This window comes from Paenibacillus sp. JT22N12 (assembly GCF_056269365.1).
In genome coordinates, this window is sequence record NZ_JBWDNU010000001.1 from 346,029 (window position 1) to 461,371 (window position 115,343).

General features: G+C 51.3%; 100 protein-coding genes and 1 pseudogene (2 of these 101 cut by a window edge). 15 read left to right on the plus strand and 86 right to left on the minus strand.

Annotation, left to right across the window (positions count from 1 at the left end; genetic code table 11):
• The 14 genes from AC0YOA_RS01400 to AC0YOA_RS01465 form a co-directional block, all read right to left on the minus strand.
• A protein-coding gene (locus AC0YOA_RS01400) for a cobaltochelatase subunit CobN (RefSeq protein WP_475785081.1) crosses the window boundary here: on the minus strand, nucleotides 1–1,472 show its beginning. It extends 2,239 nt beyond the left edge of the window; only the first 1,472 of its 3,711 coding nucleotides appear in the window; the start codon lies at nucleotides 1,470–1,472; the stop codon falls past the left edge of the window.
• Nucleotides 1,473–1,502: 30 nt separating this feature from the next.
• Complete coding sequence (locus AC0YOA_RS01405) at nucleotides 1,503–3,386, minus strand: ATP-binding protein (RefSeq protein WP_475785082.1); 1,884 nt, start codon at nucleotides 3,384–3,386, stop codon at nucleotides 1,503–1,505.
• A gap of 5 nt (nucleotides 3,387–3,391) precedes the next feature.
• On the minus strand, nucleotides 3,392–4,318 hold the full coding sequence (locus AC0YOA_RS01410; RefSeq protein WP_475785083.1) for a magnesium chelatase ATPase subunit I: 927 nt from the start codon (nucleotides 4,316–4,318) through the stop codon (nucleotides 3,392–3,394).
• Nucleotides 4,308–5,120: an ABC transporter ATP-binding protein gene (locus AC0YOA_RS01415; protein ID WP_475785084.1), complete on the minus strand. Its 813-nt coding sequence runs from the start codon at nucleotides 5,118–5,120 to the stop codon at nucleotides 4,308–4,310. The genes AC0YOA_RS01410 and AC0YOA_RS01415 overlap by 11 nt, the downstream gene beginning before the upstream one ends.
• Entirely contained in the window at nucleotides 5,117–6,127 is a 1,011-nt protein-coding gene (locus tag AC0YOA_RS01420; RefSeq protein ID WP_475785085.1) for a FecCD family ABC transporter permease, read from the minus strand. Before AC0YOA_RS01420 ends, AC0YOA_RS01415 begins: the two co-directional genes overlap by 4 nt.
• Nucleotides 6,124–7,176: an ABC transporter substrate-binding protein gene (locus AC0YOA_RS01425; RefSeq protein WP_475785086.1), complete on the minus strand. Its 1,053-nt coding sequence runs from the start codon at nucleotides 7,174–7,176 to the stop codon at nucleotides 6,124–6,126. Before AC0YOA_RS01425 ends, AC0YOA_RS01420 begins: the two co-directional genes overlap by 4 nt.
• A 375-nt stretch (nucleotides 7,177–7,551) precedes the next feature.
• A complete protein-coding gene (locus AC0YOA_RS01430; protein ID WP_475785087.1) occupies nucleotides 7,552–8,547 on the minus strand; it encodes an oxidoreductase in 996 nt (331 codons plus the stop codon).
• Between the two features lie 423 nt (nucleotides 8,548–8,970).
• Nucleotides 8,971–10,422: an MFS transporter gene (locus tag AC0YOA_RS01435; protein WP_475785088.1), complete on the minus strand. Its 1,452-nt coding sequence runs from the start codon at nucleotides 10,420–10,422 to the stop codon at nucleotides 8,971–8,973.
• A gap of 130 nt (nucleotides 10,423–10,552) precedes the next feature.
• Nucleotides 10,553–11,191: a cysteine hydrolase family protein gene (locus tag AC0YOA_RS01440; protein WP_210045351.1), complete on the minus strand. Its 639-nt coding sequence runs from the start codon at nucleotides 11,189–11,191 to the stop codon at nucleotides 10,553–10,555.
• A 26-nt stretch (nucleotides 11,192–11,217) separates the two neighbouring features.
• Nucleotides 11,218–12,285 carry an ABC transporter substrate-binding protein gene (locus AC0YOA_RS01445; RefSeq protein WP_475785089.1) on the minus strand — a complete coding sequence of 356 codons (1,068 nt, stop codon included), beginning with the start codon at nucleotides 12,283–12,285 and terminating at the stop codon, nucleotides 11,218–11,220.
• A 67-nt stretch (nucleotides 12,286–12,352) separates the two neighbouring features.
• Nucleotides 12,353–13,231, minus strand: coding sequence for an ABC transporter permease (locus tag AC0YOA_RS01450; protein WP_210045353.1), 879 nt, complete (start codon nucleotides 13,229–13,231; stop codon nucleotides 12,353–12,355).
• A 29-nt stretch (nucleotides 13,232–13,260) separates the two neighbouring features.
• On the minus strand, nucleotides 13,261–14,064 hold the full coding sequence (locus AC0YOA_RS01455) for an ABC transporter ATP-binding protein (protein ID WP_475766570.1): 804 nt from the start codon (nucleotides 14,062–14,064) through the stop codon (nucleotides 13,261–13,263).
• A gap of 108 nt (nucleotides 14,065–14,172) precedes the next feature.
• Nucleotides 14,173–14,520 carry a Na-translocating system protein MpsC family protein gene (locus AC0YOA_RS01460; RefSeq protein ID WP_210045354.1) on the minus strand — a complete coding sequence of 116 codons (348 nt, stop codon included), beginning with the start codon at nucleotides 14,518–14,520 and terminating at the stop codon, nucleotides 14,173–14,175.
• Between the two features lie 383 nt (nucleotides 14,521–14,903).
• Nucleotides 14,904–15,803, minus strand: coding sequence for an SDR family oxidoreductase (locus AC0YOA_RS01465; RefSeq protein ID WP_475785090.1), 900 nt, complete (start codon nucleotides 15,801–15,803; stop codon nucleotides 14,904–14,906).
• A 165-nt stretch (nucleotides 15,804–15,968) separates the two neighbouring features.
• Between AC0YOA_RS01465 and AC0YOA_RS01470 the strand changes: the two genes are divergently transcribed.
• Nucleotides 15,969–16,298 (plus strand): winged helix-turn-helix transcriptional regulator, encoded by a 330-nt coding sequence (locus AC0YOA_RS01470; RefSeq protein WP_475785091.1) that lies wholly within the window; start codon nucleotides 15,969–15,971, stop codon nucleotides 16,296–16,298.
• A gap of 47 nt (nucleotides 16,299–16,345) precedes the next feature.
• Here AC0YOA_RS01470 and AC0YOA_RS01475 read toward each other — a convergent pair whose 3' ends face one another.
• The 15 genes from AC0YOA_RS01475 to AC0YOA_RS01545 all read right to left on the minus strand — a co-directional run bounded on the left by AC0YOA_RS01475 (nucleotide 16,346) and on the right by AC0YOA_RS01545 (nucleotide 31,548).
• Nucleotides 16,346–16,711, minus strand: a complete 366-nt coding sequence (locus tag AC0YOA_RS01475) for a hypothetical protein (RefSeq protein ID WP_475785092.1) — start codon at nucleotides 16,709–16,711, stop codon at nucleotides 16,346–16,348.
• Nucleotides 16,712–16,797: 86 nt separating this feature from the next.
• Nucleotides 16,798–17,706, minus strand: coding sequence for a pyridoxamine 5'-phosphate oxidase family protein (locus AC0YOA_RS01480; protein ID WP_475785093.1), 909 nt, complete (start codon nucleotides 17,704–17,706; stop codon nucleotides 16,798–16,800).
• A 255-nt stretch (nucleotides 17,707–17,961) separates the two neighbouring features.
• Nucleotides 17,962–18,582 carry a CGNR zinc finger domain-containing protein gene (locus AC0YOA_RS01485; RefSeq protein WP_475785094.1) on the minus strand — a complete coding sequence of 207 codons (621 nt, stop codon included), beginning with the start codon at nucleotides 18,580–18,582 and terminating at the stop codon, nucleotides 17,962–17,964.
• A gap of 341 nt (nucleotides 18,583–18,923) precedes the next feature.
• Entirely contained in the window at nucleotides 18,924–19,904 is a 981-nt protein-coding gene (locus AC0YOA_RS01490; protein ID WP_475785095.1) for an aldo/keto reductase, read from the minus strand.
• 84 nt (nucleotides 19,905–19,988) lie between these two features.
• The gene (locus AC0YOA_RS01495) at nucleotides 19,989–20,489 is read right to left on the minus strand and encodes an isochorismatase family protein (protein WP_475785096.1); all 501 of its coding nucleotides are present in this window, start codon (nucleotides 20,487–20,489) and stop codon (nucleotides 19,989–19,991) included.
• A gap of 160 nt (nucleotides 20,490–20,649) precedes the next feature.
• Entirely contained in the window at nucleotides 20,650–21,627 is a 978-nt protein-coding gene (locus tag AC0YOA_RS01500; RefSeq protein WP_475785097.1) for an N-acetylglucosamine kinase, read from the minus strand.
• Between the two features lie 18 nt (nucleotides 21,628–21,645).
• The gene (locus tag AC0YOA_RS01505; protein ID WP_475785098.1) at nucleotides 21,646–22,809 is read right to left on the minus strand and encodes an MFS transporter; all 1,164 of its coding nucleotides are present in this window, start codon (nucleotides 22,807–22,809) and stop codon (nucleotides 21,646–21,648) included.
• A gap of 48 nt (nucleotides 22,810–22,857) precedes the next feature.
• Nucleotides 22,858–24,468, minus strand: coding sequence for a gamma-glutamyltransferase family protein (locus tag AC0YOA_RS01510; RefSeq protein ID WP_475785099.1), 1,611 nt, complete (start codon nucleotides 24,466–24,468; stop codon nucleotides 22,858–22,860).
• Nucleotides 24,469–25,599, minus strand: a complete 1,131-nt coding sequence (locus tag AC0YOA_RS01515; RefSeq protein ID WP_475785100.1) for a Gfo/Idh/MocA family oxidoreductase — start codon at nucleotides 25,597–25,599, stop codon at nucleotides 24,469–24,471. It abuts the gene before it with no gap.
• A 12-nt stretch (nucleotides 25,600–25,611) separates the two neighbouring features.
• A complete protein-coding gene (locus tag AC0YOA_RS01520) occupies nucleotides 25,612–26,415 on the minus strand; it encodes a sugar phosphate isomerase/epimerase family protein (protein ID WP_475785101.1) in 804 nt (267 codons plus the stop codon).
• Between the two features lie 143 nt (nucleotides 26,416–26,558).
• Complete coding sequence (locus AC0YOA_RS01525) at nucleotides 26,559–27,971, minus strand: ABC transporter substrate-binding protein (protein ID WP_210045366.1); 1,413 nt, start codon at nucleotides 27,969–27,971, stop codon at nucleotides 26,559–26,561.
• A gap of 87 nt (nucleotides 27,972–28,058) precedes the next feature.
• Nucleotides 28,059–28,934, minus strand: a complete 876-nt coding sequence (locus tag AC0YOA_RS01530) for a carbohydrate ABC transporter permease (protein ID WP_475785779.1) — start codon at nucleotides 28,932–28,934, stop codon at nucleotides 28,059–28,061.
• 7 nt (nucleotides 28,935–28,941) lie between these two features.
• Nucleotides 28,942–29,847: a carbohydrate ABC transporter permease gene (locus tag AC0YOA_RS01535; protein ID WP_210045367.1), complete on the minus strand. Its 906-nt coding sequence runs from the start codon at nucleotides 29,845–29,847 to the stop codon at nucleotides 28,942–28,944.
• Nucleotides 29,848–29,905: 58 nt separating this feature from the next.
• A complete protein-coding gene (locus AC0YOA_RS01540; protein WP_475785102.1) occupies nucleotides 29,906–30,112 on the minus strand; it encodes a hypothetical protein in 207 nt (68 codons plus the stop codon).
• A 149-nt stretch (nucleotides 30,113–30,261) separates the two neighbouring features.
• The gene (locus tag AC0YOA_RS01545) at nucleotides 30,262–31,548 is read right to left on the minus strand and encodes a 6-phospho-beta-glucosidase (protein WP_475785780.1); all 1,287 of its coding nucleotides are present in this window, start codon (nucleotides 31,546–31,548) and stop codon (nucleotides 30,262–30,264) included.
• 411 nt (nucleotides 31,549–31,959) lie between these two features.
• On the opposite strand from AC0YOA_RS01545, the gene AC0YOA_RS01550 reads away from it, so the two are divergent.
• Nucleotides 31,960–32,697 (plus strand): GntR family transcriptional regulator, encoded by a 738-nt coding sequence (locus AC0YOA_RS01550; protein ID WP_475785103.1) that lies wholly within the window; start codon nucleotides 31,960–31,962, stop codon nucleotides 32,695–32,697.
• A 67-nt stretch (nucleotides 32,698–32,764) separates the two neighbouring features.
• Here AC0YOA_RS01550 and AC0YOA_RS01555 read toward each other — a convergent pair whose 3' ends face one another.
• Nucleotides 32,765–33,925, minus strand: coding sequence for a polysaccharide deacetylase family protein (locus AC0YOA_RS01555; RefSeq protein WP_475785104.1), 1,161 nt, complete (start codon nucleotides 33,923–33,925; stop codon nucleotides 32,765–32,767).
• Nucleotides 33,926–34,187: 262 nt separating this feature from the next.
• Here AC0YOA_RS01555 and AC0YOA_RS01560 point away from each other — a divergent pair, with 262 nt between their 5' ends.
• Genes AC0YOA_RS01560 through AC0YOA_RS01575 form a run of 4 tightly spaced genes read left to right on the plus strand, consistent with a single transcriptional unit; the run spans nucleotide 34,188 to nucleotide 39,069 of the window.
• On the plus strand, nucleotides 34,188–35,684 hold the full coding sequence (locus AC0YOA_RS01560) for a spore germination protein (RefSeq protein ID WP_475785105.1): 1,497 nt from the start codon (nucleotides 34,188–34,190) through the stop codon (nucleotides 35,682–35,684).
• On the plus strand, nucleotides 35,681–36,835 hold the full coding sequence (locus AC0YOA_RS01565) for a Ger(x)C family spore germination protein (protein ID WP_475785106.1): 1,155 nt from the start codon (nucleotides 35,681–35,683) through the stop codon (nucleotides 36,833–36,835). Before AC0YOA_RS01560 ends, AC0YOA_RS01565 begins: the two co-directional genes overlap by 4 nt.
• A 39-nt stretch (nucleotides 36,836–36,874) precedes the next feature.
• Nucleotides 36,875–37,975 carry a GerAB/ArcD/ProY family transporter gene (locus AC0YOA_RS01570; protein ID WP_475785107.1) on the plus strand — a complete coding sequence of 367 codons (1,101 nt, stop codon included), beginning with the start codon at nucleotides 36,875–36,877 and terminating at the stop codon, nucleotides 37,973–37,975.
• Complete coding sequence (locus AC0YOA_RS01575) at nucleotides 37,918–39,069, plus strand: GerAB/ArcD/ProY family transporter (RefSeq protein WP_475785108.1); 1,152 nt, start codon at nucleotides 37,918–37,920, stop codon at nucleotides 39,067–39,069. Before AC0YOA_RS01570 ends, AC0YOA_RS01575 begins: the two co-directional genes overlap by 58 nt.
• Nucleotides 39,070–39,120: 51 nt before the next feature.
• Here AC0YOA_RS01575 and AC0YOA_RS01580 read toward each other — a convergent pair whose 3' ends face one another.
• The 15 genes from AC0YOA_RS01580 to AC0YOA_RS01650 all read right to left on the minus strand — a co-directional run bounded on the left by AC0YOA_RS01580 (nucleotide 39,121) and on the right by AC0YOA_RS01650 (nucleotide 57,268).
• Complete coding sequence (locus AC0YOA_RS01580; protein WP_475785109.1) at nucleotides 39,121–41,736, minus strand: HAD-IA family hydrolase; 2,616 nt, start codon at nucleotides 41,734–41,736, stop codon at nucleotides 39,121–39,123.
• Nucleotides 41,737–41,759: 23 nt separating this feature from the next.
• Complete coding sequence (murA, locus tag AC0YOA_RS01585) at nucleotides 41,760–43,055, minus strand: UDP-N-acetylglucosamine 1-carboxyvinyltransferase (protein WP_475785110.1); 1,296 nt, start codon at nucleotides 43,053–43,055, stop codon at nucleotides 41,760–41,762.
• A gap of 208 nt (nucleotides 43,056–43,263) precedes the next feature.
• On the minus strand, nucleotides 43,264–45,000 hold the full coding sequence (locus tag AC0YOA_RS01590) for an ABC transporter ATP-binding protein (RefSeq protein ID WP_475785111.1): 1,737 nt from the start codon (nucleotides 44,998–45,000) through the stop codon (nucleotides 43,264–43,266).
• A 614-nt stretch (nucleotides 45,001–45,614) separates the two neighbouring features.
• Nucleotides 45,615–46,463 carry a phosphoenolpyruvate hydrolase family protein gene (locus AC0YOA_RS01595; protein WP_475785112.1) on the minus strand — a complete coding sequence of 283 codons (849 nt, stop codon included), beginning with the start codon at nucleotides 46,461–46,463 and terminating at the stop codon, nucleotides 45,615–45,617.
• Between the two features lie 8 nt (nucleotides 46,464–46,471).
• Complete coding sequence (locus tag AC0YOA_RS01600; protein ID WP_475785113.1) at nucleotides 46,472–47,692, minus strand: Tm-1-like ATP-binding domain-containing protein; 1,221 nt, start codon at nucleotides 47,690–47,692, stop codon at nucleotides 46,472–46,474.
• Between the two features lie 82 nt (nucleotides 47,693–47,774).
• On the minus strand, nucleotides 47,775–48,533 hold the full coding sequence (locus AC0YOA_RS01605; protein WP_475785114.1) for a sugar phosphate isomerase/epimerase family protein: 759 nt from the start codon (nucleotides 48,531–48,533) through the stop codon (nucleotides 47,775–47,777).
• 22 nt (nucleotides 48,534–48,555) lie between these two features.
• Nucleotides 48,556–49,323: a sulfite exporter TauE/SafE family protein gene (locus tag AC0YOA_RS01610; protein WP_475785115.1), complete on the minus strand. Its 768-nt coding sequence runs from the start codon at nucleotides 49,321–49,323 to the stop codon at nucleotides 48,556–48,558.
• A gap of 48 nt (nucleotides 49,324–49,371) precedes the next feature.
• A complete protein-coding gene (locus AC0YOA_RS01615; protein ID WP_475785116.1) occupies nucleotides 49,372–49,734 on the minus strand; it encodes a cupin domain-containing protein in 363 nt (120 codons plus the stop codon).
• A gap of 24 nt (nucleotides 49,735–49,758) precedes the next feature.
• Nucleotides 49,759–51,276 carry an extracellular solute-binding protein gene (locus AC0YOA_RS01620; protein ID WP_475785117.1) on the minus strand — a complete coding sequence of 506 codons (1,518 nt, stop codon included), beginning with the start codon at nucleotides 51,274–51,276 and terminating at the stop codon, nucleotides 49,759–49,761.
• Nucleotides 51,277–51,308: 32 nt separating this feature from the next.
• Nucleotides 51,309–52,190: a carbohydrate ABC transporter permease gene (locus AC0YOA_RS01625; RefSeq protein ID WP_210045380.1), complete on the minus strand. Its 882-nt coding sequence runs from the start codon at nucleotides 52,188–52,190 to the stop codon at nucleotides 51,309–51,311.
• A gap of 25 nt (nucleotides 52,191–52,215) precedes the next feature.
• On the minus strand, nucleotides 52,216–53,178 hold the full coding sequence (locus tag AC0YOA_RS01630; RefSeq protein WP_475766515.1) for an ABC transporter permease: 963 nt from the start codon (nucleotides 53,176–53,178) through the stop codon (nucleotides 52,216–52,218).
• Between the two features lie 56 nt (nucleotides 53,179–53,234).
• Complete coding sequence (locus AC0YOA_RS01635; protein WP_475785118.1) at nucleotides 53,235–54,230, minus strand: Gfo/Idh/MocA family protein; 996 nt, start codon at nucleotides 54,228–54,230, stop codon at nucleotides 53,235–53,237.
• Between the two features lie 492 nt (nucleotides 54,231–54,722).
• Nucleotides 54,723–55,280, minus strand: a complete 558-nt coding sequence (locus AC0YOA_RS01640) for a helix-turn-helix domain-containing protein (protein ID WP_379113432.1) — start codon at nucleotides 55,278–55,280, stop codon at nucleotides 54,723–54,725.
• Between the two features lie 203 nt (nucleotides 55,281–55,483).
• Nucleotides 55,484–55,876 (minus strand): VOC family protein, encoded by a 393-nt coding sequence (locus AC0YOA_RS01645; RefSeq protein WP_475785119.1) that lies wholly within the window; start codon nucleotides 55,874–55,876, stop codon nucleotides 55,484–55,486.
• A gap of 207 nt (nucleotides 55,877–56,083) precedes the next feature.
• Nucleotides 56,084–57,268: an LLM class flavin-dependent oxidoreductase gene (locus AC0YOA_RS01650; RefSeq protein ID WP_475785120.1), complete on the minus strand. Its 1,185-nt coding sequence runs from the start codon at nucleotides 57,266–57,268 to the stop codon at nucleotides 56,084–56,086.
• A gap of 213 nt (nucleotides 57,269–57,481) precedes the next feature.
• On the opposite strand from AC0YOA_RS01650, the gene AC0YOA_RS01655 reads away from it, so the two are divergent.
• The 5 genes from AC0YOA_RS01655 to AC0YOA_RS01675 are packed head-to-tail and all read left to right on the plus strand — an operon-like array spanning nucleotide 57,482 to nucleotide 62,493.
• A complete protein-coding gene (locus tag AC0YOA_RS01655) occupies nucleotides 57,482–58,192 on the plus strand; it encodes a cytochrome c biogenesis CcdA family protein (protein ID WP_475785121.1) in 711 nt (236 codons plus the stop codon).
• Between the two features lie 34 nt (nucleotides 58,193–58,226).
• Nucleotides 58,227–58,790, plus strand: a complete 564-nt coding sequence (locus AC0YOA_RS01660) for a TlpA family protein disulfide reductase (RefSeq protein WP_475785122.1) — start codon at nucleotides 58,227–58,229, stop codon at nucleotides 58,788–58,790.
• A gap of 44 nt (nucleotides 58,791–58,834) precedes the next feature.
• Nucleotides 58,835–59,986 (plus strand): peptide-methionine (R)-S-oxide reductase MsrB, encoded by a 1,152-nt coding sequence (gene msrB, locus AC0YOA_RS01665; protein ID WP_475785123.1) that lies wholly within the window; start codon nucleotides 58,835–58,837, stop codon nucleotides 59,984–59,986.
• Between the two features lie 21 nt (nucleotides 59,987–60,007).
• On the plus strand, nucleotides 60,008–60,778 hold the full coding sequence (locus AC0YOA_RS01670) for a response regulator transcription factor (protein WP_475785124.1): 771 nt from the start codon (nucleotides 60,008–60,010) through the stop codon (nucleotides 60,776–60,778).
• Nucleotides 60,775–62,493: a sensor histidine kinase gene (locus AC0YOA_RS01675; protein ID WP_475785125.1), complete on the plus strand. Its 1,719-nt coding sequence runs from the start codon at nucleotides 60,775–60,777 to the stop codon at nucleotides 62,491–62,493. Before AC0YOA_RS01670 ends, AC0YOA_RS01675 begins: the two co-directional genes overlap by 4 nt.
• A gap of 207 nt (nucleotides 62,494–62,700) precedes the next feature.
• On the opposite strand, the gene AC0YOA_RS01680 is transcribed toward AC0YOA_RS01675, so the two are convergent.
• The 3 genes and pseudogenes from AC0YOA_RS01680 to AC0YOA_RS01690 form a co-directional block, all read right to left on the minus strand.
• Complete coding sequence (locus tag AC0YOA_RS01680; RefSeq protein ID WP_475785126.1) at nucleotides 62,701–63,675, minus strand: S-layer homology domain-containing protein; 975 nt, start codon at nucleotides 63,673–63,675, stop codon at nucleotides 62,701–62,703.
• Nucleotides 63,676–63,802: 127 nt separating this feature from the next.
• A complete protein-coding gene (locus AC0YOA_RS01685) occupies nucleotides 63,803–64,648 on the minus strand; it encodes a cohesin domain-containing protein (RefSeq protein ID WP_475785781.1) in 846 nt (281 codons plus the stop codon).
• Nucleotides 64,628–66,988: pseudogene (locus tag AC0YOA_RS01690) on the minus strand (rhamnogalacturonan lyase); the annotation flags it as partial. The pseudogene AC0YOA_RS01690 and the gene AC0YOA_RS01685, both read right to left, overlap by 21 nt.
• Before the next feature lie 371 nt (nucleotides 66,989–67,359).
• On the opposite strand from AC0YOA_RS01690, the gene AC0YOA_RS01695 reads away from it, so the two are divergent.
• Nucleotides 67,360–68,691: an MFS transporter gene (locus AC0YOA_RS01695; protein ID WP_475785127.1), complete on the plus strand. Its 1,332-nt coding sequence runs from the start codon at nucleotides 67,360–67,362 to the stop codon at nucleotides 68,689–68,691.
• 164 nt (nucleotides 68,692–68,855) lie between these two features.
• Here the strand turns inward: AC0YOA_RS01695 and AC0YOA_RS01700 are convergent, their stop codons facing one another.
• From AC0YOA_RS01700 to AC0YOA_RS01715, 4 genes are all read right to left on the minus strand, one after another.
• On the minus strand, nucleotides 68,856–69,299 hold the full coding sequence (locus tag AC0YOA_RS01700; protein ID WP_475785128.1) for a hypothetical protein: 444 nt from the start codon (nucleotides 69,297–69,299) through the stop codon (nucleotides 68,856–68,858).
• Nucleotides 69,300–69,346: 47 nt separating this feature from the next.
• Nucleotides 69,347–70,351, minus strand: a complete 1,005-nt coding sequence (locus AC0YOA_RS01705) for a stalk domain-containing protein (RefSeq protein WP_475785129.1) — start codon at nucleotides 70,349–70,351, stop codon at nucleotides 69,347–69,349.
• A 141-nt stretch (nucleotides 70,352–70,492) separates the two neighbouring features.
• The gene (locus tag AC0YOA_RS01710; protein ID WP_475785130.1) at nucleotides 70,493–71,266 is read right to left on the minus strand and encodes a ChbG/HpnK family deacetylase; all 774 of its coding nucleotides are present in this window, start codon (nucleotides 71,264–71,266) and stop codon (nucleotides 70,493–70,495) included.
• Between the two features lie 136 nt (nucleotides 71,267–71,402).
• Nucleotides 71,403–71,993 (minus strand): acyltransferase, encoded by a 591-nt coding sequence (locus AC0YOA_RS01715; protein ID WP_475785131.1) that lies wholly within the window; start codon nucleotides 71,991–71,993, stop codon nucleotides 71,403–71,405.
• 192 nt (nucleotides 71,994–72,185) lie between these two features.
• Between AC0YOA_RS01715 and AC0YOA_RS01720 the strand changes: the two genes are divergently transcribed.
• Nucleotides 72,186–73,295, plus strand: coding sequence for a GerAB/ArcD/ProY family transporter (locus AC0YOA_RS01720; protein ID WP_475785132.1), 1,110 nt, complete (start codon nucleotides 72,186–72,188; stop codon nucleotides 73,293–73,295).
• A 114-nt stretch (nucleotides 73,296–73,409) separates the two neighbouring features.
• Here AC0YOA_RS01720 and AC0YOA_RS01725 read toward each other — a convergent pair whose 3' ends face one another.
• From AC0YOA_RS01725 to AC0YOA_RS01735, 3 genes are read right to left on the minus strand one after another with little or no spacing between them, the layout of a single operon-like run.
• Nucleotides 73,410–75,017, minus strand: coding sequence for an extracellular solute-binding protein (locus AC0YOA_RS01725; RefSeq protein WP_475785133.1), 1,608 nt, complete (start codon nucleotides 75,015–75,017; stop codon nucleotides 73,410–73,412).
• Nucleotides 75,018–75,069: 52 nt separating this feature from the next.
• Nucleotides 75,070–75,951, minus strand: coding sequence for a carbohydrate ABC transporter permease (locus tag AC0YOA_RS01730; protein ID WP_475785134.1), 882 nt, complete (start codon nucleotides 75,949–75,951; stop codon nucleotides 75,070–75,072).
• A 16-nt stretch (nucleotides 75,952–75,967) separates the two neighbouring features.
• A complete protein-coding gene (locus tag AC0YOA_RS01735; RefSeq protein WP_210045398.1) occupies nucleotides 75,968–76,882 on the minus strand; it encodes an ABC transporter permease subunit in 915 nt (304 codons plus the stop codon).
• A gap of 330 nt (nucleotides 76,883–77,212) precedes the next feature.
• On the opposite strand from AC0YOA_RS01735, the gene AC0YOA_RS01740 reads away from it, so the two are divergent.
• Nucleotides 77,213–78,223, plus strand: a complete 1,011-nt coding sequence (locus AC0YOA_RS01740) for a LacI family DNA-binding transcriptional regulator (protein ID WP_210045399.1) — start codon at nucleotides 77,213–77,215, stop codon at nucleotides 78,221–78,223.
• Nucleotides 78,224–78,291: 68 nt separating this feature from the next.
• Here AC0YOA_RS01740 and AC0YOA_RS01745 read toward each other — a convergent pair whose 3' ends face one another.
• The 28 genes from AC0YOA_RS01745 to AC0YOA_RS01880 form a co-directional block, all read right to left on the minus strand.
• Nucleotides 78,292–78,522 carry a DUF5316 family protein gene (locus AC0YOA_RS01745; protein ID WP_475785135.1) on the minus strand — a complete coding sequence of 77 codons (231 nt, stop codon included), beginning with the start codon at nucleotides 78,520–78,522 and terminating at the stop codon, nucleotides 78,292–78,294.
• Nucleotides 78,523–78,551: 29 nt separating this feature from the next.
• Nucleotides 78,552–78,812, minus strand: coding sequence for a DUF2651 family protein (locus AC0YOA_RS01750; RefSeq protein ID WP_475785136.1), 261 nt, complete (start codon nucleotides 78,810–78,812; stop codon nucleotides 78,552–78,554).
• 30 nt (nucleotides 78,813–78,842) lie between these two features.
• The gene (locus tag AC0YOA_RS01755; RefSeq protein WP_475785137.1) at nucleotides 78,843–79,040 is read right to left on the minus strand and encodes a hypothetical protein; all 198 of its coding nucleotides are present in this window, start codon (nucleotides 79,038–79,040) and stop codon (nucleotides 78,843–78,845) included.
• Nucleotides 79,041–79,510: 470 nt separating this feature from the next.
• Entirely contained in the window at nucleotides 79,511–80,551 is a 1,041-nt protein-coding gene (locus tag AC0YOA_RS01760) for an NAD(P)-dependent oxidoreductase (protein WP_475785138.1), read from the minus strand.
• A 2-nt stretch (nucleotides 80,552–80,553) separates the two neighbouring features.
• Nucleotides 80,554–81,408, minus strand: coding sequence for a DUF6807 domain-containing protein (locus tag AC0YOA_RS01765; RefSeq protein WP_475785139.1), 855 nt, complete (start codon nucleotides 81,406–81,408; stop codon nucleotides 80,554–80,556).
• Between the two features lie 29 nt (nucleotides 81,409–81,437).
• Nucleotides 81,438–82,541 (minus strand): Gfo/Idh/MocA family protein, encoded by a 1,104-nt coding sequence (locus tag AC0YOA_RS01770; protein WP_475785140.1) that lies wholly within the window; start codon nucleotides 82,539–82,541, stop codon nucleotides 81,438–81,440.
• 149 nt (nucleotides 82,542–82,690) lie between these two features.
• A complete protein-coding gene (locus AC0YOA_RS01775) occupies nucleotides 82,691–84,841 on the minus strand; it encodes an ADP-ribosylglycohydrolase family protein (protein WP_475785141.1) in 2,151 nt (716 codons plus the stop codon).
• A gap of 39 nt (nucleotides 84,842–84,880) precedes the next feature.
• The gene (locus tag AC0YOA_RS01780) at nucleotides 84,881–85,726 is read right to left on the minus strand and encodes a carbohydrate ABC transporter permease (protein WP_210045407.1); all 846 of its coding nucleotides are present in this window, start codon (nucleotides 85,724–85,726) and stop codon (nucleotides 84,881–84,883) included.
• On the minus strand, nucleotides 85,723–86,652 hold the full coding sequence (locus AC0YOA_RS01785) for a carbohydrate ABC transporter permease (RefSeq protein WP_210045408.1): 930 nt from the start codon (nucleotides 86,650–86,652) through the stop codon (nucleotides 85,723–85,725). The genes AC0YOA_RS01780 and AC0YOA_RS01785 overlap by 4 nt, the downstream gene beginning before the upstream one ends.
• Before the next feature lie 21 nt (nucleotides 86,653–86,673).
• Entirely contained in the window at nucleotides 86,674–87,984 is a 1,311-nt protein-coding gene (locus AC0YOA_RS01790; RefSeq protein WP_475785142.1) for an ABC transporter substrate-binding protein, read from the minus strand.
• Nucleotides 87,985–88,231: 247 nt separating this feature from the next.
• Complete coding sequence (locus tag AC0YOA_RS01795; protein ID WP_379113422.1) at nucleotides 88,232–89,125, minus strand: AraC family transcriptional regulator; 894 nt, start codon at nucleotides 89,123–89,125, stop codon at nucleotides 88,232–88,234.
• Between the two features lie 312 nt (nucleotides 89,126–89,437).
• Nucleotides 89,438–89,839: an RrF2 family transcriptional regulator gene (locus AC0YOA_RS01800; RefSeq protein WP_475785143.1), complete on the minus strand. Its 402-nt coding sequence runs from the start codon at nucleotides 89,837–89,839 to the stop codon at nucleotides 89,438–89,440.
• Nucleotides 89,840–89,932: 93 nt separating this feature from the next.
• Nucleotides 89,933–90,508, minus strand: coding sequence for a TetR/AcrR family transcriptional regulator (locus tag AC0YOA_RS01805; RefSeq protein WP_475785144.1), 576 nt, complete (start codon nucleotides 90,506–90,508; stop codon nucleotides 89,933–89,935).
• 186 nt (nucleotides 90,509–90,694) lie between these two features.
• Nucleotides 90,695–91,648 (minus strand): D-2-hydroxyacid dehydrogenase family protein, encoded by a 954-nt coding sequence (locus AC0YOA_RS01810; RefSeq protein ID WP_475785145.1) that lies wholly within the window; start codon nucleotides 91,646–91,648, stop codon nucleotides 90,695–90,697.
• Between the two features lie 168 nt (nucleotides 91,649–91,816).
• Nucleotides 91,817–92,920, minus strand: a complete 1,104-nt coding sequence (locus AC0YOA_RS01815; protein WP_475766463.1) for a mandelate racemase/muconate lactonizing enzyme family protein — start codon at nucleotides 92,918–92,920, stop codon at nucleotides 91,817–91,819.
• A 38-nt stretch (nucleotides 92,921–92,958) separates the two neighbouring features.
• A complete protein-coding gene (locus tag AC0YOA_RS01820) occupies nucleotides 92,959–95,241 on the minus strand; it encodes an AraC family transcriptional regulator (RefSeq protein WP_475785146.1) in 2,283 nt (760 codons plus the stop codon).
• Nucleotides 95,242–95,562: 321 nt separating this feature from the next.
• The gene (locus AC0YOA_RS01825) at nucleotides 95,563–95,982 is read right to left on the minus strand and encodes a Rieske (2Fe-2S) protein (RefSeq protein WP_475785147.1); all 420 of its coding nucleotides are present in this window, start codon (nucleotides 95,980–95,982) and stop codon (nucleotides 95,563–95,565) included.
• 26 nt (nucleotides 95,983–96,008) lie between these two features.
• On the minus strand, nucleotides 96,009–97,097 hold the full coding sequence (locus AC0YOA_RS01830) for an amidohydrolase family protein (protein WP_475785148.1): 1,089 nt from the start codon (nucleotides 97,095–97,097) through the stop codon (nucleotides 96,009–96,011).
• Nucleotides 97,098–97,167: 70 nt separating this feature from the next.
• The gene (locus AC0YOA_RS01835; protein WP_475785149.1) at nucleotides 97,168–98,214 is read right to left on the minus strand and encodes an amidohydrolase family protein; all 1,047 of its coding nucleotides are present in this window, start codon (nucleotides 98,212–98,214) and stop codon (nucleotides 97,168–97,170) included.
• A 25-nt stretch (nucleotides 98,215–98,239) separates the two neighbouring features.
• Nucleotides 98,240–99,334 carry an amidohydrolase family protein gene (locus AC0YOA_RS01840; protein ID WP_475785150.1) on the minus strand — a complete coding sequence of 365 codons (1,095 nt, stop codon included), beginning with the start codon at nucleotides 99,332–99,334 and terminating at the stop codon, nucleotides 98,240–98,242.
• Between the two features lie 35 nt (nucleotides 99,335–99,369).
• Nucleotides 99,370–100,875: an extracellular solute-binding protein gene (locus AC0YOA_RS01845; protein WP_475785151.1), complete on the minus strand. Its 1,506-nt coding sequence runs from the start codon at nucleotides 100,873–100,875 to the stop codon at nucleotides 99,370–99,372.
• 54 nt (nucleotides 100,876–100,929) lie between these two features.
• Entirely contained in the window at nucleotides 100,930–101,808 is an 879-nt protein-coding gene (locus tag AC0YOA_RS01850) for a carbohydrate ABC transporter permease (RefSeq protein WP_210045420.1), read from the minus strand.
• 36 nt (nucleotides 101,809–101,844) lie between these two features.
• On the minus strand, nucleotides 101,845–102,702 hold the full coding sequence (locus AC0YOA_RS01855; RefSeq protein WP_210045458.1) for an ABC transporter permease: 858 nt from the start codon (nucleotides 102,700–102,702) through the stop codon (nucleotides 101,845–101,847).
• 476 nt (nucleotides 102,703–103,178) lie between these two features.
• The gene (locus AC0YOA_RS01860; protein ID WP_475785152.1) at nucleotides 103,179–104,186 is read right to left on the minus strand and encodes a Gfo/Idh/MocA family protein; all 1,008 of its coding nucleotides are present in this window, start codon (nucleotides 104,184–104,186) and stop codon (nucleotides 103,179–103,181) included.
• The gene (locus AC0YOA_RS01865; protein ID WP_475785153.1) at nucleotides 104,183–105,214 is read right to left on the minus strand and encodes a Gfo/Idh/MocA family protein; all 1,032 of its coding nucleotides are present in this window, start codon (nucleotides 105,212–105,214) and stop codon (nucleotides 104,183–104,185) included. The genes AC0YOA_RS01860 and AC0YOA_RS01865 overlap by 4 nt, the downstream gene beginning before the upstream one ends.
• A gap of 56 nt (nucleotides 105,215–105,270) precedes the next feature.
• A complete protein-coding gene (locus AC0YOA_RS01870; RefSeq protein ID WP_475785154.1) occupies nucleotides 105,271–106,128 on the minus strand; it encodes a carbohydrate ABC transporter permease in 858 nt (285 codons plus the stop codon).
• 14 nt (nucleotides 106,129–106,142) lie between these two features.
• A complete protein-coding gene (locus AC0YOA_RS01875; protein ID WP_475785782.1) occupies nucleotides 106,143–107,087 on the minus strand; it encodes a carbohydrate ABC transporter permease in 945 nt (314 codons plus the stop codon).
• A gap of 75 nt (nucleotides 107,088–107,162) precedes the next feature.
• Nucleotides 107,163–108,437 carry an ABC transporter substrate-binding protein gene (locus AC0YOA_RS01880; protein WP_475766439.1) on the minus strand — a complete coding sequence of 425 codons (1,275 nt, stop codon included), beginning with the start codon at nucleotides 108,435–108,437 and terminating at the stop codon, nucleotides 107,163–107,165.
• A 793-nt stretch (nucleotides 108,438–109,230) separates the two neighbouring features.
• Here AC0YOA_RS01880 and AC0YOA_RS01885 point away from each other — a divergent pair.
• Nucleotides 109,231–110,445 (plus strand): ROK family transcriptional regulator, encoded by a 1,215-nt coding sequence (locus tag AC0YOA_RS01885; RefSeq protein ID WP_475785155.1) that lies wholly within the window; start codon nucleotides 109,231–109,233, stop codon nucleotides 110,443–110,445.
• Between the two features lie 188 nt (nucleotides 110,446–110,633).
• Here AC0YOA_RS01885 and AC0YOA_RS01890 read toward each other — a convergent pair whose 3' ends face one another.
• The 3 genes from AC0YOA_RS01890 to AC0YOA_RS01900 form a co-directional block, all read right to left on the minus strand.
• The gene (locus AC0YOA_RS01890) at nucleotides 110,634–111,698 is read right to left on the minus strand and encodes a Gfo/Idh/MocA family protein (RefSeq protein ID WP_475785156.1); all 1,065 of its coding nucleotides are present in this window, start codon (nucleotides 111,696–111,698) and stop codon (nucleotides 110,634–110,636) included.
• 65 nt (nucleotides 111,699–111,763) lie between these two features.
• Nucleotides 111,764–113,971, minus strand: a complete 2,208-nt coding sequence (locus tag AC0YOA_RS01895; protein ID WP_475785157.1) for a helix-turn-helix domain-containing protein — start codon at nucleotides 113,969–113,971, stop codon at nucleotides 111,764–111,766.
• 76 nt (nucleotides 113,972–114,047) lie between these two features.
• Nucleotides 114,048–115,343, minus strand: the 3' portion of a protein-coding gene (locus AC0YOA_RS01900; protein ID WP_475785158.1) for a type 2 periplasmic-binding domain-containing protein. It continues 324 nt past the right edge of the window; only the last 1,296 of its 1,620 coding nucleotides appear in the window; the start codon falls outside the window, past its right edge; it ends in the stop codon at nucleotides 114,048–114,050.

Consider the following 115,343-nt stretch of genomic DNA (forward strand, 5'->3'; position numbering starts at 1 on the left):
TGCGACATGGCTTGAAGGCGCTGATCATAATTCATCTTGTCGTAACGGATCAAACGATCTGCCCCTTGTTCATCCGCCCATCTCGGCGAGTTTACCAGCTGTCCCTGGAGGAACCGCCCGCGCAGCTCCTCTGCCGATAACGGCTCAACCTGATAACGCTCCGCTTGCAGCCGGGTCAGCAGACGGGATACGGATTCAAAGGTATCCAGGAAGGATCCGCCGAAGAGATTGCCTTCACCTGGCGGATAATTATAGCAAATCAGCGCAACCCTTTTCTCCGCGTTCACCTTCGCTTGAAGCGCCAACAGCTTCTTCACCCGCGCGACCAAACGTTCTACGCGCTCCTCAATAATAGCGAGCTGTCTATGGCGGATCTGATGCGTTTCGTCATAACCGGCATCCTTCATCGCCGCCACTGGATAAATGTCGATATTGCCATCCAACTCCGGCAGCACCACATGAACAAGAAACTCGGAGGGACTGAGGCCCCGTTTTGACTGCTCCCATTCCTCCTGCGTTAATCTGGATAGAAAGAAGGGATGCAGGATCGGAACCGTAAGCTCCTCCAGCATCTCAACTACGCCGGATATACCTTCGCTGCGCGGGCCGCTTCCCAGGCGGAAGCCAAGAAAGTTCACGAGCAAGGCCGCTTCACTGCCAGGCTGCGCCAGCAGCTGCTTTAAGCGCTGCACATTCACTTTCATCGAGCTGACCAAACCGATCGGCAGCACATTGGCCACCGTTCTCATGCGCTCAGCGATTTCTGCCACTACACCCGAGGTATACAAACGCGAGTTATTCGCCAAATAAATAAAGGCGACAACCGGTTTTTCATTATCGAAAGGCCTATCCGCCGCATAAGCCGCCGCATTCTCATAGAACAATTTAGTATCAGGATCTATAATGCCAAGGTCCGGGTAGGCTGCCGGTTCGCCCGGTTCAGGGAAATCAAACTTTCCGTATGTACGTCCCGCATAATAAAAGAATTGCAGCCAATTCGCAGCTCCCGCTGCCCGCCAATAGGCCTGGATTTTAATCAACTGCCGCAAAGCCTGTTGCTTGCTTCCTGCTTCATCCCCATGCAGATTGGTCTCCACGGCATCATCGGCAAGTATAGGCAGCTGTGTGACAGGATCAATCTCAATATCGCTGCCCCGCAATTCCCCCAATCTCAAAAACCGCAGCGAGCCGGCCTCCTGCAGCATCATCGATATTTGATTGATCCCGTGAGCTTCACCGGCTTTGTTCATCTCCATCATGGTTTCGGCGTCGGCTCCGTGGGGATCATAGAGAAAGAGATCTGCACGCTGCACATCTTCCGCAAAATACGCCCGGCGGTCATCTCCTTGCTTATCCTCAATATTAAATAAAGCGATGGTAAGCCGGGCTTGCTGCGCCCCGGACAGCTGCTGATAGGCAGCGGCGATATCCGCCAATGTCGAATAGGACGTTGTTGCTATTATAATGTGCATAGGTTTCCAGCTCCCGCTTATAGATATGATCTATATCCTTAGACTGTCTCTTACCGCTGCCGTGATATGCGATCCCTCCAGTTGCTCCAGCTGAACATATTGTGCCTGCATCGCCGACGCCAGCTCCCGGGCCTGATGCAATTTCACAAAGCCCTGCTCCGTGTCGAGCACAAGCGAATGGATACCCGCTGCCGGCACCCCGCTGCCAATCTGCCTGCTTTCTGCAAGAATGTCCTGGATCGATAATCCCTGCTGCAGGCCGACATTGGCTTTGCCATCCGTAATCACAACCATCACCGGCACAATTTCCGGATCCCGCTTGAGGGCTTGACGAAGCAGCTCAATCCCTTTCATCAGGCCAAGCGCGAGCGGTGTCCTGCCTCCCGCAGGCAGCAAACGAAGCTGCTTCTCCGCCAACTCGACACTGCGGGTGATGGATAACACTTCCTCCGCCGACTCCTGACGGAATGCGACCATACCCACACGGTCCCGCTTCTGATAGGCATCCTGCAGCAGGGAGAGAATGGCCCCCTTCACCGCCTGCATCCGTTTCTCCGCCGCCATGGAGCGGCTTGCGTCGACAACGAACAGCATCGTTACGCCAACGCGTTTCTCCCGCACCTTGACCCTTATATCCTCGCGGCTAATGTTCCAGGCCGTTTCTTCTTTTTGCGGACGCATCCTCTGAAAGGGCGCCGCCGCCCGCAGGGTAGCATCGAACGCAATGTCCAGCGTCTTGCCCTTCGGGTAAACGGCTTTCACATAACGTCCTTGTTTGGTTCCTGTTTTCGTTTTGCTTCTTTTGCCGGTACCTGAGCGGATCTTGTCATCCTGGGCGGAGAAGACCAGCTTCTTCGGCTCTATAATGGCTCCAATAGATTCCACTTTATCCTGATCCGATCCGGACTTGGTCTTAGTTTGCCGCTCCGATTCATGATCCATTGAAGCTGCATCCGGTTGAGCGCCTTGGCCCGCATTCGGTGAATCCGATGAATTGGGCTGTGGGCGCTGCGGCTGCAGGGGAATCTCACCGTTATCCGCTTCCTGCTCTTGCGCTGCTGAGCTGTTTTGCTCTCTGCCCATCCGATGAAGCAGCACATACTCCGCCGCCAAGCGGATGTCGCCTGCTTCCACTTCGTCCCGGCCGGCCAATGCCGCGATGGTTTTGGCCGCTTCGACCAAATAATAATCGGCGCGGTGTCCGCGGCATTGCGCGTTCAGTGTGGTCCATGCAGCCAACTCCAGCAGCTGCCCGCTTATATTCATCCTTGATAAACAACCTTTGGCTGTAATGATCAATTCCTGGAGCTGAAGGGTCTCCTGCTCCTTCGACCGGCTGAACCCCTCCGGGTCCCGCTCATACGCCAGTGCTGAGCGGATAATATCCCGGCGGTGTTCAACTGAATGCTCACATGTCATGGAGACAAATAAACCAAACCGGTCCAACACGCCCGCAGAAAGCCCGCCTTCGTCCGGATTCATCGCCGCAACAAGAATGCTGTCGCTTGGATACGAGATGGACAAACCTTCACGCTCCGCTTCAATTTGCTTGCTCGCGACGGCATTAACGATCGCATGAACATTAGAGTCAGCCATGAGATTCAAGTCATCCGCAAGAACAATATTCTGATGTGCGGCTGCCAATAATCCGGCTTGAGCCTTTTTCTCTCCATGCTTCAAGGCATATTCCAGATCGACACCGCCCAGCAGACGATCCTCTGTTATATGAAGCGGGATGTCCACCCGCCGCTTCCGGGGCAGTAAATCGGTAAAGCCCCGGGCTAATAAGGATTTTCCCGCCCCTTTCTCCCCGGATAACAGAATGCTGTCCAAATCCTCGTTAACAGCCAGCATAATCAATGCTTTCTTTGCCTTCTCCTGTCCTGTAATTGCGCAATAAGGAAAGCTGGTCATCCGCTTTACTTCACCACACTTATTTCATCGATCAATAGATCGATCCGGTCATAGGATACTTCCCTTGCCGCAAACGGAGTCTGACGCAGACGGTGGGGCAGGACAAGCTGTGCCGCCTGCTTCATATCTTTCAGACATGCTTCCGTTCTTCCATCGACGGCGGCAATCGTCATTGCGGTTTTGATCATCATAATATCGGCGCGATGGCTGTCCATATCCAAACCAATCGATAAGCGGGCAGCAAGCGACAGCATGTCGTCACTTATTTGCACATGCTTCAAGGTTTCCCGGGCCTGACGGATCTGCGATTCCAGCAGAAGCTGATCTGTCCCGTAAGATTGGCAAAAAGCTTCCGGATCCTTCTCGTAGCTGAGCCTTTGTTTAATGACCTCGACCCGCTGCCGGGCATCCCTCTCCCCGCTGACCTCGACGGATAAGGCGAACCGGTCCAGCAGCTGCGGGCGCAAATCCCCTTCCTCGGGATTCATCGTTCCGATCAGAATAAACCGTGAAGAATGCGAATAAGAAATCCCTTCCCGCTCGATCGTATTGATCCCCATGGCTGCCGCATCCAGCAGCACATCAACGATGTGGTCCTCCAGCAGATTGATTTCATCCACATAGAGAATATGACCGTCCGCTTTTGCCAGCAAGCCGGGTTCGAATTTCTTCTCGCCGTGTTTGATGGCATGCTCGATATCCAGCGTCCCGACAACCCGGTCCTCCGTCGCTCCTACAGGCAGATTTACCACTTTTAGCTCCGTCAACAAATCCGCCAGCGCGCGAACGGCCGTCGACTTCGCCGTCCCCTTCTCCCCGCGGATCAAGACCCCGCCGAGCTTTGGATTGACGACATTCAGGAGCAGCGCCTGCTTCATCTTCTCTTGCCCGACAATCGCCGTTATCGGATATCGGTAGGTTTTAGTGGACATATTCTTTACCTGCCCTTTCTTTGTCAGCAAGACCTTTGAGTAAGTATGCCGGTTTCCCGTCCTCCGGATCGGTATAGATCCGCGCTTCAACCTGAAAAACCTCCCGTAGCATGGCGGGTGTCATCACCTCGTCCGGAGCGCCTTTGGAATAAAGCCTCCCATGATTCATGACGATAATTTCATCCGAATAGGCAGCCGCATGATTCATATCATGGAGCACCATAATAATCGTCGTCCCGTGATTGCGGTTAAGCCCCGCCACCACCTCCATCACCTCCAGCTGATGGGAAACGTCGAGGAAGGTCGTCGGTTCGTCAAGAAGCAGCACCATGGACTGCTGGGCAATAGCCAGCGCAATCCATACGCGCTGGCGTTCTCCGCCGGATAATGTTGCCACATTGCGGTCTGCCAAATGCTGCAGATTCGTTTGCTCAATCGCCCAACGGATGATTTCATCGTCGTCTTTGTTCATTTTTTGGAGCATCGATTTATGCGGAGAGCGCCCATATGCGATGAGCTGCTGAACGGTCAAATCGACCGGTTCGGCGCTTTGGGCCAGCAGAGCCAGCTTAAGCGCTGCCCGTTTGGGCGGCATTTTGTACAAATTTTCTCCTTCAAGGAATACCTCGCCCTGCTTCGGCTTCAGCTGCCGCGCCAGTATCCTGAGAAGAGTGCTCTTCCCGCAGCCATTCGGCCCGATAATGCTGTAAATCCTGCCTTGATCGATGGAGAGATCCAGCTGGTTAACAGCTGTTTTGTCATTAAATTGCTGAGTGATTCCCACTGCCCGGATGAAGCTCATACGGTTTTCCTCCTTAGCAGATACAGGAAGAACGGCGCGCCCAATGCTCCCATGATGACGCCGACCGGCAGCTCGATAGGGGCAAAAGCAAGCCGCGCTACAGTATCGCAAGCGGTAATAACAGCAACGCCCAGCAGCGCGGAAGCAGGAAGCAGCACGCGATAATCATTGCCCACCAGCATTCTTGCGGTATGAGGAATGATCAGGCCGACAAAGCCGAGCAAACCGACAATACTGACCGCGCTCGCAGCCAGAAAAGTAGCCACCATCGTCACGATAATCCGCGTCAGCTCCACGCGCGTTCCCAGGCTCTTCGCCGTCGAGTCGCCCAGCATGAGAATGTTCATCTTTCTTGCGCATAAGAACGCGACCGCCAGGCCAACGACCGAATAGGGCAAAATCGTATCGAATTGCGGCCAGCTTTTGGCGGACAGCCCTCCGACCATGAACGAAATCGCACCCTGAACCCGGTCGCTGTAGAACGTTAACAATGCGGATATTCCCGCCCCCATAAAGGCAGATACGGCTACGCCGGCCAATATGATTCGTGTAGGCACAATCCCGTTCTTCCACGCCAATAAATAGATCAACAGAGCAGCGCCCGTCCCGCCGATAAAAGCGAAAGGCGTTAACAGATAGGACATATTCGGCAGCGCAATGAGGACGATCATCCCCAGGAGACCGGCACCGCTCGATACCCCGATGATGTGGGGGTCAGCCAGCGGATTGCGCATGACGCCTTGAAGCAATGCGCCGGAAACCGCCAAATTCGCACCTACCAGTGCCGCTACCAGCGTCCGCGGATAACGGATATTCCAGATAATATCCCTCATCACGCCCTCTTGGGACGGGTGGAACAAATATCTCCACGTATCTCCGAGCGGAATCGCGATGGCCCCTCTGTTCATGCTGAACGTAAAGGCCATCACCGCTGCCACAAGAAAAAGGATGAGCATCCCCGCCCTCCAGCCGCCCCGGTGCCTTAATGCTTTATTGTTGGCTGTCACCCGAAAATCTCCGGATATACGATCTGCGCCATCAGCTTCATGGATTCCGCATAATTAAAGCCGGGATTCGTCAGAAATTTATCTGCAGGAATGACCATCGCGCGTTTTTCCTTCACCGCAGTGAGGGAAGCCCATGCCGGATTTTTCTCCAGGTCCTGCTGGATTTTGGCCATCCCTTTGTCCTGGGCTCCGTGTATGGTCATGAAGATGAAATCCGGTTGTGCGGCCACTAAAGCTTCCATGCTGTATGGCGCAGAGGTTGCGCTGTTTGGAGACGCGCTCATGCCTTCGGCGATATTGGTCATGCCCAGAAGATGTCCGATCTCCAGTGCCGTCGTGTTCGAACGCTGCAGCGAAATACTTGATGGAGTAACATTTAATACGGTAAAGGTCGGATGCTGGTCTGCCGGTATTTTGCTGCTGATCCCGGCCATGTCGGCTTCAATTTTGGCAATCAGCTCGCCTGCTTTCGTTTCATTGCCGGTTATAATACCGAACAGCTTCGCTTTTTCTTTAACACTTTCAAAGGAAGACATTTTCAGCAATGCCAAAGGAATGTGATTGCTTGCCATCAAATCGGTTAATTTTGCATCAAAGGTTGTGGAGCCAATGACCAGATCCGGTTTCAAGGCAACCAGCTGCTCCACATTGACCTGCCCCACCGTACCCAGCTGTTGAATATCTTCGGCTGCCTCCGGCACAGGCGAGGCGTTGACAGTGATACGTCCGACGGCTTTCCCGCCAAGCTCGTATAACACGGGCAGGAACTCCGGAGCCAGCACAACAATCCGCTCAGGCTTGGCCGTCAAAGTGACGGTTTTGTCCGCATCATCCTGGAACGTATAAAAAACCGTGGATTGGCCGTCTGCGGCGGTCTCCTCCTTGGTCGGGGATAATTCCTGCACGGGAGCTGCCGCCGCGGTTGTGTTGGTTGTGTTCGCCAAATTAGATGCAGGGTCAGCTTCGTCCTCCTGCCCGCAGGCTGCTGCAGTCAGGGCCAGTATCAAAACCGCAATGATCGTGAAAGAAAGCTTAATTGATTTCCTCATGGTAATCCTCCCAAATATGTATAGGTCTCATAATCCAACTCCATTTTCCCATTGCCGCCCGCGCCTTTCCGACCCTCCTTATGTTCTGAATCCATCTTCATGCTAATCATCGCGTGCTGATTAATATGAAATGAATAATCGAATTCCGATTCGATTAGCCTTTTTAAACGTAATAATTACGTTTAATATAGTGACCATTATAGAGTGAGGATGATTCAAGTGTCAAGAAGACAATTATCTGAAGGCGATTTGCAGAAAATGTGAAAAGGCCGCTCAATTCCTGGAAACAGGAATCTGAGCGGCCCTCAAAGTGTATGCATAGGAGCATTAATGCTTGAAAAAGATCAACCGCCCGGATCAGCGCGTCTCATCCGTTCAAATCGTGAACTTCACGCCGGTCAGTTCCTCGCTAAGCAGCCACAGCCGTTCCGCAAATTCGGGATCGATCGCCCATTGCACGACACCCGGACCAATCGGAGCGTCATCGGGAACAACCACGGAGATGTCGGCATCCTCGCAGTAAACGCCGCCCATTCCGTCCAGCTGTGTGCTTGCTGCGCACCAAACGCTTGTTGCCGCACCCTGCTCAGGGGACTTGTACCGAGAAGGATCGGAAGCGACGCGGCGGCCCTGTTCGTCGAGCGCGCCCATGGCGCGCATCTCGTCATCCGACAGATGACGTGATAGATCGGTTATAATCACGCCGGGATGGAGCGAGAAGGCGCGCACGCCGGACGAATATCCACGCTTGTCCAGCTCGACGGCAAACAGCGCGTTGGCTGATTTGGACTGGCCGTATGCTATCCATTTGTCGTACTCTTTGCGCTCAAAGTTCGGATCCCCGAAATCTATGCCCGAATAGCGTATCGCCCCCGAGCTGACCGAGACAACCCGTGCGTTTCCCGACTTTTTCAAGGCGGGCCAGAGCCGGGCAGTCAGCTGGAAGTGGCCCAGATGATTGGTGGCAAATTGGGATTCGTATCCACGCGCATCACGCGTAAGAGGAACAGCCATGATCCCGGCGCTGTTGACGAGAATATCCAGCGGCCTGCCGGAATCGAGAAACCGCCGGGCGAAGGCATCGATCGAAGCCGGGTTTATAAGATCAAGCGATTCCAGCTCCACCCTCGGAATCCCGGCGACTGAAGCGCGGGCTTTTTCCGGCGTCCTTGCAGGTACAATAACTGTCGCTCCCGCTTCTGCCAGAGCACGGGTTGTTTCAAGGCCAATGCCTGAATAGCCGCCGGTTACGATTGCAGTCTTGCCGCTCAGGTCGCGTCCGCCAAGCGCCTCAAGCGCCGTTGTTTGATGCCCGAAGCCCGATGGAATCGGCGCTTGCGGGGTGATTTTATATAAGTTATCCGTATGCATAACCAGTCTCCTCTCATGTCTTGAGATATGATGTTCCGAACATTATCCGGCTATTCAGCCCCAGTCTCTGCCGGACTAAGATAAAGTCCATCGTCTGCCGAATAGCTGTGCTTGCTCTTTTTCCATGCAATCGAAAATCCATACTCCAGCCTCCTGCTCTCCTTCCAGTATGTTGGACGCTTTGGTTAGGATTGATTCGCTGCAAGGGATATCTTATCGTTTGGAGTGCACTCCAAGTCAAGCGGCATTTCGTTATTATTTCTTCCAAATCCGTCCTTGATACGCTTGCATGATTATTTCGTTCAATGGGATACGCAAAATAAAAAAGCCGCAGCTTTGCGCGGCTATGTGCTTTAAACTATGGCCGACCCGAATAGAATCAAGCGTTAATCCCAATGCTCCCCATATATCTCGGGGGCAGCTCTAGACCATCGATTTCTGTTCCACACCGGCGTGCGATCCGGTGCGATCCCATCTTGCGCCGACGCGCACGATCCATACAAAAACCAGCAGGGCTGCGAGCACAATCGCCGCCATCGACAGATACCCGTCCCGGAAGCTGCGCACAAGCTGACCGGCACTGCCTCCTGCTGCAGCGCTCTGACTGCCAGGCGCGGCAATCATAATCATGCCGCCGATGGCCGCGCCGGTCATCATGCCAAGATTGCGGTTCAGTGCGATCATGCTGCTCATCATGCCCAGATTCTGCTTCGGCGTGCGGCCCATCACGATGCTGTTGTTTGGCGACGTGATCATACCCATCGCGCAGCCGAGCAGCACAACGAACGTGATGACATAAACCAGGCTGGTGTCCACTGAAAGGAAGCTCAGCGCAGTCATGGCGGCGACCATACAGCCCAGTCCTATGAGCATGATCGGCGTAGAACCGTATTTGTCGGAGCTGCCGCCGCTCAGCGGCGCGGATATGATCAGCGAAGCCGGATATGCCATAACCACCAGACCTGCAGCGGCCGGCTCCAGCCCCATCACGCTGCGCAGAAATACAGGAAGTACGATTTGGGTGGCAAATGCTGCGGCATACGTGACGATTGTCAGCAGGATCCCGAAGACGATTGCGGGATGATTGAACATGGCGAGCCGGATGAAGGGCGCACGGCCAATTCGCGCCCATCTGGCGGATAAGCTCCACTTGGCGAACAGATAGGCGAATATGGAGAAGGACGCAAGCAGCAGCCAGACGACCCCCGAATTCCATCCCAGGGTCGTTCCGAGGTTCAGACCTGTAACAAGTCCAGTGAGGGAAACGGCGAATAATCCGGCCCCGGGCAAATCGGGCATAGCTTTGCCGACTGTCTTGTCCTTAGGTATTAGCCGCTGCGCGAGCAGCCACGCGCCGAGTGCAACGGCAGCGAGCAGCCAGAAGTTGAACCTCCAGGAGGACAACTGAATGATGACACCGCCCAGGCTTGGACCGATAAGAGCGCCGGCGGCCACGAAGGTACTGACTGTTCCAAGCGCTCTTCCCCTTTTCTCGGGAGGGAACAGCGAGACGACGAGTGCCATATTATTCGCCTGGTACATGGACGCCCCGATGCCCTGAAGGATGCGAAAGCCGATCAGCGCAGGCAAATTAGGCGACAATGCGCAGAATAAGCCTCCGATCATAAATATAAAATATCCCAGATTGTGAATATCCCGCTTGCCCCGCAGATCTCCAATCGCGCCCATCAGCGGCAGACAAACGGATATGGTCAACAGATAGATCGTCACCACCCATTGGGTCGATGGAATGGAGCGGTGAAAGTCTCCTGCGATATCGACCAGCGCAATATTGAACATCCCCGCCGACAGATTGGACAGGAACGCTCCAAGACATATGACATACTGGATGGCAGCGGTTGATTTGGTTTTCACAGCAGCATTCTCCCATTTCTGTAACGTAATAAACAGCGCAGCGTGCGGGTGCCGGGAAAAAGAAAGGAGGCCGCCCACAGGCGGCATAATTGCCGCTGGAGACGCCTCCTTCCGGTTATGATTGTGATCTTCAGCCTGCCGTCGTAACGGTCTTGGCAGCCATTGACTCCCATGTTTCGATCAATTGGCCGGAATTCACGACAGTACCAAAGAATCTGTCGATGTTCGAAAGCGTCGTGTCATGCTCCGCCTGCGAGAAAGCGGCGCAGCCATCGGCTACGAACGCAATATTGTAATCCAGCATGTAGCCATGGCGTGCAGTGGATTCCACGCATACATTCGTGCTGACGCCGGTCATGACCAGCGTCTCGATTTTCAGAGTTCGGAGCACGGAGTCCAGCCGGGTATTGATAAAGGCGCTGTACCGGTGCTTGTTGACGATAATCTCGCCCGGCAGCGGAGCCACTTCGTAGAACTCCGCGCCCCAGGTGCCGGTCCGGCACACTTCGCCCGAGCGGCCGTCCGAGCGGCCAGTCCAGGCAGCGGAGTCGGTCGCCTTCTCATGGAACGTCTGGATGAATATAATCGGCACACCGTATGTTCTTGCTCCGCTAAGCAGACCGTGCAGATGCGGCATCATTTCCTTCACCCCGCTGACATCGCTGCCGCGACGGGCACAGGCGCCGTCGGGATGACAGAAATCGTTTTGTACATCGACTACGATAATAGCCGTTTTTGAAGGCTCCAGGTTTTCTTTTACGAGTCTCATTGTCGTCACCTCATGGATTAATGTAGTTATTTCGCGTTATTCACGAATTGCATATCAATCAGGCCGTCATACGTATAGGGATCTGTAAATATCTTGGTTTTGGCCATGACATCCATGTCGTTTTTGAGCGCGTCTTCGGAAATCTGCCCGTCCGGACTCCACAGCTCGTCCGCATATGCGCGTTCCATCGATGCTTTAAGCGCCTCATCCGTCATAGTCGGAAATTCCAGCTTCGCCTGAGCAGCTGCATATTCCTTATCGTCTTTGACCTTCTGCAACACCTCCAGAATCGAATTCACGAATTTTTGGACCGTCTCCGGGTCCTTCTCGATAGTCGATTTCTTGACGCTTAGTACGGAATAGGCATAGTCGCCAAGCGAATGGAACTTGTAGAACGGCTCGCCCCATACGCCCTTGGACATTCCATCGCTCACCTGCGGCTCGGCGCCGTTCGCGATCTCCCCAGCTCCGGACTGCATCATGGCGACAACCGCGGAGCTGTCCGCCGGCTCCAGAAGCTGAGCGTCCTTATCGGGATCAAGGCCGAGCTCAATGAGCAGGTACCGGCTCAGCAGATTGGGCGTGCCGCCATGACGGCCGACAATCAGCTTCTTGTCCTGGAGAAAAGCCTTCAAGTCCTCAGGCGAATCGCTCTTCGGCCCGGTTCCTTTCTTCGCCATCAGATATACATTGGCCCGGTTGACGACATTGACGACGGAGATGATCGGATCGTCGTTCTTCCTGTTGGCCATGGCGTTGGATTCCGGTCCGCCGATAACGCCCCAGGCGTCGCCGCTGACGACTGCCGTTACATGCGTGCCTCCGGCTGCCGTGATCACCTTTACGTCCAGACCGTTCTTCTTGAAATACCCGTCCCGCTGCGCAATATAGAGCGGCAGGTAGCCGATAGAATGGAGCGGCTCCGCGATGACGAGTTTCTTGAGCGGGCCTGCCGCGACGGTTTCCGTTCCGGATGCGGGCGCAGCAGCGCCGGTATCCACGGTGTTGTTCGAGGTCTTGCTGCCGCAGGCGGCGGCCAGGCTGAACAGGCAGACGCAGATCAAAGCAGCCAACAATTTACGGGTACGCAGCATGATTTCATCTCTCCCTTTTTTGGCTCATTGGCCATCTCTATTGAGCAAACAACCGTTTCGGCTGGAGCTACTGCTTGATGAAGCCCTTGGACAGCCACTTCTCCAGGGCAACGACGCCCCAGTACATGACCATGGACAGGATGGAGAGCACAACGACGCCGACCCAGACGAGATCAATATCGAGAATGGTCCCGGCATACATGATCATCCGCCCAACCCCTTGACTGGAAGCAATGAACTCGCCGACGATAGCGCCGGCCAGAGCAAGCGCGATATTGATGCGCAGGCTGCTGATAATCCATGGCATCGACCACGGGACGACAACCTTTGTGAACACCTGCCTCCGCTTGGCACCCAGCGAATACATCAGCTTCTCCATATCGGGATCGACGCTCTTGACGCCGCTGTGGGCGGAAAGCGCCGAGACGATGACAGTCAGGGCGAAGGCCAGCGCTACCTTGGAGAAGAAGCCGATGCCGAGCAGAATAACGATGATGGGAGCGAGCGCCAGCTTCGGCATGGCGTTCAGAATAATCAGGAACGGCTCGCTGATCAGCGCATATTGTTTCGACCACCAGAACGATAAACCGATCGCAGCGCCGATGGCTGTACCGGCGACGAAGCCGATAATGGTGGAGCCCGAAGTATACAGCATGTCCGACAGCAAATGATTTTGCGTTGCCTGGATCCAGGCAGTCTGGGCGATTGTTACAGGACTGCTCCAATAGTAGGAATCCAGCCAGCCAATCCGCGTAAACCCTTCCCAAACCACCAGCACCAGCAGGGTGATTAATAACCGGCCCATCATGACAAAACGCTGGCTTCTTCTTTCCTGCAGCTCCTCATCCTGAATGACCGGCGCCTCAGCCCGATGCGCCTCTTTCTTATGAAGCAGGTTTTCAATCACAGCCGACTTCAGAAACGTTGCCTCGCTCTCGATTTTCATAAGTGCAGTCCCTTCCCTCTATCGTTTATTTAAGAGATCATTTCTGCCGCCTGCGCTGTCTGCTGCTCTTCTGCGAGCAAACCCATCAGATGATTTTTCAGCTCCATGAACGCGGGCGAGGTAAGATCCTCCTGCTTGCGCGGCCGCTCCATGTTGACCGTCACCTTTGTCTTGATCCTGCCCGGCCTTGCGGTGAACACGTAGATTTCATCCGAAAGATAGATCGCCTCGTCGATATCGTGAGTGACGAACAGCACCGTTTTGCCGAAATCGCCCCACAGCTGCAGCAGCCAGTTCTGCATCGTTATCCGGGTCTGAGCGTCCAGCGCCCCGAAAGGCTCGTCCAGCAAAATAATATCCCGGTCGTACAGCAGCGTCCGCAGCAGTGCGGCTCTCTGCTTCATGCCTCCGGAAAGCTCCTTCGGATAATGCCTGTCGAAGCCCTTCAGCCCATACCGCTCCATCAGGGGAAGCGCCCGCTCCACCGCCTGTTTCCGGGGGACGCCGCGAATTTCCATGCCGAGAATAATATTGTCCAGTATCGTGCGCCAAGGCAGCAGCATATCCTTCTGGAGCATATAACCGACATGCCCGGTTTTCCCGATAATATTGGTGCCGCCAGCCAGTACTTGACCTGTCGACGGGGGAACCAGCCCGGCAATAATGTTGAACAGCGTCGATTTCCCGCAGCCGCTGGGTCCGATGATGCTGACAAAGCGCCCTTCTTCAATCGACAGGCTCGTTTCCTGCATGGCCATGATGTCTTTCCCGTTTTTCCGGAAAATTTTACTCACACCGTTGATCTCGATCATTTGTCCCGCCGCATTCTCCATACCAAATTCCCTCCCGCGATAGAATAAAAAAACCGCCAGCTCCGGGAAGACACAGATGTGCCTATGCTTTCCCAGGAACTGACGATTTTGTCGGCTCTCCTTGCGGAGCTACAACGCATCATTCAGATAACTTTCCACGTCTCGATCCAGGATGACGATCGTACCGGAGTATTCGGTCTCGATATCGTAATCCTTCAGAATCGCAACGATATTAAATTGAAATGCCTGTTCAAATTCCCTCTTGATTTCAGCCTTGAAATGCTCGGATAACAGCATGTCCAACCTTCTGGTGGACGCGATGTCCTTCCCGTCCAGGAGCTTTAATACCGGTACGCGATGATTGATAGACAGAATCAATATCTTGTTGCCGACAAAATCAACCTTCTGACGGCTGACGCCGGCGTTGAACATCCCCATGTTAATCTCATTGTACAGCTTGAGAATGCTTTGTTTCATACTGCCTGCTGTCCAACCCAATTCATCACACCCTAGGATTGTTATATTTTCTAACATATTATTGGGTGTTTTGCTTTGTTGAGTTTTATTATATCGGAAAATATCTGACTGTCAACGATTTTATGTAATATTAAATAACATATAATAATAGATATATAGATTACGGTCTTAAATACGACGTATATCTGACAATAATATAGGAAGAACCGGCTATCGCCTTCCTCTTGCGGCACAGCGAGTATCCTCACCTCTGAAATATAAGCTATGTAAGGGAGATTCTATATTTTCAAAAAAAAAGCATGGACGTTCCTGTCTCTCGACAAGGGACGTCCAACCTTTTTCAATCGACTAAATGACATATTCGTAAGGCTTGCAGGCTTTGCTTAAGTTTCCGTAATTACGCCGCCATTGACGTGAAGCACCTGTCCCGTAACAAAGGAAGAATCGTCGGATGCCAGATAAATGTAGGCGGGCGCAAGCTCGAATGGCTGCCCTGCGCGTTTCATCGGCGTTTCAAGTCCGAAGGTTTTAACATATTCAGCCGAATAGCTCGATACGATTAGCGGTGTCCAGATCGGTCCCGGAGCTACGGCATTGACCCGGATTCCCCTGCTGACCAATTGGAGCGACAGCGAACGGGTAAAGGATACGATCGCGCCCTTGGTAGAAGAATAATCGACAAGCAAAGGGGCGCCTGCATACGCGGTAACGGATGCCGTAGATACAATCGCGCTTCCAGGCTTCAGATAAGGCAGCGCAGCCTTCGTCATGTAGAAATGCGGAAAAATATTGGTCCGGTATGTGTCCTCAAGCTGTTCATTGGAAATATTAGCTATGCTCTCCTGCGGGAACTGGACGCCCTGGTTCAAGATAAGAATGTCAAGCTTGCCGTAGCATTCAATCGTCCGTTTCACCACATCCCCGGAAAAACCGGGCTGGCGCAAATCTCCTTCAATCAGCAGGCATCGGCCGCCATAATACTCTACCATCCGCTTGGTCGCTTCGGCGTCCTCGCGCTCGTACAGATAGACGATCGCCATGTCCGCTCCTTCTTTGGCGAAGCCGATGGCAACTGCGCGGCCGATTCCGCTGTCGCCCCCGGTGATGATGGCTACTTTCCCCTCCAGCTTGCAGCTTCCCTTGTAATGGGGATTGTCGGATATAGGAATCGGGTTCATTAAATACTCTAAACCAGGCTGCACGTCCTGATGCTGGGGCGGAAATGTGATCGGCACCTGCTGGCATTTTGTCTGATAACCGTAATAGGGGTACATGGGAATCACAGCGAAACCTCCAATTGCTTTTCTAGTCAAAACCAGAGTATTCGCCCAGTTCCTGATTGGTACCTGTCACGGTGCAATTATGGGGTGGATTAACCTATCACTGCATGTTATGATTTACTTAATAATTTAATATTACTATATTATTGAAAGTGAGATGACAGAACTGTGAGCACGACTGAGGAGGACAACCAATGCATTGCTTCCATATCCGAGGTTTTACAGCTTCTAGCAGGCAAGTGGCCTTTTTTAGTTATCACCGAGCTTCTGAGAGAGCCTCAACGGTTTAATCAACTACGCAGAAATTTGGGGAAAATCAGCACGAAGGGATTGACTGACACCTTACGCAATCTTGAGCAACACCGAATGCTCACCCGCAGTGTTTTTCTGACTGTACCGCTGACTGTGGAGTACTCATTGACGGATAAAGGGAAGGCCTTTACCGGTGTTTTTATGGAAATCAACCGCTGGAAAAATGAATGGGATCCTGTCATATAGAGGAGAAGCCGGCTTTGCCTGGGCAAAACCGGCCAGATGGCTGAATTTTAGAGAATAACCGGGATAAAACCTTCTTTAATATATTGGGCAAAAGGAAGATGGCCTCCGCTTGCCTCACTGCCTGCCAGTGGTACACCCGCCTGCTGCATTTCTTCTGCAACTTCAAAAAATCCTGAGCAGGCAGTGCAGCCGCCTTTAATAATACCGGTTTTGAGAGCCTGTTTGTACAGAGGGTTCAACTCGTGATCCGGTTTGGCAAATTCAGTTGGCCAATACGTTCCAGCTCCGTCAAAATAGAGCTCCGCTTCAATGCCCGCTTCATGCAGTTCGATGCCGTACAACAAGCCATGCAGCGCTCTGGCCATATCCTGCTTACCTGCTTGAACAATGATTATATATTTATTTGTACTCATGTAAAATTCCTCCTAAATAGTAGTTGATACAAAATAAAACCTGCTTAAATCCGCGATTGCTTATACACACCACCACCTTAAATCTTTTATAAAGTTGGATTATACGGAGAAGCTTCGCCGTTAATCCACCCCAGTCTTGAGCCATTATTCAGTTGAAGCACCTCATCGATACGAAAACGCACCAATCTGCTTGCTCCCGGGAATTCTGCTATTTCTTCCTCATCCCATATCACTTCAGCTTGTCCGGCCAGATGCAGGGAATGGCCGTTGTCATAATCGATAAATAATAACCCTGTAGCTGAATTCGTAACAATATTGCCGAGTGTATTGAACATAGAGTTCCCGAAATAGTCAGGTATCACCAATTCCGACTCGCTCGCCACCTGAACGAATCCCGGATTTCCGCCCCTATGTGAAGCATCAGCCTCGTAAGCCGAGTTTAAGCTCCCAATGTAGAAGGTGTCAGCGGATTCAATCCACCCTTGGTGTTCTTTGCTCAATATGCGGCTGCGATGCTCCGATACCAGGCTGCGATGCTTATCTCCGTCTTCACGTAAATTTCTTTTGCGAATATATTTCGGGCAGTTCCCGTAGACCTGTTTGGTGTTTAATTTCAATCCATTTTCATCAAAGGAATCGACTTCTCCGTTAATCCGAAGACGTATTCGTCTGTTTGCGTCCATGATCAACAATCCCAATGGCCGATTCAGGCTGATGGATTGAAAATTGACATCTTTCAAATAGGACGGTGCATGGATTTGGACGGTTTTCTCGTCAGACGCTTCAATAAATCCCTCGTCTCCCGTCAAAAACGAAATCCATACTTTTCCGTTTGTATCTCCATAAGCAACCACAACAAACATTTGCTTATTTAAAAATGCAGCCGCACCTTTTGAAAGATGCGAACTGATCATTTTACTGTTTTGAGCAGCTATCACCGATTCCTCTGCCATTTCTTGAACCATTAACTCTCCCGCATGAAAATTTTCCGACATTCTGATCACCCCTTACGACGAATTACTGTATAAGTCGGTTAGTTTCTCTTAACATACCCAATAAAGCTGATCATCTTATCTTAATTTGATATGGCGGGGCCTGGTTGCTTTCGATTGGTTATTTAACCGTCATAACTCAATTAAGAGCATTATATAATAATTTATTTAACCTGTAAACATTATTTTTGATGGTTAATTATTTACTGTTTGCCCATGAAAAAAAAGAGCCTTAGAAGATATCTTCTAAGACCCTTTTCACAAGCTTCCTTTATTCCGTTGCCGTTCAAGATAAGCTGTCACCTTCATCCTGTTCCCACAGGTTTTCTGACTGCACCATCTGCGTGTACTGTTCTTGCTGTTGTCATAGAAGTAAAGGACACATTCCGGATTCTCACACTTTTTGACCAATGATAAATTGTAATGACTTAAAAAATCTACAGCCGTTTCGGCGATAGGAGCAATAATATCGAGCGGCCTTTGCATAGTTGTATGCTGTAAAGTGCCAAAACCTTTATCTGTCTTTATTATTTTCTTTGTAATTACCCGGTCTATAAGAAAGCTGTTCACATTTTCAATGCACTCACCGCAAGCCTCTTCTTGATTCAACCCGTTCTGGACAAGGGTGAGCAGACTGCTTCGCAACCTTCGGGCTTCATGCACAACATGAAGTCTTTCATCCATATTACTCCATCCCGGTACGTTATGATCAGCCTCTTCTTGGCCCAGCATATTTGCTTGATTTAACCAATCGAGTAGATCCGCAAACGATTCAAGCAGATCATATGGTTTTCCATTGTGGACTATCTTCGTATTTATAAAATCCAGAATCGGATGATTTCCAATAAAATTAAAGGATGGTGCGATTATTTTTGGCATCTTATGCATCGCTCCTTGAATACGTTCTGCACGAAAGGATTATGGTTTCTAGATTGTCTTCCGTTATCCATATGGTACTCGTTATGTTATACCCAGGTCAATCAAACGATACCCCTTGCAGAAAAAGCAAACTATTAAAGCCCTTCGCATAAGAAGAAACGGCTGAAGTTCTTTTGGCGGCAGAGTCAGTTGCTTCCTCAATAAATATCATATAAGTAGAGACCAGTTTTATCCTTTCTGATATTTGAACAAACAACACCCGCCCGGCCCATGCCGAACGGGTGCCATTTCAAAAATTTAATCGTGCTGCCTCTGACAACGGAGCTCGGCTTGGCATAACCTTACCAGGCGTAAGCTTTGGGGGCTTCGCCGCCGGGACCAGGGAAAATTTCGTCCAGCCGCTTCAATGTTTCTTCGCTCAGAACGATATCGACGACGCGAAGCGCTCCTTCAAGCTGCTCCATCGTGCGCGGTCCGATGATCGGCGCCGTCATGGCAGGATGAGCCAGCGTCCAGGCAAGTGAGATGTTGGCTTCGGACTCGCCAAGCTCTTTGGCAAGTCCAGCGAAGGCTTCAAGCTGCGCCCGGTGCTTGTTCACCCGGGTCTGATCGCTGGCGCGTCTTGAGCCTGCCACGGGATTTAAAGCATTGCCGCTCAGGATGCCGCCATCCAGCGGACTCCAGGCAATGACGCCGATGCCGTATTCCAATGCCGCAGGCAGCAGCTCCAATTCGGGCTGACGCGTAAGCAGGCTGTATTTATGCTGTTCGGACACGAGTCCGAGCAGGCCTTTCGATTTGGCTTCGTACTGAGCCTTGACCAGATCGCGTCCTGCGAAATTGCTGGAGCCGACATAACCGATCTTGCCTTGGTACTGGGCGATGCGGAAGCCTTCCCACAGCTCGTCCCAGGAAACATCGCGATCGACGTGGTGCATCTGATAGAGTTCGATATGATCCGTTTGCAGCCGGAGAAGCGAGCCTTCCAGATGACGGCGCAGCTTATAAGCCGACAGGCCGGGTCCGCTGTTCGGACCGTCATTCTTGTCGCTCATGTCCCCGTAGAATTTGGTCGCAAGCACGACCTTCTCCCGCCTGCCCCCGCCTTGCGCGAACCAGCGGCCGATAATCTCTTCCGTACGGCCGGCATTTTCTCCCCAACCGTAAATATTAGCTGTATCGAAGAAGTTAATCCCCGCATCAAGCGCTGCATCCATAATGCGGAACGCGTCCTTCTCTTCGGTGTCGACGCCGAAATTCATCGTACCCAGACAAAGCTTGCTGACGTTTAGTCCGGATTTTCCCAGCTTGGTGTATTTCATTGACTTCTCCTCCTCTATGATTGCATTCTTGATTATTGTAAACGAGTTAATGATAGATTTGCCAGCTTGATTGCCTATCCGTTTTTAAACCAGTTCACTCAACATGAATTTAATCGCCGGATAGGAGACGACATGACGGTCCCGGTAAGTCGAGCTGACAGCCTCGTTGTTTGCGCTTATAATTCCCCGCTGCAATATGCCGGCCTGAAACCCGCGTTCCAATGCGCCATTCGTCGTGAAGGTCACACAATATTCCGCAGAAAAACCGGCAACAACAATAAATCCAACTCCTTGATCACGAAGCACCTGCTCCAGATCCGTCTTCCAGAACCCGTTGGAGTACAGCTTTTCTACCCGTATATCCTTTGGACCCACGACGATCTCCGGCACAATTTCTCTTGCCTCCGGATCCGTGTCCTCATCCGCACCATCCATATCCTGAATATGGATGACCGTCTGCTCTTTATCCCGCATCATGTTGGACACATAATTGATATACTCGCTCGCTCCTCTTATCTTTGCTTTCTCCACATAGCCGTTCAGATAAACATTTTGCATATCCACGATCAATAATCCGATCTTCATTCCTGCAGCTCCCTTCAGATTCTCCGGCAACTCCTATTGTATTCGAGACAGGCATTTGTTTATCCTTTTTGGCGCATCCATAAAGATTGGATATCTTTAACACACAGCAGGACTGCCGGGTGACCCGGCAGTCCTGAGCTTTCGTTCCGATTGCTTAGGGCTATTGATAGCTGCCATATTCTTCGAAACGTTTTATAATCGAATCCGTTACCGGTACTCCCAACTGATCCATGGCCAACAATACGGAGCCGAATACGGGCGCCATTTTCGGAATGATGAATTCAAAATGCTCGTTCTGCTGTGCGATCCTGTCTCTTAAAGCGGCCAGCAGATGCGGATTTCTTCCTTCCTGCACGACACTGCCAACCATGACGACCGGTATCGTTTCCCCGGGGAAGCCTCCCAACCGGCTGATCACGGAATTCGCGCCCCGGCCCAGCTCATCTCCCGCCCGGCGCAGCAGCCGGATGGCCAGCTCGTCTCCCTCATCCCCCGCTTCATGCAAAATCAGCGTCATGTCATGGGGAACTTCCGCAATGTCGTGATCAAGGAAGTGGTCGAATACCTGCCCCATGTCGGCAAAACCAAAATACTTCGCTACTTTATCGGGCAGAATCGACGGTTCCTCCCGCATTTCCCAGGAACGGACGGCGTGACTGAAGGTCTCTCTGGCCAGGTCCCCGCCTCCCGTCCGGTCGCCGAACAGATAACCGAAGCCGCCAGTCTGTACCATACGGCCCTCGCGATTCCTCCCTGCCGCATTGGTGCCGCTTCCACAAACCAGAACGATGCCGATGTTGTCCTTGGTACCCGCGCGCAGCCCCTCGTATGTATCGCAAACCACATCCCATTTCAAGAAAGGCAGGCTGGCGAGTCCGGGTCGCAGAATATCAAAATCCTTTTGCCGGTCGGCGCCTGCCAGCCCATACTGCACAAAAGCAATGTCCTCATAACGCAATCCGGCCTGTTCAAGCGCCATGTCGGCAGACTTTATGATATTGGCGAGCGCCGTGTCGATCCCCGGTACCTGATGATTCCCGCAGCCGGCCAGTCCGCGGGCGATCAGGCGGCCCTCAGCATCCGTTATAACCGTAAAAGTCTTGCTGTTTCCTCCGTCCACACCCATCATATATGCCATTGTTCGTCTCCCTTTCATCTAGGTATTGGAGCGGTCAGACAGCTGAAGTTCAGCAGCCCCGGGTTGCCGCATGCCGATGAATAAAACGGATGCCGCAGCACTTAGTATGAACAAAACCAGATACAGCGCCGGCGCTCCCCAAATCTCCACGATAACGCCGCCAGCGGCAATCCCGATGACGCCCCCCATCCCCGAGCTGACAGCCGCAAAGATCGTCTGAAACGTTGCTTTCGTATTTTTGCTGGCGTAGCTTTCCACGACCTCAACAAAGGTGCCCGCAGCGAACGCGAAGGAAATCCCGTCAAGCAGCTGGACGCCAAGCGTAAGGTAAACATGGTGGAATAAGAACAGAATCAGGCACCGGAGCGCAAAGATAAACGCAGCAAGCGCGAGCAGCCGGAATCTCCCGATCCTCCGGCTCAGCTTGGCGGCAGCCCAGAACATGGGGACTTCAATCAAGGCCGCTGCTGCAAACGCGCTGCCAAGAAGCGCTTTATCAAACCCCATTTCCTGAAAATACAGGGGCAGAAATGTGGAGCTGCTGGCCATGGACATGACCAGAATCAGACAGATGCCCAGATAGGCGATAAACGGCTTGTTCCCGATCACCTCTTTCGCCTGCTGGAGCAGCGTAATTTCAAGCGTAGAAGAGGTCCTGGACTTCGGGAATCCGAACAGCAGGGCGAAGACCAGGAGGCTGAACCCAAGATAATAGGCAAAAATGCTGCCGTAACCGTACTTGTCATACAGGAATCCCGTGCTGATTGTTCCAACCGAGTAGCTGAGCGCCCCCCACAGACGGATGCTGCCAAAGCTGAATCCGGCACGGCTGCCGATTTCTACTGCAATGGAATCGCTGAGCGGTCCTGTTGAGGAATGGAACCATGTGAAAAGCACGGATAAAGCGATAACGGCGCCGAATTCATTCACGTAATGAAAACCAAGACCGATAACCGGCGCCGCGATGACCGAAATCATGATTATTTTTCTTGGACTTCCGATGCGGTCATTAATCAGTCCCATGACAGGCTGTGCAATGACGCTCACCAACGCCCATAAGGACAGAATAAATCCGACCTCCGAGGTGCTGAACCCTTTTTCACTGAAATAAAGACTCGTATACGGCATGAATACGGACATGGAAAGGTACAGAAAAAAATAATAAGCCGCTAAAATACCCACAGTTGAAATCTCCCAGGTTGTATATAGGCCTTGCCCTGCATAAAACGGTTACCAGGCCGCGACTTCGCCATCCGCCCGCGGTTCCGTTCCGCCTGCCAGCACGCCGCTATCCGGATCTCTCCAGATAATCTGACCGCGGCCGAACATGCCGGAATCCAGCGCCCGCTGCACAATATGCCCTTTGCGGGCCAGCGCCTGGGCCAGATAATCCGGAAATTGCGGCTCCACCTCGATAATCTTGTCCCGTAGCCATCTCCATCTCGGGGCGTCCAGGGCAGCCTGGGGATTCAGACCGAAATCGATCGTATTGAGCAGAATTTGCACATGCGCCTGCGGCTGAATGGAGCCGCACATGACGCCGAAAGGTCCGACAGGAACACCGCCTTTGGTAAGAAAACCGGGAATAATCGTGTGAAAGGTTTTCTTGCCCGGCTCCAGAACATTCAGATGCCCGGGGTCCAAGGAGAAGCCTGTGCCCCGGTTTTGCATGCAAATCCCGGTTCCGGGGATAACAACGCCCGCTCCGAAATCGCCTGCGTGGCTCTGAATGAATGAGACCATATTTCCCTCCCCGTCAGCGGCAGCAAGGTACACCGTGCCGCCCTTCGGAGGCTCGCCCGGCTGAGGGGTGACAGCCTGATCCCCGATCAGTGCTCTTCTGCTATCGGCGTAGGAATCCGAAAGCAGCTCCTCGACGGAGACGTTCATTTTCCTGGGGTCGGTTATATATTTGAGTCCGTCGACAAATGCCAGTTTGACCGCTTCGATCTGCTTGTGATAGGTATCGGCCAGGTCCTTGGCGGCAAAGTCGAAGCCCTTCAGAATATTGAGCGCGAGCAGCGCCACCAGCCCCTGACCGTTGGGGGGGATTTCCCATACTTCATAGCCTTTGTAAGCGACATGAATGGGGTCTACCCACTCGGAATAAAATGCCGCCAAGTCCCCTTTTCGCAGGAAACCCCCATGCTCGCGGAAGTGCAGGTCGATCTTGTCTGCCAGCTCTCCCCTGTAGAACGATTCCGCCTTTGTTTCCGCGATGGACTGGAGCGTCCTGGCATGATCCGGGGAACGCCATATTTCCCCGGCGGCAGGGGCTCTGCCCTCCGGCGCGAAAGTATCCAGCCATGGATGATACAGCTCACTGTTCAGGCCGCTGATGTTCCGGAAACCGTCCGCCCAATATTTCGCGATGGTCGGCGATACGGGGAAGCCATGCTCCGCATAGTCGATGGCCGGCTGCAGCACCTCCGTCAGGGGAAGGCGGCCAAAGCGCTCGGACAATGCGGCCCAGGCTCCGGGAGTGCCGGGCACCGTCACCGGGACCATCCCGTACGCGGGAATCCGCTCCAGCCCTTCCGCCTTCACCTTCTCCACACTTATCGAGGCAGGCGACGGCCCGCTTGAATTCAGTCCGTGCAGCTTTCCTTCCGTCCATACAATGGCAAATGTATCGCCTCCGATGCTGTTGGAATTCGGTTCCACTACCGTCAAGCAGGCAGCCGCTGCGATTGCCGCATCGATGGCATTCCCGCCCTTCTTGAGGATGTCGAGCCCTGCTTGGGCAGCGAGGGGCTGGGAAGTCGCAACCATGCCTTTGCTGCCATAGGTTGTCATGCGTTGGGATGGATAAGGATTAAACAAGGATTCGAATTTCATCATCTAGATCTCCTTCTCTGCAGTCAAATACGAGAGCTCTGCCACTTCATCTGCGGCGACTTCCCGGTCCAGACGGCTGGACAAATATATGCCCTCGCTGATGAGCATGGTCTTCAGCGCAATTTCGGCGGTTGGCAACAGTCCTACTCTACCCTGCAGCGCCGCGACCCAATGCTTGGAGGAAGAATCGTATGCGTCCTCATCCGGATTCAGCCGGTGCCTGCGCTCGCTCATAGCATTGAGGTCCAGTGTACTGTCGAAATCCATATCACAGACCGTCGTGTGATAGCTGAAGGCTGACTTGGGGTGAATATCCGAATAAGCCGGCAGCCGGATGCCGCCCTGCGAACCGGATATGCTGCTGCCTTCGAACCCGTCCAGATGAAGAGACCAGGCTTCGATAATATCCATGGAGACCCCGCCAGCAAAACGGACGAATCCCATGCCTGACTCTTCTACGTCAAAGCCGCTTTCTGCCCTGCGCTTGGGGTCCATGTCCATCTCCTGATACAGCTTTCCGGAAATCCGTGCGACCTCCGGCATGCCAAGCAGGTACAACAACTGCGCGATATGGTATACGCCCATATCCAGGAGAGCGCCGCCGTTTGCAAACTCCTTGCGCGTAAACATCCTGGAGCCATAACCGTCAACAAAAGGACGCCCGCGCCGCCGGAAACCGGTAGACCGGGCATGGTAGAGCTTGCCGAGCTTGCCGGCGTCAATCAGCGTTTTGGCCGCCTTCGTCTCGTTCCGGTATAGCGTACCCAGCTGGATATGCAGCATTTTTCCGCATTCCTGCGCCATTTCCACCATCGTCAGGCCATCCCGGTAAGTTCCGGCGATGGGCTTCTCGCAGTACACATGCTTCCCTGCCTGCAGGGCGGCGATTGTCGCTTCCGCGTGGAGGTTATTGTGCAAACACACATCCACAGCGGTCAGATCGTCGCGCGCCAGCATCTGCCTGTAATCAGAATATACGCTGGAAATCTGGTATTGTTCTGCGGTTTTGCGGGCTTCCTGCTCATTAATATCGCACACGGCGGCAATTTCAACGCCTTCAATGGCGGAATATTGCTGAATATGATGCTTTCCTATCAAACCGACGCCGATAATTCCAATTCTGACTGGTTCCATAGCCGCTTCCTCTCAGGCCTCAGCCATTTGATAAAATTTCCGTCTTATCGATGACAGCAGCCACTCGATTTCCGCATACTGGTTTTCCTTGGCATTGTATTCAACGGCCCAGTGCCCATCGTAGCCCGCCTGCTCCAAGGCCCGAATCGAGACTTCGATATCACCCGAAGCTACGGTTTTCGCATCGATATGCGTATGCACCACCCATGGTGCCACTATGGCATCGCCGTCGGCAAATTCGGGCTTCCAGCGTTTCAAATGCAGCAGGATGCCAAAGTTCGGGCGGTCCACTGCCTCGGCAATCCGTTTGAGCAGATGCGGGTTCAAGGCCGCGCCCATATGATTCTCCGGGCCGACCGTATATCCATGCTCTGCCGCACGGTCGCAATATTCACGATAACGAGTCACGATATAGTCGAATTCCCGCTCGGTTATTTCCTCTGTCCGATTATTGCAAATATCGATCCGGACGGTTTTGGCTCCCAGAATTTCGGAAGCGCGCAGGTGAAGCAGCGCGTTTTGATACAGCCGCTCGCGCAGGTCCGTGTCCTGATCGATGAGATGCACACCGTCAAGGGCGATATTCGCAACGATTAACCCTTTCTCGTCGATCGCCTCGCGGATCTTGCGGATTTCCTCTTCTTCGGGCAGAATAAGCAGACCGCTATCGTCCTGCGCCGCGAAAAATCCATTCCACAAATCGACGGCATCCAGACGGTACCGGTATTTAACCGATTCGAGGTAGCCGAAAATATCCATTTTCCCCGCCCGCATCGTATTAAAAAAAGAATAAGCCCCAATTGAAAGCTTCAACAAAATGCCCACTCTCCTTATCCAAGCTGATTTTATGACCAGGAGGACGACAGTCGAGCCCTCCCGGCTTTTGTATCACAATAGCCTTAATTTAAAAATCCGGTGATTAACCTGCGCAGCCAGCCTTTCTTATTTTACCGTGCTTTTTACTTGCCGGCCTTCTGTTTGATTTCATCCAGCAGCTTTTGGAACTTAGGATTCATCTTCTCCAGCACACCAGCCGGATCCTCTTCCTTATTGAAAATCGGCTGCTGCTCGTTCAGCATGAAGGAGGTAATATCTCCGTATCCGGCAATGAGATGGTTCGGCGATTCTTTGCCCTTCTCGATTGCTGCCGTATTGACTTCCTCCAGGTATTGGATATCGGTCAAATCGCTGTACTGCTTGAACCATTCTTCATAAGCCACGCTGTCAGCCGGCGGATAGCCGGTTTCCTTGGTCATTTCCAGCTGCATTTCGGGACTGGTCATGAATTGAACCAGCTTCCATGCCGCATCCGGATTCTTCGATTTGGAGGAAATCATAAGCGGATCCGCATAGATGAATGGCGTCGATGTTCCGGCAGGTCCGGTTGGAAGCGGAAGCACGCCGAACTTCGTGTTTGTCTCTTTGAAGCCGCCCATCGCCCAGCTGCCGACCAGTGACATAGCTACCTTGCCAGTGAGGATCGGATCGCCGATTTTGCTGATGGAGTCCAGAACGGCTCCTGTCGGCATGATTTTGTCTTTAAAAATAAGATCCTGGAAAAATTTCGTGGAGTCTACGATTTTGGGATCGGTCAAGTCGGCTTTGTCTACAAATCCGGTCGCATAGCCGCTGTCAAAAACATCAAGTCCCCAGTCCCAGCTGTAGGTCAGTAAATGCTCGCCCATGCCGTACGTGAAGCCGTATATGGCGCTTGGCTTGCCGTAATCCTTGCTCACCGACTTCGCCAATTCGGTTAATTTCTCCCAGGTCCATGCAGCATCTCCCGGCTTGTAGTTCTCTACCGTAACGCCGGCTTTCTCGAATATAGCCTTATTGTAGAAGATCATGCTGGAGTAAACATTAAGCGGAATTCCCATTTGTTTGTCGCCGACTTTGTAGATATCGAGCGTGGCTTGCGAAATGTTGGGATTATTGAACTGCGACATATAAGGAGTAAGATCGAGCACCATGTCGCGGACATTATAATCGACGAAACCGCTTTGCCCCCAATGGCTCCACACATCCGGCGGAGTTCCGCCCGCAACCATGGTGTTCATTTTGGAATCGAACTGCTCATAAGGTACGCTGATAATTTCCAGTGTGATGTTTGGATTCGCTTCTTCGAACTTCTTCTTAATGACGTCCGGCAGAAACTTGTCGCGGATCCCGTTGTCCTGGGCATTAAGCAGGGTGATGGTGACCTTCTCGCCGCTGCCTGCATTATTGCCGCCGCTATTGCCAGCCGGTTCATTCGTTCCGGCGGTTTCGGGGCTGTTGCCCGCATTATTGTCCGTGCTCGAGCTGCAGCCGCTAAGAGCCAATACGACCAAAATACACGAAACGATTGTAACGCCTAACCACTTTCTCACCATGTGTAACCCTCCCATAATATTGTAGATGTGAACAGCTGTCATGAACCGCTAACCTCGGCCGGAATCAACTCCCTTCAGGACGGTCCCCTATTTCAACCCGGAGACAACAATCCCTTTCACGAAGTATTTCTGCGCCAGGAAGAAGATGATAATCGGAGGCAGAACAGCCATCAGGGCAGCGGCCATCAGCAAATGCCAGGGTACGATGTTGTACATGCTGGTAAAGGAAGATAATGCGATGGAAACGGTGTATTTGGAATCTGTATTGAGATAGATCAACGGGCCCAGATAATCATTCCAGCGCCACATGAAACCGAAGATTGCGGCGCTTGCCAATGCTGGACTGCATAGCGGCAGTGCGATATTCCAGAAGGTCCGCAGCTCGCTGCAGCCATCGAGTCTTGCCGCTTCGAACAAATCTACGGGAACCGAATTGAAGAATTGCCGCAGCAGGAAGATGATATAGGCTGAACCGAGAAAAGCAGGAACATTCAGGGGCAGATAGCTGTCGATCCAACCCAGGTTTTTAAACAGGACGAATTGCGGAATCATCGTTACGGGGTATGGGATCATCATGGTGGCCAATAAAATCAGGAACATGGCATTGCGGCCGTATCCGCGGTATCGCGAGAATCCGTAAGCCACAATAGCGGAAGAAAAGACTTCTCCGAATGTTCCGACAATAGCGTACATACCGGTATTGTAAAAATATTGGCCGAACGGTCTGGCATTGAACGCATCAATGAAGTTATGCCATACCATCGGACTTGGAATCCACTTGGGCGGGAACAAGAAGACATCCTGCTGCGTTTTGAGCGCGGTGCTGAGCATGATATAAAGCGGCATGATCATCAAAGCTGATAGAATAATCAGAATACTGAAGGCAAAAATTTTAACGGCCCGCTCTCCTGAGGCAATGGAGCTGCTTCGGGAGGCTGTTTGCTGTTTAACCTGGGTAGGCACGGACAATTTATTCCCCTCCTTCGTAATGAACCCAACGTTTGGATACCTTCATCATCAGCCAGGTCAGAATCCCCACGACGATGAACAGCACCCATGCCATCGCCGAAGCGTAGCCGAGGTTGAACGATCTGAAGGTTTGTTGGTATAAATAGTACACATAAAAGTACGAGGCATAGTTCGGTCCGCCCTTGGTCATGACATCCGCCTGGACAAACACCTGGAAGGATCCGATAATTCCTGTAATCAGAAGGAACAGCGTGACTGGGGAAATCATCGGAATTGTAATATGCAGCATTTGTTTGAAGCGGGATGCCCCGTCGATCTGGGACGCTTCGTACAGATTGGCAGGAACGCTCTTGAGGCCGGCAAGATAGATCACCACATTATTGCCCAGTGTCCATAGCGACATCATGATCAGGGAAGGAATGACCCAATTCTCGTCCGCCAGCCATTGGGGACCGACCGAGCCGGTTATTTTGTAGTACAGCACGTTAACGACTCCAAAATCAGGGTCCAGCAGCCAGACCCATAACAAGGAAAGCACTACGCCGGAGACAACCGACGGGAGATAAATAATGGTGCTGAATATGCGCTGACCCGGGATACGGACGTTCAAGAGCATGGCCAGCAGCAGAGAAACCGCAAGACCTACCGGAACGCCTACCAGGGTGTAATACAAGGTGACCCCTGAGGATTTCCAGAACAGTTCATTGTGAAACAGATTGGTGTAGTTTTGCAAGCCGATGAAGACGGGATCGTGGGCGATATCGTAGCGTGTAAAACTATAGTAGCCGGATAACAGAATCGGTCCGCCTGTGAAGAGTATGAGTCCGATGATCCAAGGAGAAATGAAGAGGTAGAAGTATTTCGTTTCACGAAAGTCCGCTTTTTGCCGTAGACGCTTGCCCGTCATATGGGGTCTCCTTCCCTTAAATCGTTAGTAACCTTGCGAAAGGTATAACTCTGCCAGCTCAGAAGAAACGGCTTCGCCGTTTTTTGGCGGCAAAGTTGGTTTCTTCCTCAAAAATATCAGAAAAGGTGGAGCCAAATGGTATACGTTCTGATATTTGTACGAAAGGGAATTGCCTCAAAACAATCGATGCAGCTGTAAAATTGACAGCGTTTACAATCCACTTTTGCAATTTCCGCATGCCCGGCTCAGCATTGCTTGCGGGCAACCCCCCACCTCCTGTTTGATCCGGTTAGCAAGCATATACGAAAATGGCTGAAAACCTTTTTTTCATTATATATGTTACTACCTTTTATGTAAATACAAAAATCATAGTGATGATTCTATATGATTGAAAACTTGTTACTTCAAGAGTTTTTATTTGAATTGGGGAAGGTACTCTCTGTTCGACTCGATGATCTCATCCAGCAATTGCTTGGCCAGCTTCGCGCTTCCAACCAGCGGATGCAGCGTCAACGCCTGCAGACCAGCCAAATAGTCCCCCTCCGCTGCCGCTTTCACGGTAAGCTCCTCATAAGCTTTCACCATTTGCAGCAGGCCCCTGATCTGCGGCGGGATCGGCGTGTCGATTTGAACCGGATGCGCTCCCTGGGAATCGATGACACAGTTGATCTCAACGGATACATCCTCCGGCAGAAAAGGCAGAATGCCGTTGTTGCGTACATTCACCGTCTGGATATCCTTCGTATCGTTGTAGATCGACTTGATCAGATTGACGGCAGCTTCTGAGTAGTAGGCGCCTCCACGCTGCTGCAGCTGAGGGGGCTTGATTGTGAGCGCAGGATCTTTATACAATTCGAACAGCTCGGCTTCAACCCGTTTCACATCGTCAGCGCGGGTTGTCCCTTTGTCCAGAAACGCCTTGTTCATATCTTCAAATACGAGGTCTTTCATATAATAATAACGATGATAGCTGCATGGCAGTGCTCCGACGGATTGCAGGAACTCCGCATCCCACCCGAAATCGGGGATATTCTTCATCGTAAGCCCGCTCGCTCCGGCCGCTTTATTCAATACATCGGCGGTGATGTCGACACCATCCACCACGATGCGCGTCGTCCAGTTCAAATGATTGATGCCGACCATTTCAATGCTGACTTTGGACACATCCACATCGCATAGCCTGGCAATTTGCATCTTGGTGCCGATCGGAAGATTGCATAGACCCATCGTGCGGATCCTGGAATATTTCAGTACAGCCTCCGTGACAATACCGGCCGGATTCGTAAAATTGATCATATAGGCGTCCGGAGCCAGCTCCTCCATGTCCTTGGCGATATCCAGAATGACCGGAATCGTACGGAGCGCTTTGGCAAAGCCGCCTGCTCCCGTTGTTTCCTGGCCGATCAATCCGTACTTTAATGGAATCTTCTCATCCCTGGAGCGTGCGTCCAGCATGCCGATGCGCATCTGGGAGGTGACGAAGTCAGCGCCTTCAATCGCTTCCCGGCGGTCAAATGTAGTATGAAGATTAATCGGCACCCCCGCTTTCTCAATCATTCTTCTGGCCAGATTGCCGACCGTCTCCAGCTTGTTCCGCCCTGCCTCAATATCGACCAGATATAAATCCCGGACCGGGAGAACGTCCTGATTATTGATGAAGCCTTCGATCAGCTCCGGTGTATAAGACGATCCGCCACCCATAACCGCCACTTTTAACCGATCTTTTTCTTTTCTCACAATTGTGCAACCTCCATGTAGGGAATTGGTATAATGCCGACGGACATTTAAATAGAGTCAATCATGACTCACACTCCTTTACAGCAGCATGTCATTGTTTTATTTGTTACTACATTTATAAACGAATTATAAATTCATAATAACAAATAGTCAATACAAAATATTCTGAATATTGAAAAGCCAAGATGTTTGAATCGCAGGGAAAGCAGGCGAAAATACAGACATAGGGATCATATTTGTCCGGAATATTGTCTGCGAAGAAGCGAAGGCACAAATTGTTACCTTTCGAAGTTCGGGGAAATATGTTATTATGATTACGTTTTCAGCCTGATTTGTTTAAATTCATTGCCTAAAGGTCATATGAGGAGCATCGATATGTCAACAAACAAGAACGTTTCGTTATATGTAGTCGTGAAACAAAAACTGCGGGAAGCCATTAAAGAAGGACAGTATCAACCGGGGGAACAGCTGCCGACAGAGGATGAATTGTGCAAAATGTACAATGTCAGCCGGACGACGATTCGCCAGGCGCTTCAGCAGCTGGAATTGGAAGGCCGCATCAATAAAATACAAGGCAAGGGGACTTTTATTTCCACTGCCAAATCGGGGATCGTTCATCATATGATCGCTCCGATCGTCAGCTTCTCCGATCACATGCAGGAGCTTGGCCGCCGTTCGGAAACAAGGGTTCTGGAAGCATCGGTTGTCCCGGCCGGACCACCGTTCCAGCAGCATCTCGAAATTCCGGAGCTGTCCCCCGTCACAAAGCTGGTGCGGCTGCGCTTGGCGGATGATCAGCCGGTCGCTTACGAAACCTCTTATCTGCCCTGGTCCCTGGCTCCAGGGCTCTCGAACGAGAAGCAGATCGGTTCGTTATTCAAGCTTCTGCAGGAAAAATACGGGCACCGGATAGACCGTTCCCTCGACACGCTGAAGCCGGTCATCGCGGACGATGATGTGGCGCGGCTGCTCGATATTGATCCCGGGTCCCCCTCCATTCACATTCAAACCGTTTCCTATCTGCAGGATAATACGCCTATCGAATACAGCGAAAGCATTTTCCGCACCAATGTGTCCCACTTTATCATCGAACGAAGGTACGACCAAATGTGAGAAGGACCAAGCTAAGACTGTCCTCTGTCAGAAAAGAAGGAGCCTCAAGGGCTCCCGATTGTCAAGATTATACAGGCCGTACAGGGCAATGCCCTGTCCCGGCGAGATATCGAATGCCAAGAAGCGGCGCAGCTTGATTATCCTGGACCAGCTCCGCTTCCCACCCCAGCTGTCTGCACATTTCACTCATCCTGCGGATATCTCTTCCCGCTTCGATTCGCGTACAGCCCAGCCGCATCGAGGCTTGCGCTGCCCAGCGAAGCAGATACACCAGCGTATCAGCCTGTGTTTCCTTGGCTGCGTAATCCATCAGGACAAGCGTATCCCCGTCAACCCCTGCCCGAACGTAACCCCAGCAGCTATCCGAGAAATGCCTTACGGACAGCAGCTCGCGGTTCTCAATGACAGCCCCGCTGCTCAGAGGCGTACTTAGATGCTCATACCAGTCCCGCTCGCTGGTATACGAGGATGTAAATTGAGGCACTCGCCAGTCCGCTGATTCATAGGCCAACCGTCGGAGATCTTCCTCCCTGGAAGCCGGCTCCCAATGATCTGCGGGAACGTCTATTTCAGCCGGAACGTCAATGACTATTTTCCACGCCCGGAACGATTCCTTTATTCCCAGCGAACTCAGCAGCTCCGGGATGCCGACGGGAGTGAGCCTCTTTTCGTACGCTTTGCGAATTAATGCTTTAAGTGCGGCCGGAGTGCCGAGAGCGATGTCGTTGCTGTGCTGAACGACGATTGCCCCGTTTTGCAAACGCGGCTCGATCCGCTCCATGATTTGCTCGGCGGAGATGCCCGCCCAATCCCCCGAATCTTCCCCTTCCACATCCGTATAACCCCACTCTGCGAGCCAGGCAAGATTCTCCGGCGTGAACGAACAATAGGGAAAACGCATGAATGCCGGACACGGCTGCCCGGTAACATCCTGATAGGCAAGCTCTGTCAGCTTCAGCTCCTCGAAGAACACGTCCCTCGGGAGCTGGGCCATGCGCCGATGATGGTAGGAATGAGGCGCAAGAACGTGGCCCCGGGCAATAATTGCCCGGGCTTCCCCGGGATGGCGGTCAATCCATTCTCCAGTGAAGAAAAATGTTCCAATCGCCCCTCCCTGCTCCAGAATGTCCAACCACAGTTCAACGGGATAGCGGTGCGGCCCATCGTCGAATGTAAATGCGCATAAGCTCTGGTCCAAATCCCCGTGCCAAATCACTTCGTTATTCATTTTCGACTCTCCTTGTCATGATGAATTTCATATCATACGTACAATTACTGAAAAATAACAGCAATGTTATAAAGTATTTCTACAGTGTGAAGCTGTTCACCTGTATGCTTCAATTATTTTTATCCGGGCTGAAAAGGAAGCTTTTGGTGGAATGGAGAATCCGAGGTAAATAAAGTATGCTTTTCATGAATTGGGGGATAGTATCTAGAAACACGCATCACGAAAGCGGGTAAAAACATGAGATGGTCGGGAGAGTCAGCTTATGAATAACAAACACAAAACCCATAACAACCGATCCTACGAGGATTCAGGTATAAATTTAAGCAACAATCTACTGGAAAATGAGCAGATTTTTAGAAATATATTTCTGAATTGTTCGGATGTTTGTTTCCGTGAAATTACGATTCACGGCCAAACCAGAGTTTTAATGATCTACGTAAACGGTATGATCGATGAAAATATGATTAGCTCAAACTTTCTCAGACCGTTAATGTACAGCGGGCTGCCTCAGGGTCTAGGGACAATCGATAGCATCGCCCAAATGTGTGAGCAAGAGCTCTCTTCCTTTATCAATACCGCGAAGCTTTCCAGCTTTGGAAAAATATCGGAACACATTTTAAAGGGATGCGTTGCTATATTGGCCGATGGAGAGAATACCGCCCTTGTGGCCGATGTCTCACAGTTTGATACCCGGGGCATAGATGCGCCTTCTGACGAGGAAACCCTTCGAGGATCCAGAGAAAGTTTTACGGAGCTCCTGCGGACGAATCTTACGCTCGTGCGCAGAATATTAGCAACACCAAAGCTGAAAATGGAATCCTTAAAAATCGGAGAACTTACGCAGACCGATGTAGTTGTTGCTTATATTGAAGGAACGGTTTCGGTGTCCGTACTGAATGAAGTTCGTAACCGAATACATAAAATCGAAATCGATGGAATACTTGAATCGGGGTATATCGAAGAAGCGATTGAAGATACTTCTTTTTCCCCTTTCCCCCAAATACTGACCAGTGAACGCCCTGACGTTGTTGCTGCCGGATTGCTGGAAGGAAAAGTGGTCATATTAACCAACGGAACCCCATTCGCACTAATAGTTCCAATGACGTTCTGGGATGGACTTACGGCGCCTGACGATTATTATGAACGTTTTTTGTTTGTATCATTGAATCGTTGGATTCGCTATATATTTGCTCTTAATTCCGTCTTTTTGCCTTCAATCTTTATTGCATTAACCAACTTTCACCCCGAGATGGTCCCTCCAAAGCTGATGATGAGCATATCGGCGCTGCGAGAACGGGCTCCGTTCCCGACAGTGATTGAAGTCTTTATAATGGAGTTTATGTTTGAAGGCTTAAGGGAAGCGGGAATACGCCTGCCCAAACAGATAGGTCCGCTGGTAAGCATTGTTGGGGCATTGGTCATTGGAGAAGCGGCTGTCCGTGCCGGCATCATTTCCGCGCCTATTGTCATTGTCGTATCGGCTGCAGGAATTTCATCGTTTGTAATTCCACGGTATCGATTTGGTTTTCCCCTGCGGATGCTGCGATTCCCGTTATTAATCCTCTCCGGATTATTTGGATTGTTCGGTACAGCGATCGGGATCATTGCGATTTTAATTCACCTGATTCAACTAAGTCCTTTCGGACTTCCTTATCTGACTCCGACAGCTCCGCTGATCATCAACCGTCTTAAGGACGTGTTTATGCGATGGCCCCGAAGGAGTAGTTCACAACCTAAAAGTGAGGCGGATCAGCCATGATGCGGATAGGTAAACTTTGTTTCGTATTGCTTCTTACTTTGTTAAGCGCAACCGGTTGCTGGAACCTCAAGGAACCGGATCAGATTTCATTCATAGTGGGTGCCGGGGTGGATTTCACAAAAAACGGTCAATTTGAATTAAGTTCCCAAATCGCGATACCAGCTGGTATTGGCGGCGGGCAAGATAGCGGCGGCGGCAATACGAAAAAAAGCTTCCGTGTAGTCAGCGCTACTGGAAAGAACATTATGGATGCGGGACAGAACATGCAGGCACAGCTCTCGAGAAGCCTATTTTACGGTCATCGCCAGACCATCCTCGTCGGACAACGAATGGCTGAGCATGGAGTAAGCAACTTCATCGACATGTTCGTTCGTAATCCTGAGTCGGAAATGCGCTCCATGATCGTTGTTGTGAAAAACGGTCAAGCGAAAGACGTTCTTTCTATTGAGCCGATTTTTGATCCGTTTAATGGTACAACGTTCGAGCGCAAACAAATCTCAATACGTTTGAGACCCTATTATTACCGGCATTTTCTGGCGGATGTTCTGAGTCAAGGAACGCAACCCCTGTTGCCGGCTGTTAGCGTAACTAACTCAAATCAGTATATTTATAGTGGATCCGCCATCTTGAACAAAGATAATGGTTTGAAATTGGCGGGGTTTCTGAATGCTAAAGAAGCTGGATTGGCCAATTGGATCACGAACAGACAAACCGGTTTTATTCTCACTTCTTCCTTCGACCAGGGAGATGGAAACATCAGCTTAAGCATGCAATCATTAAAGCGGCGTATCCGTGTGAAAATAATCGGTAAACGAATACAAATTGACGTCCGCCTCACTGGAAATGGAACGATTGTCGAAAACAATTCAACATTGGATCCATCCAAAAAAAAGGATCTCCGTCTCATAGAAAATGAATTCACTCAATCGACGCAGAAATCGGTACAACTGCTGGTTGAGCAGGTCCAGAAGAAGTATAAGACCGATATTTTCGGGTTTGGTGAAAGTATGCACCGACAACACCCTCGTCAGTGGAAAACCATGAAGCAATCCTGGAAAGATACCTTTCCCCAACTTGATGTTTCAGTTCAGGTAAAGCTTAAAATCAAGGATCCGGGACAAACCAGTTCATCTATGAAGGGACTGCTCTAATCCTGGTTGGATATGTTTTAGTCAAGGGGGGTGAAGCTTATGAAGCTGTCAGGATCGCAAATTATCTGGATTATTGCAACGACTGAAATCGTCGCGATGATCGGTTTAAGAATTTCGCCTGCGATCGAAATATCGAAACAAGATGCTTGGCTGTCGATGCTGGTCGGGGGAGTCATAAGCGTAGCCTTAACCTTTCTTGTTGTTCATCTGAGCCTTCTCCACCCCAATCAAACATTGTTCCAATTTAGCCAAGCTCTGTTGGGCAAATGGTTGGGGAAATTGATTGTCCTTCCGTATCTCATTGCCTGGTGGGTGGTGTCCGCTTTTTTACTGCGATCATTTGCAGACTTTATACATCTTCTTTTTCTTGACGTAACACCTTTGTGGATAATCATGCTGCTCTTAATCGTTTTAATGACGTATTTAACCTATTCCTCAGGCATTAAGGGAATCGGCCGATTTTGTGAAATCATGGGACCCATTACGATTTTCACGCTGATTGTCAGTTTCCTTTTGAATGCAACCAACGTGGAATGGAATCATTTACTTCCTTTCTACTCTGATTCTGGGTGGGTGAACATATTAAAGGGATCGCTTGCCCCTGCTTATTGGTTCCCGGGTCCGTTCATCTTATTGGTTATCGTCTCTTTTATGAAGAACTCTCAAAAAGCGCTTTCAAGAACCTTGATAGGCGTTGGTATAACCGTTTTCATGGTTTTTACTGCCACGCTGATGGTTTTGTTGGTTTTTGGACCGAATTTGTCGGCCAAAATGAGATTTTCTTACTTTTTGTTTGTAAGAGCCATTGATATCCTGGATTTCATACAAAGCCTCGATGTATTCGTCATTTTTATTTTCATTTTCGGAGTATCTGCCCAATTATCATTATATTTTTTTGTAGTCAATTATGAAATGTCACATTGGTTTAATGGGGCAAATTGGCGGAAAATCATTTGGTTCTCCGCGCCAGCGTTTTTTATTCTGGCCATTTTGATTCCGGACGAGGCGGCAATTACATCATTCGACATCTATTGGTCATCTGTTGTCTTCCCCGCTTGCGGTATCGGAATCCCTATCTTATTATGGATTATTTCGGTCATCAAACAGAAATCGGTGAAGGGGTGTGGTGGAGACGTATGAAGCTTATGAAGCTGTCAGGATCGCAAATTTTTTGGATCGTAGCAACGGTTGAAGTCGTTATTGCGGTCATGCTGCGAATTTCGCCTTCGATCGAAGTATCGAATCAAGATGCATGGCTTTCGATATTGGTCGCTGGCGTTTTAGGCGTAGGCTTAACCTTTCTTTTCGTACATCTGAGCCTTCTCCATCCCAATCAAACCCTGACCGAATTCAGTCAAGCTCTGCTGGGCAAATGGTTCGGGCGACTCATTGTTCTTCCGTATTTCATTACCTGGTACTTGCTGTCTGCTGATGTACTGCGTTTATTCACAGATTTTATTCATCTCACGCTTCTCGATAATACACCCGTGTGGCTGATTATGACATTCATGATCATTTTAATGACATATTTGACTTATTCCGGGGGCATTACGGGAATCGGCCGATTTTGTGAAATAGCTGGCCCCATCACGTTTTTAACGTTAATTCTCAGCTTTTTTTTAAACGCGGGCAATGTGGAATGGAATCATGTATTCCCTGTCTATTCCGATTCCGGATGGAAAAACATAATAAAAGGATCGTTTGCTCCTGCTTCTTTTTTCGCAGAATCGCTCATGTTAATGGTTATCCTTGCTTTTACGCATAACCCCAAAAAAGCGTTTTCTCATTCCATTCTGGGCGTAGCCATCACCGCACTTATGGTTTTTATCTCTACAATCATGGTACTGTTGGTTTTTGGACCGAATGTAGCAGCCAAACTAAGGTTTCCATATTTCATGCTTGTAAGATCCATCAATATTTTAGACTTCATCCAAAATGTCGATTTATTCGTCATTTTTATCTGGATTTTCGGAGTATTTGTGAAGTTATCCTTATATTTGTTTATTACCAGCTATGAAATTGCCCACTGGTTCAATGTGAAGGATTGGCGTAAATTCATCTGGTTCGGCGCGCCGGCGATTTTTATTATAGCTGTTGTTTTATTCCCGAATGAAACGAAAGTGACCTTCTTCCAGAAATATTGGGAATTCGGGGTAATCCCAGTTTGCGGTATCGGAATTCCCCTCTTGTTATGGATCATAACGGTCATCAAAAGAAAATCGGTGAAAATATAACTCCCGCTGCGCCGGCTGTGTTTCTTTCGTTTCATCGCATAGAGTACCCGATTATCGGGTACCCTCCCCCTCGGCAGAGGCAAAGGCAAATGGAAACAGCTCCAGTTCGAACCATCCGTTCCCGACCTCCCGAACTGGCAGGTCCTGAAGCTGCGGGAACCGTTCAGCGCCCCTGTACGCCAACTGCATGCCGCGTTCATCAAGCACCCTGAATCGGGCTGGTTGTAATATCGGCGCCTGTACCCGGATGCGCTTTGTCTCGTCTGTATAGTTGGCGAACAGCATCGTGATCCCGCCGTCGCCGCGGCGAATGGCCAGCGCATCACAGCTTAACCGGTCCTCCACGCGGCAGACAAGCAATTCCGAACCTTGAAGCGTGGCTAAAGACGCCAGGACAAGATAAAGCGGATAGGGCGGTGCTCCCCCGCCTTCAGGCATAACTCCCAGCGGGCCCATCGTTTCAAAGTAGCATGCTCGCTCGGCTCTGGCCTCGGCCAGACTGCGCAAGCTGCCCAGCGTCCAGCACGCTCCGAACAAGGACTGCTGCCGCGGGTCCGAATGGTTCGCGCGGTCCTGCGAGCGGCGCACCGCTTCCTCGCTTGCCGCATCCGGATTCAAGCGCGGCTTGAACGTGATTGGTCCGATGCTGAGCGGCAAACCGCCGATGATAGCACGGGCGCTTCGCACAGTATCAGCCTGTGCGGACACCGTCTCCGCCATCGATGATAAGTCGAAAGCATGGACCTGCGGATTGATTGTGTACATCGCCGCTTCCATCCGGTCGACCGGCAGCTCCGCCCGGTTGAACTCGGCGAAATATCCCCGTGTGCCGCCCCCTATGCGGAAGGTCAGCTCAGCCTCGTCCCTGAGCGTAATCAACGTGGATATGATGTCCCGATTGCTTACATATTCAGAAGAGGAAAAGGCGAATATGGCCTCAAGGGGAATCTGATTTTCGGCAATCGACCGAATTAGCGCTTTCAATTGTCCCTCTTCCTCGCATCCAACCGTTTCCAGCTCCAGTCCGATGCCCAGTGTTCTGGCGGCTTCCGCGGCAAAGCCAAGCTCCCGCTCCCAGCCCGGGACGTTTAGCCGAATCGTCGCCCGCAGGAAGGATAGCCGCAGTGCCCGCAGCGCTTCCGCCTCATCCGGCTTGATCATATGCCCTGGCGTTACCGCCAAGCCAATCTGCGGGATGCGGCCGGCAGAGCGGTCTTCAAGCTCCACTTGAAGCGGTCTGTTCACTTCTGAAGAAACGGACTCCGGATGCCCGGTGGGTGTCCCCTCACCAATCAGCCTAAGCGTTACGGTCTGCCGGACCTGCTGTCCCTGCCGCATATTGACCGGATAAGGCAGCCGGAGCGGCGTACAGTATGTTTTGTAGGAAGCATCTGTCCAATTGCGCTGGTCTTCCATTTCGAACAGCTCGCCTTCAAATCGCAGCTCCGCCTTCAAAGCGGGTTGAATCTCGTGACGGATGCCCGTCATTTCCATGAATGGCTGATGAGGCGAAATACGGTCAGGGAAGCTCCCTGCCATTGTACCGGCTGCCGTCTCGACTTCCGCCTGGGCGCCTGCCAGCTCCGCAGGATGCAGAATGCAGAACCCGATGCGGTTTTTCTGAAAGGACGAGCGGGCCGCACCGTCGAATGAGAATGAGATCGTACCGTCCCTTGACCCTTTAATCGAACCATCCCACACGAAATCGATGTCATCCTGCCGGTGTTCGGCGACAAATCGGACCTCGAACGAGTCTGATCCTTCCGACACCTCGAATCCTCGGAGGACCGGCTTGATCGTACCCCAGTTCCGGTCCCGTACGGCGGCATAAATGCCTCTAACGACTTCCTGACTGCCATAGCGGATGTATCTTAATCCTCCGTCCTCAAGAACAGCGGTCAGCGGTCCAGCCCGGAGCAGGCGCCGCTGCGGCAGCGGCTGGGTTGAACCGTAACGGATGGTCCGGACAAGCCGTTCATTATCCGTTATACTGACCCCACTTTGGTTAAAATCCCGGATAAGGTCCGGTACTTCCGATAAGTCGCTGATTATCCCGTCAACATCCTGCGGCGTCTCCCATTGGGAGTCTTTCTTCCATATTCCCATCATCCCGGCATTTCGTGCGGCTTGGACATCATTAACCGGATGGTCGCCGATGTAGATGCTTTCCCCTGCTTCCACGCCAAGCTTCTTTAGAGCCCTCAAAAAAATCTCCGGATTCGGCTTTCTAATCCCTTCCCACCCTGAAATAAGAATAACTTCAAAGTAGTGGTCAATTCCGATCGCTTGAATATTTCTGGACTGAAAATCTCCCACTGCATTGGTGATTAAGCCTAATTTATAATTTTCCCTTTTTAGACGGTCCAGCATTTCAAGCAGATTAGGATAAGGAATACAGCTTTTATGGAACTCCGATATGTAATCTTCCAACAACTCTTCCCACGTCATACCTGCGATGCCGAATTCATCCATTAAACGTTGATAAACTTTGTCTTTCCAGACATATCCTCTTTCATCCAGTTCAATAAATCGGGATACATAAGTGTCCATGGGGATATGGAATAAACAATGAAGCCGCAAGTGCTGCGCTGCTGCGAATTTCCTGACCGACGCGTCTCTGTCTAACAAAGTGAGATCCAAATCGAAAAGCACAGCTTTGATCAACATCCATCACCCTTTTATCGGATATTTCATTTCTCTGCAACATGCAGCATCTCCATACCGTCATCACTGGAATCCATTTCTTCAATTCTGGCTCCCAATGAGCGGAATTCCTGAACTATATTTTCATATCCCCGTTCAAAATGGTGGATACCGGTGATGCTGGTTTTTCCTTCTGCGGCTAAACCGGCCAACAGAAGACAAATACCGGCTCTGATGTCGGTAGCATGCACCAAATTGCCCCGCAAAGGAGCGCCGCCTTTAATAAAGGCAGTTCCCGAACGCAGCTCGATATCCGCTCCCATTCTCCTTAATTGATAAACATGGTTGAACCGGTTCGGATATACCTTATCGCTGACGATGCTTCTTCCCGGCGCCTGGGTAAGCAGCGCGGTCAGCGGCTGCTGAAGGTCTGTGGCGAAACCGGGGTACATGGAGGTCCGGACCCGTGTTGCTTTTAAACCTCCCGCGGATGAAGCCGTGATCGCATTGCCATGGATTTCGATATCCACTCCGATTTCCTTTAATTTCGCCAAGCATGAGCCCAGATGCTCCGGTATCACATCTTCAACTGTAATTATCCCGCCTGTCACACCTGCAGAGATCAGAAAGGCTCCCGCAATTAACCGGTCGGGAATAGCCGTATAGGTACAGCCCCGAAGAGACCGGACCCCTTCAATACGAATCGTATCGGTCCCGGCACCGCTGATTTTAGCGCCCATATGGCTCAATAAATTTGCGGTATCGACAACCTCCGGATCCTTGGCTGCATTTCGCAGCACCGTTTGGCCCTTTGCGCGTACGGCTGCCAGCATAGCATTGATGGTTGCCCCCGAAGTAATCACATCAAAATAAATATTCGAGCCTGTTAATTCCCTGGCTTCCACTTCATAATATTCCTTGTGAAACGTAAATTTGGCGCCTAATGCTTTTAAGGCTTTAATATGCTGATCGATGGGGCGTTTTACAAAATCATCCCCGCCCGGGTACCCCACGATGACCTTTCCACATTTGGCAAGCAGGGCCCCAACAAAATAATAGGACGTTCGAAACCGGGATGCTTTGTCCGGATCAATTGAAGCAGACCGGACCCCGCTTGGATCGATATACACCTCGCCTGAAAACTCGCGTACGATTCGGATTCCGATATCTTCTGCAATTTCGCAAATCACTTTAAAATCTGCAATTTCCGGTATGCCTGCCAACCTCACAGGCTCGTCCGACATGCAGGAAGCAGCCAATAAGGCTAATGAGCTGTTTTTTGAGCCGGGAATTTTCACAGTTCCATTCAAGCCTGAAGTCCGTTCCACCTGAATCCATTTCATGATTGCAACCTTCTTTCTTTTGTCTGACTGATGGCGATAGCCCATTCGTATGCCAGTGCTGCAGTTAATTTGTATTCTTCAAATAATTAAACAAAAAGATAGCTGTCGAGACTTTCTCGACAGCCTGAAAGACAACTCTACCACATGAATATTTTATTATTTAGAAATAACTGGTAAACACCAATGAAGTTTATTAAGACTTCACGTCTTATATTTTTAATTGCAGATTGTATAAATTCGCATAGGTGCCTTTCAATTTAATCAACTCTTCATGCGTTCCCTGCTCGTCAATCCCGCTATCCGTTAATACAATAATCCGCTGTGCATTTCGGACCGTGGATAAACGATGGGCAATGACAAGCGTGGTCCGGTTGTCCGTTAACTTTTCCAATGATTCCTGAACGGCCTTTTCACTTTCATTATCCAGAGCGCTTGTCGCTTCGTCAAAAATGATAACAGGCGGATTCTTCAAGAAAACGCGTGCAATGCTCAGGCGCTGCTTCTGACCACCGGATAACTTTACGCCGCGCTGACCAATATCGGAATCATACCCGTCCGGCAGCTCCATGATAAAATCATGGGCGTTCGCCTTTTTGGCCGCTTCCTTAATTTCTTCCTCGCTTGCATCCATTTTGCCATAGCGGATGTTGTCGGAGATGGTGCCGGCAAACAAATACACATCCTGCTGGACAATGCCTATGTTCCTTCTTAACGAGCGTAAGCTGATATCACTGATATTCTTGCCGTCGAGAAGGATCTTCCCTCCGGTTATTTCGTAGAAACGGGGAATCAACGAGCATAAGGTTGTTTTGCCGACGCCAGAAGCCCCTACGAATGCAACATATTCACCGGCTTTTATATCCAGTGATATGTCCTTCAGGACATAGCCATAGTTCTCGTTATACTTAAAGCTGACCTGTTTAAATTCCACATTTCCCTGAGCATGCGCAAGCTCAATGGCGTCCGCCGAGTCCTGGATATCCGGCTCGATCTCCAGCATTTCCATAAACCGGTCAAATGCCGTAATTCCCTCCTGATAGAGCCTGGCGAAATTAACCAATCTCTGAATGGGCTCGATGAGGATGCCGATACATAATATAAATGTCAGCAAATCGGCCAAATCGAGAAAAGAATGAAGCATCCCGGCTCCGCCAAAGACGATGACGGCAATGGTAATCAGCTGCGTGAACGCAATCAAACCTGCAGAAAAGTACGCCTCACTTTTATAGCCTTCTTTTCTGCTTTGCACAAAACGATTGTTCTCGTAGGCGAATTTCCGCTCTTCTACCGGCTCGTTCGTAAATGATTTGACGACTCTAATGCCTGAAAGAGTATCCTCTACCTGCGCGTTGATGTCGCCGATCCTATCCTTGCTTTTTCTTAACGCAATGTTCATTCTCTTATTGAAATAAAAGGAATAAACGGCCATGACCGGCAAGAAGAGAAAGACAATTAAGGTCAGCTTGACGTCAATATTGATCAGGATGATGAAGGCACCGACAAATTTCAACATGGAAATGACGATATCTTCAGGACCATGATGATACAATTCAGAAAGCGAAAAGGAATCATTGGTGATCCGTGTCATCAGCTGACCTGTTTTTTGTTCATCATAAAAGCGGTTCGATAGTTTCTGATAATGTTCGAATAATTCCCTGCGCATATCGCGTTCCATCATAGCGCCCATCGTATGTCCCTGATAATCCACAAACATATTGCAGATGGTATGAATGGCAACCAATACGAGCATAACTGCTCCCATTACATAAAGCTGCTGGTGCGCATTGGCCATATTTCCGTCCAATATATTTTTAGTGACATATCTTATGCATAATGGGAGTACCAGAGTAACGGCCGATATCATAAACGCACATGCCATATCTGCATAAAATAATCTTAAATAGGGTTTGTAATAAGATAAAAATTTCTTGATTCTGGAATTCAAATATGTTCTCCTCCATTATTTTGGAGGGTTAAACATGAGTCACCCTCCGGATTATATTCATGTTTATAGTTGCGTTGAATGTATTTTTCATTTTGAACACCCTTCCTGTCATCTTTTATTATATCGCAGTAAAACTGCGGCATAAGCGCAAGCCTATACTCCATATCCTACCACAGATTCTGAATATTAGCGTATGATTTGAATCATTCTTTTATGATGTCACCTGACGTTTAAGAATATATGTATTTGGGCTTTCTTTAACCGCAAGCTCCCATCCCTGATCTCCAAGAATATTTAAAACTCGTATAAAGGATATATCGTTGAATTTAGGAAGGTGATCCCTCTCGTCCAGAAAGTATTTGACACCATAAATATCAACCTTCTTTTTTAAAACCGTATATTCAAACTGCATCTTGATCACCTTTTTATTCCGTATACTTGATGGATAAATGCTTTTGTTCACACTTATCATAGTGCAGCATGCATCCTACGTTCAATAGAAAAAGAATCATAGCAGCATGATAATTATCAAAGCGCCTCAGCAGCAGCCTGCAAAACCAAAAACCCCGTACCTGAACCTCTCCGGAGGCAGATACGGGATGCATATTTTCTTTTTATAACTCCTGCGCAGCCTCCCGTACACCCTGCTTCTTGAACTTCCTCACCTGCTCCGTAATGGCAACTTCCGTTGGCAGCCGCTCCACGCTGGAAGCTCCGAAGAAGCCTGCGATGCCATGCGTGCGCGCCAGCACATAGTCGACATCCTCCGGCTCCGAGATCGGCCCACCGTGACAAATGACGAGAAGCCCGGGATTCACGCTTTTGCCCGCATCATGAATGCGTTGGATAAGCTCCGCCGATTCATCGAGCGTGAGCGCGGTCTTGGCTCCGATGCTCCCCTTGGTTGTCAGCCCGACATGCGCAACCAGGACATCCGCACCCGCTTGTGCCATGGCCACGGCATCCTCTTCGTTGAACACATAAGGAGTCGTCAATAAATCCAGCTCATGCGCTTGGCGGATCATCTCGACCTCCAAAGCATACCCCATCCCGGTTTCCTCCAGATTTTGTCTGAACACACCATCAATCAGTCCCACGGTGGGGAAATTCTGCACCCCGGAGAAGCCCTGCTCCTTCAGCTGCTTCAGATAGACATCCATCAGCCGGAACGGGTCCGTACCGCACACTCCCGCCAGCACCGGCGTATCCTTGACAATGGGAAGCACCTCCCCGCCCATCTCAACCACAATCTGATTGGCGTCTCCGTACGGCATTAATCCGGCCAGAGAACCCCGGCCTGCCATCCTGTACCGGCCCGAATTATAAATGATGATCATATCGGCGCCGCCTGCTTCCGCACACTTGGCAGACAGGCCCGTTCCGGCTCCCGCTCCTACGATGAAACGGCCCTGCTCCAGTTGGGATCGCAGCCGTCCTACTATTTCCTGTCTCGCTATAGCCATTATTGAATCTATCCTTTCCTGGTCAGTTCCAGAAGACTGAGCAGCTGGCCGGCGATGATGTCAGCGACCGCTGTGTGATTGATATCCTCTTCCATTTCAATTATGGCAATATCTGCCTGAAGATGCTGTTTCATTCCCTCATATAAAGCCTGCCGCTCCTGCGTGCCCTCGAACGCACCATCCTTCATATCCAGTAAGGATACTCCGCCTCGGGGAAACACAACAACGGTTGGGGCAGCGCTGTGATTCAGCTTTTCCGCCAAAATCCGCCCCAGCTCGCGGTTCTCCGCGGCTGTTGTGCGCATAAGTGTAGTTGTAGGATTATGCTGGTAGAACAGCCGCTCCTTGAACTTGCCCGGTACCGTCTCCGGCGGACCGAAATTGACCATATCCAGTGCCCCCACTGAGACTACCTGCGGGATGCCGGCTGCGCCTGCCGCTTCCAGCCTGCCTGCTCCCGCGCTGAAGATTCCCCCGACGAGCTCGTCTGCAAGCTCCGTTGTCGTGATATCGGCGACGCCCTTGATATAGCCCGCCCGGATCAGCTCTTCCATCGCCTGGCCGCCTGCTCCGGTAGCATGGAATACGAGCAGATCATATCCCCGATCCTCCAATAATTCGCGGACCCGGGTCGCGCAGGGTGTCGTAACCCCGAACATGGTAATGCCGAGTGTCACTTTGTCGTCAACGTCCGCTCCTTGCTGCTCCTCAAGCTGCTGACGGTTAATCATTCCCGCGAGTGCGTAGGCCGCATTGCTCAGAATTCGTCGGGACAGACGGTTGATCCCGGCAATATCGACCACGGAATACATCATCATAATATCCTTCACGCCTACATAAGGCCTCGTATTTCCCGATGCGACGGTAGATACCAGCAGCTTCGGAATCCCGATCGGCAGCGCCTGCAATGCGAAAGCGGCAACAGTCGTACCCGCCGTACCGCCCATCCCCAGCACGCCTCCGATCACCCCCTGCCGCTCGAGCTCCGCTGCAATATTGGCCGCTCCCCGCGTCATCACGGCAACGGCCCTGCCGCGGTCGTTCCCGCTCCGCAGCTCCTCCATGCTCGAACCGCCTGCCCTCGCCACTTCATCGGCAGACACATCCGGCGGGAACGCTGGCTCCCCGAGCACTCCCGTATCGATGACATAGGTCTCCAATCCGCAAGCTTCGAGGGTATCCCGTACAAACCGGTACTCCTGCCCCTTCGTATCCAGGGCACCGATCAATACTGCTTTTTTCCCATAAGTACCAGCTCCTTTCAAGAGGTTGAGAATCGTACTTTTTGAACTTGCATTTGACGAATCAAACCTATGATTTCAGCCCGTTGCGCAGATACGAATAGCAGGTCTTCATTCCTTCCATTACTCCGCCCCCACTCTCCTCATCGGCCGATATCCAGCCGCTATAGCCGATTTCCCGAATCGCGCCGAAGACGGGCTCGAAGTCGATAGCGCCCTGACCCAACACCCTCCATTCGCCCTGCTCGAAATCCTTCATATGAAAGTTGTCGATTACGTGGCCGAAGCTGCGGATAACTTCTGCGATGTCGGTGATGCCGGACTTGACGAGATGCGCCGTGTCCACCGTCAATCCTACGGAGCCTTCCCTGGCGCGGTCAAAAAAGATATCGAAATCCTCACGGTACATGACCGGATTATTATGATGATGATGGAGCGACAGCTTGACGCCATACTGCTGCTGCGCTTCATTGCCCAGCTCCGACAATACATCTGCATAACGCCGGATATCCGCTTCCGCAACCTCAGCGCGTCCGATTCCATGGCAGTAGACGATAAGCTCCGTACCCGCATGAGCGGCAAAGCTGAATACTTTGCGAAGCTGCTCTATATCCGCCTCTTCCAGTCTCCCGCCTGTAATCAGCGCCGAGGCGATGCCCGGCAATTCTCCCCATTCTGCCGTGAACCTGGCCGGCTCTCCCAGAAAAGCCGCGTACTGTCCGCTTTTCAATTGCAGACCGTCATAGCCTTCCTTATGAAACTCCCGGAAGAGCAGCTTCTGCTCCTCTGCGTCGGCTGTAGGTCTTGAAAACGCAAGCTTGATGCTCATAACAACTCTCCTTTAACATCTATTAATGAAGATACGCAATCAGGCTCTCCCCCAGAAGATTCAATCCCCCGATGGCTCCGAGCCACAGGATAATCCGTTGAAAGTGGGCCTGCGGTATTAATGGAAGCAGCTTGATCCCCGCGTAAGCGCCCAGAGCAATAAGCGGAATCATCCAGACATTAAAGAGCAGGGACTCGGAGGTAATCATCCCCAGATGGATACAAAAAGGCACCTTGACCAGATTGACCAGCAGGAAAAACCATGCCCCGGTACCGACAAACTCCTGCTTGGGGACCCTCTTGGCAAACAGATAAATGGCCATAATCGAACCGGACACGTTGCCGACCATTGTCGCGAAGCCGGCCAGGAATCCCATCGTGCCAATAAACCACAGCGAAGAAGGAAACCTGGAATCCAGCTTCGTTCCCAGCCGCTCTCTAATGAACTGAAGGAGGATCAGACCGACGATGAGCGCTCCCAGGAGCAGCTTTAATTGGTTATCGTCCACGAGCAGCAGCACATAATAGCCGCCAAGAATGCCCAGCAGCACCCATGGAATCAGGCTGATCAAATGCTTCCAGATGACGTTTTTCCGGTAATAGGCAACGGCTATTATATCTCCCGCGATTAACATGGGCAGCATAATGCCTACGGATAATTTGGCCGGAAAAACAAGCGTCATGAGCATGGCGTTAAAAATGCCCATGGTGGACACGCCCGTTTTGGCAAAGCCGATCAGGACGCTTACCCCGACGATTATGGTGATTTGCAAAGCATTCAGCTCAAGCATAGGTTATACCTCATGGAGCGGGACGTGATGATGAACCGGAATCCCCGCTTACTCTCCAATAGTCTGCCGGTCGCCCGAGGAATAAGCAATTATCATCCGGCATGGCTCCCAGCTGGTGGTTGTCGCATTATGCGGGACATTGCGCGGAATACGCAGCATCATGCCCGGCTCCAGATGAAACGTCTCTGCCCCCAGCGTATGGTCGCACTCTCCCGACAGGATGAAAATAATCTCTTCGCAGTTGGGATGCACATGCCTGGGATTGGCATCACCCGCGTTGATATACACCATGCCGAAGGTCATTTCGCTTGCCTCGTCAATCTCCTTCCCGCATAGCCATTGAATTTTACCCCAGCTTTCGTTCAGTATGCGGGATGGATCCTGATTCCTTAAGTCAGTTATGGTAGCCATTCTCTCATTCTCCTTTGTTTATATTTACTTGGATGCCAGACGCTCTTTATAGGCGGAATTCATTTCCTGAATAATCTTCTGATAGTTGGCGTCCTGCTTCAGATCGGCCACAAGTTTGTCCCAGGCGTCAATGCCCGCTTTGCCCATGATGACCTGTACTTTCAAGTCGTCGATCTTCTTCGTATATTCGGCTCCGAGCTTCACGTTGGTTTCGGAAGCCAGGCCAATGGCAGGATTCGGTGTGCTGACCTTGGATTTGGCGTCGATGATCTTCTTGTTTCTTTCGAACACATCCTTGGGCATTCCGGGAGCAAATGCATACATGTAGGGATCATGCTTCATGAACAGCTTGCCGAACGATCCCGTACCCAGACTGTCCTTGACCGATTGCTCGTTCGTCACAAAATAACCATCCTCTTTGGTATAATGCACGCCCTCGATGCCGTATTGGGACAGCGTGCTTCCCTCCAGCGACGCTCCATAATCGAGCAGGGATAAAATCTTCTTTACCTTCGCCTCGGGAACGCTTTTGGGAATGGCCGCCACGCCGATAAATCCCGAGTTTTGGGCGTTAAATTGACCCTGCGAAGCCGCTATCGAAACCAGTGGCTCCCAGACGACAGAAGGATCGCGTTTCCACTGGTCGTAGGTCCATCTCCACAAGGCTTCAATCGTTTCCCCCGTCACTCCGGCGCTTCCGCCCGTTGCCAGGTCCCAGAACTGGTCGTCTTTCATAATGGCGAAATCAGGCGGGATAAGCCCCTCGTCAAATAATTTCTTCTTGTACAGGATGGCGTCCCTCATCGTGGGCTCCAGGGTAACATCAATAAGCTTGCCATCCACTTCCTTCCACTTTCCGTTCGATCCATTGAACGTATTATCAATAATCTCGTTAGTACGCATCGTATACCCGAAAGTATTTTGTTTACCGTCCGGCGCGTTCTCTTTGAACGCTGTCATGACCGTGTACAATTCATCCATCGTAGTCGGCATCTGCAGATGCAGTTTGTCGAGCCAATCCCGGCGGATGGCGAGGGTGGCTCCCCCCTCCAGTGGCCGTACAATGGGAACGACGAAATTTTTCCCGTCCATTTTGGTATTTTCCCAGATTTGCGCAGGCGAATCCATCAAATTTTTGTAATCCTTGAGCAGTGGCGTCAAATCCCAGAAGGCACCTTGCTTGACCATTGTGCTGAACTGTGGAATCGTCGTCGTATCCGGCAGCTTAATCAGATCCGGCAGATCGCCGGAAGCCAGCAATACATTCAATTTGTCATTATATACACCGTCGGACACCCAGGTAATGTTAAGCTTCGTATTCGTCCGTTTTTCAAATTCCTTGGTAACCGGATTATCCGGTCCAGGTGGCTGGGCAATAGAAAAATTGCTTAAAATATTCAGAGTGACGGTCTCCTCCGACTGGCCGTCAACCGGCTTGTTTGCTGCTGCTCCGCCCTGTGGTTCACTGGAGCAGGCTGCTAACGTCACCAGGCTCAAAGCCAGAAGCGCAGCCAGGGACAACCGAACAGACGCTTTTTTCACACCTTAACCTCCTTAGCGATTTGTATCCCTTGTTAACCTTTGACCGAACCAAGCATGACTCCTTTGGCAAAATGCTTTTGCAGGAACGGATAAACCAGCAAAATAGGAAAGGTCGCAATGACGACAGCCGCCATTTTTATCGTTTGGGTCGGGATTTGATTATCCGACATCATTTCGACCGCTGCCGCGCCCCCGGTGGTGGTGTCCGAATCGATCAGCATATTCCTCAGCACAATCTGAAGGGGGACTTTGGCGAAATCATTAATGTACAGGACGGCATTAAAGAATGTGTTCCAGTAAGCGACCGCGTAGAACAATCCGAATGCGGCGAGCGCCGGAGCCGATAAGGGCAGCACAATCCGGAAAAACGTCCCCAGATCGTTGCAGCCATCAATCATGGCCGCTTCTTCAAGCTCAACAGGGATGCTGTCAAAAAAGCTTTTCATCAATATGACGTTCCAGCCGCTGATAAGCACGGGAATGATGAGCGACCATACACTGTTGATCAGGCCAAAGTCACGGACGACGATATAATTGGGAATAATGCCCGGATTGAACAGGATCGTCAGCAGAATCATCAGCATCATGATTCTTCTTCCCCGCAATCGTTTGCGGGACATCCCGAAGGCCATGGCCGAGGTGAAAATCAGGCTCAAAGCAGTTCCCACCGTTGCCAGAAATGTGCTGACCAGGGTGGCGTCCATAAAAGCCGAGGTACCCAGCAAATACTTGTAAGACGCCAGCGTCCAGTTTTGGGGGAACAGCACGAAGCCGTTTTTTTGCAAATATTCATGCGAATCGGTGAACGAAACGATAAACACATAATACAGCGGGAACAATGTGACGAGGCCGACTATAATCAGTACGAAGGCGTTCACTCCGTTAAACAGCCGGCCTCCAAAGCTCTCTTTCATATTCCGCCTCCTTGTCGTCTTGTGCTTAATAAACTCCATCCTCGCCAAACCGTTTGGCCAGCTTGTTGGCAAGGACGACCAGCACAAGGCCGACTACGGATTTGAATAATCCGACAGCCGTGCTGTAGCTGAACTGTCCCTGCTGAATCCCGTTGCGGTAGACATAGGTTTCAAACACATCCGCAAATTTGGCTACGGCTCCGTTGTCCATCAGGAATAGCTGCTCGAAGCCGACATCCATAATATGGCCCAGCCGGAGGATCAGCAGGACAAGAATGACGCTGCGGATCGAGGGCAGCGTGACATGCCAGGCCTGCAGCAGCCGGTTGGCTCCGTCTATTTTGGCCGCCTCGTACAGCTGCGGATCAACGGACGTAATGGCTGCCAGTATAATGATCGTCCCCCAGCCGGTTTCCTTCCAAATATTCTGCAGCACCAGGAGGCCCCAGAACGTATCCGTGTTGGTCAGGAAATCGTATTTGGGCAGCCCCAGAGCAGCCATTATCATATTGATGATGCCTGTCGACTCCGACAGCAATAGGAACGATATCCCGGCTATGATGACCCAGGAGAAAAAGTGCGGAAGATACACAACCGATTGAATAACTCTTTTGAAGCCCTGACTCTTGACCTCATTGAGCAGCAGAGACAATACAATCGGCAGAGGAAAGAAGAATACCAGATTCAAGAAACTGATCATCATCGTATTGCGGAACAGCAGCGTGAAGTCAGGATTGGAGAAGAATCGGATAAAATGCTCCAAACCGACCCACTCGCTGTTCAGAATACCCAGATAGGGCGAATATTCCTGAAAGGCAATGATAACCCCCCACATGGGGACATATTTGAAAAGGATAAAAAAGAGAACACCAGGCAGCACGAGAAAATAAAGATATTTATCGCGTTTGAGATCAGATTTGAGAGAATGCCATTTGCTCTTTTCACCTACGGAAACGGACGACTGCAAAACAGCAGATTGTTCGCGCATGTTCGTTACCTTCCACTTCAATCGATTTTTTGATGCTCAAACGTAAGTGAACCTCTTTACACGAAAGCGCCTTGCTGCAATTGAACGATGCGGTTCTCCTTGGCGGAGACATAAGCCGCGTCCAGCATGGATACGATTTTCAAATTATCGCTTGAGCTGTTGGACGGTTCCTCTCCGGTTTCCAGACTGGTCAGAAGCAGATTCAGCCCCTCGTACGTCTGTACCTCCCTTGATATGTAGTTGTCCCATGATTCGGACGGCGTCTTGTCGCCTTTACGATACAGTTCCGCCTTGTTGTGGCTGGTCACGATCGTCCCCGTCTCGCCAATAACAATCATTTCCGTTTTGTTGAATGTGGAGGAGAAGCTCTGCACATAAGTAGCTACCGCATTGTTCTCGAAGACAATCTGCACCGTGGCATCGGTCTCGCCCGCGCAGTTAATGGCGGAGGAGGAACGCGTCTGACAGACAACCGATACGGCCTCGCTGCCCAGAATCTGCCGGAATCCGTCAAACCAGTGAATCCCCATCACCGAAAGCGCATGGCGCTCGCAATCCAGCCGCCAGCCTGCGTCCTGCCGGAAGAACAGATTGGAGAACAATATGGAGGTAACGCCGCCGATCAAACCCGCCGCAACCTTCTCCTTAACCAGCTTGAAAGGAAAATGGCCGCGGAAGTTCTGGTTAACCGATATCGGCACGTCAAATTGCTTCGCTTTGTTCGTGATTTCTGCCGCTTCGGCAAGCGTGTCGGAGAACGGCTTCTCCACAAATACCGGAATGCCGGCTTCTATGAGCGGAAATACGATTTGCTTGCGGATGGAGGTTGGCGTACAGACGACAGCCACATCGATGCCGCTGTTTTGGATAAAATCCTGCAAATCCGTAAACCGCTGCGGCACGCCGTATTTGTCGGCCTTGGCGTGGAGCGCTTCCGCATCCTTGTCGCATAAGGCCACAACCTCGATACGTTCCGGATGATCCTTGTATCCCACAAAATGCAATTCAGTTACGCCGCCAGCACCAACAATACCCACTTTGTACTTTTTCATTCTTCATTGTCACTCCTCTAAGTTTAGAATTGAGATTAACAGCTGCCATAAATCCTCAAAAATTTTGAAAGCGGTTACTTAAATTCATCCAAGCTGCAGCCTTGTCAGCCGCTTCCTGCTGATTTCATCTCCTTTCCATTGAGAGGAGCTTGATGATCTGATCAATATCCTTCAATGTTATGGAATTATAATTAACTAAGTTGTATTTAATTCAACTTAGTTGAATTGAGATCATTGTATAACACTCTTTCCTAGTTTGCAATCGCTTTCTCAGCAAAATTTCAAAAAATTATCGCCTGGATTGTAGAGACAACCCAAACAGGGTTCTCTCTTGAGAACCCTGACCCGTATAGCCGTTGACTTTAGTAAAGCAGAACTGTAAAGCGGGAAAGCAGAGGAAATAACATGAGGATAAAATCATCATGTTATCTGACTAACTATGGAGAAGACGGTGGGATTTGAGGACTTAAGTCGTACGGTTCACTGCGGATGCTATCCTTCGTTCAGCTTCGATTGGGTGAATACAGCAATGTATTTTACTTCATTTGTGATCGAGGTTAATTTATGCTTTTCAATGGAATCGAAGTACAAACTGTCCCCCGGCTTCAGGGTGTATTCCACATTGCCCACTTTGTATCGCATTTCGCCTTCCAGAATATAGATAAACTCTTCCCCGTTATGGCTGTATATATTTCTGTTGTCGCTCTCTTCTTTTCTGGATACAAAAAGAAACGGCTGCATCAGCTTCTCGCTGCGCTCAACGGCAAAGGTGAAAAAGGAGTAGCCTTTATCTGTCTTGACTAATCTGGATTCACTCGTTTCTTTGGTTGTATAAATCGTCCCCGACTGCTGGTGATCATCGAGCAGGATGGATACCTTCGTACCCAGCGCATCAGCAATCTTGATCAATGTGGAGATCGGGGGAACGGTCTTGCCGTTTTCTATTTTAGACAGCAGGCTTTTTGAGAATCCGCAAACGGCGGCTATATCGCTTAGACTCCGGTTTTGCTCGATCCGCAATTTCTTGATTTTATTTCCTAAATCCATCATATTATTTATCTCCTGTGTAACTGCATTCAACTCTGTTTATCATAACGATACGAAGCAGTACAAGTCAAGACATAGTATCGGGAACTTGTGAATTGGAACCGGGAAGAAATCTGTATATAGTATAAAACGCAAAAAAAGCAGGGCTGCACCAGCCCTACTCTTCCTCATTTAAGTCACACAGCTCCGGTCGGGCTGCGCCTTCTTCAGCTTCCGCAGCTGATCATCCAGTAGACGCCGTATTTATCTTCCAGCTGCCCGTACATGCCGCCCCAGAATACCGGCTCGAGCGGATCAATCACTTTGCCGCCTGCCGCCAGGTTATCGAACGCTTCCCGGCCTTCTGCCGCGGATTCGAACTCCAGGTTCAGGCTGATGCCGTTCCCGTGCGTAAGAGGACCGAGGGAATCGGCCATGAAGATCGTTACCCCTGCGGCCTCCAGGCATAAATGCATGACTTTGTCTTTAATCGCATCATTAGGCTCCGGAGCCTGTGCATGCGTCATGACAGAATTGATTGTCCCTCCAAGCGCTCCAACATAGAAATCCGCTTGAGCTCTGGAGTCCTCCGAAATCAGGAAAGGTTTAAGCGCTGCCATTCTCCATCATCCTTCCATCCAATTATTGTTATGTTCGTTCTCATTATAGCAAACCGCATCAGGCGGGATTTCTTATGGATTGCTGTGTTTGGAGGTGCCGCTGCACCTGGACTATAGCCGGCCTTTCTTATAAAGAAAAAAGCCGCAGCTATGCGGCTTTGGAAGAACACTGTCCTTTGTTTCATGTCGGTCAGCGATAAATCACAGTTATTCTTGAGGCAGCCGGAGTCCCGCCTGTTCCAATAGTGGAATGACGCTCTCGCCAAAATAGGCCAGCTCCGGTTCATAGTCATAGAACGTGATCTGAATACCGTCGACGCCGGTCGCGTGCAGCTGCTTCAGCTGTTCCACGACTTCTTCGGGCGAGCCCACAATATGGAGATGGCCGCCGACCGCGCGGCCCTTGTCCGAGTGCTCCAGCCATGATTGGCTGTCGCCTGCGGCATGGCGGGCAGAGAAACTGCGGATTGAGCCAAAATCGGCATGATCCATGATCGCATGATAGTATGCGAATGCCTCTTCGCTTGTCGGACGCACAATGATGGTCGGATTGATGATGACGCGCACCTGACGGTTTTCGGCGGCGGCGGCGTTCTTGACGGCCGAAACGTGAGCGGGAAGCTTCGGCAGCGCATCCGCGAGCTTTTCCCCTGCGGGACTCGAGATGAACGCGATGTCGGAATATTTGGCCGCGTAGCCGAAGCCTGCCGGCGACCCCGATGCTGAAGCCAGAACGGGCCGGCCATAACGCGGCCGGGGCGAGACGTAAGCCTCTTCGAGAGAATAAAATTCCCCCTGGTAGGTCAGATTGTCGGTGCCGGCCCAAAGGGCGTTGCAGATTCGGATGAACTCGGCCGACTGTACATAGCGTTTATCGTGATCGGCCTTGGTCGACCCAAACATGCGCGGCTCATTCTCTGCGTAGCCTGTCACGATGTTTGCGCCAAAACGACCCTGCGAGATATGATCCGCTGTTGCCAAAAAACGGGCCAGATGCATCGGATGCCATGGACCGTAGAGAATATGAATCGTACCCAGAAGAAGAATCCGCTTCGTTACGGCTGCGAGCGCGACCGTTGACACGAAAGGATCAAGAAAATTCTCCCGGTATCCGGTTTCACCGCCGAAGCCGCCCTTCGGAAGCCACTGAGAAAGACCGAAAACCACGTCAAACCCCAGCTCCTCTGCCTGCTGCGTCAGTCTGGCGTTATAGTCAAATGACCAGTCGGTTCCCCTTGGCAGCGTCGACTGCGACCACCCTCCGGTTTGAAGCGGCAGAAAAAGCCCCAGCATAAGCGGTTGGGCGAAAGCCTTTGACAGCGGGCTCTCCGGATAATCTTGCGGCTCCCCGGGTGTCCAGAGAAGCGTTTCGTCTTGTTTTGATGCGCTCATGGTTTTCCCCTCCCTGGTTATTTCCTTCTATCAAATACCTTAAAATTATAAACCTTAATAAGATCATTTATCCTGCATTCTAAGATGTTTTATTGTCAATTAAGTGTCTTTCATAACAACATGACATTATCATTTCACAGAAACTAATCATCAGAGTACATACCAATCATGCTGGAAAAGTCGTAAACTGGAAGCAGCAAGGAGGTCGTTGCCGTGTTGACGGAGCAGGTATTCATTGGAAGTGTGTTTATTGCAGGTCTGCTTTCCTTTTTTTCACCGTGCATTTTGCCGTTATTGCCTGTTTATATCGCCCAGCTCGGAGGCGCTGTCCCGGGAAGCGGGATGAATGCGGTCAAATGGGGAAAGCTGCGGATTCATCCCCTCCTGATTGGAAACACGCTGTTTTTTATTCTCGGAATATCCTTCGTCTTTGTGCTGCTTGGTTTCGGCGCAGGGGCGCTTGGAAGTGTCATTAATACTTCCTGGTTTATCGTCATCTGCGGAATCATTGTCATTGTCTTCGGGATCTTTCAAACGGGTGTTATCAAGCTGCTTTTCATGCAGCGCGAGAAGAAACTGACGCTTGGGCGGAGTGGGAAAAAGGGCTTTGCCGCCTCCTTTCTGCTTGGTTTCACGTTCAGCTTCGGCTGGACGCCGTGCATCGGTCCGATACTCGCGGCTGTGCTCAGCCTTTCTGCCAGCGAAGGCTCGTCCGCCCAGGGCGGAGGCTATATGCTCATTTATGCGCTTGGTTTGGCGATTCCATTCCTGGTCCTTTCAATCTTCTCGGATCTGCTGATAGGAAGGCTGAGATCGCTCAATAAGCATATGCCGATGTTAAAAGTGGTTTCCGGCATCCTGCTTATTGTGATGGGGGTTCTGCTTATGACGAATAAATTGAACATGATTACAACGATGTTTTAATGGCTGTACGCACAAACAGAAGGAGGTTTTACCCATGAGTAAAGGAAAATGGCCGGCGGCCATCATTGGCCTGCTCTCCATGCTGCTGATCCTTGCCGCTTGCGGGAATAAGGACAATGCGCCGAATGCGCAGACGGCACAAGCAGCGCAGACGGTATTGAACAAAGGACCTGCAGCGCCGATGTTCGATCTCAAGGATCTCGACGGGAACGAGGTCACATTGGCCAGCCTTGCCGGGCAAAAGGTGTATGTGAAATATTGGGCTTCCTGGTGTCCGATTTGTCTGGCCGGGATGGACGAATTGAACACCTTGGCCGGTCAGAGCAATGATTTCAAGGTGATCACGATCGTCAGCCCTAATTTTAAAGGCGAACAGTCCACGGAGGATTTTTCGCAGTGGTTTAAGGGGCTTCAGGCTGAGGAAACGGGCAAGAACATTACCGTGCTGCTGGATGAAGGCGGAAAATGGGCCCAGAAGTTCGGGATACGAGGATATCCGACTTCACTCTATATCGGCTCTGACGGCGTTCTCGTCAAAACAGCACCGGGTCAAAATTCCAATGATATCATCACCAATACATTTAAAGCGATTTCCTAGCGTGTCGCTTAAAGACTTATCCAAATTCAAAGGGAGGGAATAACTTGAAACGACTTTTATGTGCAGTCTCACTGCTGATGTTTCTGTTTGTTACAGCCTGCGGCAGTCCGAAGGAATTGATCAGCCCATCCGCCTCGCAAGCGGCGGGGGCTGCGGATTCTTCCATTACAACCGCGTCTGCTCCGGAGACAGGGCCAACAACGACCAGATCCGCAAACCCGAATGACAAGATCGATTACTCCCAAAGCGACCTGCAAACCATCTATTTGGCGGGAGGCTGCTTCTGGGGAATCGAAGCCTACATTTCTCGCATTATCGGCGTACAGGACGCAACCTCGGGATATGCTAACGGAACAGGCGAGAACCCGACCTATGAAGATGTGGTTCGCGGTGACCGCGGGTTTGCCGAAACGGTAGAAGTAAAATATGATCCCAAACGCATTCAATTGTCCGACCTGTTGACCGATTTCTTCAAAGTCATCAACCCGACAAGCGTGAACAAACAGGGGAACGACGCAGGCATCAATTACCGCTCGGGAATCTACTATATCAATGACGCCGACGCATCCGTCATCAACGCAGTCGTGGCCAAGGAACAGAAAAAATACGATAAAAAAATCGTCACCGAAGTGCTGCCGTTAACGAATTACTATTTGGCTGAGGACTACCACCAGGATTATCTGGAGAAAAACCCGGACGGCTACTGCCATGTCGACCTCAGCATCCTGGATGAACCGGTAAAAGTCGATCCTTCTCTATATTCCCGTCCAAGCGACGAAGTGCTGAAAACAAAACTGACGAATATCCAGTACAAGGTCGCGGTTCTCGAGGATACGGAGACTGCCTATTCCAACGAATACTGGGATACATTCGATCCCGGAATCTACGTCGATGTCGCAACGGGCGAGCCGCTGTTCTCCAGCCGCGACAAGTATGATGCGGGCTGCGGATGGCCCAGCTTCACGAAGCCAATCGATCCGGATGTGGTAACGTATGATGAAGATACGAGCTTCAATATGGTCCGCACGGAGGCCAGGAGCCGCGTCGGCGACATCCATCTGGGCCATGTGTTCGATGATGGGCCAAAGGAGACGGGCGGGAAAAGATTTTGTATTAACAGCGCCTCCATCCGGTTTGTGCCGCTCGACGATATGCAAAAAGAAGGCTACGGATATTTGCAATCGGAAGTCGAATAAAATTCAAGGAGTCTAAAGCCGATGTATAAGCTGCTGATCGTGGAGGACGAGGAACTGGTCAGGAATGGAATCAAACGGCTCGTGCCGTTCGAGACGTTCAGCATAACGGAAATCATGGAAGCGGATAATGGCGAGAAAGGGCTTATGCTCTTTCTCGCCCACCGTCCCGACATCGTACTGCTGGATATTAACATTCCCAAGATGAACGGATTGGATTTTGCCAGAAAAGCCAAGGAACTGAAGCCAAATGTCAAAATCGCCGTCATTACGGGTTATGATTATTACGATTACGCGGTTGCCGCCTTGAAAATCGGCATTGATGACTATGTGCTGAAACCGGTCTCCAAAAGCGACGTATACGAGGTGCTGCGCAAATTGGTGGTAAAGCTCCAGAACGAGCAGCAGCAATCCGAGCTGCAGCATCTGGTCACCGAGTATAAAACGACGCTGCAAATGACGGACGAATCCGACAGCAAAGCATCCATCGCCCAAATCATCGAGGATAATGTAGCCAATCCGGATTTCTCGCTGGCCATGCTGGCAAGTCAGAAAGGATTTAGCTCCGGGTACATGAGCGTCCTGTTCAAAAGGCTGTTTAATGTGTCTTTTCAGGATTACCTGCTGGCTGCCCGTCTGGAGCGCTCCAAGCTGCAGCTGCTTATATCCGACTTGAAAGTGTATGAAATCTCATCGGCCGTAGGCTTCGACAACCCGAATTATTTCAGCGCCGCCTTCAAGAAGAAATTCGGGCTCTCTCCCCTGCAATACCGGGAAAGGACCAAACACTCGTGAAGCGATTTCCCCGCTCCCTCCAGTTTAGAATATCCTGGATCTATATGCTGATCAGCTTCGTGACGATCGGAATCATCGGGGCCGTTCTGTACTTTGGCATCTCCCGGGTGGTACTGAATGATTCCATTCAATCATCCAATATGGCGATTTCAAAAAGCGGCACTTTGGTTGAAATGTATATCGACCGGCTGAAGGTGCTGTCCACCCTGCTTGCCCGCAGTCCCCAAACGATCCAGACCCTCTCCTCGCAAACGAAAACCGGAGAGAAGGACGAGCTGCAGTTTATCAATAATGTGCTGCTGTCCGATTCCTATATCAAGTCCGTCGTGGTCATCGGCAAGGATGGATATGTGCTGTCCAATGAGAAAAAACTGAATATGCGGCGTTCTTCCGATATGATGAACGAGCCTTGGTACGTCGCGGCGATCAACAGCACGAACCCGGCGCTCACCTCTGCCCGGATGCAGAAATTTTCGATGGACAAGAATAATTGGGTCATCTCGATGAGCCAGGAAATTAAAGACGCGGATAACCGCAATCTCGGCGTTGTCCTTCTGGACATCGAATATAAAGGCATCGAGGATTATTTGAACGATTTGAAGCTTGGAAGCAAAGGCTTTGCTTTTATTATCAATAATAAAGGCGAGATTGTTTATCACAAGGATCCCGCTTATTTCACCGATCAGGACAAGCAGGAGCAGCTTAGGAAGATCAGCATGTCGGAGCAGGGCTTTGATCAGACGCAAAATTTGCTCGTATACAAAACGAAGCTGCGAAATTCCGACTGGACGCTGGTCGGCGTCAGTTCCCTGGATGGCCTGCAGCAGGTCCGCAACCAGCTGCTGCGTTCGTTCGCCATTGTCGGGCTGGGACTGCTGCTGCTTATAATCGTGGTATCCCCCTTCATCGCGAAGAGCATTACCCGTCCGATCCACCGGCTGGAGCAGGCCATGCAGAAGGTGGAGACGGGCACGCTGGAGGTGAGCGTACCGGAGACCGGAGTGACGGAGGTCCAGGGACTTGCGCAGCATTTCAACACGATGGTGTCGGAGATACGGCGATTGATGCAGGAGATCGAAACGAAGGAAAAGGCTCTGCATGCCTATGAGCTCAGCGTGCTGCACAGCCAGATCAACCCGCATTTTTTGTATAACACCTTGGACACGATTGTCTGGATGGCGGAATTCAATGAGAGCGACCGCGTGATTTCGACGACCAAAGCGCTGGCCAAATTTTTTCAATTATCGTTGAGCGGCGGAAGTGAAATGACGACGATTAAAAATGAAATGAGCCATGTCGCCCAATATTTATTTATCCAGAAGGAACGGTATGGCGAAAAGCTTCATTACGATATTCATTTTGACCCGGCATTATCCGCAAAGGTAATTCCGAAAATCATTTTGCAGCCTCTCGTCGAAAATGCGATTTATCATGGCATCCGGGAAAAAGATGGCCCCGGCTTCCTGCAAATTACATGCGGCAGCACAGCTGACGGGAATGTAATATTCGTTGTGAAGGATGACGGAGTCGGCTTCGACCCGGACTTGCGCAAAGAGGCCGCTGGCATCGGATCGTCGTCTCCCCTGCCCAAATTGGGCGGCGTCGGCATCAACAATGTGGACGACCGCTTGAAGCTGTATTACGGCAGGGAATATGGCGTCACCCTGCAATCCCGCATAGGGGAAGGAACGACTGTCACGATCCTGATTCCGTGATAGAGATCACATCTGCCGCGTCTTCAAGCAGATCGGGCCTGTCGCCGCGGCGACCATTGCTTTCATCCGCCGTGCTCAATTTACCTGAACATCCCCATACTTTGAATCCGATCTATCGGAAAAAGGCCGCTTGCACGATGAATACCATCGTACAAGCGGCCTGCTGTTTTATGATCTTCGATTATCCCTCGCGGATTAAACAGACAGCTACCCTTCAGACTTATGAAGCAGATTCAAGATAATCGTCACGGCTTCAGCACGTGTAGCGCTGCCGGAGGAATCAAACAGATTGTTGTTCTTGCCTTGAATCAAGCCGCTAGCCTTGGCCGCAGACACTTCCCGGTAAGCCCATGCAGGAATTTCACTGTCATCGGCAAAGCCCGCCGGTGTGTCTTCTAATAACTCGAGATGCGCGGTTCGAGCGATCATAACCGTCATCTCAGCCCGGGTAATGCTGCTGTTCCAACGGAACGTGCGATCCGAATAACCGATAAGGATGCCTGAAGCCGTTACAGCCGCAATATGCGGTGCTGCCCATTCAGGAATTTGATCGGCATCGGCATAACTCAACATTGTCTCCCCTTCGGCAGACAACGGAACAGCACGCGCCAGCATGGCGGCAAATTCCGCTCTGTTGATCTTGGCGTCAGGACGGAAGGTATTGTCCGGATAGCCATTGACAAAGCCGATACCGGCTGCCTCCTCTACGGCTGATTTTGCCCAATGGCCGTCAAGGTCGCTGAAGGACCTGGTCTGTGCAGATGTGATATGCAGCACGGCTCTGGCCTGCGGTGTCTCTACGACAGATTGGACTTGCGAATCGACGAGCTTGATTCTTGTCAGGGTGATAGCTGCATCACCCACGCCTTTGGCTTCGAATGAGAATGAGGCAATATCGGCGGCGCCTTTCTCACCTTGTGATTTGCCGAGCTTCGTGTGCGCGAAAATGACTTCGCCATCATCGTCCGAATCCGGGACAGAAAAGCCTGGCCAAAGGGCAGAAGCGCTCTTGAACCGGAGGCGACCGGTATCATAGGTCAGACGAATTTCATAACCGAACAAATCCTCGAGCTGCTCGCCTTTCACCGTAACCAGCACTTCCTCACCGGTTTCCAGCGTGGATTGGTCCAATGACAATGCAAAAGAAGGCTTGCCCGCGCCCGCAGCTGTGAATGGAAACATTGAGAGACCCAGTAGAAGTATCAAACTGAAATGAATCCATCTTCGATTTATCATGCAGCAGTCCTTTCAGGAAGCGGCCGGGAGGAGAGAAGCGGCTTCCCCCTCCAGGCCGGACTTATTCCCCGGCTTATTTCCAGTTAAAGATAAGCACAGCGAGTGCGACCAGGTCGGCGATATCGATCACGCCGTCATGATTCATATCAAGATGCTTCACTTGATTCCAATTCGCGTCAGCCGATGTCGCACCATATGCCTTGGCCATTATAGCCAGGTCGCCGATGCTAACTTGAGCGTCATTGTTGTAATCGCCTGGGGCTGCGACGATAACGCTTGCCTTGAAGGCTTGCAGAGCTTCGCTAAGCTTACTCACAGCCTGCTCAATCTGCGTTTGCGTCGATGCGGCGTCAGCAGCAACTTGCGCTGCCTTGTCAATCGCGGCCTGCAAGGTTGCTTTGGAGCCTGCAGGATATTGACCAGCCATGCTGCCTTCTACCGCATTGTCCTTCACATTTTGCGCTTCCGCAATGAGAGTGGTCAGCGCCGACTTGTCAATGACAGTAATTTGAACCTCGTGCGAGGATCCGCTGCGTATGGACTCTTCGCCCGAGCTGTTCGAGTTGATCAGCTTGCTGACGGCAATGCTGGTCATTCCCTCTCCGGCTGTCTGTCTGGCTTTGAAGCTCAGCTTGATCAAATCACCGTTCGGATTCGTTTGTTTATCGCCAAGATGAACGGCTAATATCCGGAGTGATCCAGGCTTATCATCATAACCGGCTATGATAACCTTCTGCTCATCCAGCGAAACCGGCGGTGCAGTAACCTCCAGCTTATCTGAATCATAGGCAATGGTGATATCCTGTGCAACAACCTCATCCTGGACGTTATTTAAGCTGAACGTAATATCGAATGGTTGACCCGCCACGGCAGTGTCAACACCGCTCAGCTCACCGCCGCTGGACACTTCATTCACCACCGGGGTCCAGAAATCGAGTACCTTGACTTTGGAGAAATCCGTATCACCTGCAAAATAGTAGCTGGTGTAATCCGCCTGGTTATAGACGGTTTGCTGCCCGGCAACCTGCAGTCTGTATTGAGCGTCATGCATCAGCGTATGAAGCTTGTGATCGGTTACGCTTGTGCTCATATAGATCCTCAGAGCTGAGCTGTCTGCCGTTCTGACAAGCAGCTCCTCTCTCCAATCGCCGAAAATATCGGCAACGAGGTTTGGATTGCCTTTGGTCGAGTTATTCGTTCTCGTGCCTGCTGCTGTCAATACGGTGGAGACGGATGGATAACGCTGCTGGATGGTCGGTGTCGAGTTCCCTGAGCCGTCAATGAGCTGCGTTGTCATATCCGCATTCCATTTAATGCTCATGTTCGTTCCTGGCATCCCCCCGCTCACGGGTGCGCCAGTCGCGCTCAATAATGATACCGCCCACGTTTCCAAGCCTCTGACATCGGGATTAACGTCGCCGATCATGCCGCGTCCCGTGTCTCTGCCCGTATAAGCGCCATAAATAACTTCACCGGTCCGGGCATCGCGCATGGTATAACCGTAAGGCACGCTCGTTGCCCCCTCATGCACCATGAAAATCTCGAGTCCCGCACGATCCGGATCGATATCCGCGACATGCAGCATATCGCCATGTCCCATTCTGCGAATCTCGCCCGGCGCCTCGCTTGCTGGAGGCATAGCGCCTGATGAATTGTACATGACCGTACCGTCGTCATCAATGGTCGACGCGGCGTAGATGATTTCCTGCTTGCCATCGAAATCTACATCCGCAACGCTCATGGAGTGACCGCCCTGCGTCGTCAAGCCTTCATAGCCGGGATTCGTGCCCGGTCTGCCATGCGGAGAATCGAAGAATGGATTCGTCATCGGCACCCAGCCGCTGTCAACGTTCCAATACTCCTCCAGATGCTGGCCATTCCAGCTGTAGGCAACCATGGTCACTCTGGTGTATACGCCTCTGACCATAATGGAATAAGGTTTTTTGCCATCCAGGAACGCAATACCGCTCATGAAACGGTCCACACGATTGCCTGGTTCAACTCTGCCAAGCGCATAGTCTCCCCACATGAGACCATCGTCCGTGCGTCCCATCTTGAACCGGATGGTCTCCATTTCATCGCCGGTTGCGCCATTGAAAACGGACAAATATTCCGGTCCTGTCAGGATGAAGCCATCGAATGTCCGCAATTGATTGTTCGCACTCCGTTTAGGGGCAAGAACATCGATATAATAATCCGCAAGGGTCCGCGCATCTTCAACTGACAACGGATAGTGATGGATTGGCATAGGTGGCAACGCCTGACTGCCGGTGAAGAGCGCCTCCAACGGGCGGAATGCCTCTTCAATGGTTGCCGGCCAGTGGCCTGCGACAACCTCCGGATGGTTCTGGTAATCCTGGAACATCTGGACAAGATGGTCGTAGTAGTCACCTGCGCTGTATCGGTAGTCGTCCGAATTGCTGTAACCGGCAGCGATATCTTCCGGCAGCATGGTAATGTATTTCTCCGAAGCGACATTGCCCGCATCGTCATATTTGATGACTTTTGTGCCGGGAGCTGTCTTAAACATAACTTCCGCTTTGCCGTCGCCATCAAAGTCATAGACGTTGAATTGGGTGTAATGGGCACCTGCCCGAATATTGACGCCAAGGTCAATTCTGTAGAGCAGCTTGCCTTCCAGCGTATAACAATCGATGTATGTCTTTCCCGTATAACCTTTTTGGGAGACGTCCTTCGAATTCGAGGGGTCCCATTTGACGAAAAGCTCGTATTGGCCGTCGCCGTCAACGTCGCCGACGCTTGTATCATTTGCCGAATACGTATAGTTTTCGCCTTTCGGCGTCGTGCCGGGTGCCGGAACTTTAAGCGGAACATCCAGATAATTGCTTGCCCACGGCTTCACGATACCGCTTGCATCCGTCTCTTCGCCGTCAACGACGGCAACGACAGAATACTCGCTTGCCTCCGTTCCGGCAGCATCCAGATAGTTCGTGCTGTCTGTGACAGTGGCGATCTTCTCACCGCTCCGGTAGACGTTGAAGTTCGTCCCTGTCAGGCCCTTGTCCGAATATCCCGTTACCTCGTGGCCCAGCAGCCTCCAGCTCAAAAACACGCCATTGGATACTTTGGCAGCTGTGAGTCCTCGATCCAGATACTCCAGCTGATACCCGTTTTTGACTGATGATTGGCTGACTTGTGTACTGGCTGCCGCAATGCCGGAGATGCTGGACAAAATCAATGATGCCCCCAAAGCTGCCGTCAGCGTTTTCTTGATGAAGGAAAATTTCCTTGAAACCATAGCGATCACCTGCCCATCTTTTTAATTGAATACCTGCAATAAAGCGGTTGCAAAATACTCCCTTCAATTTCGAAGCATAGATGAGAAGACGATTATAACAGGTTACAAACTTCAGGAAACCGCTTTCACCCCTTGTCAAAAAATTTAACCGCCACAATCGAGGAGATTTGTTTCCATTATAGATTTTCAACGGGAGCCTCAAAATAGAAAAAACAGTGATAAACTTAAAAAAAACAGTGATAGTTCGGCGATGGCGAATCCTTCGTGCGCCTTGAGCTTTATTTCCAGCGGACATCAATGATGTTATGATGACGATAGACAAAATGAATGCGCGATTTCAATACCATTACATGGGATATTGAGGTGACAAATTGTTTCGTTCTCTGATGGATACTCTATCTCCCTTACGCAGCCGAAATTTCCGGATCTATTTGGGCGGTCAGGGCGTATCGATGCTCGGAAACTGGATGCAGGGCACTGCCCAGGCCTGGGTGGTGTGGCGGTTGACCGGCTCAACGGCCGCACTTGGAATCGTTGCCATGCTGAATACGCTTCCCGTCCTTCTGCTCGGCCCTTTCTCCGGTGTATGGGCAGACCGGCTCGACCGCCGAAAACTGCTGATTTACACCAATATTCTGGCCATGACCCTTGCTGTTATCATGGGCGGGCTGGTATATACGGGTGAGGTGCGTATCTGGCATGTCTATATTCTCGCGGGTATTCTCGGATGCGTGAACGCCCTGGATATCCCTTCCCAGCAAGCCTTCATCGGCGATCTGTCCGGTGTTGAGCATGTCCGCAAGGGATTTACCCTCAACGCGATCATGGAACAGGTCATGCGGATGATCGGGCCATCGGTGGCAGGCTTGATGATAGGCGGTTTCGGAGAAGCCCCGGCCTTCTGGCTGAATGGACTTAGCTATGTGGCGGTGATTGCGAGCTTGTTCTCGGTAAAAGCCACTCAAGAGCGGCAGATCAGCGCAAGCAATCCGCTGATGGATTTTCGGGAAGGTCTCAGCTTCGTCCGAAGGAAGCCGCGGATTCAGGATTTAATTCTGTTCACGGCGATGACAACCCTGTTTGGCTTCGTCAATACGCAGCTTTTTCCGGAAATCGCTGATCATTTGCTGCGCGGCGGACCGGAAACGCTGGGTACGATGATGGGGGCTTTCGGAGCAGGCTCATTCTTCAGCGCACTGCTGCTGACGCCAATCCTGCAGCGGGTGCGGCGGACCGGACTGGCGCTTGCAGCCATCATTGCCTGGTCCGGCTTTTGGTTCGGCGCGTTTTCGCTTTCCAGCTGGCTGCCTTTCTCCTTGCTGGCCATCTTCTGCGCGGCTTTCGCCCAGCCTGTCGTATTGACTACGGTCAAGGGGCTGATTCAGGTATTGGCCCCTTCAAACATGCGGGCCCGGGTATTGAGCCTTCAGGTCATGATCGCCGTAGGCACACAGCCCATATCCTCATTAACGGTTGGATTTGTCGCTCAACTCGTTGGCTCTTCGTATGTCATCAGGACCAACGGGATGCTTATGATCGTTGCAGCCGCTTTGCTGCTGGCATTCCGCCCGGCGCTGCGGATCTGGGACCCGCTGGATGAAAGCGCAGAGCCCTCAACCGTGCCGATCGAGCCCAAGCAGCCGTTAGATCCTTCAAAGCCCGGCGATCATGTGATGACGAAGCCGGGAACAAAGACGTTGTGATTGATTCTTGCCCGAACTGTAACAATTTCAGTTAGATGACGGGCTGCCAGCCAATTGCTAAAAGCCATGTTTCTACCAATGAGTAGAGAAACATGGCTTTTTGATTCATTCGAACTATGCAAGTCTGCCGCGATGTAACCACCTGCGTGTTTATTTGAGTGAAATCATGCGGCTTCTACAACAATACTGTCAAAATACGTGTCACCCATGTATACCTCAAGCCGCCACTTTCCCTTTTTGGTTCCATCCTGGTTAAGAATGAACTTGGCGCCGCCCTGCGCGTCTGCTCCAACCTTATTTTCTGTCCTTGTGACCTCCCAGTCGGAGTACAATGTCTCTATCGCCCCCGTCTTCTGGTGCACACCCATCAACTTGAACGTATCTGCTATTTCTTCCGGCTTTCCCCAAAAATAAATAATGAAGTGTCCGCCTTTTGATATAACGCTATTGCCTTGAGGATCAAATCCCAACCGGTTTTCTTTTCCGTACATGGTCATTCCACCGGCTTCAAAGGTTCCGCTTGGTTCCCATTTCCGATCATCGTTTGAAGCAGAACATGCGGTAATCAAAATAATTAAGCCAACGAGGAAAGTCATTCGGATAAACATAGCGATCCTTCTCCTTTCCCCTTCATACTCCCTGCTCTTGCCGCGAACTAATTCCGTTCAAGCTCACCGCTCTGTCCAAGCCTATAATAATGAATGGCGGGATTATCGTCGAACACCCCATTCTTTTCATATAAAGCTAATTGCGCATCGCCTGTGTCTGTAGGGGTAATATCCCAATTGGCCAGGAGCAAGTCATATTCTTTGGCGAGATTGCTGTCGACAAATCGATCATCCCGGTACTGCAGAATATGAGGCCATCTTTCGGTATGCTCCATCTGGGGATAGTCAATGGAATAACCGATTTCAATCCTGCTGTCACCATCCAGATCACCAGTCCGGACCTTTAAATTATCTTTGGTCAAATCGATGGGAGGAATATCCAAAGCGATCCGGTGAAACGGCTCGTGAGCATTCGTTCGATATTCGAAATAGACAGGAGCTGTGAAATAATCCGGATTGTTCTCATCATAATTCGTGACCATCCTTGCTTCATCCTGCACTCCATCCAGGTTCAGATCGGGTTCAAATTCGCGGAGCACGGTAAAATGCTCAAACTGAACCTCACCGGTTTCGGGCGGTACATCATATTTAATATCCGGGGTGATCGTCAGGGTCATGCTCCGATTATCCCATTTCAGGCTGTGCCCATAATATTGGGCCACCTCTTTGACAGGAATATAGATTTTCCCGTTCATTGAAATGATTGCAGAAGCTAGCATGACCTTTTCTCCATGATCTGTAAAATAATTCTTTCCCAACTGGAATTTCAGATGCTCCTCTCCATCCCCGATATCACTGTCATAAGATACTGTCTTCAAATCCGGGTTCCACGAAACTCCCCTGGAACTGACGAGAAAAGGCAAACAGTTCTGCAAACCCAATGAATCCGCATACATATGACCGTCTATAAGCTTGCCCCCAATCGTCTTATCCCCTCTAATTAAAGTATGTATGATTCCATCCTCTGCTGCGGCTTGGCCGGCATGTACGGGAAAACTAAGCGTCAGACACCAAAATGACAAGAACACTATCGATAAAGTTAATCTTTTCATTGGAACAACCACGCTCCCGGGAATCAGAAATTTCGGCGGTCTCTCTGCCGATCGAATTGAATAGAGCAGCTGCCGAAGCACCATGCTCCCCTTCTTTTTGCTATACACTGAACCACAACGGAAGCCTGCTTGTTATTCTGATCATGGTACATGCACTTCATCATACCGGGCTGGCACGATACCATTGAGCTGACAGAATGAAAGAACCCGCGGATCGGTGAATATTCGCCTCTCCCATTCCCTCTCATGCGCTACAGTCAATCCATCGTATCCAAAATGTCCGAGTGTCCGCATCTCCTCATTGTCATACGCCGGATGACCGACCAACACATAGGTCCCCGGCTCCGCCGCCGCGAGCTTGGCAATCAGCTGATCAACGGGATCGCCAGGCACGGAATCGACCTTGGGCAGCCTGCGGTGCAGCTCCAAATCGTTAATCAGCCCTTCCGCACCGCACCACATCGCGAAGGCTTCCCGGAAACCGTCATTCACCCAATCAAAACCCATATGCAGATCCGCATACCGGACATCGAATCCCGCCCGCCTCACTTTATCGAGCTGAGCCTGAAGCTCGGCCATCATTTCCTCAACCCGCGGCCCGTGATCGCAGAGCTCCCTTGTCGTCTGGAAGAAGGTGCCGTCTGCAGCAACAAGGGTCGGCACCTCTTCGGGTGACAGTACCGGACCCCACCGGACCCGGTCCCATTCCGCATTCAGCACGGCATGCAGGCCGAAGCATAATTCCCGTTCGCCAGCCAAAAGCTCCGCCGCATCCTCAAGCGCGGGGCAGACCGCCATCACTGATGTATTTTTCAGAATACCTTCTTTATATGCTTCCCATATACCGCGATTTGAAGATTTGCTGCTTCCGCAATCGTCGCCTCTTGTAATCAGCCGTATCCGTTCATTCCCCATGAAATCACACCTGCCTCACTGGAATTTTTCAGAACCTTCTTTACACTTTTAGACGCCAACAGGAATGAAAAAGTTTCCCATATTATGTTTTTAACTCCTATTATATTTTCAACTTCGGGCCGCGCTGCTCATTTGTTTATTTCCTGCTTTTGACGACTTTGGCCGGAACCCCTACCGCAATACTGTAGGGAGGAATATCTCTTGTGACGACCGATCCTCCGCCAATGACGGAGCCTCTGCCAATGGTTACTCCTGCGGTTATGCTGACCCGCCCCGCGATCCATACATCATTTTCAATCGTAATGGGCAGCAGCTCATGTCCTTGCTCCCGTATTGGACGGCCTGGATCGTCGAAGCGATGGTTGCCGGCAATGATGATGGCATGTGAAGCAATGCGGACGTCATCGCCGATGATTACCCTCCCCTGCCGCTCGTCCGGCAGGCCATATCCGACAATGTTGGAATACGCCTGAATGGAACTGCGTTTGCCGACGGTTACGTTTCCTTGAAGCAGCACGCCAAGGGCGATGGTGGACTCTTCACCGATTTCGAGCCTGCCTTCACGCGGATTTATTTTGGCTTCGGGGCTAATCAGGCAGGTACGGTGGATGACCGCATTGCGATGCCGGTTTGCGAGCCAGTATCCCACCTTGCAGCTGATTCTGCGTCCCAGCGTTTGTTTATCGGGCATGCTGTACGCCCCGTCCAGGAATGTCCATAAGCTCATAGCCGCCACCCTCCTGTTTTGAAAGATGACTCCATTATAAGACCGGGAAACCCATTCCACCATTCATACCGCAATCATTATTTGTACGAAATGCCTGACTCAACTTCAATTTGGAAGGATTGCGATACATAATTGAATGAAAAAAATGGAAGCCTAGCTATATCATCGCTTATTCAGAGAGGAGAAGATCAAATGCGTCCAATCACCGCGGTTCAGGTAGCAGCAATTGTGACTAGTTCCACGATTGGAGTCGGCGTTCTCGCAGTTCCCCTTCTGGCTGTTCGCGCAGCAGATACGGGAGCTCCGCTTGTCACATTGCTCGGAACACTGGTCGCATTATTCGGGCTGCTCCTTGTTACGGTACTCGGCATACGTTTTCCCGACCAATCGATCATCCAGTACAGCGAAGATATTATTGGAAGAGGTGTTGCATTTGTGGCCAGTTTGGGCATTGTCTCCTTCTTTAGCATATTAATGGCACTCATCTCCCGCGAATTCGGGGAAGTGGTCATCACCTCCATATTAAAAAGGACTCCATTGGAAGTGACCGTCCTTGCGATGCTGCTGCTTGCGGCCGTATTCGCCAGAACGGATATCGTGACGTTCGCCAGCATCCATCTTTTTTACCTGCCTTTTATTATGGTGCCAGGCTGGATCATTGTATTGTTGTCTCTGAAAAACTCCCGCGTCCTGAACCTGCTGCCTGTATGGGGAAATGAGCATCATGAGCTGTTCTTCGGAATATTAACGATTGCTGCCTTGTTTCAAGGCTCCTTCATCATCACGATGGTCATCCCGTTCATGAAAAAACCAAAGAAAGCCTATTTATCAATGATTTGGGGCTGGTTTATGCCGAGCTTTTTCTTTGTACTCACTGTCATTTCCGCTGTGGCCGTATTTGGACCTGAGGAAATCAAATTATTGATGTGGCCGACATTGGAATTGGCGAAAACAACCGCACTCCCAGCTAACATTTTGGAACGGCTGGATGCAGCGATTCTGGCGGTATGGGTGACCAATGTGTTCACGACACTGCTGTCGATTTTTTACCTTACGATTAAATCTATAACCCAAATGCTTCATTTGCAGGATCATAAAATGTTCGCTTTTTTCTTGCTGCCTTTTATCTTTCTGATTGCCATGCTGCCGCAAAGCGTGCTTCAAATGTATGAGTTCGTCGAATTCTTCGGGAAGATAGGGTTGTTTATTACGATCTGCTACCCTATCTTGCTGCTGCTCATTGCGGTAATTCGCAAAAAACGCGGAAAACCGGTTGCCGTCAATGAAAACGGCAGCAGCTAGGACAGACGAAAGCTTCGGGTTTCTTGCTCTGGACCAAAAAAAGTCTAAACCTTGGAAAACACAGGTTTAGACTGATTAAGGTTTCTGAACTCTTGCGGAGCTTCAGCTTATTTCTTATTGAATGCCTTTTTCGTCGAAATAAGCGGTTGCCTGCTCTTTCACATATTCCAGAATTTTATCCACGCCCGCCGCTTTCAACTTGCTGCGGTATGTCTCAAGCGCCTTCACCGGGTCGGCCACAAGACCCATCATGAGCGGCTGGCCGTATTGCTTGATCACCTGGTTCACAGCAGCCTGCTGTGCCTTAACCGGTTCATAGTCCATCGTGATCGGCTCGAAGATGTTAGGCTTACTTTCCGCCTCGAACTCCTCATTCAGCGCCTGCATGCCGTCCCAGCCGCCTTTTTGTGCCAGCATGTTGTCTTTGTTGCGCCAGCCCCAGCTTGTAATGTCATAATTCTTCCAGTCCTTGGTCACCTCTACTCCCACAGGAGGCGAGACGAATGTTTTGCCGTCGGCCTCGATTGAATAATGCGTGCCCTCGATGCCGTATGTCATCAGACGGAAATAAGTGGGATCGTTCCGCAGCTTGTCGAGCACCATAAGCGAACGCTCTGCGTTCTGGGCGCTCTTCGGAATCGCCATGGCGTTGGCCATCGGGAGCGTTGGAATCGAATAATTGTGGAATCTGGTGAACGGGAAGTAGCCAAGCTTGTAGTCCGGATTTGTTTTGGATACGTCCGTAATAAATCCGCCGGCTCCCGGAGCATTCCGCCAATAGACGGCGCCCGTGCCTGCCTTGATCAAGTCTCCTGCTTCCGTCTGGGAAGACAGCGTGTTGGAAGCCCAGAAGCCTTTATCCGCCCAGGTTTTCATGCGTTTGACATATTCCTCGAACTGCGTCGTGAATGGATAGGCAACGATATCCCGCGGATTGTCATAGGAAGAGGAAGCAATAACGCTGCTCTCGCCGCCGTAAATCTTGAAGTCATAGTAGTCCTGGAACAGGGTATACACTTCATTCCAGGCTTTGCCGCCGATCGGCGTGACGCCTTTCTTGTTCGCCTTCACGCCGTCCAGATAGGCTTCAATCGAATCCAGATCCGTAATCTCCGGCAGGTTCAGCTCTTCCCGCCAGTCTTCACGGTAGACGAGACCGTTCGGCGTATACTCCGGATTCGTGTTCGGCACGGCGTAGATTTTGCCCCCTACGGTTGCCGTGTCCCAATCCTCCTTGGGCACTTGCTCCCAGGTTTGCGGCATATAGGTTGGCAGCAGGTCGGTCAGATCCATAAATGCGCCTTGTTTGGAATATTTGTAGAAATCCGCCCAGCTTGAAGCAAACAGCATATCCACCTTCTCGCCTGAGGCGAGCAGCAGATTATATTTGCTCTGCCATTCGTTCCAGGAGGTAAAGTTCAATTTGACCGTCGTATTCAGATCCTTCTCCAGCATTTTGTTCCATTCATCCAGAACCTTCGGCGTGTCCGCATGAGCGTCTCCAAGCAGATACCATATGAGTTCGACCTTCTTCGATGTATCCGGCTTGGCCGGGTCCTGGTTTTGGGCGTTGGTCGTGGAAGCATTGCCGCCAGGCGGCTCGCTTGCGGCGGCGTTCGAACCGCCATTGTTTGAGCCGCCGTTGCTGCACGCGGCGAGAAGAGCTGCTGTCAATGTCAGCGAAATGGCAGCCGTCGCCCATTTCATGCGTTTGAAGAACATGTAATATCCCCCTTTTGATTGGCTTGAATGTATGTTAGCCGGCAATCCGGTTCTAACCTTTGACCGCGCCGATCGTCAGACCTTTGACGAAGTAGCGCTGCAGGAACGGATAAAGCAGAATGATGGGTCCTGTGACGACAACCGCAGCTGCCATCTTGAGCGTCTCAGTCGGCGGCTTGAAATTCGGAGACAGATTCCCCGCGATGCTGGTCTTGAGAACCGAGGCACTAGCCAGGATCTTGTAGAGCAGGAACTGCAGCGGGAATTTGCTCTCCGTGGTGATGAACAGATTAGCGGTGAACCAATCGTTCCAGTATGCCAGCGCCATGAACAGCCCGATCGTTGCCAGACCCGGTGTGGAGAGCGGCAGGATCAGCTTCAGGTAAATCTTGAAGTCGCCGGCGCCGTCGATCTTGGCTGATTCGACAATCGAATCTGGAATCGATTTCATGAAATTTTTCATTAAAATGATATTCCACGCACTGAGCAGGCTCGGGATGACGAGCGCCATATAGTTGTCCTTCAGGCTCAAATAGTTGACGATCAGGATATACCACGGAATCAGCCCGCCGCTGAACAAGGTCGTGAAGTAGATAAAGAACGACAGGCCGTTGCGGTACTTGAACTCCTTGCGGGATAGAACATAGCCGGCCATGGAGGTCATGAACAGGCCCAGCGCCGTTCCGATCAGCGTAATCAGAATCGTTACTTCGTACGCCTTGTAGATCTGGATCGGGTTCGTGAACATGGCCCGGTAGGCGTCTAGCGAGAATTGGTCCGGAATGAACTTGAAGCCCTCCGATATAATCTCCGTCTCCGAGCTGAGCGATCCTGTAATAATGACCAGGAAGGGCAGCAGGCACATCACCGACAGGAGCGTCAGAAACGAATAGCCGGCCACGTTGAATACCAGTGTAGATCTTTCCATTTTCATCGGATGTAGGCTCCTCCTAGAATAAAGCGTAATCTTCGCGCGTCCTGCGAATGACGTAGTTCACGCCAAGGACGAGCAAGAGTCCGAACAAGGATTGGTACAACCCTGCCGCGGTCCCCATGCCGATATCGAAATTGACGGCGAGAGAGCGGTACACATACGTATCGATGATGTCCGTCGATTCGAAGAGCATGCCGTTCTGGCCGACGATCTGGTAGAACAGATCGAACTGGCCTTTCAGGATGCCGCCAAGACTGAGCAGAATCAGCAGAATGAATGTCGGCACCAGCATCGGGATCGTAATTCTCCGGATCCGCTGGAAAATGTTCGCACCATCGATCTTAGCAGCCTCGTAATATTCGTCGCTGATGCTCATAATCGCGGCCAGGTAGATGACCGTGCCGTATCCGAGGCCTTTCCACACATGAAAAAACACGATAATGTATTTCCACGGCGCGGTATGCATGTAGAAGTCGTATCTTGGAAAGCCCATCTGCGCAAGCAGCGTCGGGATAACTCCGGTCTGCGAGCTGAACAGGTTCAGAACGAAAGCGCCTATAAGAACGAAAGAAATGAAAAACGGAAGAAACATGACGGACTGCGCAGATTTCTTGAACCATTTGCCGGGCAGCTCCGCCAGGAAGATTGCGCAAAACAGCTGAAGCGTATTGCCAAGCAGAATGAAGACAATATTGTACAAGATTGTGTTTCTTGTAAGCGTGGCCAATTGTCCGGAGCTGAACAAGAACTGAAAGTTGTCGAAGCCGACGAACTGGCTTCCGAACAAGCCGCCGTCAAAACTGTAATTGGTAAAAGCGTAATAGACGCCTACCATGGGGACGTAGCTGAACAGGGCAAAGAACAACAGCGCGGGCGCGATCATGAGGAACATGACCCGATTCTTCCCTAGTTCTCTGAAAAATCCGACCATCGTGCACCTCCGTACCGGAATGAATGAGTAATGGACAAAGCGGACTGACTAACTGTAAAAATGCATCACTCCCACATCAATTTATGAAATCGATTTCCTAAATGAAATGACGTCGTTCCGTTTTAGGTTTCCTTAACCTATCTGAGCACAAAACGCTGATATGGGGCCGATCTCCCGCCTCGCATTCATAAAATACGCTTTCAACAAAAACTTTCGTTACAAGCGGATTGATTTGTCCGGTCTCAGTATTGAAATCGATTTCATTTTGAATTATAGTGTTGATATCGAGCTTCTGTCAAACAAATTTTTAGAGCAAAGTTGAGGATGACTATGGATATCAAGATCATCGATGTTGCGAACAAGGCCGGCGTCTCCCCTGCAACGGTATCCCGTGTATTGAACGGCAATTCCTACGTCAAGGCGAAGACCAAAGACAAAGTAAATAAAGTGATCGCCGACCTCGGCTATCACCGGAACGCCGTGGCCAAAAATTTGCGGTCACAGAAAACGATGACAATCGGGGTCATCGTCCCGGATATTAACGCTTCTTATTTTGCTGAGATCATCAAGGGCATCGAGAATATGGCCTATTCCCGCAGCTATAAGGTCATTATCTGCGATGTGGAGAATCAGCCTGACAAGGAACTGGATTATCTTGGTCTGCTTATGAGCCGCACCGTGGATGGCATGATCCTGGCTACTCCCGCCACTGCGGATGAGGAGATCGTCCGCTTCTCGGACAAGGGGTATGCAATCGCCGTGATTGGCAGACATATCGAGCATCCGAAGGTGCCCTGCATCTACACGGACAACGTAAAGTTCTCGAAGGAGGTCGTCGATCACCTGGTTGGCCTCGGTCACCGCAATATCGTGTTCCTGAGCGGGTACGCCGAAGCGGTGGACAGCTTCGAAAGGCTTGAAGGGTACTTGAAGGGGTTGAAGGAATATCAGATCCCGTTCCGTCCGGAGCTCGTCGAGAATGGCAACTTCAATGAGAACGGCGGATATGAAGCCATGATGAGGCTTTTTGCCAAAAATATCCCTTTCACTGCCGTATATGCGGCAAATGACGAGATGGCGCTCGGCGTATACAAGGCCTGCCGGGAAACCGGCATCCGCATCCCGGAGCAGCTGGCCGTTGTGGGTGTCGACAACAACCGGATCAGCAAGTATTTGACGCCGACGTTGACTACGGTCAACCAGCCCAAATACGCGATGGGCGCGATCATTGCCGAGAAGCTGATCGATCAGATGAACGCCGACGAGTTCGCGGCCAAATGCGTGTTCAAGGTCGATTCCGAATTGATCCTGCGGGGATCGACCGAGCATCGCTTGAAATAAAAAAAGGGGCGGCCCGCCGCCCTTTTTTGCTTGATCGTCCCAAATTCGAAAAACGGGCTAGTACTTGTTTAGGAACCTTTTATCCAAAAATAATAGATAGCTGCGATTGCAAACGATACTAGCGAAATCAGAAAAAACCATGTAGATAATTTCGCTTTTACTCTCCGTTCTTTGGGATCCGGATTCTGGGAATAATAGTTTCCTCTCTGCCTGTTTCCATCCGTCCATGCTCCAACTAAAATACCCGCCAGGATTAATGAAATAATACCTATGTATATGAATATCGACAAATACCCCATCTCCTTAGTCGTCGACAGCCGGTTTTTCGTTATTTATCGGATATTTTAAATTTTTGGATCATATAGAAGAATTGCTTTGCAATCATACTGGAAGCAAAAGACAACAATGTGTAAATCATCAACCAAATGAGGAATGTTGTATTATATACGGTAAAAGTCAACACAACAGAAACCCCAAACGTCAGTGTTGGAGCAATGAAAACATTCTTCAGAATGATGTACCCAACAAAGCCAAGCAGAATGAAAATAATGGGGAAAACGATCATGATCAAAGAAAACTCATTTATCATTTACTCACCTCCTGATTCCCCTCTGGTTACTCAATATATGTTCAGACATAACCATGTAACAACCCCTGCCGCCATGATCGCGGCCGCAGCAACAAATCCAGCATAACCCAGTCTGGTACGCACCGCAGCGGTCTGTTTATCATAAAATTCCGGCTTTCTCATCGTCCCCAACCATAAGTCACCGATCAAATTCACGACCACAAGGACAAAGCTTTTCGTTATTTTCACTTCAATCCCTCCCTTTGTGAATACTTCTAATCGTAACATATTATACCTGTTTTGTTGATTTATACATTTATAAGCAGTTAGAGTCCAATGGTTATTCCAGATTGAAGTAAGTCGTAGGCCGAATTCCCGTCTCCACTTGGTACCTGATGGATGCTGTCCATCAATAAAATCCGGTTCAGCCGCCATTTGGCGGCCGCCTTAGGATAGCGAATTGTCACCATTGATATCGTAAAATAAAGCCGAACTAAAAACTACGCAAAAAAATAGAAGGGGACATCTGCCCCCTCTTCATTTGTAAATAAAACGCGCTATAAAAATGAACAAAGAGCGGAGCAGGAAGAATGATTCTGTAGAAGGGTTTGTGTTCGCCTTTATTCCCGGATTTTGACCATTAACCTTATATTCAGGAAATCGGGAACAACAGCGATTGGTAGAGCATTCCTCCTGCACAGCGGCTTCTGTTCACATCCTTAGCTCGTTTTAATCGATTGCACCGGACGAAATTGCGCCATCAGCATCTCCGCCCACTGCTCGTTCGCGTGTATCGTACGTCCTGCATTATGGGGAGTGTGTACGACGTTGTGCCTGCCGAGCAAAGGATCGTCCAGCGGCAGCGGTTCAATATCGAATACGTCGGCGGCAAGACTGATCTCCTCGGCCAATACCCTTTCCCTGACCGCTGCCATGTCGCAAATTAATGCTCTAGTCGCCATAACTACCAGACACCCCTTGGGAAGTGCATGAATATGATCGGCGGTGATAATTCCCTGTGTCTTGGCGGTCAAAGGGACCATCGGCACGAAGATATCCGCATCCTTGACGAGCTCATCCAGATGCCACACTTTGCGGGCGCCCGCACGGTGGAACGACGGTTCGGACGCGAATGGATCCCATGCCGCTGCTTCCGCCCCAAGCATGCTCACAAAACTGGCATAACGGCTGGCGATATTGCCTGCTCCTACAATCCGTACCTTCTTCCCAAACACGGTACCGTTTGTGAAGTTCGGATCGTCGCCGAATTGGTGGCCTCTCGCTTCCGGCACCCCCATATTTCCCGGAGGATTATAATCCCACGGCTCCTGGCTGGAAATGATGGCATGATGGGACTGCGGAATGCGCCGAAGGCCGCAAAGCGTCAGAGCAAGGCCGAATTCCGACACGGATTGGCCCCAGAAGCCCTCCGAGGGATGCTTATAGATTCTAACCCCGGCCTGCTCCCAAGCATCTCGAATATCCGGCTCCAGCTCTTCATTGTATCCATCGGTACAGATTGCCGCTTCCCTAAGCGATGTGAATGCCCCCAGGCAATCTCCTGTAATGTCTACACCAAGCACTGCCAGTCGGGTGATCTCGGCTGGGCTCGGGACAACCTCTCCGAGCTTTTCCTCACTTCCAGTCAGGAGCCGAATGAGCTGCGTGTCCCCTTGACCGCTCCACATCCTGTGCAAATGATTTGCAGCAAACGGCCATACGGTATCAAAATTCGGATGCACGACAACAGCGCTTTTCATCGTCAATTGTTCCTCCCATTACGAAATTCATTCCAATTCGCTTCTATTTGCGCTGCGTCGATTTCACCCGTATAGACGAAGACCCGATGTCTGAACAATTGCGAACTGCCCGCTTCGAGCTGCCAGTCTCCGGCTATGCACAGGCTTGGGGCAGCCCCGAATTGGCCATCCACGCGCCATGGAACCGGATAGCCAGGATTAGCAGGATGGTCCATTATCGCTATGCCGGCTGCCGATTCACGGCCTTCTATCGGCATGGAGATAGCCATCCAGCGGGCCGGCTTGCCGTCAGCCTCTTCCCTTGCGAGCCCCTCGCTGCTTATGCTGCTCCCGCCGAATGCCTCGCGGTATGGCATTCTGATAAATAATCCGCCGTAGTCGTATCGTCCGAACGTTAAGGCAGTTTGAGCCTTGAGCGTCCATTCCAGGTCCAGCTCATAGGCGTTCCCGCGGTCGCAGAAGGTCCACCGCTGCTCCTCGGCAAGGAGGGGAGTACCGTCAGGCGAACGCCAGTCGGTCTCCACGGCCCATTCCACTTTACTCCCGTTTATTGCAGGAGGCCGGAGAGGCTTCGGGTGGAAGGTTCCATCCATCGGATCATTCCGCAAGCCTTCCTCCCAGAAACCGACGCCATTAACCTCATTCAGCCCCGTATATAATCCATGCTGCCACGGATGATGGGCGGGAGCATTTTCGGTAAGCTCGCCAATCCCGTCGGGCGACAGGATCGGATGAATATAGGGGCGGCTGTTGGCTGCAGCGTTTTGCACCAGAACCGGCCGCGTTCCGCCCGCCCGGAAGATTTCAATGGAATGCGGGGTACTAACGGCATGAAGCTCAGCTTCGCAAGATTTCATGATGGGCATGCCTCCGTCCTTCAGTTTTTTTAGCGGAAATCAGGCAATTTGAGGGGGATTCCGCCCTGCATGGCGGATTCATGCGCAACAAGTCCCGTACACGTCCAGTTCGCAGATGCGAACACATCCGGAAACGGCGGACGGTCCTCTACGAGGCTCATAATAAACTCATGCGCCAAATGCGGATGGGATCCGCCATGGCCATTCCCCTGCTTGAACGAAAGATGCTGATTCTCGTCCGCATTGTAAACGCCCTCGGCCGTATATTTACGGATGCCCTCCGGAAGCAGGTGGGCATAATCCGGGATCTTCACGCGCTCGCCGTCCTCCCCGCGGAATACCAGCGGTTCTTCCCTTTCCAGCTGCTGCCACTCGAAGCTCATCTTGTCCGCATAAACATTAAAGCTCTCGATATACTCACGGGAAATTTCGAATAAGGACCGGGTCACTTCCATCGCCAGGCTGGAATCGCGGAGACGCACGAGAGCCGACTCGGCAGCAAAAGGCGAGCCGTACTTGGAAGCAAGGTTCCCGGCAATTTGCCCCGAACCGAAGCATACCACCGTCTCCGCTTCTTTCCCGGCCAAGGCAAGAAGCGGACTTACCGCATGGGTTGCGTAATGCATGGGCGGCAGCCCTTCCCAATAACCCGGCCATCCGGACATCTCCTGCTGATGAGCGCCCCGCAGAAACTGCAGCCTGCCCAGCTTCCCGCTGTCGCGCAGCTCCTTCACATACAGAAACTCGCGCGTATACACGGCTGTTTCCATCATCATGTAGTGCTTGCCGGAGGCTTTCTGCGCCTCGACAATCCGTCTGCAATCCTCCACTGAGGTGGCCATCGGCACAGTGCAGGCCACATGCTTGCCTGCAAGCAGAGCCGCGGCAGATTGCCGGGCATGAAAGGGAATCGGGGTATTGATATGGACGGCGTCCACATCCGGATCCTCAAGCAGTTCCTCAAAGCTGCTGTATCTTACATGGATCCCAAAATGATCGCCGATCCGATGCAGGCTATCCTCCGACCGCTGGCAGATCGCATACATCTCTGCGTGCGGGTGATTTTGATAAATAGGAATAAACTCGGCTCCAAATCCCAATCCGACAATGGCTACGCGAATTTTTTGGGTCATCAATTATCCTCCTGCTTTGAATTTATAGTCCGGATATCCACTTTAACCAATGCTGACATGCCTCATCTCCAAATATATCCGCCACAATCAGATTTAATGAACAATTATGCATTCTCATCCTCTGGCGCGGCTGCGCCCCTGGTTTCCCGTCAGCGGCTTGACACGCGATAGCGCTTATAATGGGTGTGGCTGCCGGCCATATTGGACAATCCCACCTGCCCCGTCCAATAAGGAAGGCCGTTATCTCCCGCATCCTCCACTTCAAGTACATGCTGTCCGTTCACGCTTACCGTAAACCGGTTCCCCTTCGCTTCGACGGCAATCGTATAGTCCCGGCCATGCTCCCATTCGAAGTCGGCAGAAGCAAGCTCCATGCATCCGTTAGCATTCTTGTAAAAGCTCACTTTATTGCCGGGGGCAAGACCCGCGGCGTAAGAACGGATACCGCCCTGCACCCTGACGAGCACCCTGTGGTGGCTTCCGGATACGGGCCGAACGACCGCTTCAAACGCATAGTCCCGCCACTTCAGATCGCCGGTATAGCATTCTGCGGATTCGCCGCTGTAGCTGCCGGACAATTCGCCCTGCTCCAGTGTCCATAATCCGCGCAAATAAGTAAATTGGCTGACCTCCTGATGCAGTCCGTGCCAGCGCTCTATCCGCTCGAAGCCAAAATCTATGGCGTAATCAGGCACGCCCGAGAAATGGAAGTCATCCACATAGGCTACGAGATTCGCGGACCAGCCTTCGGCAGGGACGAACTCGATGCCCGCTTCGCCGATGCACACATTTTCCATCGAAGGCAGCTCATAGCGCAGAGTGGTCCATTCGCCTTTCACGGGCTCGATGCTGTCGGCATAGTGGCGCACATCGGCATTGACATCCTTGACGTACAGCCTTGCAATCACTCCGATGTTCACAAATTCAGGGATCATGACTTGGGCTTCGATGGTCTGGCCGGGGTAGAGCAGCGGCGAGAAGCTCGGGTCGTACCGGCTGTCGTTGAAATCATGAGGGCGGTAGTAGGTCTGGTGATAGACACGATAGCCATACCCGCCGCTCACCCGGTCGAACAGCACCTTCAGGGAGCGTCCGCCGCTTGCCGCCGCTTCCGGCGTGTTCGAGACGACGCCGGTAACATGCGCTCCGCTTGCATCTGCGTCCGTGCGGAACGCATGCGTCGACCCCGGATATTCGAAATGAAAACGCGGCGATTCGCCGGTGAGGACCGGACGCCATTTGGCCGGAATGTCCGCGTTCGCGATTTTATAACCGAAGCTTGCGATATAGGAAGCGCACCAGGGAATATCCAGTATGTTCAGCGTTCCGATGACGCTGGAGCAGCACAGGAAATCGTTGATCGGCTTCCGCCACGAATCATCAATGCCGTCAAGGCCATTCCGCACGCCCATGATGGTACCGACATTTGCGACATTGCAATCCGTATCCCAGCCGCACATGTTGCAGATATTGATCGAGCGGGAGAAGTCTCCTCCGCCGTACAGCAGCGACAGCACAATGACCGCCGCGTTCGGGATGATATGGCATTCGCCCGGATACAGATGGTAGCCGAACTTCTCCCGCACGAACAGGAAGGCCTCCCTCCAATCCTCCGGTTGACCCCCATGATATTCGATAACCGTTCGGGTCATTCGTGCGAAATCGCAATCCTCCGGGATCACGGACAGCCCCGCTTCCAGAATCTCTTGCATATCCTGGCGGTCGAATGCGGCTGCGATGCAGGCCGCGATAAACATGCCGCCATACTTCCCGTTGCCGTCATGCGACACGCTGGCGATTTTCTCCGCATACTCTGCCGCAAGTCTCGGGTTGCCCGGTGCGATCAATCCCCATACATCAATGAAGATCTGCCCGCCGATCTGCTCCGCCACCGCAGCCCCATTCTGCTCGATCGATCCCGAGCGCGGCGCCATGATCCCGTTCTTGAGGTTCTGATAGGCGGTATGCTCGGTCGATTTGCCATAGCCGCCCCACCAATAGAAGCCGTGGCCATCGGGCGCATAATTAAGCCAGGTCAGCCCCATCTGCTCGGCTGTAATCTCGCTTGTATGCGTGTAATCCTCCAGCGCGCGGAGAAAGAACATGGGTCCGTTCGTATCGTCATCCGCCGCGAAATTTTTAAACGTATGAAGATAGCCCGTGATTTCGCCGAACGTTCTTGCGATCCTTTCGTACGTCCACTGCTCGATATTGCCTCCATGACGGACGCCTATTACTTTCCCCAGCCATCCCGCATAGACGCGTTCCGGATAATCTGCAGGCAGGATCTGTTTATTCATGATGATTCCATTCTCCTCTCGGTTATGTTGCTTGTGTTTTTATCCCTTGATCCCCATGCTGGCAATTCCGCCGATCAGATTGCGCTGCGCAAAATAGTAGATGAGCAGCAGCGGCACGACGACGACAGTCGAAGCCGCCATGAGCAGATTCCACTCGGAGCCTCTGCTGGAAACGAAGTTGGCAAGGCCGACGGCCAAGGTGAATTTCTCCGGCGAATTCAAATAAATGAGCGGTCCCATGAAATCGTTGTACACATTCGTGAATGTAAATACGACAATGATGGTCATCGAGGGACGCAGGACCGGGACAAGCACCTTCCACAGAATTTGCAATTCATTCGCTCCGTCGATCTTGGCCGCCTCGTCGAGGTCCTTCGGGATCGTGAGCAGGTACTGCCGCATCAGGAAGACGAAGAACGGATTCGCGAAGTAAGCCGGGACCGTCAGCGGCAGGTACGTATCCACCCAATTCAGCTTACTGAACATGAGGAAGGTCGGGATCATCGTCACCTGCTCCGGTATGAGCATGGTAGCGAGCATGATCATGAACAGCACCTCGCGTCCGCGGAAGCGGAACCGGGAGAAGCCGTATGCGACCAGCGTGCAGGACACGACCTGGCCAATAATGACGAAGAGCTCAATCGTAAGCGTATTCGTGATGTAGGTAGCGAACGGAGCAAAGGAAAATGCGTTCACATAGTTCGCCCACTGCGGGTCTGCCGGAATCCACTGCGGCGGAAATTGAAACGTGGTCGCTTTGGTCTTCAGCGATGTCGATATCATCCAGAAGAAGGGAACCATGCAGGCGAACGACAGGATGATAAGGAAGCAGTAAGCGGCAATTTTGCCAAAAGGCTTCCTCGCCGATACATTCACATTCGTCATTTCACCACCGCCTTCCTTCCCTGGGTCTCATCCGCCTCATAATAGACCCACCTGTTTTGCGTCGCATATACAATCAGCGCAAGCACCAGCGACAGGAGGCCGCCAATCCATGCCATGGCCGAAGCATAGCCCATATCGAATGATTTGAAGGCCTTCTGGTACAGATAAAGCATATAGAACAAGCCTGCATTGTCAGGACCGCCTCCGCCCCGGCCGTTGATGATATACGCCTGCGTGAAGACCTGGAAGGAACCGATGATGCCCATGAGCAGGAGGAAAAAGAGCGTCGGCGTCAGCAGCGGGATCGTGATCCGCCAGAACCGCCGGTACATACCGGCGCCGTCAATTTTGGCGGCTTCGTACAGCTGCTCCGGAATGTTCTGGAGGCCGCCCAGAAACAGGATGGCGTTCCCTCCAACCCCCCACAGGCTCATGATGACATAGCTTGTGAGTATCCAGCTTGGATCCTTGAGCCACTGGGGTCCTTCGATGCCGACCCAGGACAGCATATAATTCAGCAGCCCGTAATCGGCATTGAAGATCCACAGCCACAGCATGGAGACGGCCACGCCGGTAAGCACCGAAGGCAGGTAGAACAACGTCCGGAAGAAATTGATGCCCTTTACTTTAAGATTCAGCATCAGCGACAGCAGCAGGCCGATCACAAGACCGAGCGGAATGGCCATCGCGCTGTAGGTGAGCGTAACCTTCATCGATTTGTAAAACAGCGGATCGCGGAACAGGCGGTTGAAGTTGTCCAGCCCTATCCAGGAAGGGCTGGCGTAGATATCCCAGTGCATGAAGCTCAGCGCCAGGGATGCGAGGATCGGGAAGGCGGCGAACGCCAGAAACCCCAGGATCCAGGGAGATATAAACAAGTAGCCGAGCCTTTCTTCCCGCCGGGCGCTTTTGGATAGCTTCACCATGATATGTCCACCTCCGATTCGTTACTTGACTGTTTGGGCTTCATCCAGCTTTTTCTGCATCTCTTCGGCTGCTTGCGGAAGCACGTCGCCCGGCGATTTCATCTCGACGCCCTTCAGCGGATTCACGATATCCGTATAGGTCTGGGTCATGTCTGAAGTAATATCATCGTAGGCGTTATTGCGGACATAGACCGGTTTCTTCGTCGGCTTCGCGCCCTGATCATAGAACACCTTCAGCGCCTCGTTGTCGAGCAGCTTCTGATCCTCCCAGATCTTCGGAATCGGCGGCCCCCATGTCAGCTCCTCCGCCACATCTTGGCCGATCTCCGTGCTCGACATGAACTTCATGAATTCCCATGTCGCTTCCTTATGCTTCGATTTGGCATTCATAAACCAGCTGACGATGTCGGCCCAGGCGTAATCCTCTCCGCCCGGCACTTTCGGAAACGATACGGCTCCCCATTTGAACGTGACATCCTTCAGCGAGTTATAGCCCCACAGCGTCCCCATTGTCATGCCCACCGTACCCGAGCCGAACGCGCCGTTGTCGCCGGTCATCGTCTCCGAGATGGACGACGGAAGCACGCTCCCATCCTTCATCAGCTGCTGGCCAAGCTCGTAGGCCTTCATCGTTTCCGGCGAGTCCAGCACGCCCTTCACCGTAAGCCCGTCTTCGCTGATCATATCGCCGCCGTAATTCCATACGAGCGGCGTACCCGTAAGCAGCGAGTCGCCTGTTGCGATATCGGTGCCGAACACTTTCTTCTCCCCGTTCGTCACAGACTTCGCGATGCTGCGGAAATCATCAACCGTCCAATCCTCCGTCGGATAAGGCACCTGCGCCGCATCGAACAGATCCTTGTTGTACAGGACAACAGAACTGGAATAGTCGCGGGGCAGTCCGTAATAATGGCCGTCCGCACCCTTCAGTCTAAGATCCGTTATCGGCTGAAAATATTGGTTCATATCCCACCCGCTCGCTTCGATGAATTCGTCGATTGGCTGAATGTAGCCCCGGTCGAATTCATTGCCGGGGTACCAGCCTACCCACATATCCGGACCCTTGCCTGCGGCGAACGCCGTGTTCAGCTTCTCAAAATAGCCTTCCTCCGGAATATTGGCCATCTTGATCCGGATATCCGGATGGCTCTCCTCGAATTTCTTGACCAGCTTCTCGTACAGCGGCTGCCAGTTCGCCAGGTCCGGCTGCCAGAATACGAGCTCCGTCTTCCCTCCCGAGCCGCTTCCATTGGAGTCCTTCGTACAGCCTGCCAGCAGGCCCAGCACCAGTAAACATACGATCAATAGATGAATGTTTGTTTTCCTCACCATGAACCTCAACCCCTTTTTAAAGAGTGTGCTGCTTACTTCTTTTACTTCACTTGCCACCTGCATATCTTTAATTAAAGCGCTTTCATTTTGCATTTATATCATACCACCGCTGCTAATCGGCCGTCTTGCTAATAAGCACACTTCCCTTGTCAAAAACGGCTGGATTTCGTATCCGCTGTATGTTTGACCTGCCGTTTTGGATCCCTAAAAAAAATAACCCTCCCTGCAGGAACGTTAGAAGGGTTCATCATTTATCGGATTCAGCTGAAAGCGCCATTGCCCTCTCTCTGGTCAGGGCAAGCACGGACGCCTCAGCCCGGTACTCCTGCGGGGTCATGCCGACTATCTGCCTGAAAGCCCGGTAGAACGGAGTCAGGCTCTGAAACCCGCAGTGCAGACAAATCGTCATCACCTGCATGTCCGAGGTGATCAACAGCCGCTTGGCTTCATTGATGCGCAGCTGGGTCAGGTATTCCTTGAAGCCCTCGCCAAGCATTTCCTTGAATAGGTGGCGCGTCCGCGACGGACTGAGCATAAGCACGCGCGCGACATCCTCCAGCTCTATGGGATCACGGAAGTTCTCCTTCATGAAGGATAGTGCGGGATTCAGTTTATGATACAGATTAACGACCCGGTTAATCTCGCTCTTGGGCGTGTCGCTGCCATAGTGCCTCAGCAGCAGCGTACAGATTTGGAGCAAGCCGCCGCGGAGCATATTTTTGTAGCCTGTCCTCCGCTCGCGGTACTCCCTCTCCATCGAGAGGAGCAAGCCGCCGATTTCTTTGGCCGCGGGTGAATGGGCCGGAATGTGGTTATGGAACTGGGTCGGGTTGTATACGAAAGGAAGGAGCAGCTCCTTCTCACCCTGTTCAATGAATTCGGGATCGAAATACATAAAGGAAAAATGGCTGGGGTCGTCCCCATCGGACTGGGCGATATGCCGCTCCATATTATTGACGACGAACACATCGCCGGGCATGACGCGGAATTTTTTCTCGCCGAAATAAAACCAGCCTTTACCCGTATGACAATAACCGATCTCAAGCGGCGTGTGCCAATGAAAAGTCTCGACCATCGTGCTTGGTGTCCACTCCTGGAACATAATGGGAAGGTCTTTTTCAAACTCGTATTTGAATTCCATGCCGATCCCCAACTTTTCGTCGAAATTGACTTCCTTGGTCTGTATGATGCCATCATAGTATGGCTGCCAAGCTCAAAGCAATACTGCACCGGAGTACACTGAAATTATAAAAAATCAGGCGGACACAGCCGCACCGCCGTTAATCGCTTCCGCTTGTTCGCAATTGCTCGTATTGAAACGTCACCACGCCGCGTAATCGTAATTCGCTCAGCAATAATGCCGATTGGCCGTACCCTGTGATCTTCATTAGTCATTCACCTTTCTGGAAAAAATTATTTGTGCAATAATTTGCACATTTTCAGTAAAAAAAATTTACTCCGCCAAATCCGCGATCGTATAGTTCCCAAGCACCTGCGTGACCTGAATGTTGATATCGGTCGAGATCCGCGTGAAGGATTCCCGGACTTTCGCGCCAAACAAGCCTACTCCGGTCGTGTCGGCCATCCGTCCCCATTGCGGGTCTTCATTATGAAGGAACTGGTATACTTCGAACAGGGTGATCTCCTCCGGCCGTTTGGCCAGGCGGTAGCCTCCGGACCGGCCCTGCTTCACATCAATCAGGCCCGCTTCCGCCAGCTGCGATAAAATCTTGCGGAGCGCCGTCGGCTCGCAGCTGATAAGGCCGGCGATCTCGGCGCTGGACCATTGGTCCCGACGCGACGCGAGCGCGATAAGAGCCTGCACCCCGAATCCGAAGCGGGTCAACTGAGCCATCGGGCGACTGCTCCTTTCTTTGATTTAATATGCAAATTGCAGCACACTTAATTTAGATGTTCAAGGACGGGCTGCTGCAAGCATCAAAGCCTCTTATCTTTCCAATATAGCGAGGGTTGTGTCGATAATCCCTTTCAATTTCTCTTTATCTTCCGTTGTCTTAACCAGAACGCGCATGCCGATCCACGCATTGTTCAAGTAAGAAGCCAGCGATTCGGCATTGTGATGATCAGCAATTTCGCCTGTATTCTGGCCGAGTGTGACCAGCTCGAGCAGCAGCTTCTCGCCACTGGCAAAGCTCTCATTCACTTTGACTGCCACTTCAGAATCATGCTGGGCAAGCTCAACCGCAGAATTGACCATCAAGCAGCCTCGGGTCCCTGCTTCTGCCATCGCGGTAAATTCAAACAACTGCCGGATGGCCTGTTTGGCGGAAGCGGTATTTTTGATCAATGACCTTGTTTCTGCTCCTATAGCTTGATCATAGCGTTCCATTGCTTTCATGTATAAAGAATGCTTGTCGCCAAAGGTATTATAAATGCTCTTCCTGTGGACGCCCATGGTCTCCACCAGATTGCTCATCGATGTTTTTTCATATCCTTGAAACCAAAAAAGACCCATTGCCTTATTAAGCACATCGTTAACTTCAAACTCTCTGTTTCTGGACATACCAACAGCTCCTTTACTGCCATTATACCCAATATAGAACGATCGATAAAGAATAAGAAATATCCAGTCCTTCCAAGCTGCGACCGTTCAGATCCATCCGAAAAAGCGGCTGCCCGCCGGTGTTCAGGGCCATTCCCCCGGAACCGGCAGCAGCCGCTTGATCAGCGGATGAGGAATGAATTCCCGCTAGCCGAGAACGTTCACGGGCGATCCATTCAAATAAGCATCAATGTCCTCGACGATTCCGCGGAAGAAGCCGCGGTAAGCCGCTTCAGTAACATACCCGATATGCGGCGTCGCCAGCACATTGGGCAGTGTGCGGAGCGGATCATCCGCAGGCAGAGGCTCCTGCTCGAACACGTCCAGTCCGGCTCCGGCAATTGTGCCGCTGCGCAGCGCTTCAATCAGCGCATCCCGGTCAACGATCGGCGCGCGCGAGGTGTTGATGAGGTAGGCTGACGGCCGCATGAGCCCGAGCTCCCGTGCTCCGAGCAGTCCTCTTGTGCGATCGCCAAGCACGAGATGAATCGAGACAAAGTCGCTGCTCTCGAGCAGCTCCTCCTTCGAGGAAGCCAGCTTCACACCCGCGGCGGCAGCTTTTTCCGCGGTCAGATTTTGGCTCCATGCCGCAACCTCCATGCCGAACGCTTGTCCGATCCGCGCGACATTGCTCCCGATATGACCGAGTCCCAGCAGGCCGAGACGCTTGCCGAGAAGGTCGATGCCGACCGTACTCTGCCACTGCCCGTCGGAACGAAGCGCCTCATTCTCCTGCACAAGTTTCCTCGCCAGTCCCAGAATAAGCGTCCATGTCAGCTCCGTCGTGCCTTCGCCTCCCCCGCGCGTCCCGCATACGACTACGCCGTTGTCCGCCGCGGCGGCCAGATCGACAGAAGCGTTGCGCATTCCAGTCGTCACCAGCAGCTTCAGACGGGGCAGACGCTTGAAGAGTCCGCTCCGAAAAGGAGTGCGCTCCCGCATTATGACTACAATCTCGCAATCTTCGATCGCAGCTGCCAGCTCGTCCTCATTCTCGAAATGGGTATGGAATACTTTAACATCCACTCGATCGGCGAGCCCCGTCCAATCCGTCATGGACATGGCAACCTGCTGATAATCGTCAAGCACAGCGCATTTCATCTCATATTACCCCTTCCCAACCGGATCTGCTCTCATAATCGCATACTGCCGGGCGTTTGCCAAGCGTCCTTCGACCTGCGGCATGGGCAGATAACAGTAAAGGGCACATCCTTTAAGGATGCGCCCTTACCGCACAGCAGCCATAACTATTCTTCTGCAGGCTCAGGTTTATAGTCGGCTAATCTGGTAATCAGCCTTATCCAGCCACTGCTGATTGATCTCAACACCCCAGCCAGGACCTTTGGGAATCTCCACGGAGCCGTCAACGACCTTGAGCGGAGGGCTGAAAAGCCCGTCTGTCCAGGCGTTGTTCCACTCTATCGTATATTCCATAAACCGGCCGGCGTTGGGAATGGCTCCCAACATATGCAAAGTAAATACCGTGACCATCGAGAGATTCGATGAATGCGGCGTACACGGGATTCCGGCTTCCTCCGCCATCTTCGCCACCTGCAGAGCGCGGCTCAATCCGCCCACATAACAAACATCGGGCTGTACAATATCCACAGCCCGCATGGCAATCATGCGCCGGAACTGGGCCAGATCCGTATCCTGCTCTCCTCCGGTCACTGCCAGGCTCAAAGCCTGATTTACCTGCTGTGTCCATTCCAGCTCGGGGTAGGGACATGGCTCCTCATAGTGGCAAACGCCGTACTGCTCCAGCATATGACCTACCTCGATAGCCCGCTCGGGCGAGAAGCCGCTGTTCGCGTCCACATACAGCAGGGTATCCGGACCGATCGCTTCGCGCACTGCCGGAACAATGGCTTCCGTTCTGCCAGGCCAGGCGTCAACATCATGCCCGAAGGGATTGCCGATGCGGATTTTGAACGCTTTGAAGCCATGGGATTGCTTTAACCGCTTCAGCCTCTCGGCTTCCTGCTCGGGGGTGATGGACCGGCTCATGCTGGAGCCATACACCTCGACAGCTGTTTTTTGGCCGCCCAGCAGCTCCCGCACGCTTTTATTCTGGATTTTCCCATGAAGATCCCACAGGGCCGTATCGACCCCGCCTACCGCACGGCATATATAAGATCCCGGAAACTTATGCTCGCCCTCAATGCATTTCTCGGCCAGCGGAGCGATATCCTCCACCCGGCTCACATCCGCTCCCAATACATAGGGACTGACTTGCTGGTGAAGCACCAGGGCGGCGATATTGGCATGAATATAGGGAGCCGTCTGCCCGTAGCCTTCTCTTCCGTCGTCCGTCCGGACTCTGACAATGCTGATTTCCTTTGTTGTGAAGGTCTCTATACTGGCAATTTTCATGTTTGAATACCTGCTTCCTGGCTATATTTTTAAACCTTTTACCTGAACAAGGTCCGGTATTGTCCCGGGGTCATGCCAACGATTTTGCGGAAAGACCGGATAAAATTCTGAGGGTTCGTATAATGCAGCTTTAAAGCGATTTCAACAATCTTCAAATCGGTTGATTGCAGCCACTCCTTGGCCTTGAGCAGCCGGTATTGGGACAAGTAATCGGCGAAGCTCGTTCCCATTTCCCGGGAGAACACCCTGCTCACATAATGGGGATGGTAATTCACCCTTGCCGCGCATGCATCCAAGGTCAGCATTTTATCATAGTCGGCGTGGATGATCTTGATAATCTCATCCGATATCCTCCGGTATTGCGTTTCCTCCCGCTGCGTCAAGAACCGGATAACCGGGAGAATGATGTTGTCGCAAAACCAGTTCTCCACCTCGAGTCCGGTCTTCAGATGCAGCAGCTCGCCGAACAATGAGCGGTTCTTGTCATCAATCAGATTCCATGGCAAGCCGGAATCCTTCGCAATCCGGACCATTTCGCCGAGCAGCAGAGACAAGGAAATTTCGTATTGGTTGCAGCCGATTTTGTTATCCGTAACCTCCGCGATAAACCGGTGCAGGATATCCTGCGCTCTGCCGGCATCCATGCTCTTGACCGCTTCAACGAGCTCCTTCTCCGTCTCCTGCGGATATTGGATGGAGCCGCTGGAGCGGAGCTGCACATCCTCGATGAACAGGATCACCTCCTGCCCGAGCTGAAGCCTGTATTTCAAAGCCTCCTGGCTTTCCTTGAAGGCTGCCGGGGCTGCTCCCGGTGAACGGATCTCGCGGCTTACGCCTATACTGATTTTAATATGCAAATAGGAGCGGACCGCTTGTTGAATTTTCACCGCCAGCCCGAATATCCAGTCCTTGAAAGCCCCGTCGCCCGGCTTGGCGCTGTCTATGAGCACCCCAACCGTATCCTGAATGATGACGGAGCCGATTCGTTGCCGCTCCGCTACAATTTCCCGCAAAATATTATCGATCGCAAACAACAGCAGGCTGCGGTCCTGCTCCTTATAGCGGGTGCCTTCCAGCGTATCGATCTCAACCGCCAGTACGATCGAACGCTCAAGCTCCGCCGGGAGTCCATGAAACACCAGGCCCTCTTCCATTTCTTTACGCCTCAAGTCCCCCTGGAACAGCTTGAAAAAGAAATATTCCTTCAGCAGCTTGATTTGTCCCTCAATTTGATTCCCCATTCTGAATTTGGACTGCGTGAGCCGCTGGACGCTTAGCTCAATCGATTCAAATTCGTTCTTGTGGAGCAGCGAATCTTCGCCCGACTCCGCAAGGACAGAGGTATACAGCTTTCTCACCGGACGGTAGATCCGGCGCGATCCCAGCCAGGCAATAATTAAAGTCAGGGCGCAGATCGTCAGACACGCAACCAGGGTAAACCACCCGATGGCCTTGGAATCCCGGGTTGACTGCGCGATGGAGACCGAGGATACATAAACCCATCCGTTATAAGAGGACTGGCGGTACGAGAGCATCACGTTCCCTTGTCCCAGCTCTGTTTCGAATGAGCCGATTTCCTCCGTATGGCTTTGCAGCAGCTCCGTGATCTGTCCGGGCTGCATATTAGCACCCTCCACATCCTCCCCGTCAAGCGCAATGACCCGTTTATCCGCATCCAGAATCATCATTGCCCCGGGCATTACATTCTTGGACAGAAGCTTGCGGATCTCATGGATGGGGATTTTACTGACCAGGAAGCCATCCGGATTCGATGAGATGATCGGCATCCGCTTTATCAAATTTACGGTCTTCACGCTGTCCAGATCGTCGCCGTCTCCGGGAACGGGCTCTCTGTTAATCGTCCACTGCGAAATCGCCGGCATTTGTGCATAATCCTGCAGCAGATCCAGGCTTTCTTTATCGATCTTGTAGAAGAAGCCGCTGTTATTGATCAACCAATTCTTCTCGATATTGTATAGAAAGACATCAAAGATTCCGAGCCCCTGTGCCTGCAGCTTGTATAATCCGTCTCTGATTTGCTGAAAATCCTGATACCGCTCCTTCTCCATTTCCAGTTCCATGACGGAAATCGTCAGCGGAGAATGGATAAACTGGTTGGTCACCGTATCGACGGTTTTCAACACCTGCTCCACCCGGAACTGCGTTTGCTCGAGTATCCGGCTATTCCCTTCGTTCACTTTCCTTTGAATTTCCACGGAGGCCTTGGAATAAGAGAAGAAGCCGAGCATCAATACCGGAGTCATGCCTATAAACAGACTGAATAAAAAAATGTTCACGAGATATTTGGATCTTGTTTTCATAATTGTCTCCGATTATGAGAATTTCTCATTGGACATTGATCTTCCTGTTTATATTGCTCATGACAAATTCGTTGGACACCTTTGGTGCAATGCTGCCCACAATAAACACCGCGGGTAGCATTGTCACCTCGGTGCAAAACCATTCACGGTATGGATGTGGTTGGTTTTGCACCTATAGCTGTTAAATTCGGGGTACAAAGGTCGTAAGTGCAGGCTTCCGAAGCAGCTTTCTTACGAAAGCTTTCAGCCTACGCTTCTCCAGACTATTTCCGCCTGCTCCACAGGTATATCACTGAACTTTAGTCTAATTATATACATCTACTAAATATACACGACCACTTTCGCCTCTTCGACCTTCACCTCGTATGTCTCTACTGAAGGGGATTCCTCTTCCATATCCGCATCCGCGTCTGCTTCGACGGCAACCTGATAGGTCTTGACCAGACATTTATGCGGGTCAAAAATGGACTTGCCGTTCTGAATATCAAACTCCCAGCCATGCCAGGGGCAGCGCAGGATCTCGCCTTCCCGGCCGTACAGATATTGTCCCGGCTCAGACGGCAATGTCATTCCCGTTACCTTGCCCGCGCACAGCGGAGCGCCTTGATGCGGGCAGCTGTTTTTGAGCGCGTAATACGTACCGCTCACATTAAACACGCCAACCGAGCGTCCCTCGACCGTCAGAATCCTGTTCGTGCCCGGCGGCAAATCCGCTGCTGCTCCAATCACATGTCTTCCCATCTCTGAACGTCCTCCTTGCAGTTTGATTATAAATTGTACAGCTCTCTGGCATTTTCGAAAAAGATCCGTCTGTGCATCGCTTCAGGCAGCTTCGGAAAAGCATGCGTCGGCGAATCGAAGTCCCAATGCGGATAATCACTGGCAAACATCAGAATATGCTCGGCATCCATCATCTGCAGCATCTGAAGAAGCTCCTTGTCGTCATCGGGCCGCTCCAGCGGCTGGGAGGAAAGCCGGACATGATCCCGCAAATAATCGCTGGGGCGGCGCTTCATCCATGGCACTTCGAACCGCAGCGCCTTGTATTCGGCATTCAGACGCCAGATTAAGCCGGGCAGCCAGGAGACGCCGCCCTCTGTCAGGACGATCTTGAAGTTCGGAAATCTCTCGAATACGCCCTCCGTCAGAAAGCTTACGAGATGGGCTTGAAAGCCCAGGGACAGGCAGGTATGCCATTCAATATAATGAGTCGGGTATCCAGGGGTAGGCTGAATATTAATGCCCATTCCGTCCGTACCCGGATGGATGGCGAACGGCAGGCCGTGGCGTGCGCACGCCTCATAGATCGGATAATACTGCCGCTGGCCGAACGGCGCCCGCGCACCGGAATCAGTCATGACCTGGACAAAATGCGGATGACCTGCCCAGCGCTCGATTTCCCGTGCCGCCGCCTGCGGGTCCTGGTGATTGACCGTAATCGAGCCTTTGAATACGCCGTCATGATTGTATTTACTAAGCCAGGTATCTGCCAGCCAATCATTATAAGCAGCCGCGATAGCGGTTCCAAAATCAGGGTCAGGCTGCAGGTTGCAAAAAGCCCTCGGCAGCAGAATGGCATGTGCGTGGCCATATTTATCGATTAACTGCTCCCGCAGGAAATCGGGGTCCGATCCCGTTGGACCTCCTTGCGGGGGGGTTGCGTCCAGGCGCGCGCCATGTACCGGATTGCCGAAGAATCCGCGCGTGCTTCCATGATAGCGGTCCCTCCATGGCTGGGCCATGTAAGAACGAATCTCTTCTGTATTTCTGGGAGAAGGATGTACATCGCAATCAATAACGCCATACTTCTTGTTCTCTGTTCTCTTCATCACACCGGTCTCTACCTGCTGCTCCATTGAATTCCCAACCTCCTGATCAAAATAGGTTTCATCCATATTCCTGCAAGCGCGTACACAACGAGTTGAATTACAACGAATACCATTGCCTTGCATTCTCGAACAGCATCTTCGATTCCCACTCGGCCGGCAAACGCGGCAGCGAGGCTTCAGGCGATACGAAGTCGCTTTCCGGGTAATCGGAGGAAAACATCAGCAGATTATGCGCATCCATCATGTCCAGCACCGCGAGCAAATCCTCGTCCTTTTCAGGCCGCTCCAATGGCTGTGTAGTGAATCGGACATGATCCCGCACATATTCCGACGGCGCCTTCATCACCCAGGGCACCTCCGAACGAAGCCCCTTCCACTCCTGATCCAGCCTCCACAGCAAAGCCGGCAGCCAAGTGACTCCTCCTTCGGCAATGACGATCTTTAGCTTCGGGAAGCGTTCGAAGATACCTTCCGTCAGCAGGCTGACCAGATGGGACTGTACCGCAAAGCTGAAACCCGTGTAATATTCCGTGTAATGCGCCGGATACCCGATCCATACGGGCTTGTTGACACCAATGGACTCTCCTCCGGGATGGATCGCCACCGGCAGTCCATTCCGCTCTGCCGCTTCAAAGATAGGGTGATACTGCCTTTGTCCGAACGGTGCCATCGCGCCGGTGTCCATCTGAATCTGAACGAAATGCGGATGATCCGCCCAACGGTCGATTTCCCTGGCCGCCGCCGCGGGGTCCCGGTGGTTGACGACAATGGAGCCTTTAAATACGCCGTCTGCATTGTACTCACCCAACCAGGTATCGGCCAGCCAGCTGTTGTATGCGGTTGCAACCGCGCTTGAGTAGTCCGGATCATGATCCGCCGTCAGATGCGCCTGTGTCATGATAATCGCCCGGTAGATGCCCATCCGGTCAATCAGCTGGCTCCTCAGAAAATCGGGATCGCTGCCCGCAGCGCCTCCCCCTGGGGGCATTTTATCGACAGGCGGGTTTGGGTTCTTGTAGTAAGTGTTTTTACGGATGCTGAAACGGTGCTTCCATGGCTGCTCCAGATACGCTTTGATTTCGTCAGCGCTGCGCGGACAGACATGGACGTCGCAATCGATCAATCTCGACGGGCTGCTGCTCATAGCTGGTTCTCCCTCCTTCGCTTGCCTACAAGCGATAAAGCTCACGGGCATTTTCATGATAAATGCGGCTCCGCAAAGGTTCAGGCAGCTTCGGGAACGCAAGCCGCGGGCTGTCGAAATCCCAATGCGGGTAATCGCTGGAGAACATCAGTATATGCTCGGCGTCCATGAGCTCCAGCATCTTCAGCAAATGGCGGTCCTGTTCGGGCCGTTCAATCGGCTGCGAGGTGAAGCGCACATGATCGCGTATATACTCGCTTGGTTTCCTGCTCAGCCAGGGAAGCTCCTTCTTGAAGCGCCCATACTGCGTATCGAGGCGCCAAAGCAAGGCCGGAAGCCAGGACACGCCGCCTTCCACCAGTACGACCTTCAGTTCCGGAAAACGTTCGAACACGCCCTCTACCAGCATACTGACAAGATGCGTCTGATAGGACAGAACATGCAAAGTGCTCCATTCGATATAATGCGTCGGATACCCCGATGAGGGTATGGAGGTGATGCCGGTTCCGTCTGCGCCCGCATGCATGGCAAACGGCAGACCCAGACGCTGGCACGCTTCATAGATAGGATCGAACTGCCGCTGCCCGTATGCGGCTGCCGATGCCGAATCGGTGACAACCTGCACGAAATGCGGGTGGCCCGCCCATCGATCGATTTCCCTCGCGGCTCCGGCCGGATCTTGAGTCGAAACACAGATCGATCCCTTAAACACATGATCATGATTGTAGGCATCAAGCCAGGTCTCGGCAATCCAGCCATTCCATGCCGCCGCAAGCGCAGTGGCGAATTCGGGATTCGGCTGCGGATTAGTGAACGGTCGCTGAATCAGAATCAAATGATCCATCCCATATTCGTCAACCAGCTGCTTCCGCAGAAAATCCGGGTCCGAGCCGATTGGCAGCCCGCTTGGCGGATTGGCATCCGTCCGGTTGACATAGGTGGGATGTCCATACAGATCCCGTCCGCTCATGGCAAAGCGATCCTGCCATCCGGGTGCAATATGCCTGCGGATTTGATCGGGATGCTGCGGTGAAACATGTACATCACAATCGATTATTCCCTGTTTCTTCGGAGAAACGGTCTCTGGTGCGGAAGGCTCATGAGCGGTCTGCTGATTCATACCGGTACGTCCCTTCTTCCTTCATTGATCAGCCTTTATTTGTTCTCTTTGGCGTATTCAGCGGCATATTCGTCAAGAATTTTTTGTCCGCCGCTCTTTAACCATTTATCCACTTCCTGCTTAAATCCTGCTTCATCCAGCTCGCCGAGAATAAATTTAATCTTCGCATCGTCGATAATTTTGGTTAACTGCGCTCCTTTTTCCGTCATGGTTTGCGAGATTAACGCAATTGCCGGGTCCTGCACGGATATGCTCGCCATATCGGCATAGGTCTCGTTCACCTTCGTATCCAGCGGGGAATTGCCCGTCAAATCGGCATTCTCGCTGTCGAGCCTGAGAAACTTGAGCGGCTCGACCTCTTTATTATACAGCACTTCATCAATGCTGACGTTCTTGCCGTTCTCAACCTTGTAATGGACGCCCTCGATGCCCCACTTCAGCAGCGTTACCACTTCCGGAGTCTGCATCTTTTCGAAGAAGGCAAGAATATCCCGCAGCTGCGCCTCCGTCTTCACACTTGTTTTGGAAAACATATATCTGGCGTTGTAGCCGAGCGCGGCGAGCAGTCGTTCTCCCTTGGGGCCCTGGATGCGGTAAGCGATGTCGATCTCCGCCTCCGGCGTATGGGTTCTGATATCGAGCTGGCGCTCGGCGGAGTTGAAGTTGGCCTCAAAATACATCCCTGCTATGCCCTTCCTGATCAGGTCGACCTTCTGCGCCGTTTGAGTCAGCACAAAATCCGTGTTCATCACTTTATCGTCATACATGCGTTTGAAGAATTTCAAGGCTTCCACATATTCCGGGGTCATAAAATCAGTCGTAAATTTGCCGCTCTCGTCCCTGTTGAACTTGTTGGGCGCTCCGTGCCAGGCAAGCACAATATTCAAACCGGCAAGCGAAGTATCTGTGGCAAACCCGATCGTGTCGTCCTTGCCATTCCCATCAGGATCACCCGTTTGAAACGCTTTGGCCATCTGATAGACATCCTCGATCGTCTTCGGCTCCGAGAGCCCCAGTTTCTTCATCCAGTCCTTGCGGTAAATTACCGTATCAACCCCAATGGGCTGCGGGCGTGGAAGCCCGTAATCCTTTCCGTCAATCTTCAAATTATGATAAGCCAGCGGATCGATTTTGCTCAGCAAGGGATAATCCTTCAACAGGGGTCCGATCTCCCAAAACATCCCGCTTCGCGCGCTGCTGACGATGGTTGCATTCATCGGCTGGCTGACGAACATCGCCATCGGCATATCCCCTGATGTGACGGACACATTCAGCTTCTCGGAATATGCGGAGCTTGGAATCCATGTGATATCCAGCTCAGTGTTGGTCAGCTCCTGCAGCTTCTTGAATACGGCTGCGTCGGGCTTGGGCGGTTCGGCCGCGTAATAGATGACCATCATGCTGATTTTCGTCGGGCCTTTCTCTCCGGCGGGCTGGTTCCCCTCCGCAGGCGCATTGCCGTTCCCGCTTGAACAGCCCGCAATCATCATCGTGACAGCCAGCATGAACAAACAAATACTTCTCATGAATTTTCGTGGCATACGAACAACCTCCCTAATTGATATGCGTAAAGATGATGCCGTCCGCAAGCAACGTCATCCTTTTACCGAGCCTAACATGACGCCTTTGGCAAAATGCTTCTGCAAAAACGGATACACGCACAAAATAGGAACTGTGGCTACGACAATGACAGCCGTCTTGACGGTATCCGGAAGCGTATACATGACATTGGTCGTCGCGACCGAATCCCCGATCCCTCCCTGAGAGAGAAGGACGATCTGCCTGAGCAGCACCTGTATCGGCCATTTGGACGAATCGTTGACATACAAAATCGCCTGAAAAAAGGAATTCCAATGCGCTACGGCATAGAAGAGAGAAAAGGTGGTCAGCGCCGGCATCGACAGCGGAATGACAATCCGGAATAAAATGCCGTAATCATGGCAGCCGTCTATTTTGGCCGACTCCTCCAGGCTCTCGGGGAGCTGCTGAAAGAAGTTCTTGAGCACGATCAGATTAAAGGCGCTGATGGCGGTAGGAATGATCAGTGACCAGTATGAATTCAGCAGCCCCAGCCATTTGACGATCAGGAAGGTCGGAACTATCCCGCCCCCGAACAGCATGGTGAAGGTCACAAGAAACAGGATGGTGCTGCGCAAGGGAAGGTCCTTGCGGGCAAGCGGGTAAGCCATAAGCGATGTCAATAGAATATTGACAAACGTGCCGACCACGGTAATCAGAATGGTATTGATCAGGCTGGTGAACACCGTATCGGTGGAAAATATATATCGGAAGGCGTCCAGTGAGAAATCAACCGGGAATAAGACGAATTTGCGGTCAATGATGGCATTCTCGTCCGAGAACGAAACCGCCAATACATGAATAAACGGAATGATTGTAATCAGGGAAATGAGAATCAACAGCGTCTGGTTCGCGGCATTAAACAGCCGGCTGCTCCAGTTCTTGTTTTCGATCAACTGCGGCGACCTCCTTTGGACAGACAGCGGGAAAGATTAATAAATGCCTTCTTCGCCAAACTTCTTGGCGGCATAGTTGGCGCCAATGACGAGAATCAAAGCAATCAACGATTTGAACAAGCCGACAGCCGTGCTGTAGCTGAACTGCCCTTGAACGATGCCGTACGTATAAACATAAGTATCAAAGACTTCTGCCACCTCCCGATTCATCGCATTCATCATCAGGAAGATTTGCTCGAAGCCGGAGTCCATGAAATTCCCAAGCCTCAGAATAAGCAGTATCACAATGGTGCTGCGTATGCAGGGCAAGGTGATATGCCATAGCTGGCGCATCCTGCCCGCCCCGTCGATCCTTGACGCCTCATAGAGCTGAGGGTCAACTCCGGCAAGAGCGGCCAGAAAGATAATCGTTCCCCACCCTGTTTCGCGCCAGATCACCTCCAATATAATTAAAGAACGAAACCAGTCGGAGCTGGCGAGAAAATTGATTTTGTTCCAGCCCATGGAGGCAATCAGCTCATTCACAATTCCCGCCTCAGGTGTCAATAAAATGTATACGATTCCAGAAATAACGACCCAGGACATGAAATGGGGAATGTAAATCAGACTTTGCACCCAGCGCTTGAGAATCTGATTCCTCAGCTCATTCAGCATCAAAGCAATCAGAATCGGCAGCGGGAAGAAGAAAAACAGATTATACAGGGCAAGCAAAATCGTATTGCGGAACAGCAGCATGAAATCGGGATCATTGAAGAAGTTGACAAAATGCTTGAATCCGACCCACTTACTGCCCGTCACGCCGAGGAATGCGATATAGTCCTGGAAGGCGATGACCATCCCCCACATCGGCAAATACTTGAAGATCAGAAAATAGATCAACCCCGGCAGAATCATGGTGTAAAGCCAAAAATACTTCTTAAAGGCAGCGAGCTTTCTTCCGGTAGTACGCTGCGGTCCCCCGCCGTAAACAGCTGCAGCTTGCGAGGATAAATTGGCGGCTTCGTTCTTCAATACGGGTCCCCCTTTCTAATGAACAGCTGGGCTTTGCTTGAAGGAAGAATTTGGTCCATCATAGTCAAAATGCCAAATTATCGTCAATAATCATCTGGTAACCTGTTTGGCAGGACTGGCTAAAAAAGCCGCTGGCGGCTCCTTGATTGGGCAAAAATATGTTTTTTCCTTCACATTGATCGAGTTGATGTGAAAATAAACGTACGACAAAAATCCCTGTATCCGAAAGATACAGGGACCATTTATTTTATTAAATTGTCATCTTGATCTCATGTCCCGTCGGCCCAGCAAGGAACGTAGTTATGCCAAGCCCAGCGGAAGCCTATGATCCCAGATACTTTATTTTTCATCCAGCTTTTTTATGAATGGTTTCCCGGTACAGCCCCATCGGCACCCAACGTGACGGTATCCTTCTGCTTCGCCGAAGCATAGGCTGCAAGCGCAACCTCAATGGCGCGCATCCCGTCAACGCCGGTCACGGAAGCCTGCTTGCGCCCTTCTCCGATTCCGGTTATGAAATCCTCGACAAGGCCTGTATCCATGTCGTCACCCCAGAATGCATGCTTAAAGCCGTTATTATCCGAGAATACGTTGATTTTCTGGTTCATTGCATCGAGGGAAAGCGTACCTGCCGTACCAACGATCTCCAGTGTGACATCCCCCCAGGTGGGGTAGCTTCGGTTGCGGTTCCAGCTGCAATCAAGCGTCGCAAATATGCCGTTATTGAAGGTCATAGTGATGATTCCGGTATCGTCAATCGGCGTATCGTATACGAGATTGTCAATTTCAGCATAGACCTCTGTGATCTCTGCACCGGTAAACCAGCGCATGATATCAACGACATGAACGGTATGATCGATAACGGCGCCGCCGCCGGACAAGGCAGGGTCGATGAACCAGCCGCCGGGATTCTGCCCTCGGTTGGTGCCCTTCATGGCAATAATGTCACCCAAGCTGCCGGAGTCGACAATCTCCTTGGCCCGCCGGACCGACGTGCTGAATCGGACCGGGAAGGCCGTCTGGAGCATGACGCCATTCTCCTCACAGACCGCAATCATCTCGCGGGCATCCGCAAGTGTGGTGGCAATCGGCTTCTCGCACATGACGTGAATACCGGCTGCAGCCGCCGACACCACATGCTCCTTGTGACGGATATTCTCCGAAGTTACGATAACGCCGTCCAGCCCCTGCTTCAGAAGCTGCTTGTAATCGGAATAATAGACAGTCCCGAACTCGGCCGCGTATTTCTCGCCGCGCTCCCTATTGTCATCTGCAATCCCCGCCAGATTGACACCCTCTATGCCTTTAAGGGCGTGTGCGTAGCTGTAGGCATGCATATGGGCGAAGCTGATAATCCCTATCTTCATCGTGAACCCTCCCCGTTCCGGATGTTGATTGCCGACTCAGCACCAAGCTTAACCGGTTTGCCTGATTTCATGGATTCGATAGCTGCAAGCGCGATTTCCATCGCCTTGAAGGCATCTTCGGCCGACACACGCGGCTCGTCGTTGTTCGCAATACAAGCCAGGAAATGCTTCAATTCTTTATAATAAGGACTTTCTTTGACAGGGCTTTCCGGCACGGCAACGCCAACGATGCCTTCCTTAGCCACGCGGCTTAAAGCGATAATTGGCTTATCCCTTGAGCTGTCATAGTCGATGACGCCTGTTTTGCCCGCCAGTTCGAACTTCATCGCGAAGCCGTCATGGGCCCAGGACCCCTCAACATGGGCGATTGTGCCGTTCTTAAACCGCAGCGTTACGAGCGAATAATCCAGCTTATCCGGCGCTGTGGGATAAAGGCCCTTCGCGTATACCCGCTCAACCTCGCCAAAATACCATCGCAGAATATCAAAATCATGAATGATCAAATCAAGCGTCAATCCTCCGCTGAAAGAGAAATCGTTATACCAGTTGTTCCAACCCGCAGGGAAGCCGCCGCCCCTGCTCGTCCGGGCTACGGCCACAGGACCGACGGTGCCTGCATCGAGCAATTCCTTGGCCCTTTCATATTCATGGAAAAAGCGCAGCACATGGCCGACGAACAGTCTGACGCCCTTGCCCTTGCAGTAGTCGATCATCTCTCGCGCAGACTCGAGCGTACCCGACAGCGGCTTCTCACAGATGACATCCTTGCCTGCATCCGCCGCTTTCATCACATATTCTTTATGGAGAAAAGTAGGCAGGCAAACGTCAATAACATCAACCTTGTCCAAGTGATTGAGCGCCTCTTCCAGTGAAGGGAATACCCTGGTACCGACACGTGCTGCAAGCTCCCCGCCTCTCTGCGGCCTTATTTCCACGATACCTGCAAGCGTTACGCCCTGCATCTGCGAGTAACAAATCGCATGGTTGCCGCCCATGGAGCCCGCCCCGATCAATAATATATGCATCATTGCCCTTGTCTCCTTTATGGTCAGATGAGACTGCTTTTCCAGCAGTAGATAGGATTTTATCCTTTAATACCGCTCATGGCAATCCCTTCAATAAAATAACGCTGGAAGAATATAAATATCAGGATAATGGGGATGGTTGCCATTACGGCCGCGGCCATCAGCAGCGGATAATCCGTTGAATGCTGTCCTTGAAACGTTGAGATTCCTATCGAGAGCACCCGCATTTCATCCTGACTGGTCATAATCAGCGGCCACTGCAGATCATTCCAGGAGTTCAGAATCGTGAAGATCGCCAGTGATACGAGTGCCGACGTTGACAGCGGCAGATAGACTCTGCTGTAAATACCGAAATAGCTGCAGCCGTCAATCTTCGCAGCTTCTTCCAGCTCGCGGGGAAGACCCATGAAGAACTGGCGCAGCAGGAAGGTACCGAAGGCACTGAAGATGCCTGGAATGATCAGCACGTAGAAGCTGTCCAGCCAGTTCAAATTGCGCATGATAACAAAGCTTGGAATCATGATAACCTGGGAAGGAATCATCAGAACCGACAGCATGATAACGAAAATGACGGATTTGCCCGGGAATCTCATGCAGGCGAACGCGTAGGCGGCCAGAGAGCACAATACGAGCTGGCCTGCGGTTCTCCCGGTCGTCATCAGAAAGGTATTGAGATAATAGCGGCCGAAGTTCACCTTATCCATGACGTTCGCGTAATTTTCGATATGCAATTTGACAGGGAACCATACCGGAGGAACCTGCATGGATTCCGCAAACGACTTGACTGAAGTGGAGATCATCCATAGAAAAGGGAGTATCATAAACACCGCACCGATGATTAGCACAATATGAACGGCCAAATGTCCGGAACGCCGGGGTTTGGCCTGGGATTGAACAGCCGCTTGGGCCTGAGCCATTTCGAACCCCTCCTTTATTGGTAATGAACCCATTTCTTCTGAAGATACATCTGGACAATGGTGAAAATCAGAATGACAAAAAACAGGATGAATGCTTCAGCAGATGCGTAACCCATGTTGAAAAACTTGAAGCCGTTCTCCCATATGCTATAAACAATTGTCCGCGTGGAATCAAGCATGGAATCGTTCTTTCCTACAAGAATAAAGATCAGATCGAATACCTGAAATGAGTTGATAAACGAAATGACCGTGACGAAGAACAGACTCGGTCCGAGCAGCGGGATGGTAATACGGAAGAATTGATACACCTTACTGGCTCCATCAAGAGAGGCCGCTTCGTAGTAAGAGGCGGAGATGCCCTGCAGGCCCGCAAGCAGAATAACGGCGCTGTATCCGATTCCGCTCCATACACTGATCATGATAATCGAGAATAATGCGATCTTATCATCGAACAGCCAGTTCGGCTGCGGAAGATGCAAGCTGCCGAGCACATAGTTAATCAGTCCGTACTCCGAGTTGTACAGCCATTTCCAGACCATGCCGACGGCAATCGGCATGGTGATGACAGGGATGAAATAAATCGTACGATAGGCGATCATGCCGCGGATCTGCGAATTCAGCAATGCGGCAAGAACAACCGCAAAGGCACAGGTAAGCGGTACAGTCCCGATCGTATACAGCAGCGTATTCAGCATTGCTCGCAGGAACACCTCATCATGCGCAAGCGCCGTGAAATTATCGATTCCGATAAACACCGGCGTCGACAATCCGTCCCACTGCGTGAAGGACAGATAGAGCGATACCAGAGAGGGCGCAATATAGAAGATGCCAAGTCCCAGCACAACCGGTGCAATGAATAAATACGCCCACATGGCTTCATGTAACGCCAGTCCGGAGAATCCGCGCTTCCGGCGCATGCCTTCCCGCCCGTGGCCCTTTGCCTGCGCGTCCAATTCCATCATGCAATCGCCACCCTTTCCGTTTGTGGTGAAACAGGTGAAAAGAGAGGTCCTTTCACCTGTCCGACAGCAGTATCATTGTTTCTTTTCTTCGGAGAGAATCTTGTCCATACCCTGACCGATGGCCTTCAACGCGTCTGCCATGGATTTCTTGCCGAGAAAAGCATCCTGGATTTCCTTGGTTTCAATTGCCTGCCACTCGGCTGTTTTTTCCGATACAGGATAAGGCACACCGAAGGCCAGGGAGTCGACGAATACCTTAAGGTCCAGGGAAGGAATTGACTTCAACCAGCCTTCTTCCGTTCCCTTGAGAGCGGGGATACTGAAGCCGGAATCGGCAAGATTCGTATTTCCTTCTTTACCGGTCAAGACTTTAATGAGATCCCATGCATCCGATTCATTCTTGGTGTTATTGTTGATGGTCCAGCTTAGACCGTGCACGATGGAAGCCTTTTGCTTGCCGGCGGGCAGTGCAGCAACCGCCAGCTTGTCGCCAAGCAGCTCGTAAAGCTCGGGACCATTAACGGACAGCCCCGGGTACATAGCCGCCTTGCCGGATCCGAAGAGCTGGATAGCCTCCGTCTCCAATTGCTGCTGTTGGTTCGGCGAGTAACCGTTCTTCATGAAGCTGTCCATCCATTCAAAAGCGGATAGGGCTTCGGGCGTATCAAAACCGGATTTGGTTTTGTCGGGATTCAGCACATAACCTCCTGCCTGGGAGATAAAGTTGTAGTAACCGTTCTGGCTGGAGGCAGGTGCGATAAAGCCGTAAATGCCGTTCGCTTTATCCGTCAGCTTCGGGGCGTTCTCGGTAATGGTGTCCCATGTCCAGGTTTCATCTGGATATTTGACTCCTGCTTTGTCGAAGATTTCTTTGTTGTAATAGAGGCCTACGGAATCCAGGAAGTAAGGAACGCCGTACAGATCGCCGCTGTACGTGTATAGATCTACCAGTGCAGGCGTGTAAACGGAAGTATCGAAACTATCTTTTTCGATCAAAGGCTTCAAGTCTTTAATAAGGCCCGCGGAGGCATAGGCATAGATGTTCGGACCATTCATCCAGAAGACATCGGGGCCGCCCTTGCCAGCCAGACTGGTTTTCAGCTTAGTCCAATAATCGGCAAATGGTGTATATGTCACTTTGACGTCGACATTAGGATGGTCTTTCTTATAGAGGGCGATAGTCTTGTCGATGAAGCCTTTGGCATTCTCATCCCACAGTGCAACGTTAAGCGTCTTTTTGCCATCGGTTCCACTGGAACTGCCGTTGGAACCGTTACCGCTGCAGGCAGCAAGAATAGAACCCGCCATCACAAGCATGACCAATAAAGAAATTGCTTTCTTACTCATCTGAATACCTCCTATAAAATAGAATTAAGGCAGCTGAAAGCTAATGAGAAAAAAAGTTGCCGGACCCGATGTATGCCGGATTTTCACCTCCTTAAAAAGGATGAAATCATATCTTTATCCTCCCATTGGATTAAGTGGGCGGGTGTAAACAAATAACGAGCAAATACTTCACTTCGATTGCGGAAGATTGTGATTGATCTTTATATAATTTCATTATTCGGAAAATTAAGAAAATAGAAAATTGCCGTCACATTATTCCAGCCGGGATTCTATCGGCGCATAATGAAGAGCTTAGCTGAATTATATGCCTTTCAGGAAATTCATGTCAATATATTTTACATAAATACCCTTATAAACTTTTGTTTTTAAGATATAGTTAACATATAATTGACATTGAAATCACCTGTTTCTATCCTGAAGCCCTGCCAGGTTTCGCAGGTGAATGTCATGTATATGGTCTGGACGGGAGCAAGCCATTGAATATTTTTCCTTTAATATGCTAATAGATAGAATACAAACGATAGAAAAAGGTAGAAGGATACGGGAGCTGTATGAAATAAGATAAGCGGATTATATTTTGAAGCGGCATAAAGTTAATCCATTCATTGGATTATGTATTCAAAAAAATAAAGCGCTTGCAAGATATTTTATAGGCAATTCCCTCTAATGTCAATATTTTGATTTCCATCCAGTTTCAATTTGTTATTGCCGATATTCTTCCCTATCGGCTACTATTGGCTGTAACACGAATGCAGCATTTTCACTATACATTCTTAATCCGGAGGTACTGCCATTGAAGAAAATTCGAACGGGCGATTTAAAACTAATTCAGGAATTGAATCGCTTTATTATCCTGAATATGATTCGGGAGCATGGCCCGATCTCGAGAAGCGAGATTGCCAAACGTAATAAGATCAGCCCTACTACCGTTGCTTCAGCAGTTCAGGAGCTGATCAAGGAAGGCTTCGTGAACGAAATTGGCGTCGGCGTGTCTAACGGGGGGAGAAAACCAATTCTTCTCACCTTCTCGCCGGACAATCATTTTATGATATGCGTATCGATCGCGAACTCGCAAATTGAGGTTGCCAAGATGAATCTGGCCTTCAAAATCATCGAAAAACAAACGATGCCAAGCCGGGAGCTTCAAGGTGACAAGGTGATCTTGGCAATGCATGAAATGATTGACCGTGTAATCGCAAAGATCCCCGATATGCAAAAATGCATTGGTCTTTCTGTCGTTACACCAGGCATTGTCGACAAGGGTGCTGGAGTTATTCATTATAATGCTAAACTGAATCTGATGAACGTTCATCTTAAAGCCTCACTGGAGGAACGTTACGGACTCAAGGTCTGGGTGGAGAATGACACAAATGCCACCGTGCTCGCGGAGAAAAAAACAGGAAAATATGGCGGAGCCCGTGACCTGTTGTATATAACCATCGGTGATGGAGTCGGTGCGGGTATTATTCTTAATGATACTTTGCTTAGCGGAGCGCGCGGTGGCGCCGGGGAATTTGGTCATACCAGCGTGGACCGGAGCGGAATCCGATGCGAATGCGGCAATGTCGGCTGCCTTGAGAATTACGTGAGCTGGCCCGCTGTATACTGGAGGATCGTGACGTCGATATCAAGAGGGAGGGCAACGTCAATGATGGAGATGGCAGGCGGCGACCGCAATGCCATTACACCTGTCATCTTCAATCAGGCGCTTGATGCCGGGGATGCTCTGGCATCCGATATCGCAGACGAAATCACGGGTTATTTGGGTGCAGGTATCGTTAATCTAGTTAACCTGCTCAACCCCGAGGTAATCATTACCGGCGGCGAGCTGATCGATAATTCCGGCGTCCTGTTCGAAAAGCTCAAGGCCTATGTATCCAAGCACGCGCTTTATGCACTTTCGGACAAGCTTCAAATCTGCACCTCTTCCCTCGGCCAGGAAGCCAAGCTGATTGCTGCTGCCTCCGTTCTTCTGCAGGATGTGTTTCATTTTTCACTCGCTGAGTAAACAAGGAAGATTGCCAAAGGTGGTTCAGCAGACTTCCTTGTTTGCAGACAATGATATTCTATCCCAGGCTGCCACGGCAGCCTGTTTCCCGATTAAGAATCCTGAATCCTAATTGTTTATAACGCCAGGCCGCTATATGCAAAAATTTGGTCGTGAGCTCCCGCAGTCGATACAGATCCAGAGGGCTCTCACAGCAACCTTCCGTCCCGGCCGCCGCCTGTTCCTGAATAAGGGATTCCCGCTTCCCAATCGCGGGCGCCAGCCGGAACTTCAAAGTCATCGACGGGGAACGTGACCCGGCATCCGGTCCGGGCGGACAGATATGCCCCTTCGACGATTTCCAGCGCGGCAAGCGAGCTGTCCGCCAAGGTGTAATCGGACTTGCCTGCAGCGATCAAATCCGCCATATTCTCCAGATGAAGCTGATGTCCCGTTACCGGAAACTCATGGGGCTCAATCAGCTCCCCGGCAGGATGTTCCTGGTTGAGCAGCCAATAGCCGTTTTCCCAGCCCCAGAATTCGATCAGTCCATGCGTACCGACAAGCCGGAACAATGTTTCTTTGCCTTCACGGGCCACGAGCACATCATCGCCTGTGTTCATAACAACGCGGATGCCGCTGCGCGTCTGCGCATAAGTAATTGCAGCTGTCTCCACCTGCATGCCGTCCCGGTAAGTGCGGGTGGAGGTGTCGCATTGGCCCATCACCCAGTCCAGCGGCTCGTTGCCAGTCAGCTTGACGAAGAAATTGAGCCAATGTATTCCAGCATTGATAATATCCCATTTGGCATTCTGGATTTCCACCAGCTTGAGGGCACCGATCTCCCCTTTCTGCACCCGCTCGATAATCGCAACTGGCGTCGCCTTCGCCAGCAGTCCATGCGGCACCGCGACAGGAAGTCTCCGGGACTTGATCGCCTCGAGAATCCGGCGGCCCGAAGCCGCCGTGTGGCCGAGCGGCTTTTCAACCAGAATCCCTCTTAACGGCAGCATGGCCAGCGCATCCATCGCAACCTCTTCATGCGAGGGCGGAAATGTGCTGACACAGACGATATCCGTCTTGCAGGCTTCGAACATCTCTTTGTGATTCGTGAATGTAAGAATCCCCGGATACTTCTCCTTCAACCGCTCGCAGACATCCGGCCTCAGATCGGCCGCCGCCTTGAGCTCGAAGCTGTCCGACAATTCCAGCGCCTTCATACTCAGCTGTCCGCCCTGCCCCCCTCCGACAACGGCTGCAGTTAATTTATTCATGTTTGTCCTGCTCCTTCCCAATTACCAGATTGGTATCATCCATTTCTAAAAAATCAGAACCTCCGCTATTGCTCCTTCTGTTTACGGTAATCACCCGGCGACACCGATGTCACTTTTTTGAAAGCCCGCGTAAAGGAAATGACGCTCTGATAGCCGGCTTTTCCCGCGATGGACTGGATCGGGTCGGGCGTAGTCCGAAGCAGCTGCTTGGCATATTCAATCCGCAGCCGGATCAAGAAATCCATGAAGCCTTCACCGAACTTCTCTTTAAACAATTGGCTGAGGTATTTCGGATTCAAGCCGAACTCTTCTTTCAGACGCTCAAGAGAAAGATCGGGATTGGTGAAATTCATTTCTATATATACCCGCATCTCCAGCAGAAGATGATGATGATTGTTCGCGCTGTGGGCGCTGCCAATCTTCTCTCCGATTTCATATAATATACTGAAGAACGGAAGCTGGATATCCTGCAGCGTCTCTGCAGTATCGAGTACATCCGTGAGGAGCGGCATCCCCTTGTCTCTCCATGGCTTCTGATATTCCGGAGCAAGCTCGCTGATTGTTCTGTCCAGCTGGAAAATCAGATAGTTCAGCAGGCTTATCACATCATCCGCCGACAAGTGATCGGAATGGAAATCATCAAAAAGCTGCTTGAAGGTCTGACCCCATCCGGCCGCGCCAATTCGAAAGTCCTGGGCCAGCGAGCGGATCGGCTGCAAATAGGTGAACAGCTCGGCACCCTGCCTGACATTCGTTTCCGCAAGCAGAATGACCGTGCCCAGCCCTCTGAAAAATTTGGTTTTGAGCGCCTGAAGCGCTTCCTGGTACGATTCCGCGATTTGATCATGATGACTCACCATAGCGCCCATGCCTACCGTAACGGTTAAGGGCAGATGATGGGTCACCCACTCGAGGAATTCCCCGCAGGCCTGCCGGGTTCTCTCCGTGCCCGCATGCTCGGACTGGAGCACAATGCAGATCAGCCTTTTGCCGGATACCCATTCACTCCAGCAGGACAAGGAATAATTATGGAAGATCTCGGTGGCGCTGTTATGAATGGCGTATTTAAACAGAAATTGATCCCGTTTGGTAAAGCTGCGGTTGAATACGGCATAGTTGTCGATCTCAATGGCGAGCACCTGGGCTCCCTGTAGCGCCTCCGGCAGATTGTACTTGGCCATCTCGTCAGCCCATTCGTCTTCACGGATGTGGCGGATCCCTTCAATCACTTCATATAGAAAATGTTTTTTACGGAGTGTAATCTCTTCTTCCTGCTGCTTCTCCATTATTGTGGAACGTTTCTTTAAATCTTCAATGGCGGATTCGATAAGCATAAACTCATTGGTTCCTGTTTTGATCGGCTTGCCGGTGCCAAGAGATTGGATTTGGGATACGACATTCTCCAGCGGCCGGTAATTGCGCCGGGTTACATAGACAATCGCAACGAGGCCCAGAATGACTGTAATCGCACCCAGGATAATCCAGAATTTCGATGCCTCGAAAGCAAATTTGCTGAAAGCGCCGTTCACCAATCCGCTGCGGAATGTCCAATTCAGATAGTCGGACCTGGTTTCCGACAACATCTGGTGATCATTCAGATTGCCGCCATTCCCAAGGATGTCCGTATCGTCGGCGCCGGCGACGGACACGAAGCTGACCTCTGGGTTATAGGTTTGCTCCACCAGCAATCGAAGCGTATCCACCTTCACATTGGCGACGACGAGACAACGCTCTCCAAGAGGAGTAAAATAGCTTCTTGCCAGTGTAACCATATTTTTCGGCGTGGACTGGGCAAACTCCTGGTAGCTATGGGGAGATGTCCATTTCATGGAGCCTGTGGACTGCTCCATCTCACGAATATACGCGTTTTCCGGGAAGTCGTCCTCACTGAACATATATCGCTCCGTCAGAACGATCTCATCCTGGGACCGCACCAGATAAATCGAATCAACGAGGGGATTCTGCCTCTTGAACGTCTCAATTTCCTTCAGCATTTCCTTATTCAGTACCACATTCTGCTTGCTCTTCGACTGAAAGAACTGATTCAATACCTTATTGTTGAGCGTAAAGTCAACAAGCGCATAATCGATTCCATTGAGCGAATTCTCGACTTTATTCATCGCCAGCAGATTCAACACATGGTTCGCCTTTACTGCATCCCTCTTCGATTGCGCGCCCAGTTCCTGAAAAAAGATAAAAAACAGGAAGGATGAGATGAAGAGAAGGATCGGCAAATACGATAAGAGCATGCGGTAATACCAGGGTCGTTTCATCGGCGCACCTCATAAGGGAATGAATGCGGATAACGAGTCTGCCGCGCGGCAGACCCGTTATCTCTATTTTTTGCTGTTATGATTTATACTGCTCATCGTAAGCTTTTTGATTGGCCTCGATATATTTCACCAGTCCGAGACCATCGAAGCCTTTCACGTAGTCATCCCAGCTTTTATCCAGATCCTTATTGCCCGTAATAAATTGAAGCGCATTCGTGCTGATATAGCTCATGATATCGGTCTTCATCTGTGCAATATTCTGCGCTTCCTCAGGATTGTACCAAATCGCTTGCGGGAAGGTCTCTTTCGGCTTGAACGGCACGAGCTTGTCGGTCTGAAGGGCGAGATATTTCTCGAAACCGTCCGGTTTGGTGATATCCTGCCCCTGAACGTTGGCATTAAAGAGCTCGGCCGGCGTATACTTCAAGTTGTTATCCCAGGTTACGCTGCGTTTATCCTTGCGCGTGTAAGCCTCGATTCCTTGATAAATGGCGGGGTTTCCGTCAATTCCCTTCTCATCCGGCTTGGCGTCGAACCAGCCGATATCCTTGGGACCATACATGGAATCAAGCGCGCCTTCCTGCGAGAAGAAGTAATCCACGATTTTTATGGCGGCAATCTGCTGCTCTTCACTGGCAATATTCGTGACCGCAAATTGCGCGTCTCCGACGCTTCCGCCAAAATAACCGGTGAGCTGTACGCCGCCCGGCCCCTTGATCGGCGGAACGACTTCATACTGCGTCCATCTGGCGTCATCCGTAATGGTTGGAACGCAGCATCCGCCGGTGAAAGCGCCTACAATTATCGTGTCGGGGTTGTCAGTCACCTTCTGCAGGCCTTCCAAATTCTGCGTATACGCCTGCGGGTCAATCAAACCTTCCTGGTAAAGCTTCTTGACATAGGCCAAGCCTTCTTTCCATTCCGGCTTGTTGGCGGAGATATCCACAACTCCATCATTCAGAGTCAGGAAGGTCTCATCCGTCGCATAGATGAACGCATTCATCAGGTAATAGGTAGGCTCGCCATGCCACCACTTCGTGGCGCCGGTAAGCGGAATTTCATCCTCAAGCCCATTGCCGTTGGGGTCCTGCTCTTGAAACGCCTTCAATACCTTGTACAGCTCATCGGTCGTCGTCGGCATTTGCAGATTCAGTTTCTGAAGCCACTCTTTATTGATATACATTTTCTGCGAGTAATCGCAGTGGTAGCATTCCTCGAGTCCCGGCAAAGCATAGATATTTCCATCGGGAGCGGTCACGCCCTTAAGCAGATAAGGCGATTTCTCGAATGCGGCCTGGATGTTCGGTCCATACTGCTCAATCAGCTTGTTTAACGGAAGCAGGATTCCGCTTTGGCCATACTTGATTTGATC

Bases quoted from the DNA above. Each gene is read 5' to 3' on its own strand.
- AC0YOA_RS01405 (WP_475785082.1), bottom strand. From the start codon at position 3,386: ATGACCAGCTTTCCTTATTGCGCAATTACAGGACAGGAGAAGGCAAAG.
- AC0YOA_RS01410 (WP_475785083.1), bottom strand. From the start codon at position 4,318: ATGTCCACTAAAACCTACCGATATCCGATAACGGCGATTGTCGGGCAA.
- AC0YOA_RS01415 (WP_475785084.1), bottom strand. From the start codon at position 5,120: ATGAGCTTCATCCGGGCAGTGGGAATCACTCAGCAATTTAATGACAAA.
- AC0YOA_RS01425 (WP_475785086.1), bottom strand. From the start codon at position 7,176: ATGAGGAAATCAATTAAGCTTTCTTTCACGATCATTGCGGTTTTGATA.
- AC0YOA_RS01430 (WP_475785087.1), bottom strand. From the start codon at position 8,547: ATGCATACGGATAACTTATATAAAATCACCCCGCAAGCGCCGATTCCA.
- AC0YOA_RS01440 (WP_210045351.1), bottom strand. From the start codon at position 11,191: ATGAGACTCGTAAAAGAAAACCTGGAGCCTTCAAAAACGGCTATTATC.
- AC0YOA_RS01445 (WP_475785089.1), bottom strand. From the start codon at position 12,285: ATGCTGCGTACCCGTAAATTGTTGGCTGCTTTGATCTGCGTCTGCCTG.
- AC0YOA_RS01450 (WP_210045353.1), bottom strand. From the start codon at position 13,231: ATGAAAATCGAGAGCGAGGCAACGTTTCTGAAGTCGGCTGTGATTGAA.
- AC0YOA_RS01455 (WP_475766570.1), bottom strand. From the start codon at position 14,064: ATGGAGAATGCGGCGGGACAAATGATCGAGATCAACGGTGTGAGTAAA.
- AC0YOA_RS01460 (WP_210045354.1), bottom strand. From the start codon at position 14,520: ATGAAACAAAGCATTCTCAAGCTGTACAATGAGATTAACATGGGGATG.
- AC0YOA_RS01475 (WP_475785092.1), bottom strand. From the start codon at position 16,711: ATGAGTACAAATAAATATATAATCATTGTTCAAGCAGGTAAGCAGGAT.
- AC0YOA_RS01480 (WP_475785093.1), bottom strand. From the start codon at position 17,706: ATGTCGGAAAATTTTCATGCGGGAGAGTTAATGGTTCAAGAAATGGCA.
- AC0YOA_RS01485 (WP_475785094.1), bottom strand. From the start codon at position 18,582: ATGCCAAAAATAATCGCACCATCCTTTAATTTTATTGGAAATCATCCG.
- AC0YOA_RS01490 (WP_475785095.1), bottom strand. From the start codon at position 19,904: ATGAAATACACCAAGCTGGGAAAATCCGGACTAAACGTCAGCAAGCTT.
- AC0YOA_RS01495 (WP_475785096.1), bottom strand. From the start codon at position 20,489: ATGAAGATCGGATTATTGATCGTGGATATGCAAAATGTTTATCTGAAC.
- AC0YOA_RS01500 (WP_475785097.1), bottom strand. From the start codon at position 21,627: ATGGCATATATGATGGGTGTGGACGGAGGAAACAGCAAGACTTTTACG.
- AC0YOA_RS01510 (WP_475785099.1), bottom strand. From the start codon at position 24,468: ATGATGAAATTCGAATCCTTGTTTAATCCTTATCCATCCCAACGCATG.
- AC0YOA_RS01515 (WP_475785100.1), bottom strand. From the start codon at position 25,599: ATGGAACCAGTCAGAATTGGAATTATCGGCGTCGGTTTGATAGGAAAG.
- AC0YOA_RS01525 (WP_210045366.1), bottom strand. From the start codon at position 27,971: ATGGTGAGAAAGTGGTTAGGCGTTACAATCGTTTCGTGTATTTTGGTC.
- AC0YOA_RS01535 (WP_210045367.1), bottom strand. From the start codon at position 29,847: ATGACGGGCAAGCGTCTACGGCAAAAAGCGGACTTTCGTGAAACGAAA.
- AC0YOA_RS01545 (WP_475785780.1), bottom strand. From the start codon at position 31,548: ATGGGTGGCGGATCGTCTTATACACCGGAGCTGATCGAAGGCTTCATC.
- AC0YOA_RS01550 (WP_475785103.1), top strand. From the start codon at position 31,960: ATGTCAACAAACAAGAACGTTTCGTTATATGTAGTCGTGAAACAAAAA.
- AC0YOA_RS01555 (WP_475785104.1), bottom strand. From the start codon at position 33,925: ATGAATAACGAAGTGATTTGGCACGGGGATTTGGACCAGAGCTTATGC.
- AC0YOA_RS01560 (WP_475785105.1), top strand. From the start codon at position 34,188: ATGAATAACAAACACAAAACCCATAACAACCGATCCTACGAGGATTCA.
- AC0YOA_RS01565 (WP_475785106.1), top strand. From the start codon at position 35,681: ATGATGCGGATAGGTAAACTTTGTTTCGTATTGCTTCTTACTTTGTTA.
- AC0YOA_RS01570 (WP_475785107.1), top strand. From the start codon at position 36,875: ATGAAGCTGTCAGGATCGCAAATTATCTGGATTATTGCAACGACTGAA.
- AC0YOA_RS01575 (WP_475785108.1), top strand. From the start codon at position 37,918: ATGGATTATTTCGGTCATCAAACAGAAATCGGTGAAGGGGTGTGGTGG.
- AC0YOA_RS01580 (WP_475785109.1), bottom strand. From the start codon at position 41,736: ATGTTGATCAAAGCTGTGCTTTTCGATTTGGATCTCACTTTGTTAGAC.
- murA (WP_475785110.1), bottom strand. From the start codon at position 43,055: ATGAAATGGATTCAGGTGGAACGGACTTCAGGCTTGAATGGAACTGTG.
- AC0YOA_RS01595 (WP_475785112.1), bottom strand. From the start codon at position 46,463: ATGGCTATAGCGAGACAGGAAATAGTAGGACGGCTGCGATCCCAACTG.
- AC0YOA_RS01605 (WP_475785114.1), bottom strand. From the start codon at position 48,533: ATGAGCATCAAGCTTGCGTTTTCAAGACCTACAGCCGACGCAGAGGAG.
- AC0YOA_RS01610 (WP_475785115.1), bottom strand. From the start codon at position 49,323: ATGCTTGAGCTGAATGCTTTGCAAATCACCATAATCGTCGGGGTAAGC.
- AC0YOA_RS01615 (WP_475785116.1), bottom strand. From the start codon at position 49,734: ATGGCTACCATAACTGACTTAAGGAATCAGGATCCATCCCGCATACTG.
- AC0YOA_RS01625 (WP_210045380.1), bottom strand. From the start codon at position 52,190: ATGAAAGAGAGCTTTGGAGGCCGGCTGTTTAACGGAGTGAACGCCTTC.
- AC0YOA_RS01630 (WP_475766515.1), bottom strand. From the start codon at position 53,178: ATGCGCGAACAATCTGCTGTTTTGCAGTCGTCCGTTTCCGTAGGTGAA.
- AC0YOA_RS01635 (WP_475785118.1), bottom strand. From the start codon at position 54,230: ATGAAAAAGTACAAAGTGGGTATTGTTGGTGCTGGCGGCGTAACTGAA.
- AC0YOA_RS01640 (WP_379113432.1), bottom strand. From the start codon at position 55,280: ATGATGGATTTAGGAAATAAAATCAAGAAATTGCGGATCGAGCAAAAC.
- AC0YOA_RS01645 (WP_475785119.1), bottom strand. From the start codon at position 55,876: ATGGCAGCGCTTAAACCTTTCCTGATTTCGGAGGACTCCAGAGCTCAA.
- AC0YOA_RS01650 (WP_475785120.1), bottom strand. From the start codon at position 57,268: ATGAGCGCATCAAAACAAGACGAAACGCTTCTCTGGACACCCGGGGAG.
- AC0YOA_RS01660 (WP_475785122.1), top strand. From the start codon at position 58,227: ATGAGTAAAGGAAAATGGCCGGCGGCCATCATTGGCCTGCTCTCCATG.
- AC0YOA_RS01670 (WP_475785124.1), top strand. From the start codon at position 60,008: ATGTATAAGCTGCTGATCGTGGAGGACGAGGAACTGGTCAGGAATGGA.
- AC0YOA_RS01680 (WP_475785126.1), bottom strand. From the start codon at position 63,675: ATGTTTCCATTCACAGCTGCGGGCGCGGGCAAGCCTTCTTTTGCATTG.
- AC0YOA_RS01700 (WP_475785128.1), bottom strand. From the start codon at position 69,299: ATGTTTATCCGAATGACTTTCCTCGTTGGCTTAATTATTTTGATTACC.
- AC0YOA_RS01705 (WP_475785129.1), bottom strand. From the start codon at position 70,351: ATGAAAAGATTAACTTTATCGATAGTGTTCTTGTCATTTTGGTGTCTG.
- AC0YOA_RS01710 (WP_475785130.1), bottom strand. From the start codon at position 71,266: ATGGGGAATGAACGGATACGGCTGATTACAAGAGGCGACGATTGCGGA.
- AC0YOA_RS01715 (WP_475785131.1), bottom strand. From the start codon at position 71,993: ATGAGCTTATGGACATTCCTGGACGGGGCGTACAGCATGCCCGATAAA.
- AC0YOA_RS01720 (WP_475785132.1), top strand. From the start codon at position 72,186: ATGCGTCCAATCACCGCGGTTCAGGTAGCAGCAATTGTGACTAGTTCC.
- AC0YOA_RS01725 (WP_475785133.1), bottom strand. From the start codon at position 75,017: ATGTTCTTCAAACGCATGAAATGGGCGACGGCTGCCATTTCGCTGACA.
- AC0YOA_RS01730 (WP_475785134.1), bottom strand. From the start codon at position 75,951: ATGAAAATGGAAAGATCTACACTGGTATTCAACGTGGCCGGCTATTCG.
- AC0YOA_RS01735 (WP_210045398.1), bottom strand. From the start codon at position 76,882: ATGGTCGGATTTTTCAGAGAACTAGGGAAGAATCGGGTCATGTTCCTC.
- AC0YOA_RS01740 (WP_210045399.1), top strand. From the start codon at position 77,213: ATGGATATCAAGATCATCGATGTTGCGAACAAGGCCGGCGTCTCCCCT.
- AC0YOA_RS01745 (WP_475785135.1), bottom strand. From the start codon at position 78,522: ATGGGGTATTTGTCGATATTCATATACATAGGTATTATTTCATTAATC.
- AC0YOA_RS01750 (WP_475785136.1), bottom strand. From the start codon at position 78,812: ATGATAAATGAGTTTTCTTTGATCATGATCGTTTTCCCCATTATTTTC.
- AC0YOA_RS01760 (WP_475785138.1), bottom strand. From the start codon at position 80,551: ATGAAAAGCGCTGTTGTCGTGCATCCGAATTTTGATACCGTATGGCCG.
- AC0YOA_RS01765 (WP_475785139.1), bottom strand. From the start codon at position 81,408: ATGAAATCTTGCGAAGCTGAGCTTCATGCCGTTAGTACCCCGCATTCC.
- AC0YOA_RS01770 (WP_475785140.1), bottom strand. From the start codon at position 82,541: ATGACCCAAAAAATTCGCGTAGCCATTGTCGGATTGGGATTTGGAGCC.
- AC0YOA_RS01775 (WP_475785141.1), bottom strand. From the start codon at position 84,841: ATGAATAAACAGATCCTGCCTGCAGATTATCCGGAACGCGTCTATGCG.
- AC0YOA_RS01780 (WP_210045407.1), bottom strand. From the start codon at position 85,726: ATGACGAATGTGAATGTATCGGCGAGGAAGCCTTTTGGCAAAATTGCC.
- AC0YOA_RS01785 (WP_210045408.1), bottom strand. From the start codon at position 86,652: ATGGTGAAGCTATCCAAAAGCGCCCGGCGGGAAGAAAGGCTCGGCTAC.
- AC0YOA_RS01790 (WP_475785142.1), bottom strand. From the start codon at position 87,984: ATGGTGAGGAAAACAAACATTCATCTATTGATCGTATGTTTACTGGTG.
- AC0YOA_RS01795 (WP_379113422.1), bottom strand. From the start codon at position 89,125: ATGGAATTCAAATACGAGTTTGAAAAAGACCTTCCCATTATGTTCCAG.
- AC0YOA_RS01800 (WP_475785143.1), bottom strand. From the start codon at position 89,839: ATGGCTCAGTTGACCCGCTTCGGATTCGGGGTGCAGGCTCTTATCGCG.
- AC0YOA_RS01805 (WP_475785144.1), bottom strand. From the start codon at position 90,508: ATGTCCAGAAACAGAGAGTTTGAAGTTAACGATGTGCTTAATAAGGCA.
- AC0YOA_RS01810 (WP_475785145.1), bottom strand. From the start codon at position 91,648: ATGAAATGCGCTGTGCTTGACGATTATCAGCAGGTTGCCATGTCCATG.
- AC0YOA_RS01815 (WP_475766463.1), bottom strand. From the start codon at position 92,920: ATGAAAATTGCCAGTATAGAGACCTTCACAACAAAGGAAATCAGCATT.
- AC0YOA_RS01820 (WP_475785146.1), bottom strand. From the start codon at position 95,241: ATGAAAACAAGATCCAAATATCTCGTGAACATTTTTTTATTCAGTCTG.
- AC0YOA_RS01825 (WP_475785147.1), bottom strand. From the start codon at position 95,982: ATGGGAAGACATGTGATTGGAGCAGCAGCGGATTTGCCGCCGGGCACG.
- AC0YOA_RS01830 (WP_475785148.1), bottom strand. From the start codon at position 97,097: ATGGAGCAGCAGGTAGAGACCGGTGTGATGAAGAGAACAGAGAACAAG.
- AC0YOA_RS01835 (WP_475785149.1), bottom strand. From the start codon at position 98,214: ATGAGCAGCAGCCCGTCGAGATTGATCGATTGCGACGTCCATGTCTGT.
- AC0YOA_RS01840 (WP_475785150.1), bottom strand. From the start codon at position 99,334: ATGAATCAGCAGACCGCTCATGAGCCTTCCGCACCAGAGACCGTTTCT.
- AC0YOA_RS01845 (WP_475785151.1), bottom strand. From the start codon at position 100,875: ATGCCACGAAAATTCATGAGAAGTATTTGTTTGTTCATGCTGGCTGTC.
- AC0YOA_RS01855 (WP_210045458.1), bottom strand. From the start codon at position 102,702: ATGATTCTGCCGGGGTTGATCTATTTTCTGATCTTCAAGTATTTGCCG.
- AC0YOA_RS01860 (WP_475785152.1), bottom strand. From the start codon at position 104,186: ATGAAGATAGGGATTATCAGCTTCGCCCATATGCATGCCTACAGCTAC.
- AC0YOA_RS01865 (WP_475785153.1), bottom strand. From the start codon at position 105,214: ATGATGCATATATTATTGATCGGGGCGGGCTCCATGGGCGGCAACCAT.
- AC0YOA_RS01870 (WP_475785154.1), bottom strand. From the start codon at position 106,128: ATGGCTCAGGCCCAAGCGGCTGTTCAATCCCAGGCCAAACCCCGGCGT.
- AC0YOA_RS01875 (WP_475785782.1), bottom strand. From the start codon at position 107,087: ATGGAATTGGACGCGCAGGCAAAGGGCCACGGGCGGGAAGGCATGCGC.
- AC0YOA_RS01880 (WP_475766439.1), bottom strand. From the start codon at position 108,437: ATGAGTAAGAAAGCAATTTCTTTATTGGTCATGCTTGTGATGGCGGGT.
- AC0YOA_RS01890 (WP_475785156.1), bottom strand. From the start codon at position 111,698: ATGAATAAATTAACTGCAGCCGTTGTCGGAGGGGGGCAGGGCGGACAG.
- AC0YOA_RS01895 (WP_475785157.1), bottom strand. From the start codon at position 113,971: ATGAAACGACCCTGGTATTACCGCATGCTCTTATCGTATTTGCCGATC.